General features: G+C 45.2%; 78 protein-coding genes, 2 tRNA genes, 2 pseudogenes and 1 riboswitch (1 of these 83 running past the window's edge). Of the genes and pseudogenes, 43 read left to right on the top strand and 39 right to left on the bottom strand.

Going from position 1 to position 92859, the window contains the following annotated elements:
• Nucleotides 1-467 (bottom strand): hypothetical protein (locus tag GQS64_RS05330; RefSeq protein ID WP_198230845.1); only part of this gene is annotated, 467 nt, incomplete at its 3' end.
• A 378-nt stretch (nucleotides 468-845) separates the two neighbouring features.
• Here GQS64_RS05330 and GQS64_RS05325 point away from each other — a divergent pair.
• The 6 genes from GQS64_RS05325 (at nucleotide 846) to GQS64_RS05300 (ending at nucleotide 7491) form a co-directional block, all read left to right on the top strand.
• The gene (locus GQS64_RS05325) at nucleotides 846-3065 is read left to right on the top strand and encodes a TonB-dependent hemoglobin/transferrin/lactoferrin family receptor (protein WP_198230844.1); all 2220 of its coding nucleotides are present in this window, start codon (nucleotides 846-848) and stop codon (nucleotides 3063-3065) included.
• A 223-nt stretch (nucleotides 3066-3288) separates the two neighbouring features.
• Nucleotides 3289-3456: a hemin uptake protein HemP gene (gene hemP, locus GQS64_RS05320; RefSeq protein ID WP_077991609.1), complete on the top strand. Its 168-nt coding sequence runs from the start codon at nucleotides 3289-3291 to the stop codon at nucleotides 3454-3456.
• A gap of 14 nt (nucleotides 3457-3470) precedes the next feature.
• Nucleotides 3471-4514 (top strand): hemin-degrading factor, encoded by a 1044-nt coding sequence (locus GQS64_RS05315; RefSeq protein WP_198230843.1) that lies wholly within the window; start codon nucleotides 3471-3473, stop codon nucleotides 4512-4514.
• 21 nt (nucleotides 4515-4535) lie between these two features.
• Nucleotides 4536-5471 (top strand): heme/hemin ABC transporter substrate-binding protein, encoded by a 936-nt coding sequence (locus tag GQS64_RS05310; protein WP_198230842.1) that lies wholly within the window; start codon nucleotides 4536-4538, stop codon nucleotides 5469-5471.
• A 158-nt stretch (nucleotides 5472-5629) separates the two neighbouring features.
• The gene (locus tag GQS64_RS05305) at nucleotides 5630-6709 is read left to right on the top strand and encodes a FecCD family ABC transporter permease (RefSeq protein ID WP_198230841.1); all 1080 of its coding nucleotides are present in this window, start codon (nucleotides 5630-5632) and stop codon (nucleotides 6707-6709) included.
• A complete protein-coding gene (locus tag GQS64_RS05300) occupies nucleotides 6706-7491 on the top strand; it encodes a heme ABC transporter ATP-binding protein (protein WP_198230840.1) in 786 nt (261 codons plus the stop codon). Before GQS64_RS05305 ends, GQS64_RS05300 begins: the two co-directional genes overlap by 4 nt.
• A 24-nt stretch (nucleotides 7492-7515) precedes the next feature.
• On the opposite strand, the gene GQS64_RS05295 is transcribed toward GQS64_RS05300, so the two are convergent.
• From GQS64_RS05295 to GQS64_RS05285, 3 genes are all read right to left on the bottom strand, one after another.
• The gene (locus tag GQS64_RS05295; RefSeq protein ID WP_198230839.1) at nucleotides 7516-8124 is read right to left on the bottom strand and encodes an alkylhydroperoxidase domain protein; all 609 of its coding nucleotides are present in this window, start codon (nucleotides 8122-8124) and stop codon (nucleotides 7516-7518) included.
• 69 nt (nucleotides 8125-8193) lie between these two features.
• Nucleotides 8194-8778, bottom strand: coding sequence for a CMD domain protein (locus tag GQS64_RS05290; RefSeq protein WP_198230838.1), 585 nt, complete (start codon nucleotides 8776-8778; stop codon nucleotides 8194-8196).
• Nucleotides 8779-8821: 43 nt separating this feature from the next.
• Nucleotides 8822-9832, bottom strand: coding sequence for a putative FMN-dependent luciferase-like monooxygenase (locus GQS64_RS05285; protein ID WP_198230837.1), 1011 nt, complete (start codon nucleotides 9830-9832; stop codon nucleotides 8822-8824).
• 768 nt (nucleotides 9833-10600) lie between these two features.
• Here GQS64_RS05285 and GQS64_RS05280 point away from each other — a divergent pair.
• Entirely contained in the window at nucleotides 10601-11764 is a 1164-nt protein-coding gene (locus GQS64_RS05280) for an MFS transporter (protein WP_198230836.1), read from the top strand.
• A gap of 814 nt (nucleotides 11765-12578) precedes the next feature.
• Here GQS64_RS05280 and GQS64_RS05275 read toward each other — a convergent pair.
• The 5 genes from GQS64_RS05275 to GQS64_RS05255 form a co-directional block, all read right to left on the bottom strand.
• On the bottom strand, nucleotides 12579-15230 hold the full coding sequence (locus GQS64_RS05275; RefSeq protein WP_198230835.1) for a DUF262 domain-containing protein: 2652 nt from the start codon (nucleotides 15228-15230) through the stop codon (nucleotides 12579-12581).
• A 5-nt stretch (nucleotides 15231-15235) separates the two neighbouring features.
• Entirely contained in the window at nucleotides 15236-17416 is a 2181-nt protein-coding gene (locus tag GQS64_RS05270; protein ID WP_198230834.1) for a DUF262 domain-containing protein, read from the bottom strand.
• Between the two features lie 704 nt (nucleotides 17417-18120).
• On the bottom strand, nucleotides 18121-18363 hold the full coding sequence (locus GQS64_RS05265) for a DDE-type integrase/transposase/recombinase (protein WP_369805225.1): 243 nt from the start codon (nucleotides 18361-18363) through the stop codon (nucleotides 18121-18123).
• 244 nt (nucleotides 18364-18607) lie between these two features.
• Nucleotides 18608-19918, bottom strand: coding sequence for an MFS transporter (locus tag GQS64_RS05260; protein ID WP_198230833.1), 1311 nt, complete (start codon nucleotides 19916-19918; stop codon nucleotides 18608-18610).
• A gap of 71 nt (nucleotides 19919-19989) precedes the next feature.
• Nucleotides 19990-21732, bottom strand: a complete 1743-nt coding sequence (locus GQS64_RS05255) for an IlvD/Edd family dehydratase (RefSeq protein ID WP_198230832.1) — start codon at nucleotides 21730-21732, stop codon at nucleotides 19990-19992.
• A 146-nt stretch (nucleotides 21733-21878) separates the two neighbouring features.
• Here GQS64_RS05255 and GQS64_RS05250 point away from each other — a divergent pair, with 146 nt between their 5' ends.
• Nucleotides 21879-22601 carry a GntR family transcriptional regulator gene (locus tag GQS64_RS05250; RefSeq protein ID WP_198230831.1) on the top strand — a complete coding sequence of 241 codons (723 nt, stop codon included), beginning with the start codon at nucleotides 21879-21881 and terminating at the stop codon, nucleotides 22599-22601.
• A gap of 163 nt (nucleotides 22602-22764) precedes the next feature.
• Entirely contained in the window at nucleotides 22765-23145 is a 381-nt protein-coding gene (locus GQS64_RS05245) for a hypothetical protein (RefSeq protein WP_198230830.1), read from the top strand.
• 869 nt (nucleotides 23146-24014) lie between these two features.
• Here GQS64_RS05245 and GQS64_RS05240 read toward each other — a convergent pair.
• A complete protein-coding gene (locus tag GQS64_RS05240; RefSeq protein ID WP_198230829.1) occupies nucleotides 24015-24794 on the bottom strand; it encodes an outer membrane protein in 780 nt (259 codons plus the stop codon).
• Nucleotides 24795-24858: 64 nt separating this feature from the next.
• Here GQS64_RS05240 and GQS64_RS05235 point away from each other — a divergent pair, with 64 nt between their 5' ends.
• From GQS64_RS05235 to GQS64_RS05225, 3 genes are all read left to right on the top strand, one after another.
• The gene (locus tag GQS64_RS05235) at nucleotides 24859-25038 is read left to right on the top strand and encodes a hypothetical protein (RefSeq protein ID WP_198230828.1); all 180 of its coding nucleotides are present in this window, start codon (nucleotides 24859-24861) and stop codon (nucleotides 25036-25038) included.
• The gene (locus tag GQS64_RS05230; protein WP_198230827.1) at nucleotides 25038-25778 is read left to right on the top strand and encodes a hypothetical protein; all 741 of its coding nucleotides are present in this window, start codon (nucleotides 25038-25040) and stop codon (nucleotides 25776-25778) included. Before GQS64_RS05235 ends, GQS64_RS05230 begins: the two co-directional genes overlap by 1 nt.
• A gap of 387 nt (nucleotides 25779-26165) precedes the next feature.
• Nucleotides 26166-26573, top strand: coding sequence for a hypothetical protein (locus GQS64_RS05225; RefSeq protein ID WP_198230826.1), 408 nt, complete (start codon nucleotides 26166-26168; stop codon nucleotides 26571-26573).
• A 253-nt stretch (nucleotides 26574-26826) separates the two neighbouring features.
• Here GQS64_RS05225 and GQS64_RS05220 read toward each other — a convergent pair.
• Nucleotides 26827-26917: transfer RNA gene (locus GQS64_RS05220), tRNA-Ser, on the bottom strand.
• Nucleotides 26918-27758: 841 nt separating this feature from the next.
• Between GQS64_RS05220 and GQS64_RS05215 the strand changes: the two genes are divergently transcribed.
• From GQS64_RS05215 to GQS64_RS05155, 13 genes are all read left to right on the top strand, one after another.
• Complete coding sequence (locus tag GQS64_RS05215) at nucleotides 27759-29042, top strand: porin (protein WP_198230825.1); 1284 nt, start codon at nucleotides 27759-27761, stop codon at nucleotides 29040-29042.
• A 492-nt stretch (nucleotides 29043-29534) separates the two neighbouring features.
• The gene (locus GQS64_RS05210) at nucleotides 29535-30656 is read left to right on the top strand and encodes a pyridoxal phosphate-dependent aminotransferase (RefSeq protein ID WP_198230824.1); all 1122 of its coding nucleotides are present in this window, start codon (nucleotides 29535-29537) and stop codon (nucleotides 30654-30656) included.
• A 5-nt stretch (nucleotides 30657-30661) separates the two neighbouring features.
• Nucleotides 30662-31024 carry a DUF423 domain-containing protein gene (locus tag GQS64_RS05205; protein WP_077991570.1) on the top strand — a complete coding sequence of 121 codons (363 nt, stop codon included), beginning with the start codon at nucleotides 30662-30664 and terminating at the stop codon, nucleotides 31022-31024.
• Between the two features lie 181 nt (nucleotides 31025-31205).
• Nucleotides 31206-31333, top strand: a riboswitch (TPP riboswitch).
• A complete protein-coding gene (locus GQS64_RS05200; protein WP_198230823.1) occupies nucleotides 31316-31480 on the top strand; it encodes a hypothetical protein in 165 nt (54 codons plus the stop codon). (Overlaps the previous riboswitch by 18 nt.)
• Before the next feature lie 5 nt (nucleotides 31481-31485).
• Nucleotides 31486-32448 carry an FAD-dependent oxidoreductase gene (locus GQS64_RS05195; protein WP_077991568.1) on the top strand — a complete coding sequence of 321 codons (963 nt, stop codon included), beginning with the start codon at nucleotides 31486-31488 and terminating at the stop codon, nucleotides 32446-32448.
• A gap of 5 nt (nucleotides 32449-32453) precedes the next feature.
• Nucleotides 32454-32651 (top strand): sulfur carrier protein ThiS, encoded by a 198-nt coding sequence (gene thiS / locus GQS64_RS05190; RefSeq protein ID WP_198230822.1) that lies wholly within the window; start codon nucleotides 32454-32456, stop codon nucleotides 32649-32651.
• Nucleotides 32652-32656: 5 nt separating this feature from the next.
• The gene (locus GQS64_RS05185) at nucleotides 32657-33427 is read left to right on the top strand and encodes a thiazole synthase (RefSeq protein ID WP_198230907.1); all 771 of its coding nucleotides are present in this window, start codon (nucleotides 32657-32659) and stop codon (nucleotides 33425-33427) included.
• On the top strand, nucleotides 33427-34032 hold the full coding sequence (locus GQS64_RS05180) for a thiamine phosphate synthase (RefSeq protein ID WP_198230905.1): 606 nt from the start codon (nucleotides 33427-33429) through the stop codon (nucleotides 34030-34032). The genes GQS64_RS05185 and GQS64_RS05180 overlap by 1 nt, the downstream gene beginning before the upstream one ends.
• Nucleotides 34023-34778, top strand: a complete 756-nt coding sequence (gene thiD, locus GQS64_RS05175) for a bifunctional hydroxymethylpyrimidine kinase/phosphomethylpyrimidine kinase (protein WP_198230906.1) — start codon at nucleotides 34023-34025, stop codon at nucleotides 34776-34778. Before GQS64_RS05180 ends, thiD begins: the two co-directional genes overlap by 10 nt.
• 110 nt (nucleotides 34779-34888) lie before the next feature.
• Nucleotides 34889-35410 (top strand): O-acetyl-ADP-ribose deacetylase, encoded by a 522-nt coding sequence (locus GQS64_RS05170; protein WP_198230821.1) that lies wholly within the window; start codon nucleotides 34889-34891, stop codon nucleotides 35408-35410.
• 507 nt (nucleotides 35411-35917) lie between these two features.
• Nucleotides 35918-36934, top strand: coding sequence for an endonuclease/exonuclease/phosphatase family protein (locus GQS64_RS05165; protein ID WP_198230820.1), 1017 nt, complete (start codon nucleotides 35918-35920; stop codon nucleotides 36932-36934).
• 176 nt (nucleotides 36935-37110) lie between these two features.
• Nucleotides 37111-38220, top strand: a complete 1110-nt coding sequence (locus GQS64_RS05160) for an acyl-CoA dehydrogenase (RefSeq protein ID WP_198230819.1) — start codon at nucleotides 37111-37113, stop codon at nucleotides 38218-38220.
• A 356-nt stretch (nucleotides 38221-38576) separates the two neighbouring features.
• Nucleotides 38577-39410 carry a uracil-DNA glycosylase gene (locus GQS64_RS05155; RefSeq protein ID WP_198230818.1) on the top strand — a complete coding sequence of 278 codons (834 nt, stop codon included), beginning with the start codon at nucleotides 38577-38579 and terminating at the stop codon, nucleotides 39408-39410.
• A 17-nt stretch (nucleotides 39411-39427) separates the two neighbouring features.
• Here the strand turns inward: GQS64_RS05155 and GQS64_RS05150 are convergent, their stop codons facing one another.
• The gene (locus GQS64_RS05150) at nucleotides 39428-40342 is read right to left on the bottom strand and encodes a DMT family transporter (protein WP_198230904.1); all 915 of its coding nucleotides are present in this window, start codon (nucleotides 40340-40342) and stop codon (nucleotides 39428-39430) included.
• Between the two features lie 303 nt (nucleotides 40343-40645).
• Here GQS64_RS05150 and pepN point away from each other — a divergent pair, with 303 nt between their 5' ends.
• Both pepN and GQS64_RS05140 read left to right on the top strand, forming a co-directional pair.
• Nucleotides 40646-43273, top strand: coding sequence for an aminopeptidase N (gene pepN / locus GQS64_RS05145; protein ID WP_198230817.1), 2628 nt, complete (start codon nucleotides 40646-40648; stop codon nucleotides 43271-43273).
• Nucleotides 43274-43570: 297 nt separating this feature from the next.
• Nucleotides 43571-45895, top strand: coding sequence for a PAS domain-containing sensor histidine kinase (locus GQS64_RS05140; protein ID WP_198230816.1), 2325 nt, complete (start codon nucleotides 43571-43573; stop codon nucleotides 45893-45895).
• Nucleotides 45896-46331: 436 nt separating this feature from the next.
• On the opposite strand, the gene GQS64_RS05135 is transcribed toward GQS64_RS05140, so the two are convergent.
• From GQS64_RS05135 to GQS64_RS05095, 9 genes are all read right to left on the bottom strand, one after another.
• The gene (locus GQS64_RS05135) at nucleotides 46332-49253 is read right to left on the bottom strand and encodes a bifunctional [glutamine synthetase] adenylyltransferase/[glutamine synthetase]-adenylyl-L-tyrosine phosphorylase (protein ID WP_198230815.1); all 2922 of its coding nucleotides are present in this window, start codon (nucleotides 49251-49253) and stop codon (nucleotides 46332-46334) included.
• Between the two features lie 174 nt (nucleotides 49254-49427).
• Entirely contained in the window at nucleotides 49428-50852 is a 1425-nt protein-coding gene (locus GQS64_RS05130) for a sensor histidine kinase (RefSeq protein WP_198230814.1), read from the bottom strand.
• Nucleotides 50849-51535 (bottom strand): response regulator transcription factor, encoded by a 687-nt coding sequence (locus GQS64_RS05125; RefSeq protein ID WP_198230813.1) that lies wholly within the window; start codon nucleotides 51533-51535, stop codon nucleotides 50849-50851. The genes GQS64_RS05130 and GQS64_RS05125 overlap by 4 nt, the downstream gene beginning before the upstream one ends.
• Before the next feature lie 123 nt (nucleotides 51536-51658).
• Nucleotides 51659-53164 (bottom strand): Do family serine endopeptidase, encoded by a 1506-nt coding sequence (locus GQS64_RS05120; RefSeq protein ID WP_077991543.1) that lies wholly within the window; start codon nucleotides 53162-53164, stop codon nucleotides 51659-51661.
• A 166-nt stretch (nucleotides 53165-53330) separates the two neighbouring features.
• The gene (locus tag GQS64_RS05115; protein WP_198230812.1) at nucleotides 53331-53801 is read right to left on the bottom strand and encodes a cytochrome c-type biogenesis protein; all 471 of its coding nucleotides are present in this window, start codon (nucleotides 53799-53801) and stop codon (nucleotides 53331-53333) included.
• Entirely contained in the window at nucleotides 53801-55783 is a 1983-nt protein-coding gene (locus GQS64_RS05110; RefSeq protein ID WP_198230811.1) for a heme lyase CcmF/NrfE family subunit, read from the bottom strand. The genes GQS64_RS05115 and GQS64_RS05110 overlap by 1 nt, the downstream gene beginning before the upstream one ends.
• Nucleotides 55773-56267 carry a cytochrome c maturation protein CcmE gene (gene ccmE, locus GQS64_RS05105; protein WP_075914797.1) on the bottom strand — a complete coding sequence of 165 codons (495 nt, stop codon included), beginning with the start codon at nucleotides 56265-56267 and terminating at the stop codon, nucleotides 55773-55775. The genes GQS64_RS05110 and ccmE overlap by 11 nt, the downstream gene beginning before the upstream one ends.
• Before the next feature lie 33 nt (nucleotides 56268-56300).
• On the bottom strand, nucleotides 56301-57473 hold the full coding sequence (gene ccmI / locus GQS64_RS05100; protein WP_198230810.1) for a c-type cytochrome biogenesis protein CcmI: 1173 nt from the start codon (nucleotides 57471-57473) through the stop codon (nucleotides 56301-56303).
• A 99-nt stretch (nucleotides 57474-57572) separates the two neighbouring features.
• The gene (locus GQS64_RS05095) at nucleotides 57573-57980 is read right to left on the bottom strand and encodes an RT0821/Lpp0805 family surface protein (RefSeq protein ID WP_077991534.1); all 408 of its coding nucleotides are present in this window, start codon (nucleotides 57978-57980) and stop codon (nucleotides 57573-57575) included.
• Nucleotides 57981-58220: 240 nt separating this feature from the next.
• On the opposite strand from GQS64_RS05095, the gene GQS64_RS05090 reads away from it, so the two are divergent.
• On the top strand, nucleotides 58221-59588 hold the full coding sequence (locus GQS64_RS05090) for an NtaA/DmoA family FMN-dependent monooxygenase (RefSeq protein WP_198230809.1): 1368 nt from the start codon (nucleotides 58221-58223) through the stop codon (nucleotides 59586-59588).
• 256 nt (nucleotides 59589-59844) lie between these two features.
• Here GQS64_RS05090 and GQS64_RS05085 read toward each other — a convergent pair whose 3' ends face one another.
• Genes GQS64_RS05085 through GQS64_RS05075 form a run of 3 tightly spaced genes read right to left on the bottom strand, consistent with a single transcriptional unit; the run spans nucleotide 59845 to nucleotide 62232 of the window.
• Complete coding sequence (locus GQS64_RS05085) at nucleotides 59845-61299, bottom strand: ATP-binding protein (protein ID WP_077991532.1); 1455 nt, start codon at nucleotides 61297-61299, stop codon at nucleotides 59845-59847.
• A gap of 14 nt (nucleotides 61300-61313) precedes the next feature.
• Nucleotides 61314-61979, bottom strand: coding sequence for a response regulator transcription factor (locus tag GQS64_RS05080; protein ID WP_198230808.1), 666 nt, complete (start codon nucleotides 61977-61979; stop codon nucleotides 61314-61316).
• A 22-nt stretch (nucleotides 61980-62001) separates the two neighbouring features.
• Nucleotides 62002-62232 (bottom strand): hypothetical protein, encoded by a 231-nt coding sequence (locus GQS64_RS05075; protein WP_077991524.1) that lies wholly within the window; start codon nucleotides 62230-62232, stop codon nucleotides 62002-62004.
• A gap of 332 nt (nucleotides 62233-62564) precedes the next feature.
• On the opposite strand from GQS64_RS05075, the gene GQS64_RS05070 reads away from it, so the two are divergent.
• From GQS64_RS05070 to GQS64_RS05060, 3 genes are read left to right on the top strand one after another with little or no spacing between them, the layout of a single operon-like run.
• Entirely contained in the window at nucleotides 62565-64730 is a 2166-nt protein-coding gene (locus tag GQS64_RS05070; RefSeq protein ID WP_198230807.1) for a transglycosylase domain-containing protein, read from the top strand.
• A gap of 32 nt (nucleotides 64731-64762) precedes the next feature.
• The gene (locus GQS64_RS05065; protein ID WP_077991515.1) at nucleotides 64763-65359 is read left to right on the top strand and encodes a DUF1214 domain-containing protein; all 597 of its coding nucleotides are present in this window, start codon (nucleotides 64763-64765) and stop codon (nucleotides 65357-65359) included.
• On the top strand, nucleotides 65352-65885 hold the full coding sequence (locus tag GQS64_RS05060) for a hypothetical protein (protein WP_077991514.1): 534 nt from the start codon (nucleotides 65352-65354) through the stop codon (nucleotides 65883-65885). The genes GQS64_RS05065 and GQS64_RS05060 overlap by 8 nt, the downstream gene beginning before the upstream one ends.
• Nucleotides 65886-65890: 5 nt before the next feature.
• On the opposite strand, the gene GQS64_RS05055 is transcribed toward GQS64_RS05060, so the two are convergent.
• The 3 genes from GQS64_RS05055 to GQS64_RS05045 form a co-directional block, all read right to left on the bottom strand.
• Nucleotides 65891-66238 carry a DUF1491 family protein gene (locus GQS64_RS05055; RefSeq protein WP_077991512.1) on the bottom strand — a complete coding sequence of 116 codons (348 nt, stop codon included), beginning with the start codon at nucleotides 66236-66238 and terminating at the stop codon, nucleotides 65891-65893.
• A gap of 206 nt (nucleotides 66239-66444) precedes the next feature.
• On the bottom strand, nucleotides 66445-67278 hold the full coding sequence (locus GQS64_RS05050; RefSeq protein ID WP_246798491.1) for a peptidoglycan-binding protein: 834 nt from the start codon (nucleotides 67276-67278) through the stop codon (nucleotides 66445-66447).
• An 88-nt stretch (nucleotides 67279-67366) separates the two neighbouring features.
• On the bottom strand, nucleotides 67367-68581 hold the full coding sequence (locus GQS64_RS05045) for a sensor histidine kinase (RefSeq protein WP_198230806.1): 1215 nt from the start codon (nucleotides 68579-68581) through the stop codon (nucleotides 67367-67369).
• Nucleotides 68582-68935: 354 nt separating this feature from the next.
• Between GQS64_RS05045 and GQS64_RS05040 the strand changes: the two genes are divergently transcribed.
• On the top strand, nucleotides 68936-69319 hold the full coding sequence (locus tag GQS64_RS05040; protein WP_246798490.1) for a DUF5330 domain-containing protein: 384 nt from the start codon (nucleotides 68936-68938) through the stop codon (nucleotides 69317-69319).
• Between the two features lie 127 nt (nucleotides 69320-69446).
• Nucleotides 69447-69872: a SufE family protein gene (locus GQS64_RS05035; RefSeq protein ID WP_077991507.1), complete on the top strand. Its 426-nt coding sequence runs from the start codon at nucleotides 69447-69449 to the stop codon at nucleotides 69870-69872.
• A gap of 161 nt (nucleotides 69873-70033) precedes the next feature.
• Here the strand turns inward: GQS64_RS05035 and GQS64_RS05030 are convergent, their stop codons facing one another.
• Nucleotides 70034-70471 carry a MucR family transcriptional regulator gene (locus GQS64_RS05030; protein WP_077991505.1) on the bottom strand — a complete coding sequence of 146 codons (438 nt, stop codon included), beginning with the start codon at nucleotides 70469-70471 and terminating at the stop codon, nucleotides 70034-70036.
• 406 nt (nucleotides 70472-70877) lie between these two features.
• Here GQS64_RS05030 and msrB point away from each other — a divergent pair, with 406 nt between their 5' ends.
• The 4 genes from msrB to GQS64_RS05010 all read left to right on the top strand — a co-directional run bounded on the left by msrB (nucleotide 70878) and on the right by GQS64_RS05010 (nucleotide 74485).
• Complete coding sequence (msrB, locus tag GQS64_RS05025) at nucleotides 70878-71297, top strand: peptide-methionine (R)-S-oxide reductase MsrB (protein WP_198230805.1); 420 nt, start codon at nucleotides 70878-70880, stop codon at nucleotides 71295-71297.
• Nucleotides 71298-71329: 32 nt separating this feature from the next.
• Nucleotides 71330-73417, top strand: coding sequence for a S9 family peptidase (locus GQS64_RS05020; protein ID WP_198230804.1), 2088 nt, complete (start codon nucleotides 71330-71332; stop codon nucleotides 73415-73417).
• A 386-nt stretch (nucleotides 73418-73803) separates the two neighbouring features.
• Nucleotides 73804-74115 (top strand): hypothetical protein, encoded by a 312-nt coding sequence (locus GQS64_RS05015; RefSeq protein ID WP_198230901.1) that lies wholly within the window; start codon nucleotides 73804-73806, stop codon nucleotides 74113-74115.
• Between the two features lie 31 nt (nucleotides 74116-74146).
• On the top strand, nucleotides 74147-74485 hold the full coding sequence (locus GQS64_RS05010; RefSeq protein ID WP_246798489.1) for a hypothetical protein: 339 nt from the start codon (nucleotides 74147-74149) through the stop codon (nucleotides 74483-74485).
• A gap of 116 nt (nucleotides 74486-74601) precedes the next feature.
• Here the strand turns inward: GQS64_RS05010 and GQS64_RS05005 are convergent, their stop codons facing one another.
• Entirely contained in the window at nucleotides 74602-75198 is a 597-nt protein-coding gene (locus tag GQS64_RS05005; RefSeq protein ID WP_077991495.1) for a superoxide dismutase, read from the bottom strand.
• A gap of 393 nt (nucleotides 75199-75591) precedes the next feature.
• Here GQS64_RS05005 and GQS64_RS05000 point away from each other — a divergent pair, with 393 nt between their 5' ends.
• The gene (locus tag GQS64_RS05000; protein WP_198230803.1) at nucleotides 75592-76302 is read left to right on the top strand and encodes a L,D-transpeptidase; all 711 of its coding nucleotides are present in this window, start codon (nucleotides 75592-75594) and stop codon (nucleotides 76300-76302) included.
• A gap of 321 nt (nucleotides 76303-76623) precedes the next feature.
• On the opposite strand, the gene GQS64_RS04995 is transcribed toward GQS64_RS05000, so the two are convergent.
• A complete protein-coding gene (locus tag GQS64_RS04995) occupies nucleotides 76624-78144 on the bottom strand; it encodes a helicase HerA-like domain-containing protein (protein WP_198230802.1) in 1521 nt (506 codons plus the stop codon).
• A 489-nt stretch (nucleotides 78145-78633) separates the two neighbouring features.
• Between GQS64_RS04995 and GQS64_RS04990 the strand changes: the two genes are divergently transcribed.
• The 3 genes from GQS64_RS04990 (at nucleotide 78634) to GQS64_RS04980 (ending at nucleotide 81309) form a co-directional block, all read left to right on the top strand.
• Entirely contained in the window at nucleotides 78634-79947 is a 1314-nt protein-coding gene (locus GQS64_RS04990; protein WP_077991490.1) for a methylmalonyl-CoA mutase family protein, read from the top strand.
• Nucleotides 79948-79950: 3 nt separating this feature from the next.
• On the top strand, nucleotides 79951-80979 hold the full coding sequence (locus tag GQS64_RS04985; RefSeq protein ID WP_077991488.1) for a magnesium transporter CorA family protein: 1029 nt from the start codon (nucleotides 79951-79953) through the stop codon (nucleotides 80977-80979).
• Between the two features lie 96 nt (nucleotides 80980-81075).
• A complete protein-coding gene (locus tag GQS64_RS04980) occupies nucleotides 81076-81309 on the top strand; it encodes a hypothetical protein (RefSeq protein ID WP_198230801.1) in 234 nt (77 codons plus the stop codon).
• A 314-nt stretch (nucleotides 81310-81623) separates the two neighbouring features.
• Here the strand turns inward: GQS64_RS04980 and GQS64_RS04975 are convergent.
• Together GQS64_RS04975 and GQS64_RS04970 are read right to left on the bottom strand one after the other, a co-directional pair.
• Nucleotides 81624-81698 (bottom strand) — tRNA-Gln (locus tag GQS64_RS04975).
• A gap of 408 nt (nucleotides 81699-82106) precedes the next feature.
• Nucleotides 82107-82613, bottom strand: coding sequence for a DUF2165 family protein (locus tag GQS64_RS04970; protein WP_198230800.1), 507 nt, complete (start codon nucleotides 82611-82613; stop codon nucleotides 82107-82109).
• 437 nt (nucleotides 82614-83050) lie between these two features.
• Between GQS64_RS04970 and GQS64_RS04965 the strand changes: the two genes are divergently transcribed.
• The gene (locus tag GQS64_RS04965) at nucleotides 83051-83956 is read left to right on the top strand and encodes an MBL fold metallo-hydrolase (protein WP_198230799.1); all 906 of its coding nucleotides are present in this window, start codon (nucleotides 83051-83053) and stop codon (nucleotides 83954-83956) included.
• On the opposite strand, the pseudogene GQS64_RS04960 reads toward GQS64_RS04965, so the two are convergent.
• Nucleotides 83941-84063 (bottom strand): annotated as a pseudogene (locus tag GQS64_RS04960) (DUF1499 domain-containing protein); the annotation flags it as partial. The gene GQS64_RS04965 and the pseudogene GQS64_RS04960 sit on opposite strands and share 16 nt — an antisense overlap.
• A gap of 218 nt (nucleotides 84064-84281) precedes the next feature.
• Nucleotides 84282-84368, bottom strand: a pseudogene (locus GQS64_RS04955) (DUF1499 domain-containing protein); the annotation flags it as partial.
• A gap of 8 nt (nucleotides 84369-84376) precedes the next feature.
• Between GQS64_RS04955 and GQS64_RS04950 the strand changes: the two are divergent.
• Nucleotides 84377-84568, top strand: coding sequence for a hypothetical protein (locus tag GQS64_RS04950; RefSeq protein WP_198230900.1), 192 nt, complete (start codon nucleotides 84377-84379; stop codon nucleotides 84566-84568).
• On the opposite strand, the gene GQS64_RS04945 is transcribed toward GQS64_RS04950, so the two are convergent.
• From GQS64_RS04945 to GQS64_RS04925, 5 genes are all read right to left on the bottom strand, one after another.
• A complete protein-coding gene (locus GQS64_RS04945; RefSeq protein WP_198230798.1) occupies nucleotides 84553-85338 on the bottom strand; it encodes a DUF1499 domain-containing protein in 786 nt (261 codons plus the stop codon). The genes GQS64_RS04950 and GQS64_RS04945 overlap by 16 nt on opposite strands.
• On the bottom strand, nucleotides 85335-86204 hold the full coding sequence (locus GQS64_RS04940; RefSeq protein WP_198230797.1) for a polysaccharide deacetylase family protein: 870 nt from the start codon (nucleotides 86202-86204) through the stop codon (nucleotides 85335-85337). Before GQS64_RS04940 ends, GQS64_RS04945 begins: the two co-directional genes overlap by 4 nt.
• A gap of 23 nt (nucleotides 86205-86227) precedes the next feature.
• On the bottom strand, nucleotides 86228-88894 hold the full coding sequence (gene ppdK, locus GQS64_RS04935) for a pyruvate, phosphate dikinase (RefSeq protein WP_198230796.1): 2667 nt from the start codon (nucleotides 88892-88894) through the stop codon (nucleotides 86228-86230).
• A 239-nt stretch (nucleotides 88895-89133) separates the two neighbouring features.
• Nucleotides 89134-92592 (bottom strand): chromosome segregation protein SMC, encoded by a 3459-nt coding sequence (smc, locus tag GQS64_RS04930; RefSeq protein WP_198230795.1) that lies wholly within the window; start codon nucleotides 92590-92592, stop codon nucleotides 89134-89136.
• Nucleotides 92593-92669: 77 nt separating this feature from the next.
• On the bottom strand, nucleotides 92670-92859 hold the final stretch of the coding sequence (locus GQS64_RS04925) for a DsbA family protein (RefSeq protein ID WP_198230794.1). Its footprint extends 545 nt past the window's final position; 190 of the gene's 735 nt are visible here — the last part of the coding sequence; the start codon falls outside the window, past its right edge; the stop codon is at nucleotides 92670-92672.

Here is a 92859-nt window from a genome sequence, read left to right as displayed (position 1 = left end):
AAAGAAAAAGCCTGTTTGAATTTTTCAGGCATAATGGCACCCGTATCCAACTCGTCATAGACCATCAGACCCGGTTTTCGTGCTGATATGAGGTTTATCAGTGTGAACCTTGCCATACCTACCGGAATCGTGCCTCTAACGGTAATACCGTCATCGTCGACAATAAACATGAGATAATTATTTGTCTGATCGGACAGAAGAATGATGTCTGAATCGACGTTCCCTATATTCCTGAATGCTTTTACCTTTGCAAGAATGCTATCGCGTGCATCTTTATCAGGCGCATAACCGTGTAAAGTTACATCAAATCCGTCAACATCGTAAGAAAGCCATTTTGTTTGCGCGCCAAGCTCTTGAAGTTCATTGGAAAGACGTCTTTCCTGCCCACCTATTCCGAACCACAGCCCCATAACGATTATAAAAACAATCACTGTAAGTGAGGGCCAGAAAAATTTACGAATGAACATCAACATTTCCTATGACGTGTGCGACAGCAGTTGTTTTAATCAAACCGGTTTGCGCATACAACGGCTTTTTATCCTTTTCGGCTTTAATCACTCACGACCATAAAACGTCACCCGTTCAGAAAACCTTTTTGTAAGTTGCATCCCGTTTATGGTCGAGGCTGCGTATTCCAGTCCATTTAAAAAAACAGATAAAAAGAACTGTCCCGTGTCAGTCCGTTTTATGCAAGGTTTTTTCTTGAATATTTTTATCATGTTTTGTATAAGCGACCGATCAACGTTCGGGGCGTTGAAAATTATGCTCAGCCAGCCGGTTAAAAATCCAGCAAGCCAGGCGCTTCTTCCAAATGCATATTATTCTTAAAAGCGAGGGACGAGAGAATGCTGCTTAAGATCGGGACGAGACTGAAAACATGTGCTGCATTAGGCGGACTGACAACCGCAATTCCCCTGACAATCGCAATTCCCCTGACAATCGCAAGTCCTATGTCTGTTTTTGCACAGGACGCGGAAAATAACGGCACGCAGCTCAATCCCGTCATTGTTAAATCAAAATCCGAATTAATGAAGCTCAACAATGCGACTATTTTAACCGAGCGTAAGACTGCCAAAGACATAGCCGACAAACAGGTTGACGATGTTCATGATATTGATCGGCTTGATCCTGCTATCAACTATAATTCTGCAAGCGACAGTTTCAACATCAGGGGGCTAGACCAGAACCGTGTATTGACAACGATCGACGGTATTCGTCTTCCTTGGCTTTATGACGGATCACGACAAGTCAAAAATGGCATATCGCTTTTCGATTTTTCATCGCTTTCAACGTTGGATATTATTCATGGAGCCGATTCAAGCCTTTATGGTTCGGGAGCATTGGGCGGTGTCGTTGCACTACGCACACTTGATCCCGAAGACCTTCTGACAACTGACAAGAATTGGGCAAGCCTGACAAAAGGCAGCTATGATTCAACCGATCGCAGTTGGCGCATAAACGAAGCATTTGCAATGCGCGCGCAACAGACCTACGCCTTGTTCCAGGGTGGCTATACACGCGGAAAACAGCGTGAAAACAACGGAAGCGGTGGAGGATATGGTGCAAACCGTGTCGATATGAACCCGACAACATTCGATCAGGATAATTTGCTTTTTAAAATATATCAACATATCGATGGCAGCCAACGGGTCGGCTTCACTGCCGAGCGTTTCAATCTTTCCAAAGAGATTGATACCTACAATTTGTCGACATCCACCTACCGCCCAGGTTCGGGAACAGAAGATGATGAAAAACGCCGTGAGCGTCTCTCACTGTCTTATGACTATAATGGAGGCGGATTTCTTGATGAAGCCCACGGAATTGTTTATTGGCAAAGGCAACGTACCGATGAAAAGTCGGAATCCGACCGCATATCCATTCCAAAAGGTTATTATATGCGGGACAACCTTATCCGCGACACAGACTATGGTATCAATATTGCCGGACTGAAAAAACTTGAAGCAGGGGCAACAACGCACACATTGCGGTTGGCAACCGAAGCATCATCTTCAAAATTCCAACAATATGCTGCCGGAGCGGATAACTGCCCTCCCCCGCCGTTTAAAGGGCCTTTCATGGCGTGCAAATTCATGCACATCAACCAATCGGATTCTCCGAATACTGACAGCACCATTTTCGGTTTGTCTGCCGAAGATGAAATCGGCTTTCTCGCTAACCGTTTAAGATTGACGCCCGGATTACGTTACGATTGGTACGATCATCGTCCGCAAGACACTTATGCTTATGAACATGGAGCAGGCTTCGAGGGCTATCCGCCGAATAACAGCCATTCACACTTGTCGCCAAAACTTAGAGCCGAATGGGATGCACGAAACGATGTCACGCTTTACGCACAATGGGCACAGGCATTTCGTGCTCCCAGCGTTACCGAGCTTTATCTGAACTATACCAATCCGGGTTTTTATTACACACGCGGCAATCCCGACCTAAAACCCGAAACCAGTAACGGTTATGATATAGGGGCAAGGCTCGGCAATGATGATCTTGGAGGATCTGTCAGCCTTTTCTCGAATTATTACCGCAATTTCATTGATGAAATCGATTTGGGTGCGAACCGCGAATTCATGCTTCAACGTTTGAATTATATCAATCGTGCTCACGTTCGCATCTCCGGCATCGAGGCCAAAGGACATATTGTTTTTTCAAACGGTTGGCATACCAATGCGGCTCTCGCCTATGCCGAAGGAAAAGACACCGACAATGATGAACATCTCAATTCCATACCAGCGCTGAAAGGGATCATCGGTGTCGGATATGCCCGTGAACAATGGGGTTCGGATGTTTCGTTGACGGCTGCTGCAAAGCGCAACAAAGTTGAAGAAAACTCCGATTTTGCAAAAACTCCGGGCTATACACTTGTTGATCTTACCGGCTGGTGGGAACCGCTCGGCAAAAAAGGCCCCAGATTACAAGCAGGCATCTATAATCTTTTTGACAAGCGTTATTGGAATGCAGTCGACCTTCCTTCGGCTCCGGCATCGCCGAAAGATTATTACAGTCAGCCCGGACGCACATTCAAAATATCTTTCACACAAAAATTCTGATGCAATCAGCGATCGGGCGCGGGTCGTACCGAATCCGCTCGCGAGGTAACCGGCTTCAACGATTTGTCTTCTGAAAATAGCTGAAAGAGCTGTGACTTGAACACAAAATGAACATTCCAACTTCCGGCCATACGAAACAACTTCCGGCCATACGAAAAAGTGTATTGCCATTTTGTAAAACATGATAAAAATTATCATGTTTATAAAAGTTAGGTACAAACTGATGCAGGAACACCTTGAATTGCAATCGGGAGATCCGATGAACCAACCTTCAACGATGATCGAAAGCAAAGCGTTATTCGGCGCGAACAAAGAAGTGTTGATCCATCACGAAGGAGCCGTTTATCGGCTGAAAATCACCCGTTTTGGAAAACTTATTCTGAATAAATAGAAAGGCGAACCCCCATGACACTGGAGAGCGGAACTATCCTCTCACTGCGTGAGAAAAATAAGAATTTACGGGATAGGGAATTTGTAAAATCTATAGGTATTTCGGAAGCTGAACTGGTTGAAGCTTTCATCTCGACCGGTAAAGCGCAACGGCTCAAAGTCGACGTTCCATTATTGGTAAAAAATGCTCATAAGCTTGGCGAAATAATGGCTCTTACCCGCAATGAATATGCGGTGAGTGAAAAAAAAGGCCATTTCCAGAATGTTTTCCCCGGAAGCGACGTTTCTATGACGCTTGGCCAAATTGACCTTCGCATTTTCCAAAACAATTGGAAATTCGCGTTTGTCCGCACCATGCCTGTCCATGACAGGGTTGTAGATAGCCTCCAGTTTTTCGATGCTTATGGCGAGGCTGTCTTCAAACTCTATCCCGAACCAACAACCAATCTTGACGAATGGACTAAACTTGTTGGCCTTTTAAAGGTTGATGCGCCGAAGGAACAATTGCAGGTTTTACGAGCGACACCCTATGATAACTCGTCTACACACAATGCGGATATTGAAGAATTTCGCAACCGCTGGCGGCAAATGACCGACGTTCACCAGCTTCATGACATATTGAAAGAACTAAAAATTGGCCGACACGACGCAGTCAAACTTGTTGGTAGCGAATTTGCCAATGAAGTGCGTGCCGATTCAGTCGAAATTCTTCTACAAAGTGCTGCCGAACGGGAAGTTCCTATCATGTGTTTTGTGGGTAATAAGGGATGCATCCAGATTTTTACCGGAAAAGTTGAAAAACTCAAAAAAGTTGACGGCTGGTTCAATATTCTGGATGAAAAATTTCACCTTCACCTGCTCACATCGGGAATTTCACGCATCTGGAATGTACGCAAACCGACCAGCGACGGTTATGTCAGTTCTTTGGAGGTTTTCGACCAGAATGGCGAAATGATTATTCAATTTTTCGGAAAACGGAGTGCCGGCGAACAGGAGCGTGAGGATTGGCGCAGTTTGTTAAGCGAGCTTCCTCCTGCGCCGGAAATGGCCGTCGCATAACACTCACGGAAATTGATAACGATGAAATATGTTTTCGCTGATAACGATTATGCGCGTTCTATTTGGCCGGATATTTTTCGGCCTGATCTGCGCGGCATAATTCTTTGGTTTGTATCAACACTTGTCATTGTGCTTTTTCCGGTGATCGCGATAGCCAATCCGGTCGATGAATTTCCTGAAAATGCAAAGATTATATCAATCGGCGGAACATTGACAGAAATTGTTTATGCATTAGGTGCCGGTGACCGGTTGATCGCCCGCGACACGACAAGCACCTATTCGGCGGAAGCGCAAAAACTGCCTGATGTCGGTTACATGCGGAATTTATCGCCTGAAGGCATTTTGTCTCTTCGTCCCGAAGCCATTTTGCTCGATCAGCAGAGTGGCCCCGCTTCGACAATCGAAATTTTGAAAAATTCCGGCGTGCCGATGCTTGAAGTTGCTGAACATTTTACAAGGGAAGGAATTAACGACAAGATTTTGAAAATCGGTCATGCTTTGCATGAAGGACAAAAAGCACAACAGTTGATAGCAACTGTTGATGAAGAATTTGCAAAAAACGATGCGCTATTAAAAGATTTACCTCACACAAAACGCATCCTTTTTGTTTTGACAATACAAAATGGTCGTCTCATGGCGGCAGGAAAGAATACGGCCGCTGATGGTATTATCAAACTGGCGGGCGCAACAAATGCCATTGACGGCTTTAACGGTTATAAGCTTCTTACCGACGAAGCCATTATTGAAGCCCGTCCGGATCTGATTTTATTGATGGCTCATTCCGCTACGAGCACAACAGTCGACGATATATATAAAATACCGGCAATCGAGACGACACCTGCTTTCAAAAACAAAGCAATAAAACAAATGGACGGACTTTATCTATTAGGCTTTGGTCCCAGAACGCCTCTTGCCATACGTGAAGTCATTCAAACTCTCTATAAAAGCGAGTGGTGAAATTATGCCGGATTGTAAAGCCGAAAGGCGATTGGGCCGCTCAAATCGTACCGGAGGGATTGGTTGGCTCAACATCTGTTTCCTTAAAACCTGTTTCGCTATTTTTCGAGGTTTTTCGAGCACTTTTTATCTGAACAGGCACGCATGAGCAAAACAACATGGTAGCGACATTGTTTTCATATCGTCCGGTCAAAGGCGATCGCAGCATTCGGGGAAAAATAGCCGTAATTTTACTCGTCGCATTGTTTTTCACGTCCCTATATTGCGGCCTCGTTCTCGGCGCTTATAAAGTTTCAATTTCCGACTTTTTTAAATCGGTTATACAAAATGGCTTTTTAGAAAGCTCCAGATCGCGTGATTATCTTGTGCTCGTCAACATCCGTCCACCACGCGTTATTCTTGCCGCATTGGTTGGTTCTGCACTCGCTATCTCCGGCGTGCTTATGCAAGGTTTATTCCGTAATCCTCTCGCTGATCCGGGAATTATGGGGGTATCGTCCGGCTCCGCATTGGGAGCCGTTATCATCATTGTTGGTTCAAGCCTGTTGCCCCCGTTTTTCATAAACGTCCTTGGAAGTTTCACGATTGTCACCGGTGCCTTTTTTGGCGGCTTGATGACAACCATTATTTTGTATTTTATCGCAACCAGAAATAACCGGACATCCGTTGCCACGATGTTGCTTGCCGGAATTGCATTGAGTGCCTTATGTGCGGCTCTAACGGGATTTCTCATCTTCATTGCCAATGATAATCAATTGCGGGATATAACCTTCTGGAACCTTGGTTCACTCGCAGGTGCCACATGGTCACGTGTTGTAATCGCCTGCCCCTTCATTCTAACCGGTCTTGCTATTGCACCATTTCTTTCACGCGGAATGAACGCGCTATCGCTTGACGAAGCTGTTGCCGGACATCTGGGGTTCGAGGTTCAACGCTTGAAATATTTAACGATTTTTCTTGTCGCTTTTATGTGTGGTGGTGCTGTGTCTGTAAGCGGCAATATCGGTTTCATCGGAATTATTGTGCCTCATATCTTGCGCCTCACAATCGGCCCCGATCATCGTTTTCTCATACCTTGTTCAGCTCTTCTCGGTGCTTCCATGCTCATTCTAACCGATACTGTTTCGCGCATCATTGTGGCACCGGCCGAACTTCCTATCGGCATCATCACCTCGCTGATCGGCGGCCCGTTTTTCCTGTGGGTTTTGCTTAAACAACGTGGAAACTTCAACCAATGATCGAAACCGAAAATCTCGAACTCACCCTCGGAAAAAGCCATATATTGCACAGCCTGAATTTCAAGGCACAAGCCGGACATCTAACCACGATTATCGGAACCAACGGTTCGGGAAAGACAACACTTGTCAAAGCTTTAAGCGGCGAACTTTCCTATAGCGGAAAAATAACAATTAACGGCGACGACATAGCCCGAAAAAAACCGTCTGAAATGGCATTGGTAAGAGCGGTACTTCAACAATCAACCGATGTGAGTTTTCCTTTCCTCGTCAGGGAAGTCGTAGCACTCGGTCTTTTAAACAGTCTCCACCCCGCATTTATTAAAAAGCAACTGCCTGAAATGGCTTTAGAGAAGGTAGATTTGGCAGGTTATGAGGGACGCTTTTATCATGAATTATCGGGCGGCGAACAGGCCCGCGTACAACTTGCCCGCGTGATGTGCCAGATTTGGGAACCGGTTTTCAATGGCATTCCACGCTGGTTATTTCTGGATGAACCGGTTGCAAGTCTGGATATCTATCATCAACTCGCAGTTATGAATATTGCACGCGATTTTTCAAAAGCCGGTGGCGGCGTTATTGCTATTTTGCATGATCTCAATTTGGCCGCCCATTATAGTGACAAGATCATTGTCATGGACCATGGACATATTGTCAAAGAAGGTTCGCCGGCAGCAGTCTTGACCACGCCAATGCTGCGTGAAATCTATCATTGCAAGCTCACCGTCGGCAAAATACCTGCCGAGGGTGTGCCTTTTGTTCTCCCTCAATCGGCTTGTTTATGATCGAAGCATGAACTTCAGACGTTTTTATTTTTGCTGAAGTTCCGGTTCGCCCAGTGATAGCATCAACCGGTTGGCCCAATTAAAAAAGCTGACAGCGTGGATAACATCGAAAATTTCATCATCATCAAGACCTGCGGCGCGAAGCGCGTCGATTTCTGTTTTTCCAAAGACCGGCGGTGTTTGACTAAGTGTTGACGCAGCAGAAACAATGGCGTTCCAGCGCTCACCCAAATCGGCAGAGATGCCCTTATCAAGGAGTTCATCAACATCAGCCGGTTTTTTTGAATAAACAGCCGCATGTCGGGCATGAACGGAAGCACAATAAATACAGCCATTGAAGCGCGATGTCGCAGCGGCTGCAAGCTCACGCTCGGCACGGGGCAAGCCATCGACAGTATTATAAAAAATATCCTTATCTGTCCGTGTGCGCGCTTCCAGTATATCGGGATCGCGCGCCAGCAAACGGAAATAATCGGATTTTGCGCGAGCCGGTTCCACCAAAGAGTCACGTTGACGTTCGCTCAAACTCTCTTCTGCAACCGGTTCGATCCACGCAATCCAATCAAGGTTGTCGCGCGTAAAGACATTGGGTCTTTTGATTTCTTTGGTCGAATTACTTGGCTTTGTGTTCATTCTTGCTCAATTCCCGATTATAAAAGTGAGATTATTATGCAGCTTTTCAACGAAGCTTGAAATTTGCCGTTAATTTGCTTCTTTTTTCGCTGCCAGTGTTTTTAGCCCCAGAGCAAGTCTTAACTGGAAGCTCAAAAAAGCAACCAGTTGCGAAAGAGTGACGATTTCATCATTGCTCCACCCTGCTTTTTTCAATGCTTCAAGATCGGCTGCTTCGCAATCCCGCGGGTGAAAAATCAGAAGATGACTATGGGTCAATGCGGCTGCCAACTTTTCTCCTAAAGAATTCTTTACCTCTGCCTCGGCACTCCAGGTTTTTCCGGCCGTATTCTCGTTTACGAGCGGGCCATCGGGATAGTTGCCGAATGGCCCTGTGCTTTTTGCAGAATTTGCTGCCTCCAGAATGACTTTTGCCCAATCCGGTTGGAATTTTTTCAATTCGTCTTCATAAAATTTGATGGCACTGTCAAAATTATGCAATCGTGAAACAAAAGTTGCAATTGCAAAGCGATCTTTCAAAGAAAAGTCGCCATCTTTGACGTTTGAAAACAGCGCGTCAAAACTCTTTTGTGCCTGTTCTTTGGTAATTGGCCGACGCTTGCGTAGCTCTAATGGCACGCCAACAAGTTCATCAATTACATCATACCGGGACATTTGCTTTTTCCTTATGGCCAAACTTTTCCAGACATATCCGCTTTCAATGTGTCGCAAGCGTCAACCCCAATGCAGGAGCGACTTCTTTTGCCGTCAGTTCCAACGATTTCAATATGTCTTCGTGCGGCGGATCAACAGAGTGAACCTGAAAGACAACATCTGTTGCACGGTTAAGCGAGGTATCTTTTTTCAGCGAAGCAATAACATCTTCCGGCGTTCCGACATGTTGATCGAACGCGACAATAAGATCTTCAAGCGAGTTCCCTTTAACATTCGATATAGCTTTGCCCAACCGCTCTGCTGCCTTTTTCAATCCTTGTTCCGCCAATTTGAGGGCGTAGTTACGATCACGAGAGACAAATAGACTTCGAGAAGCCATAATACGGGGTTTGACACCTGCGGGCAGTGCTGCAAGATAGGCATCAATAATCGGATTTTGTATTTCATCAAGCGTGGCATCAGGTTTATCCGCCGGACGTGGCTGGGTACGCGATAACATCAGCCCGTCACCTGTTTCGCCTGCAAGCTTACCGCCGAACGGAGAAAACGTTGCCATCCAGAAACGACGTAACAAATGCGGCGCACTTGGATAAAGCCGGTTGCCTTTTAACAGGTCATCACCGGCAAAAGCCTGTCGCAATACTTTGAGATGGTGGCCATAGACTTCACCACGTTTATCCGGATTGACGCCAAACACTTCAAATGACTCGCGTGTTCCGCCGGTACCAAATCCCAATTCCAGACGGCCATTGGATAAGAGATCGATAACCGCTGCATCTTCTGCAACACGTACCGGATTTTCCATAGGTAATGTGATAACACCCGTCCCCAACTTTATGCTTTTGGTTTTTGCTGCGATATTTGAAAGAAAAACCAAAGGTGAAGGAAGCCCACCCTCTTGCGGATGAAAATGATGCTGAGCAACCCATGCGGTTTCAAAACCCAATTTTTCCGCAAAAACTATTTGTTCTTCAGCCAACTTGTAACGCTCTCCCGCTGGTACTGCATCAAGCAGGCGCGAAAAGAAGCCGAGCTTTTTCTGGTTATCTGCCATTATAAAAATCCATTCTTCACAAACATCAAATGAAATGTTTTCCGGCAAAAATCCTAAACGCTCGGTAGGCAAGCGGCAAAGAATGGATTTCTCCTTTTTTGCATTGATAAAAATTTAACTGATATTTTTTGTATATTTGTTAGAAAATGAATCCATCTATTTTCCAAGCCTGCCGGTTCTATGAATTTAAAAACTGCGTATCATTCGACTTTAGAAAATTTAACAATTTACCCTTATAATAATAAATAAAAAATATATTTTATAGATAATTTTTTAACATAAAAAATTATACAGTTAATAAATTTTATATATATCATGTTATCATAATTAAATAATTAAATTGTTTTAATATATTTCAATTTTAATATTTATATCTTTTTTTACAAAATTATTATTATTTCTATTTTTATATTATAAATATTGTTAAATTTTCATAATATTTTTTTCTAACCATATCAACACGTCCGATAAACTTCCCATCTGACAGTATGGGTGATCTAATAGTTTATAATTTTCTGTTTAAAGTTGAGAAAAAACGGAAGGTAAAATATATTTGATTTTACATGTCGATATTCCGGTCTTCATATCATAGCTCCGGGACATATGGGCGAAGTCTTTCATGCAAGAAAGCTCTGATACCGCGATATTTTCCTGAAAAGATTAGATTACCATTCGCTATTTCAAGTCTTAAACGTTCCGCTCTCATTATTTTTATAACGGCCAACGCTAAAAGCTAAAAAATACCGGAATGAGAAAGAGCGTTGCGACATGTCATCTATTAGAATATCACTCGTCTGTTTATCCTTATCGGCTTTGGCCCTGGGGCTTTCATCATATATGACAGCCGGTTTGATCCCTCTGATTAGTCACGATTTTGATGTCTCGATCGGTTTGGCCGCACAGTTGGTAACTGCTTTTACGCTACCCTATGGTCTTTTGTCTCCCGTTCTGGTGGGAATGACAGGACATCGTGATCTTAAAAACAATGTCTGCGTTTATCTTGGGGTGTTTGTTATTGCCAATGCCGCATGTGTGATTGTTCCGGAATTTTATTCTTTAATCATTCTTCGCGCTATAGCGGGAGTTGCTGCAGGTGCGTTTCTTGCTTGCGGAATAACAGCATCAACCCGATTGAGCACTAACGAAAACAAGGGCAAATCCATTTCAACAATAATGGCGGGCATGGCAATTGGTACGGTCATAGGTGTACCCGTTTCACTCGTTATAGCCGATCATTTCGGTTGGCGAAGCGCTATGATAATCGTGAGCATTCTTGGTGGAATCGCTCTCATCGGTTTATCTTTATGTTTACCCGCCTTGCCATCAACAATGATAAAATCCGAAAAATCCCGTTTTGCTCTTTTATCCGAATGGCCTGTCGTGAGAGTTTTACTGATCTCTCTTTTTGCAGCAATATCAAGCTTGGGAATGTATACTTTTCTGTCACCATTTGTGAGCGTCATAAATAAAGAGGCCTATGTCACGGTTTATTTATGGTACTGGGGCTTAGGGGGCGTTTGTGGAAGTATTCTGATCGGATATTTTGTCGATGACTATGATCTGAAAAAAATCCTGTTCATTATTCTCGGATTGCTTTTGCTGTCATTTCTGGGATTGGTTTTACTGTCGCAAATCTATCTGCCGTTGATAGCTTTACCCCTCGTCATATGGGGTGCGGTTGGCTGGGCGTTGCAAGTGCCCCAGAACAATGAACTCATAAAACTTAGGGAAGATAAAGGCGATGGTAATCTGGCTGTCGGTTTAAACCAGTCATCCGTATATCTCGGAGGGTCGATAGGTTCGGTGATTGGCGGCGTTCTTGTTTCATACGGGGCTTATCCCGCAACATTGCCCGCTTATTTTATGCTACCTGTTATTATTGCCCTTATCCTTCTATGGACGGGTAAAACTAAATCTTCTGTGGACGGATAGTACTAAACATTAGAGCGTGCCTGCTCGTTGTTCCCTGTAGTTTTATCGTTTTGAATGACTGGTTTTTTAACTAATACCTTATCCTGAAGGCGCGGTTTCAGGAACTCGCAAAAATAATCATCTTATCTAAGACCATTTTTTCAACCCATAAAATTCACCGCGCACCGCACGAGCGTTTTCTCTTCAGGAAGAGCCAAAGCAACCCAAAATATTCTAGCGACATTCCTTCACTCGTTCTTTAAAATATGAGTGAGCAATTTATGTGTGAGCAATTTTTGTAAAAGGCAGCGATAGTTCTTTATCGATCAAAGGCTGACCCGCTCTGCAGATCTAACCGCGTGGAATGGCACTCATATGCATTTTCCAAGCGTTTGTGATTGATGTTTAAAAAGGCTCACCGGCAAGCCTGCTAATAAAAAAGAATGAGCATTCTTTCCGTCATCCTTTAGCGTAAGCATTGTTGAACGAAAAATTCGTGAGATAAGCTTAAACAGAACAGACTAAATATGAGTGGGATGAATTTTTAACCACCTTAAGCCCTACAAAATAAGCGGAACAGGAAGAATTCCCGTTTACAACTGAAAATCAATTCAAGATCTCGAACCGGTAGTTCCCCGAAACAAAATCACGATATAAAAATCCCGACATATACGTAAATATGCCGATAAATTTTCAGTTTTCAACAATACGGCAAACCGGCTGAAACGCTTGCCTTCCAAAATCAGTCAAATATTCCGATTGGACTACAGGAAACGTGTCCATAATACCTTATGATATTGAAAGCACTTTATGCCATGATAGTTATCACTATCGTTTAATTTACACGATTTTTGAAAAATTTGACGATATAATCAATACGGTCGACTTTGTCATACAACCGACATGTCCCCTCCCCTTCATCACCTTTTTCATGTAAATACCCATCTTCCCCTTTCAATACTATAATACCTTTTTCGGGGTCAGACGACTTAACATCATCATTATTGAATAAAGGACCAAGATCATTTTCGTCTCTAAAGCGCATTTTTAGCTCGTCGCTACACTGATCTCTATTAGTCGGTGAAGATGATAGCTGCCAACCGGTTTCGACCCCATGGAGATAAACTCCTTTTTCTATTTCCAGACCTTCATCCTCAAAATCGCGTTCCGGTCTTTCATCCCGAGGCCCGCACGGTAAAAATTCTATTTCTTTAACCAATTCCTGCTTCATTTTTTCAGCAACACAAAATAGAAACGGATTCCAATACACTCTCACATTCTTTTTAAAATATACATTGCTGGTAAATATATGACCGTATTCTTTACATCTCAATAGCTTATATTTTGACTCCTTCGGTATAAAAAGATCAGAATATTTTACTAAATAATATCTCCAGCAAAGTTCTTCAGACTGCTCGCACTCTATAAGCCATTCTTTATTTTTTTCATAAAGTATATCTTCTATTTCTTTTTCCGTTTCGCTCTGTTCTGCAATATAGCGGCATAATTTTGTGACTGCTCGCCGACAATCCATCCTTTGATTATATATGCTTCTGCTGAATATATCATTCCAATGCCCACCGCTCTCTCTTGCTCCATAGGTAAAGTAGGAACCGGTTTGCCATGCGTAATCGCCTTCGCATAATAAGGAGTTTTTTAGTAACTCACTGTCGGAATTGTCCGCAAAGTGACTGAAAAGTTTATCTCCTGCCTCTATAATTTTACGATCAAAGCAGATAAACTTTTCTGGCTCCGGCTGCTCACGCTCTTCTGTTTCCTGCTGTTCACACAGAGAAAATGCGCCTAAATTACCACGGAAAAATTCGTGATTTTCAAGCCGGTTCAATGCGTTCAGCAATTTTTCATCATCTTTATGTTCCCGGCGCAGTTTCAATTTTACCGCTTCTTCATTTATTTGATAAACATTGAAACTGCTTTCCCTGATCCATTGGTTTTCATTGTCGACCCGATCCCGCGGACCACTGCTCAACAGATCGCGTGAAACAATATCCTCTTTTTCATTTAATGGATCAGTTAAAATAATCTTCACCATTTCGCATAATTGCGCCGGATATTTTTCATATCGAAGATTGTCTGCCGCATTTTCAAGAAGATTGCGAATGGTTCGCAGTGATTCCCGCATCGCTTTTATATCTTCTGCGTCAATTGCCAAGTTGGCATCCTTATCATATGAAATTTTTTGCCATATTAACAATAAAAGCGCAAATAAAAGAAGACGAACAGCAACAGGCTCTTCCTTTTCATTATTGATTAAATGATCGAAAATATTTTCTTCAGCATTATTGAATAAAGCAACTTTTAAGAATGAATTATCATTATTAATTTCGTTGCTACTATCCGAATCCTTTTTATAAAATATTTCTTTGAGTATCCAATCTATTTTATCGTTACCGATGTCATTTATTGCATCGAGTAAACGTTTTAACCCATCAATATTGTTACCGTCTATATTAGATAAAAAAGATGTTTTTCCAACCACATGATAGAATATCTCGAACAACTTCATGGTTCGGACATCGTCTGACATATTTGTTGCTTGATTATCTTCCGAGCGGATTTGCTCGTCGTTCAAGAGATATAAAATAGTGCCAATATAACGCAAAAAACGCGCAAATGCTTTGTCACATAAAACCGCTTTGTCAACGTAATAAAACTTATAGCCTGAACAGATATTATCCCAAAAAATGCTGATCCATGACGTATCAAAACATCTTTCTATCTCGTCCAATGGCGTTTTGATTTTCAGTTCACCTCTCAAGGATTTTTCTCTCAAGTGTTCCACAAATTTCGCTTTGAAATTTTCAAATTCGGTGAGTTGTTTGCCGCGCGCGTTCATTTTTATGTAAAGTTCATCGCTTTTCAATGACAGGTCGTGCAATGGCTTATAAAAAAATGTGATAAGCGGTGGTTCTTCTGTTAATCTTTTCCAAAGATCTGGAATATCTTTAAATTTCGTATGGATCGCATCCAGCATGACCAGCATACCGGATATTGATTGATCAAATTTCCACCTCGCAACATACCAGGGAGCTTTTTTGATAATTGATGAAATGTCCTTGTCGTCGGAAAGACGTTTAAATAAAAAACCGGATTCATTATTAAGTTTTTTAATAAATATCCGCGTGCTTTCACGAATTTCATAACAAAATCGGTTAAAAAATTCTCTTTCCTCGGCTAATTTTTCGGCTTTTCCTGCAGCGTACCAGTGCAATAAAAACAATGTGGTCAACCGTTGTTGCCCATCAAACGGCTTGAATTGTCTCTTATCTTCCTCCCCATAGATAAAATCGAGATGTAACGGCTTTTTATCTTTACACGCATTATAAAGTGCATCCGAAAAGTCATGACGAATAGACTTTACCTTTTCTGTGAGACGTCCTTGCGCATAATCACGTTGTATCATCGGGATAACAACTTCAGTTTCTTTCAAAAGTTGGTAAAAGCTTTTGACCGTGCTACTCCCCATGATGTTCATCCCAATAAATACTCAAGTTTTTCTTTGATGTCGTCTTGATATGCTTTACGATCTTTCGCTGTCCAATACAGATGACCTTGTTCTTCCATGCTAAACAAGCGCAAGAATACAGCTTGGGTGGCGGGCGGAATGAAATTGCCTTGTTTCATTTCTTCAACAATTTTGTTCTGTTTGACACGAAAAATCGAATTGTTCAGGGCACTGTTTGCCGTACGGTCCAGAAGCGCAAGGTTTGACAACTCATGTAACCTGTTATCAATCACTTCGGTCGGGCCTGCTCTATCATCAAAAAATTCCAATATGCGTTTCGACAACCTTAAAAACTCTTCTTTCGTATCAGGAAGTTTGAATGGCTCCGAATATTCAAATAATTCCGAAGATTTGAGCTTGTCCATCAACTCTTCAACGTGTTTAGACAGGGGCTGAAGATCATCTTTTCTCCGCAGGTTATCGCTTCGAAGGTTGTCCTCTTTCCGGGAGCTATCCTTTTGAAGGTCATCCTTTTTCCGGTCTTCACCGCGCGGAGAAATGCTCGCCACTACTTCCAGATGGCCTTCCAACCAAGTCAACCATTGTTCTTTTGTATTGAGCTCCTCAACATTTTGCGCCTTGATGTGTTCTATTGACCATTTCTTTTGGTGATGGGCAGAGAAGTCATATCGGGGCTTTTTACCCGTTGTTTTCATACTTCTCACATATTCGACATTATATAAAAATAAGGCTCTTTGGTATCCTGCTCTATCGGTTTCATACGTATATTCGAGAACCGTTTCCAGATCGGGATAAAAACTTTTGATATTACCTTTAACTTCTTCCTTTAACTTGCCTTTTTCCAGATCTTTAAAGTCCGAAAACAGGTATTGATTCATTTGTTTTTCAGCAAATAAATAACCAATCCAATGATAAAGGTCGTTATCGTCATACCAGGTTTGTAACTTCCATAGATCAAGCTGGATTGCTTCCCATATCTGTTTGACATTTTTTTGGGCAAACTTCTCTGCTTCCGCATTTTTTAATTCTTTTTCGAGTGCCATAAAAGAAGCAAGTTTGTTATCTTCATCGCTTTTTTTGTTAAAATGAAAATCCAGAAGAAAATCTATACGCGTTTGATAACGTTCATCTTCAAAACTTTTGTTTCGTCGATCTTTAACATTCGACGAATAATCATTTTCCGAAAAACCGAGAAATCCCCAAAATTCCGGTTTTCGCAACTCGTATTCGAGATTATCCCACCCAACGCTAATCAAGCCGCGCTCCGTTTCAATATCCGGCAAGTTTTCATTAGCGTCTTTATTATTTTGCGATTTGTAATAAGCAGGATTGAGGAGTGCTGCGCGGCTTAGCTCGGCATTCGTCAAGGGAATTTTTCCGCTATTCAAACGTGTAAATGCCGCTATTTCACCACTGGAATCGCTATCATCAATTACGTACCAAAGTACTTTTACTTGCTTAGCAAATGTTTCATAAAACTTTGACCAGTCGATACCTTCTTCATTCTTCTTATCAATATATTTTTTTATATTTCTGTAAGCATTGTAGATAAAATATAAATCTATACTACCACAGTCTTTTTCTGTAGGTTCTATACCATTTGCTATACGTTTTAAAAGTCTATCACTTTCATCCCGTGTATTAATGGTTAGAGTGTAATTTATAAAATCACTTTTTTCACTATCGCAACGTGAACTATCGTTTTTTTCCTGAATATCGTCGGGGAAAATATAGTAAGTGGCTTTTGCAAAATAATCGAGATAAATGGCATCGCGGTCTACTGGTTTGTTAATTGACTTACCATAACCGATTTTTTCCCCGACATAATTGTTCAACAGAACCGAATTTAATAACAGCACTGTCGTTAAACGTTGTTGCCCATCAACAATATTTATTTCGGGATCTTTTTCTTCGTTACCCGCTCCATCGCTATATTTCTCCACAACCATAATAGGTTGAAGAAAATAGATTTTGTTTTCTTTGCCATTCTTGAATTGTTCATAAAACTCGAAAATATCATTTAAAAAGTCATTAATCTGTTGGTCATTCCATCGGTAACCACGCTGATAACCAGGAATAATAAAATTTCCCTTCAACTCGTTAAGGGCACGTAATTCACCACTGTTTCCAGATAGTCGCTTGGAATGTTCGTCGTCGGTATTTCCTGTATCTTGCTCTTTATCCATATTGATTTTCTGACAATCTTTAAAAAATAAAAATTCTGAACAAGAATTATATTGTTTCGTTTCGGTACGCAATTATTGAAACAGAAGTGCATAAAGATTTTTAAAAATTCAATACCGAAATTATGTCTCAATCACTTATAACGGTTCATCAATTGATGAACTTAATTTATCTATTTTCATTTTCATCTTTGTTGATAGATCGTTCTTTCCGGAAGTCATGAAACCCCGAACAGTCGGCAAAACAATGTGGACAAAGAAGCAAAAAAACGGTTTCCACTTAAACTGTTGTTAGCCAGATTGAACAAGGCGAACTTGAAAAATGTGATAAATTGTATTGACAAATGCGTTCGGAAAAAATGGCTGAAATAGTGTAACTAGTGGTTTCACATATTTCTCTTACATAAAATGACAGAGAATTTTTACGATGGTATGGCGTTATTGTCAGGTTCATTGCAACGTGTCTGAAGGGCGTGAGATGGACCTGCTTTACGCAATGGTTAAATTGCACCACCCATTGAACGCGATCGTTCATTTTCGCTTTTATGTTTGCCTGCAAACAAGATGCCATTCCAGATCGAAATGGTTGCATGCTTATCCTTGACTATCTTGTCCTTGACCATGTGTAAATTTTTGTAAACTTGCCATGCTCCTGAAGCGTTGCCTCGCCCTCTCCCGTTACCAGAACGGAAAATGCGAATGCATACTCACAGCAATTCTTTTAAACGACGCCCCGTTTCCTCTGTTCTCTCAATGCTGATTGCTTTGAACACTGCTCCATAGAAAGCGAGCCTTTCAGTTGTTATGATCTTTGGATAAGCGTGCTTTTTCACGGACTTCAGGATGGACTTTCCGACATCCCTGATATTGCGTTTCTTTGAAACATGGCATCTCTGAACTTCACCCTCATGATCGACAACACGCCAAAAATAATGCTGTACGCTGTTGATCGTTTAACCATTTTGATCCGGATGCCATTGCCGGTTTGGACACTTCCCGTTACGCTTCTTAACGATAAAACGAGAAAATCATCTGCCAAAGCTGTTATTCTGACAATATCTATCGCATGTAAACCATCACTACCAGTTGGATGATTTCGGGTGACGTTTTGAAATATTTGAAGCGATCCGACTTGACTATTTCCCAATGTTAGCACGCCACCCGCAAAGCGCAAAGTTATTCTGTTAATGACTTTTATTTATTAGTGCTCATGCGTTCAATCTTTCCGACAATGACGAGATAACAGAAAACTGCAAGCGCAGCATGGGCAGCAACGAATGCCAGTGCACTGGAAAATGATCCTGTTGTGCTAAGAATAAAACCAATTACGATGGGGGTTGTGATCCCTGCTGTATTGCCGCATGCATTGAACACGCCACCGCATAGGCCTGCAATCTTTTGGGGGGCGATATCCGAAATCACTGCCCAACCAATAGCACCAAATCCTTTTCCAAAATAGGCCATTGCCATGATCATTATGATTAACGTGCTATTTTGTGTATAGTTACAGATAATCATAGTCATCGACATTATCATACCGAGTACTAGCGGTGTCTTTCTGGCGATTGTTAGAGAATAGCCCCGTTTGATCATTAAATCGGATAAGAAGCCACCAAGCACTCCCCCGAAAAATCCACAGATTGCGGGTATAGAAGCGATCATGCCTGCTTGTAGGATTGACATACCTCTTGCTTTGACAAGATAGATCGGAAACCATGTGAGAAAGAAATAAGATAGTACGTTGATGCAGTATTGGCCGATGAAAATGCCAATTGTCATCCGGTTTGTGATGAGTATCTTGAAGTCTGCCCAGGTGGGGCCGCTTGATAGCTTATCGGTCTTTGGAGTATCGAGTTCGATAAGTCCGCCACCACTGCGGATGTATTCAAGCTCTGCTTTGGTGACACTTTTGTGTTGATCCGGGGCGCGAATAACCTTGATCCAAACTATGGTCATAATCACGCCAAGTAAGCTCATGCTGATATAAACTGCGCGCCAGCCATAGTGGAAGGTGACCCATCCCATTAATGGTGCGAACATTACAGTTGCGAAATACTGCGCCGATGTAAAAATTCCGGCTGCTGTCCCTCGTTCGGCAGCTGGAAACCAGGCTGCAGTAATGCGGCTATTGCCCGGAAATGCCGGTGATTCAGCCAAGCCGACAAAAAAACGGAAGAAAAACAGTGCAATGACAGATATAGTAAGGCTGTACCAGCCAACGGTTGCTTGCAGTAATGTGAATATCGACCAAAGGAAGATGCTCCAGGCATAGACATTTTTGGTTCCGAAACGATCAAGTAGCCAGCCGCCGGGAATTTGCCCAATCACATAGGCCCAGGCAAATGCCGAGAATAACAAGCCCATCTGAACGGAGGTAATACCAAGTTCGTCTTGCATGGTCGCGCCAACGATTGATAGGATCGCGCGATCTGCATAATTGATAGTTGTAATTGCAAACAGTAATAAGAGAATAAGATAACGTACATGAGAAACTTTAGTGCTCATGATAACTCCTCCAGGTTGATAATTTTGATTGTGCCGTTGCCTCCCTATCCGCTACGGCATAGAGGTTTTGCTTAGCCCCCAGTATCCGGTATGGAACCCTTCATTTTTGTTTCTTTGAGGAAGGCGAAATCGCAGCCTTCATTGGCCTGCGTCATCTGTTCATAAAAGAGCTTACGGTATCCCCGTTCCGCATTCTCAGGCCGAGGCAGGAGAAGTTGTTCTCGACGTTCCATCAGGATATTTTCGGCAACAAGCAGTTCAATGCGACGCTCTTTTACACTTAGCCTAATCCTGTCCCCGTTCCGGACAAGCGCTAGCGGACCCCCAAGCGCTGCTTCAGGTGTTACATGCAAGACGATGGTACCCGCAGCTGTCCCACTCATGCGCCCGTCGGAAATACGCACCATATCCTTCACTCCTGCCCGCGCAAGCTTCTTAGGTATGGGGAGATATCCCGCTTCAGGCATACCCGGCGCACCGATGGGGCCTATGTTTTTGAGCACTAGAATATCGTCGGCCTTGACATCAAGATCAGGTTGATCAATGCGCAATGCCATGTCTTCGGCATTTTCAAAGACAACTGCGCGTCCTTCATGTTCCATAAGTTTAGGATCTGCCGCCGATTGCTTTATGATCGCGCCTTGTGGTGCAAGGTTGCCCTTCAAAAATGCGATACCACCTGCGGGATAGATAGGATTGGAGAAACTGCGTACGACATTTTGAGTATATTTGGGGAAGTCTGCGAGCTCTTCGCCGAGTGTACGTCCCGTAACTGTAAGGGCATCAAGGTGCAGTTGTGGCTTCAATTCTTGCAGGACTGTACGAAGGCCTCCTGCGCGATGTAGGTCTTCCATATAAAAATCGCCGGATGGCTTGAGATCGACCAGAACGGGTGTTTCACGGCTCATGCGATCGAAAGCTTCGAGATCAATTTTATAGCCCATACGGCCAGCAATTGCTGTTAGATGGATGATGCCGTTTGTCGACCCGCCGATTGCGAGTAAGACACGTAGAGCATTTTCAAAGGCTTTCGGGGTTAAAATCTTATCCGGTGTTAGTCGTGTCTTAGCTATTTTAACGGCATGCCGACCACTGTCTTCAGCAATCCGAATACGGTCGCTCGTGACAGCTGGAGGCGTTGCTCCACCCGGAAGAACAATCCCTAGTGCCTCTCCTATGCAAGCCATGGTGCTGGCGGTGCCCATTACTGAACAGGTACCGACGCTTGCAACCAGCTTACTGTTAACTTCATTAATCTCTTGCTCATTGATTTGGTCGCCGCGAAAATTCGCCCAGAAGCGCCGACAGTCTGTGCAGGCACCAACGCGTTCTCCGCGATAACCGCCCGTCAACATTGAGCCGGTGATCAATTCGATTGTTGGAATGTTTGCCGAGGCAGCAGCCATTAGTTGCGCGGGAACTGTTTTATCGCACCCGCCAATGAGAACGATTGCATCCATTGGTTGGGCACGGATCATTTCCTCCGTGTCCATCGCCATCAGATTGCGTAGATACATACTGGTCGGGGCTGAAAAGCTCTCTGCAATCGAGATCGTGGGAAAATCGATTGCCAGGCCTCCTTCCATCATCACGCCGCGCTTGACCGCTTCTATGAGTTGAGGGGCATTCCCATGGCACGGGTTGTAACCGGAACCGGTGTTCGCGATGCCAATGATTGTACGGTCGAGTGCATCGTCGCTATAGCCGGCACCTTTAATGAAAGCCTTACGTAAGAATAGCGCAAAACCAGCGTCACCGTAGTTAGTGAGACCACCGCGCAGGCCTTTAGGTTTGAATGGTGTGTTATCTACCATAGCCTTCTCCAGTTATTGATAATATTATTAATAATTTTCTTGATAGCAAAGTTGTTCTATTTATGCAATAGAGAAGATATTTCGCGTCTTGGTGTGATTATGACGCTTGACTTGTGATCTGAATCAAAATCTTAGGAATGATTGCTTTGACCGAGAACCAGATTTCCATATTGCCAACGGATGCGGGTGGGCAGTGCACGGGTAGCCTTGAATATGTTGTCCAAACACTCGAGGAAGAAATTGTCCTTGGTGTTCTCAATCCGCGGGAGCGATTGATTGAAGACGAGATTCTTGGTCGGTTCGGTGTAAAACGGCATGTTGCCCGTCAGGTTCTGGTTGAGCTTGAACGTATGGGGCTGGTGGAGCGGAAGCGCAATATTGGCGCTGTGGTTCGCTCCTACACAGCGAAGGAAGTGGAGGATCTCTATGTGGTTCGCGAATTGCTGGAGTGTCAGTGCGCCAGGATGATTCACTTCCCCGTCGCAGAAAGTAAGCTGAAGTCATTAGTTGATACGCAGAATGTGCATGACGCTATGGTCAAGGCTGGTAACCTGCGTGGTGTGTTTCGCGCTAATATGAAGTTTCATTCTCTTTTGTTCGGACTGACAGATAATTTAGTTCTCAGCAGTGCTATTCGCTATTATGCTTTGAGAGCGCATGGCATCCGCTCGTCTTCACTCCTGCGGCCTGAGCTTATTGAACAAGCAAGAAAAGAGCATTGGGAGATGATTCAGGCAATTAGGGACGGTGCAACGGATAGATTGGTTGAGCTATGCCGTAATCATCTTTATCCTTCTCGTGATACTTATGTGAATTCCTATATTCGTCGGTCTGACGTAGTTTATCCGGATCGCAATTCTGTTAAATAAGATATTGTTAATATTGCGGTTACAAGCGGCGGACATTGGCGACGTTGTAGCAGGCTATATTCATTCGCCTGACAACAGGTTCGTAATTGATATTAATAATCAAAGATTTCGCATAGGTGACTAATGCCAAAACCTTTTCTTTTTGACGGGCAACCCGCCCTGAATGATTATTTCAAAAGCCGGTTACGAAGCTGAACCCAATCTTGATGATGATTATAAGACCTTTGACAGTAATTGGTTTGGGGGCAATGGCATCAAATGGGTTTTGCGAAAAGACCAGTATTTTGAAGCGCAGGGTTACGATCCTGCGTGGGCTGCCTCGAAAATGACAATAGAGTTCCCTTATGCGTTAAATTATCAACCCGCATGCATTGCCTTTTATTGTTGTTCGCCGGTCGGTAGAGACTTTGATAGAGCCGTGATTCAACAACATCTAATGGTAGGGAACGACAATAAAAGCGTGACAGTGGAAGCGCCATTCGGCAGTGAATACAGTAAAGATCACGTGCCAAATTATCCTGGGGCGATTGGCAGGGATAATTGACACTGGGAATATGGACGAATGATCTCGCTTTTTGTGGTCGTATTTGAAAGCCGCCCAACCCAGCCGAGAACAGAAAAAACGACTAGAATTGTATCGGGGCGAACCCTTATGATGGGCAGAAAGGTCTCTGGATAACGGAACCCGGTTGCCGTGCGGGCGATTTAAAAGAACCGCATATCATTTCAAGCGACAACGACTATTTAAAACTGCACGCAACCGGCATAGTAAAACCAAAAAAAGATGGCTCATATTGGACGGCAGAATTTTATTTCCCCGCGTTGCAATATTTCCCGATTGTTTTTATTCAGCTGGCCGCAAAAGATGTAGATAAACGAATTATTTTTCCATTTGACGATAATGCAAAACGGAATGGCATCGAAGGGTCGTCAGACATTCCCGGATACGATTATCAGCTCTACAAAGATCATATTAAACTGTACACACGACCGCCTGGCGAAAAAGAAGAGTTCGGCATTCGCTACCTTGTTTTCCGCAACCCGCTTTGCCGGACAATATAATGCCAACACGAATTTTGATTGAAAAAAAAGGATAAGGGTCTCGAAGCCAGGTTGTGATGCCAATTCTAATAACTTGGAAGACCTAGTAATTTCCGAAAACATGGGCATCATGCCTGTTTATTTGACTGGCGAATGTTATCTTACAGGACGAAATGAGCATTTTTGGGTTGATTTTCCAAAACCGATCGTCAATTTGCCATACGTCATCATGACTTCCAACGACGGTGTGGCGGCGGGAAGTCACAGTTATGGCTTTAAAACAAGCAAAGAAAACGGTGCTTATCGCAAAGGCGTTATTCGCAACTTTGACAGCAAAAGCCGGACAATTTCGTATACAATTTTGCGCGGTTATTAATTGAACTTATAGGCGACACCAAACCGAACGTCATGCGATTTTGTCTCTACATTCCGTATGTAGAAGTCATCAATAACGAAGTCCTTGTCGCCAAAATCGGTATAGCGATATTCGGCACGAAGAATGATGTGATCGGTCATTGCATAATCGAGACCTGCGCCCAGAGTATAGCCAGTCCGCGTCTTGCTTGAGGAACCACGGTCGTCAAACCAGATATCCGTGACGTCACCAAATACCCTGTGTTTGTATTCAATATCTGTAAACGCAACGCCACCGGCGATATAAGGCAAGAACCGATCATATGCATAGCCTAGACGAGCGCGGACGGCAGCCATCCAATCTTGTTTTACTTTGTTACGATAGCCATCAACTTCGTCTTCTCCAAACGAAATATTTTTGTTTGATTTCACCGTGTTGTCTAGCCACGCAAAATCCGCGTCAATACCTGCAACAATATTGTTGTGAAATTGCCAATTATAACCGGCATAAATACCGCCAATAAAATTACCTTCATCAATTGACTTCTTTTTAACGTCTACAGGATCGATATAGACTACTACATTTGGCGGCGGCTCTTCATTCGCTGCTTGGACTTCGCGCTCGAATGAGCCATCGCCCCACGACCCCCCGATTTGACCACCAACATAGAAACCAGACCAAGAAAAAGCCGGTGAGGCAACGACCGGAGCCGGTTCCTGACTTGCTACAATATCAGCAGCCTGCGCAGCAGAAGCTGCCAATAAAAATGGTACAACGCAAGTAAAACGGTTAATCATTATTTGCTCCCCAGATACTGAAGAAACAATAACAGCAAAAAATCAGAAATCAATCGAGATAAAAATGGCTAATCAAGAGAATACACAGATACAAGTGCCACCGATCATCATGGCAGCGGAGGCAGCGGCAGAAGCGGAATTGTGGCGAAACCGGAGCCTGACGAACGCCTATCTGCGTTATCGAGCGGAACAAGAGCTGGCAGCGTTGAAAGCTCAAACAATAAATAAAAAGGAAGGTGAATAATGGCATTAGTTCCAAACTTTCCGATTTCAGGCGATGATTATACCGTCGGAAAGATTACGACTGTTGCAGGTTCAAAGGACTTCACCACAAAAGACGCTTATCTACAGTCGTATGGGGCGGTTAAAGCAGGTGACCATATTTACATTGCAGCTGCTGCAAAATTTTTAATCATTGCTTCAATTACGGGCGAAAATACCGGTACTTTAACAGACCCCTGCCCCAAAGATTGCGCCGTTGCTGATGCGGATTTACGCGTCATTTTCAAGACGGCCAGCTCTCGTCTGCAAGGCAGAACGGCAATGTTGATCGAACGGATGTCAAAGGGCTACCTAGCGTCATTGGCTGAATTAGAGCAAAAAGAAGGGCAATTCTTTCGCGCAACGGGTGTTGAAGGTGGACTCGAAAGTGTAAATCTTTCTACTGGCATGATTAATGAAACAGACGACCATAAATTTATGACGGGCGAAGATCGTCAATGCATTGCAAAAATTGATAAATGTGTTGACGGTCTTACGACCGACGACGTAAAAGAAACCGCAGATCGCAAATATTTCCCTCCTAATTTTAACGCCGATAGCTTACCGGAAACAGCCGATCATAAGGTTTTGACGGCAGCCGAACGCGACAAGATTGCAGCAATTGATAAAAATTATCTGCCGATTGGTGAACGCGACAAAATTAACAAGCAGATAGATAACCGTTTTAATGCATGTGTGACGGGCACTCGTTTTTATGGATAGGGTGAGGTCGGTTTTTCACCGATCGACGGTGCAAACGGATCCTTCAATAATCCTTTATCTTCTGGTTATGTATTGACAGGATTATGGAAAGTTAATCCGTGTTGGGAAGTCATCAGCTATCGGCAATCACACGTTTTTATCGCTATCGCGGCTGGTTTCCTTTAAGAAGTTGGTAAGATAAAAAATTTTGAAAAACTCACAATAACTTCGGAAGAAGTTAATCTTGGTAATGACATTAAAGACGACAAAGGCAACATTATACCCCAACCAAAATCGGTAGAAATTACCGTCTCGAAAGATAAAGATGGCATCGAGTGGCACAACCTCTTCAAGCAATATCCGCATAAATTCTATATCGCTATCGACGACACAAAACGCATTATCTCCATGACTGATGACCCCGAAGCGTCACAAATTGCCGGTTTCGATATTATCGGTATTGATCGAGATTTCGGCGAAACATTCGGGAAAGGTGGCAGTGTCTATGGCAAGCTATGGGACGGTGAAAAGATTGTTGCACCTCCCGCATTATTTCCGTCCTTATCAGCGCGGCAATTCTGGCAGGCGGCTTTAGCCATTGGCGTAAAGGAAGAAAACCTGCTTGCAGACTTCGCAAATAAAGACAGTCCTTTTTACATTGCAGATGAAGAGAAAAGGGAACGCGCACTCATTGATATTACCAAAGCGACAAGCTTTACCCGTGATTTTCCGCATTTAAAGAAAATGGCCACAATGTGTAATGGAATGGGTTGGCGGTGCTTTATGCGCTATTTATGGTGCAGAGCTTGCCGCTAACACTCTCTACCATCGTCTTGATAAATTCGATCCGATTGATAGCTCGTACGTCGTTCCAGAAAAAAATACTCGGCTTTGCCGGTTTTTTATGCGGTACTTTGGGTGTCGCGGCTATTGACTGGTGCGTTACGTTCATCCGCCGGCGGCACAATCCAAAATGATTATTGTGTATTTTTATTGGGGGATGAAATGGGGGATAGATAATCTATAAAAAGTTCAACTTATTGATTTTAAATCATTTTTTATTGTAATATGGCGGAGAAGAAGGGATTCGAACCCTCGAGAGCCTTTTGAGCTCTACTCCCTTAGCAGGGGAGCGCCTTCGACCACTCGGCCACCTCTCCAAGAGGAGCCAATAAACATTCTTTAATGGAAGTTCAAGCAATTTTCGCGAATTTCTAAAATTTTATACATATTAATAATTCATTCCCTCGCATCGCACGAATGCTACTTCCTTCCTTCTCCTCACAGCGACGGCTTTTGCTTTTTACTTTTTACCTGTTCCCCCTCTCCTATAAAGTCGACTTAATCATATCCAAAATGCGCCTTTTCCAAAATTCGACTTTTCAACACGCATGTTAGCTGTCAATGTCCTACAACCGACAGATTATATAATCCCGAATGCCCGATAACTTCTTATAAGTTCGAGAATGGGAGAAGCCCTACCCGTTTCCACTCTTTGCAAGCCCATCCTGAAACTGACACTATTTTTATTGGCGAGTTTTTCAAACTTGGTCGCAAAACCTGCGCTTTTACGGAAGCACCAAAATCACTGAAATAAAGAATTGATACACATCAAAAATGACGAAATGTGTTACTTTTGTGAAGTTTGAAAAAATTGTTCCATATCGAGATAAAACGCTATGACGACTCGAAAACAACAGCTAGAAGCAATGAAATTTGATAGTTAACCAAAAATTAACGCGAAAAATATGGTTAATAATCCACAAATAAAACTGCAAACCCCCATTATTTTTGTGTCATTTTTGCAACAAGGTACCACGATACGCGCGCTTCCTCCCCAGTTTTTCTTATTTGGCGGTTGAATCGAAAATCATGTCAGGTATGTTCGTCTCATGAAGAAGGAGCGCTTGTGTGCGACTTTTTCGGTTAAGGGGATCGGGATTCAACTTTTTCTGAACTTCGTGAACCCGACCCAATTTTAACTTTGACTGGAGGTCAGATATGAACATTAAGAGCCTTCTTCTCGGCTCCGCTGCAGCTCTCATTGCAGTTTCTGGCGCTCGTGCAGCTGACGTAGTCGTTGCAGAGCCAGAGCCCGTTGAATATGTACGCGTTTGCGATGCATACGGTGAAGGATATTTCTACATTCCTGGAACCGAAACTTGCATGCGTATTTCCGGCTATGTCCGTGCAGACATCAAGGGCGGTGACAATGTCGGCGCTCGTAAACGTGGCCAAATTGATCGTGATACCTACGCTTGGCGTACACGTGCAACCCTTCGTTTCCACACAGCTTCTGAAACTGAACTCGGAACACTGCGCACATTCATCGAATTGCGTTCACAGTGGGATGAAGGTGCAGAGTGGGACGGAAAAGGTGATAGCGCTTCAGGTCAGCTCCGTTTTGCTTTCATCGAACTCGGTGGTATCCGCGTCGGTCTTGATGAATCCATCTTCAACCATTGGACAGGTTATTTTGGTAACGTCATCAATGACGACATCTTGACCCCGATGGCTTACACACGTACCAATGTTATCAGCTACACATTCAACGCAGGAAACGGTTTCTCCGCTATCTTGGGTGTTGAACAAGGCAATGATGAATTGAGTAACGCCAGTGATTACGGCTACAAATATTACAGTGACATTGATGATGTAGCGTCACGCAAACATAAGCTGAGCGGTAAAATTGACGATTATACACCGAATGTTGTTGGCGGTTTGAAATACGTCCAAGGCTGGGGTGGCGTTTCCGTTGTTGGCGCTTATGATGCTTATTATGAAGAATGGGCTGCCAAGGCTCGTTTGGATTTGAACGTTACCGACCAATGGAGCGTTTGGGTCATGGGCGGTTACAAGTCGGCTGACGACCGTTACTATGGCGATGATACTTATGGTAGCGATGCCAAGGTCCGTAGCGATGGCGTAAAATATGGTTACAAGGTTAGGAATGACCTGACCAAATACGGCATCTATCGTCAAGTCAACTCGATCTATGGTGACTGGGGCGGCGATTGGGCTGTTTGGGGTGGTACAACCTTCAAGTTCAACAAGAAGGCCAGCTTCAACGCACAAGTTGCCTATGACGATACAGATACTTTCGCTGCATCGGTCAACGTAAAGTATGAATTGGTACCAGGCCTCGTCATTACCCCTGAATTGACATATATTTCTTGGGAGAATGATTACAGCAAACGTAATGAAGCCAATACAATTAAGTATGTAGACTCTAAAAAAGGTCAGGATGCTTTCCAGGGTATGCTTCGTATCCAACGTTCGTTCTAATTCTTAAGAGAATTATTAAAAAAAGCCGGTGGTTTTCCACCGGCTTTTTTATTGGTATTTTCAGAATTTTACTTTTTATTTGTCTGCAAGCTCTGTCTCTGAATTATTTATTTTGACGTAATTCTTCGATATAATATTTTTAAGAAATAATTTATATGATTTATGAGCATGTTATCTAAAAATATAAATACGAATTATTTTATCTGTTTTCTTTATAAATTAATTATATTTATTTTTTGAATTTTATTCATTCATTAATATTTTTGTTTCAACAAGAAAAAATAAAAACTATTCACTCCAATCATCGCTAAATAAAATACGTGGCATGCCTATGTATTTGGTGGCAGTGTCATTGCAGAGGATTACATAGAATTGTCGTTTTTACGATTTAACACGTGGCTATAACGATTTATTGATGTCGTGAGCAAAACTGTTTGTGTTAATCATTGTGGAACGTGCTGTTGCCCGTATCCGCTGTAACTGGACTAAATTATGTCAGAAAAATTCGAGTTCCCGGCTGTCACACCTCTCATCGCATCCCTACCCGCAACAGTGCCGTTTACCGGGCCGGAGGCTATCGAACGAAAAACCGGCCGCTTATTTCGTGCGCGATTGGGTGCCAATGAAAATGGTTTCGGTCCTGCTCCATCTGTTTTGGACGCTTTAACAAACTCGCTCGGTGAAATATGGAAATATGGTGACCCTGAGAACTATGATCTCATTCATGCGCTTGCGAAACATTACAATTTGGATCCCGATCAGTTAACCGTCGGCCCCGGAGTGGACGCGCTATTGGGATTGATTGTGCGGCAATATATCGAGCCGGGCGACATTGTTGTAAATTCGCTTGGCGGGTATCCGACGTTCAATTACCATGTTGCCGGTTTTGGCGGAAAACTCGTCAACGTTCCCTATGCAAATGATAAAAGTGATCTTCAGGCACTCGCGAAAGCTGCGCAAGAACATAAGGCGAAAATTGTTTATCTTGCAAATCCTGATAATCCGTTGGGAACGTGGCATAGCAAAAGCGATATTGAAGCTTTCATAAACAGTCTACCTAAATCCACATTACTCATTCTGGACGAGGCTTATGGTGAATTGGCGCCTCAAGGCGACTTGCCTCCGATGTCGGAAATATGGCCGAATGTCTTGCGTATGCGGACTTTTTCCAAAGTTTACGGGCTTGCAGGATTGCGTTGCGGCTATGCCATAGGACTTCCCGAACGGATCGCCATGTTTGATAAAGTCCGCGATCATTTTTCTATCAATAAAATGGCTCAAATTGCCGCATTTCATGCATTGGCCGATCAGAAATATCTTGATGAAGTGATCGGGAAAATAAATAATGCAAAGCAGCAAATCAAAGAAGTTGCCAACAATCACGGATTGAAAACATTGCCGTCGGCGACCAACTTTGTCGCTATTGATTGTGGCCGCGATGGCAAATTTGCTAACGCTGTACTGGATCGACTTATTCAACAGGGTATATTTGTACGTAAACCATCTGTTCCGGTACTTGATCGTCTCATAAGGGTAAGTGTAGGCCCTAAAAAAGAGCTGGATCTATTTGCAGAAGCTTTTGCATCCGCACTTATAGCGGCAGATAAGGGGTGAAACATATGTCTGATTTGAATAAACGTATATTAAGCGGCTTTTCCGGACTTTATGGAGCCGGAGGTATTGCCGCTTACGCAGCAGCATCACACATCGGCGGTTATTACGAAGCTGTAGCACCTGTATTGCTTGGCAATGCCGCGGCACTTTTGGGTCTTTCGGTTGCGACCAAAAATAATATCGTCATGCGGCTTGCCGGTTTTCTTATCATTATCGGTGTTGCACTTTTTGCCGCCGACATCATGTGTCGGGAATTTGCTGAAACACGGCTTTTTCCTTATGCCGCGCCGCTCGGAGGAACGATCAATATTCTCGGCTGGTTGTTGCTCATCATTGCCGCATTTTTGCCTTACGAAAAAGAAAGTTAATTGATTGCGGTGTGGCCGGTCATCGCATTTTAATAATGTCATCGCATTTTAATAATGACCTCAAGAAATATGTCGCAGCTTCTGATTGACAGTGTCGTTTTCGGAAATCAGCCTATATTTCACCCTATTGAAATTCGTTTCTGATTATTATTGACAAAAGAGAGTTTTAAGCCAAACATACGCCCCGACCTTGGGGAGCCGGTAAGGCTGAGAGTCTGTAACGCGTTGGCAGCTTATGTCTACGTTCTACAGTGACCCATTGAACCTGAACCAGTTAGGACTGGCGGAGGGATGGTAGTTATATTTGGCAACTCGTCGAGCAAATGCCAATTATTTTCCAATCGCTCCAACATAATTTCACAGCAATCCGACGCGCATAGCGGGATTGTCTATCTGGTTCTTCTTTTGCTTGGGGGGGGAGCAAATAAAGGCGCAACACGCATTGATTTTGGATGAAGCGAATGCAAAAAGTGAAGAAAAAAATACTCGTTAAAGGATGTGGCGTTGCCGGATTGACGAGTGCCTATATGTTGGCAAAAGCGGGAGCTGAAATAACGATCTCCGCTCCGGCAGATTCTCCCCGTGGTGCTGCAAGCTGGTATGCCGGCGGGATGCTTGCACCTTATTGCGAGAGAGAAAGTGCTGAAGCCCGTGTCGAAACACTCGGGTTACAGACAATGAAATGGTGGTCTGAAACTCTGCCTGATCTTGTTACTCATAAAGGAACTCTTGTTGTTGCTCCGCCGAGGGATAGTGCGGAATTGGAACGTTTTTCCCGGCGCACAGGCGGACATCGTAAAATCGGTGCAGATGAAATTGCAAAGCTTGAACCCGATCTTGCAGGACGTTTTAGTCGCGGTCTTTTTTATGAAACCGAGGCTCATATTGACCCGCGCAAAGCCTTGCTGGCGTTGAAGCAGAAATTGAAAGATATGGGAGCCACCTTTGTTGACATTGACGCCGATGAAGCTGGCTTTGATTTTATTGTTGATGCAACCGGATTTGCCCGTATAGATCAGGATCATGACATGCGTGGGGTTCGCGGCGAGATGTTGCTCGTCCATAATGGGGATATTTCATTTTCAAGACCGATCAGGCTCGTTCATCCACGAATTCCGCTTTATATCGTCCCAAGAGACAACGGAATTTTCATGATTGGTGCGACGATGATTGAAAGTGACGACAATCGCCCTATCACAGCCCATTCAATGATGGATTTTTTGAATGCTGCCTATACGATTCATCCTTCCTTTGGCGAAGCCGAAATTGTTGAAATAGGTGTGGGAGTAAGACCGGCCTATAAAGATAACTTCCCGCGTGTAAAACAGGAAGACAACCACATCTATGTCAACGGAATGCATCGCCATGGTTATCTCATCTCGCCTGAAATGGCACGTCAAGTAACAGAAATTGTGATGGGTTAATGTCCATGAAAATATTCGTGAATGACGAACAAAAACAGGTCGCTGCCGAAACACTTTCAGCCCTTTTGAAAGAGCTTGATTATGAAGGTGATTGGCTTGCAACAGCGGTCAATGGCGAGCTTGTCAGTGCGGATGAACGTGACCTTTTCAAACTTAATAATGGCGACAAAATAGAAATTTTAAGCCCTATGCAGGGAGGTTGAACACGTTGCTTGAACTTTATGACAAAAATTTCAATTCACATCTTCTGTTAGGCACAGCGCAATATCCTTCACCAAAAATTCTTGAAGATGCGATCCGTGCTTCCCATGCGGAAATTGTAACGGTGTCTTTGCGCCGCGAAACAGCCGGTGGAAAACAGGGTGGACAGTTTTTTTCACTGATAAAATCGCTTGGCGTATCAATTTTGCCTAATACGGCCGGTTGCTATACAGTGAAAGAAGCGGTGACGACAGCAAAACTCGCACGCGACCTCTTTAAAACACCGTGGATAAAACTTGAGGTCATCGGCAATGCCGACACACTTCAGCCCGACATATTTGCATTGGTTGAAGCAGCCCGCATTCTCAACGAAGATGGATTTCAGGTTTTTCCCTATACAACAGATGATCTTATCGTAGCGGAAAAACTGGCAAATGTTGGCTGCCGCGTTATTATGCCCTGGTGTGCTCCTATCGGATCGGCAAAAGGCCCACGGGATGTTGATGGATTGCGCACAATTCGCGCCAATTTCCCTGAACTTTCTCTGATTGTTGATGCAGGAATTGGCCGCCCGTCACATGCGGCAAAAGCCATGGAATTGGGTTACGACGGTGTTTTACTCAACACGGCTGTCGCCAAAGCCGGAGATCCCGTATTAATGGCAGAAGCTTTTGCAGATGCTGTAAAAGCCGGACAAAATGCTTTTAAAGCCGGAATGCTGGAACCGCGGGATGTCGCCGTACCTTCAACACCGGTTTTCGGAAAGGCAGTATTTTGATTAAATTGGATCCTTTTTATCTCATTGTTGACAGTGCAGACTGGATAGAAAAGCTGATACCGCTAGGCGTCAAGCTGGTGCAGTTGCGAATGAAAAATACACCCGATGAAGTATTACGCCGACATATACAAAGATCGAAACTCGTATGTAAACAATTCCATTGCCAATTGATTATCAACGATTATTGGAAAATTGCAATTGATGAGAAATGCGATTTTGTCCATCTGGGACAGGAAGATCTTGCCGATGCCAATGTCAACGAGATACGAAAAGCAGGATTGAAACTCGGTATCAGTACACATGACACGAGCGAGCTGAATAAAGCGCTTGCTGCCAAGCCGGATTATGTCGCCTTGGGGCCGATATACCAAACCATATTGAAAAAAATGAAGTGGCAACCACAAGGTTTGGACAAACTCGCCCGTTGGAAAAAGCTGATTGGCGATCTCCCCCTCGTCGCAATAGGAGGGCTCAATCCTGAACGCGCCAAGGCAGTATTGAATGCAGGAGCAGATAGCGCTGCTGTTGTTACAGATATTATTATGAGTGAAAATCCGGAACAGCGGGTAAAACAGTGGCTGGAAGCAACACAAAAATGGCGCTAAGCCCCAAAATATTGATTGTTGCCGGAACCGACCCTACGGGAGGCGCCGGTATTGTCCGTGATATAGAAACGGCGAGCCATTTCTCGGTAAAAGTCGGACTTGCCGTCACATCGGTCAATATCCAGAATGACTTTCACGTCGAAGCGAAATTGCCAATGTATGGCGATTTTATTCGCGGACAAATGCTGGCCGCCCTTGAGGCTGACAGCATTTCGGCGATCAAAGTGGGAATGACCGGAACGCCTGAAATTGTTCATGCAATTTGTGGCGTTCTTGCCGAATTTCCTGATATTCCGGTTATACTTGATCCGGTGATACGGGCTTCATCCGGCGGTGTTCTTGCCGACGATATGACCGTTGCAGCCATCAAACAGGATTTGCTTCAATATTGTTATCTCACCACGCCCAATCTGCAAGAACTTGCCTCTCTGACAGATCACGAACTCGCAAAAGATCATGCCCATGCGATCGCTCAAGCAAAAGCACTGGTAGAAGCCGGATCAAAATTTGTGCTTGCCAAAGGCGGTCATGAAACCGGCAAACTTGCAACAGATAGCCTCGTTTCATCCGACAATATTCGTGATTTTTCAATTCCGCGCCTCAATGCGACAATGCGGGGAACCGGTTGCACATTATCGACTGCAATTGCTTGTGAAATGGCGAAGGGAAAAACAATCGAACAAGCGGTTGGAACAGCAAAAGCCTATGTCTTTGAATTGTTGCGGCTGCAACCTGTAGCAGTTTGAAAGAACGGCTAAAAATCCGGTTGTCATGCCCTTCTCTACCTTTTGGACATCTTCCAATTGTATTACATTTAGAGGGTTTTAGAGGTCTATAACGGGTTGAGGCAAATTTGATGATAGATAAGAACCGCATTTCCATCATGTGTGGTGATATTACGACATTGAATGTCGATGCCATCGTGAATGCCGCAAACTCTACCCTTCTTGGTGGCGGCGGGGTTGATGGTGCTATCCATAAAGCCGCAGGGCCTGAACTTCTGACCGAGTGCAAAACATTGCATGGCTGCAAAACGGGCGAAGCGAAGTTGACAAAAGGCTATCGGTTGCCTGCCCGTTTCATTATCCACACAGTCGGGCCAATTTGGTATGCCGGAATGGACCATGAAGCGGAAAAACTGAAATCGTGTTATGAAAATTCGCTTCTTATTGCCAAAAACAATCAATTCAAAACCATTGCATTTCCCGCGATTTCAGCCGGTGCCTATGGTTATCCTGCCGAAGCAGCAGCAAAAATTGCCATTTCGACCACAATCAAATTTCTTGAAAAAAATGATTTCCCGCAGAAGGTTATATTTTGTTGTTTTTCAAAGGATATGGAAGAAATTTATCGCGGCCTTTACCTGTCTTCCTCATAACAACGATAATGGATAAGACGAACAACCTTTGCGGATAAGAAGGGCTTTAATCCCCGATCGTTTGCAAAACTGTTTGACACGCTTTTAATAACTGAAAAAATATACGCGTTTATCGTGTTTGACGCGTTAAAGCGAAATATAAAATTTCCTATAGTTGAAACCGGTCTGCTCTCCCTGATTACTCTATTTGAAGGTTTTGCCTTCGTATAAAACAATGTTGCCCGAAACCATCAAATATTTAAAAAATTGTTAGAGAAACGAATTTTTACAAAAATAACCGGTTCCAATAAAAATAAATTATGCAATATGGTTAATGAAGGGAGCCAATTATGCTGATTCGTCGCTTTTCTATATTGTTTTTGGCGTTGGTATTTGTGGCAGCGTTGGGAGCTTTTGCGTTGTTTCATGCAAAAACGCCAGCATATGCGAAACCCATCATTGCTCCGTTAGCCAATAATTCCACAAAATAATAGTTTAATTCTGCTGCTTGAATGACAGCAAATTATAATGAACAATTATAATGGCAAATCAGACGGTAAAACCTTTACCTCCATATGGTTGATTTTCGTTGCTCTGTCTACTCTGCCGGTGTTGGCCAGTCTGTTTGTAACAATTCATCCCTTTTTTGATTCACTTGCCGATATTCGCATCCCTCTCGCCCTTTTCACAATCATAACGGCAATTCCTCTCAATTTTACAAAAGCACGTCGATATAGTCTTATGCTGACTATATTTGCTTGTATCATCCTCAGTCTAAGCCTGAATAGCGGCGGCCTGTTGCCAAAACCTGCACTCGCCACACGCCCGACATTCAAACTTTTGCAAGTCAATTTACGTTTCGACAACAATACGCCGGAAAAACTATTGGCTCTCATTCAGGAAGAAAAACCCGACATTATCACACTTCAGGAAGCCTCTGCGAGATGGCGGGATTTTTTCAAACAACATGGTTTGACGGTTATCGGTTGCGTTGCCGATAATGATCGCGCCGGTGCTACAGGATTTATTCTATCCGACAGGTTTTTAAGCCTGTCCGGCTTTTTCGCTTCTCCCGTTCTTACATGTTACAATGCTTCTTCTACGCATGGTTATGTTGCGAAAGTAAAATTACGCCCCGAAAAAACCGGCAGATTTTCACTCGACATCATATCGGCTCATCTTTCCTGGCCCTGGCCTTTCGGGCAAAATTTACAAATGGATGAACTTCAAAACGGCACATTCAAAAATGAATTGGCCAACGACAATTCAGCCCGAATTGTTGCCGGAGATTTTAATAGCGTAACGTGGAGTAACACGGTATCGCAAATGGAAGAGCTTACCGGCACACGTCACCTTTCGGGCATCGGCCCCACATGGTTGTCATACCGATTTCCCAATTCTCTACGCCCATATCTTGGACTACCAATCGACCAGATTCTGCTTTCTTCACAATTTGATCCCGTTAAAGTCAAGCGCCTTCCTTTCTTCGGCTCTGACCATCTACCGGTCATGGTCGAGTTCCAGTTTAATGATGACCTGAATTGATACAAGAAGTTTATCCAATTCCGACATTTTCATGAATTGAATTGTAAAAAGCTTTTTCTTTTTAAAAGAAATACTTCTTTTCAAGTTTTACTTTTGAATTTGAGCAAGCATTGCGCATTTAAGCTTGTGAATATTTTCTCCTAAAGAGATTTTCTCTCAATTCAGGAACACAGCCAATGTTGACAAATGATGATGCCCTATTCGAGCTGATAAGGGAAAGCGCCGATCATGTAGAAGAATACGGGCTGACAGTCGACTTGCAAAGGCTCAACGAAAATGGTGCGCTTCTTGCCTGTCTTCCAAAAAAGTTCGGCGGACAGAACTGGGCATTGAACAAAAACGAAACCGAAACAAAAGCTGCGTTCGATTTTTTGCGTCGGCTCGGTAAAGCCAATCTTTCACTTGCCCGCCTTTTTGAAGGGCATCTTCATGCAGTGCGTCTCATCGAACTTTACGCCGAAAAACGTTTGAGAAAGAACATTTTTTCCAAGGTGAAGGAAGGTGCTCTTCTCGGTGTCTGGGGTGCCAGTCTCAATCAACCTTTGACATTGACGACTTTGCCAAATGGCAAATTACTTTTACATGGTACAAAACGGCTGGTCACCGGATTGGGATTGGTCGAATTTGCAATTGTGCGCTTGCGACAAAACGGAAACGACGCCGATCAGCTTGCAATTGTTGAAGTCAATGATACATCCCGACAAACGATCGAATATTGGGATGCTTCGGGTATGCGCCCGACACTTACCGGTTCATTCGATTTTTCAGGCATTGAAATAAAAGAAAGCGACCTTTTAGGGGAACCGGGCGATTATCATCAGGAACCACACTATATCGGCGGCGTCTGGCGTCATAGTGTCGTCCATCTCGGCGGGGCGGAAGCAATTATAGATACCTGGCGGGAGATGCTTATCCGGAAAAATCGGCTCGATGACCCGTTCCAGCTTACGCGTCTTGCAAAAGCGCGTTCCGAAACACTTGCTGCATCTGCTATGCTGTTTAAAACCGCATGTCTTGTTGAAGAGGCTACACGCTCTCCCACGAAATCGAATATTGACGATGCTGTTTTAGCCTGCCTGCTGGCACACGACCAGATGGAGGATGTCTGCGTTAGAATTTTAAACCTTTGCGAAAAATCATTGGGTATGGAAGCCTTCATTGAACGTTGCCCGATAGAGCGGATGCGCCGTGACCTTTCAATGTTTATTCGCCATATTGCCCCCGATGCCCGCCTTTTACAGGCTGCCGGTTTTCTCATGGAAAGGCATGGCGAACCGCTTTGGTAGCCGGTTTCTCGAATTAGGCTTTATAGCTTTCTTATATAATTGAGAAATGGCGGAAACGGACGCAATCCGTCTTAGAATATCTTTTTAACAGATAATATTTTCTCTCCATTGCCGGATTGGCGACGCTCTATCCGGTTTTTCACGACATATCCGATTTTTTACGACATTCATGAATTGCATCTGTTGTGCTTTTTTTAAAAAATCCCACAATAAAACAACGTATCACACGAAAACTGCATCCTCATTTTTACTATTTCACACTCTGACATAGTTAGCCATCCGGAACGTTTCATATCCGGCCTTGCAGAGTTTCACCGCTTGATCTATTCATGAATTTCAGGAAACATAAGGCTACGATGTCAGACCGGCTCAACAATACGATTTCTTTTGAAGAATTGCTCGGCTTTTATTCGGAAGCCGGAGTTGATACCCCCCTGTCCGACACCCCCGTTGATCGTTTCAAGCAATCTGCCGAAATTGCAAAACGGCTCGTTGCAGCGGCGAACGAAACGACTGAACAAAAGCAAAAAACGGCTGTTCACCGCCCGCCCCGGCCAGTTGCTCAACCTCGTATTTCTGTTGAAGGACAGGTCGCAACAGCAACAGAGCTTGCCCGCAACGCCAAAAATCTTGAGGAACTTTTTGAAGCTGTCAAATCTTTCAATGGCTGCACATTGAAACTCACAGCAAAAAATACCTGTTTTGCCGACGGCACACCGAATTCAAACCTTATGCTTGTCGGCGAAGCACCGGGACGGGAAGAAGATTTACAAGGTGTTCCTTTTGTCGGACGCTCCGGAATGTTGCTCGATCGTATTCTCGGCGCTATCGGCCTTACCCGTAAAGAGGTTTATATTGCCAATACAATACCATGGCGGCCGCCTGGTAATCGTACCCCGACACCGATGGAAACCGAACTCTGTCGCCCGTTTATCGAACGCCAGATCGAATTGGCTGCACCCAAAATTCTGGTTGCTCTCGGCGGGCCGGCAATGCAAGTCCTGACCGGTGTCAAAAACGGCATTATTCGCACAAGAGGAAAATGGCTTTCGCACAAACTCGCAAACGGCCAATCCATTCCGGTTATGCCAACCTTCCACCCTGCTTATCTGTTAAGAACGCCAAGCCAGAAAAAACTTGCATGGGCGGATTTTCTGGAAATCCGCAATGCATTGAACGGGCTTTCGTAAAAAGCAGAACGTTGCAATCAACGATGTTTATGAAACAGCGCACGGTGGCGTGTGTGGTTTTTTCCGATAAGATGGGATTCACGCAATATAATGAAAATACCAGAGCCGATCACCAGACACGCTCCGAACAACATTGCAAGCGTCGGGATTTCATTAAAAATAAAATAACCGCTCAAAAGGCTTAATAACATTGACGTATATTCAAAAGGTGCAACCGTTGAAGGTTCGGCATGCCGATAGGCCTGCGTCATGAAAATCTGCGCAATACCACCGAATAAACCCGCCAGAATGAGCATGGAAGCCTGATAAAAATCGGGAACAACCCAACCGAATGGCAGTGTCACCAAAGAGATAATGCTTGATGTTATCATAAAATAGAGAGTGATTGTTGTTGTCTTTTCGGTGAAGACCAGTTTTCTGACAAGCAACATGGCAATAGCTGCCATAATAGCGGCTCCAAGAGCAGAAAGTGCGCCAACCGATGCACCGAGATCGGCATTTGCCGAACCAAGAATAGTCAGGCGTGGCCACACGATAATCAAAACACCGACAAGGCCGACAATAACCGCGCTCCAACGGTAAAAATATACTTTTTCATGAAGAAAGATGGCGCATAAAACGACAAGAATGAGTGGTTCACCATAACCGATTGCGACAGTTTCAGGCAGCGGTAAAAGTGTAAGTGCATAGAAGCTGAACAGCATTGAAAAAGTACCGAACATTCCCCGAAAGACATGACCGGTAAGATTTTTGGTATAAAGCACCGTTTTAAGCTGTTTGAGCGACATGACCCAAAGAATAATCGGGACAATGCCGAAAAACGACCGGAAGAAGCTCAGTTCACCTGCCGGAACTCCTTTTGCCGATTTCAAAAAGCTGTACATAACAACAAAACAGGCGACTGATAAAATCTTCATCCAGATTCCGAGCATAACATTGCCCGAAGGGGCTTGCGGAATTTCCGGTGACTGTTTTTGCACGTGTTCTCTCCTGTCGGGTGGCATTCATCCGGCGTTCAATAAGACTGTGCCTGAAAAATTTTGAGCCGGTTTTTAATGCGAAGCCTTGGCCATTCATATACGACCTGCCAATCAAAATAAATGTCGGTCGGCTTTGCCAAATGAAATTTTGTAATCACATTGGTGTGCATGAACCGAGATTTCTTTTCAAGTCGGTTGTCGTTTCAATCAAATATGCTTACCTTTCAGGTAAACTCCTAAAAAAAGGCATGATTTATGACCAAAACCGACACTCCCGTATATCGTCTTGAAGATTACAAGCCCACCGATTACGCAATTTCACATACCGAACTTGATTTTTCGCTTCATCCTACCGAAACAATTGTCAAATCGAAACTTTCACTTTCACCACGAAAAAACACCAAACCCGGCACACCGTTAGTCCTTGTCGGGGATGAGTTGAAATTGTTGTCGGTTGCAATCAATGGTCACGAACTTGCTTCCAAAGACTATTCGGCAACACCTGAAAAACTGGAAATTCACACACCTCCTTCAGGCGATTTTATTGTTCAGATCACAACACAGATCAATCCGAAGAAAAATCGCCAATTGATGGGGCTTTATCTTTCCAACGGCGTCTATTGCACCCAGAACGAGCCGCAAGGTTTCCGCCGGATCACTTATTTTTATGATCGTCCCGATATTCTTTCGGTTTTCAAAACCCGCATCGAAGCTGATGAAAAGAATGAACCGGTTCTTCTTTCCAATGGCAATTTGTTGGAAACCGGAAAACTGGAAAACGGGCGGCATTATGCAATCTGGGAAGACCCGCACCCAAAACCTTGTTATCTTTTCGCCCTCGTCGGTGGTGCACTAGACCATTATGATGACAGTTTCACAACTATGTCGGGGCGGAAAGTAAAACTCGGAATTTATGTCGAAAAAGGTAAAAGAGAACGCGCAGCCTATGCAATGGATTCGCTCAAACGCGCAATGCGTTGGGATGAAGAAAAGTTCGGGCGCGAATATGACCTTGATATTTTCAACATTGTTGCGGTTTCCGACTTCAATATGGGGGCAATGGAAAATAAGGGGCTGAATATTTTCAATGATAAATATGTCCTTGCCAACCCCGATACAGCAACCGATTTCGATTATGCGGGCATAGAACGCGTTATTGCGCACGAATATTTTCACAACTGGACCGGTGATCGTATTACCTGTCGCGACTGGTTCCAGCTTTGCTTGAAAGAAGGTTTGACCGTCTATCGCGATCAGGAATTCTCGTCTGACCAGCGCTCGCGTCCGGTTCACAGGATTTCCGACGTTCGTGTATTGAAAATTGCACAGTTTCCTGAAGATGCAGGGCCGCTGGCTCATCCGGTTCGCCCACGGCAATATCGCGAAATCAACAATTTTTATACGACAACCGTCTATGAAAAAGGTGCGGAAGTCGTACGTATGGTTCATACCATGCTGGGCGACGAGCTTTTCCGCAAAGGTATGGATCTCTATTTCCAGCGCCATGATGGTGAAGCTTGCACAATTGAAGATTTCATCGCCTGTTTTGCCGATGTTTCAGGACGTGATTTTTCACAATTCATGCTGTGGTATGAGCAAGCCGGAACACCCACAGTAACAGTTGATAGCCATTATAAAGATGGTGTCCTGACACTTGATTTGACCCAGACCGTTCCCGACACCCCCGGACAATCCGATAAAAAGCCGATGGTTATTCCGCTTTCCTTCGGTCTTTTGGGCAAAAACGGCAAAGATATGCCCTATCAGGCCGATAATCACATAGAAAACAATGTTATTGTTTTGTCCGAAGCAAAACAGACTGTTCATATCCGCGATCTGAAAGAAAAGCCTGTTTTATCACTGTTGCGCGGTTTTTCGGCTCCAATCAATCTGAAGATGGAAGAAAGCGATGATGACCTTGCCTTCCGCGCCCATTTTGATACTGACGAAGTCAATCGCTGGGAGTCGCTCAACAAGTTAATGGGCAAGGCACTGGTCAATGCAATTGCCGACCGTTCAGTTGAAAAACCGGCTATGCCCGAAAAGCTTCAAACACTGATTGAAGCCCTTCTTGACGATGACACATTGGAACCTGCTTTCCGCTCCCTATGCCTGCAATTGCCTTCGGAAATCGAGCTTGCACGGATGATAGGCCACGATGTCGATCCCGACCGCATTTACAATGTCCGCCAATCGTTTATGAAATCATTGGCAGATCATCTGAAACAGAAAATGCTGCATGTCTTCGACAAGATGAAGACGGAAGGTCATTATTCGCCAAAAGCCGAACCGGCAGGTAAACGTGCCTTGAAAAACACGATACTCGGTTATCTTGCGCTTGCCGAAGCAACCCCTCTTCGGGCTTTCGAGGCTTATAAGAAGGCCGACAATATGACAGACCGGATGGGTGGGTTGTCCGTTCTTGTTCATCTCTTCAATGAAACAAATGAAGCCAAAGAAGCATTATCCGATTTTGAAAAACGCTATGGCAACGACCCGCTTGTTATGGATAAGTGGTTCTCTGTTCAGGCGACAGTCCATGGTGAAAAAACTCTGGATCACGTCAAAGAACTTATGAAACATCCGCTCTTTTCGCTTGATAATCCGAACCGGACACGTGCACTGATAGCCTCATTTGCTGCATCGAACCAGACAGGCTTCAATCGGGTTGACGGTGAAGGATATAAATTGCTGGCCGATATTATCCTGACGGTCGACAAGGAAAATCCGCAACTTGCAGCGCGCCTTTCAACATTCACGCGGTCATGGAAACAACTGGAGCCGAAGCGCCAAAGCAAGCTCAAGGAACAATTGGAGCGGATATTGAAAGCACCGAAGCTTTCGGTCGACGTTTCAGACATCGTAAGCCGCACATTGGGGTGAAAATAAAGCTTAAAAAAAATTCGGGCGGGAAGTGCATGCTCCCCGCTTTTTTTCTTTCATATTTTTTAAATTTATTAAAAAAATAGAGATAGTTAGAGTTCCAATCGGGGTCCACTCGAAAACTCGTCATTAAAATTTTTTTAAAGCTTTTGTTCTAAGCTTCATCAATGAAAAACGTTATTGAGCAAAGAAAAAGCTGGACAGGACGAATCAGTTTTGATTCATTGGCCTTGTTCGGGTGTTTTGCGTACCGAATCAGTTCTCCGGTTAATCTGTTAATGATAGAGGGGGCCAGAAATGGCACATTTGGACGCGTTTGACGCGCCCACTGGGACGTTTGTTGATTCAAAACCTTCGCTCAAAAAGCGCAAGGCAGGGTCAGCGCATGTCGATTTGCTCTCTGGACCTGCTTATAAGCGACTGCTCATTATCGAGCCGTGGCTTAGACGTGCTATTCCTCTCATTATTCTGGTTTTTCTTGTTTTGCTTGCTGCAACACGTCTGGTTCAGCTTTATGAATGGCGCCAAACAATTGACACAACAGCAAGATCTGCCATCATGCTCGCAACCGGACATATCGGCAGTTCGATTGATCGTTCCTTTTACACAAAACAGGAAGATAGCCAGAATCCGGCTTCACTTTCAAACAACGATTTACAGAATATTTTAATAGACTTCCGTACACAGGGTTTGATTACCAGCTCGGCGCGCATTGCCATTGTCGACGAGGCCGGTATTGTTGTTGCGGCTTCAGGAATGGAAACACTTATCGGCCATCCTTTATCGGACACAGTTGGCGATGCGCAGGCTCTCTTTGTTCTTGGTCGCAGCGCCGGTGTTATGCAGGTCAAGATAGGCGGAAAAGCATCGCTGGCGTCGTTCGATCAGGCCGGACAAGGGAAATTCGGTGTATTTGTAGGGGAAGAAACCGAACAGATATATCTTGAATGGCGCAAGACCGTTTCAATCAATATCACTATATTCGCCGGAACAGTCGGTGTCATTCTGGCGATCCTTTACGCATATTATGCCCAGGCTGCGCGCGTTCGCGATACCGATCTCATTTCTGAAAAAATCCAGAACCGTATTGATATGGCAATGATGCGCGGGCGTTGCGGTTTATGGGACTGGAACATGGCAAGCGGGCGCGTTTATTGGTCACGCTCCATGTATGAAATGCTCGGCTTCAAACCGAAAGATGCACTTCTGTCAATCTCCGAGATTACATCCATTATCAATCCTGCCGACGCCGATCTTTATGAATTGGCACGTGATTTGATGAGTGGCGAAAAAGATCACATAGACATCAACCTTCCTATGCGCCATGCGGATGGCCATTATGTGTGGATGCGCATTCGTGCCGAAGTTGCGCAAGAAGAAGAAGCCCACCTTGTCGGAATTTCATTTGACATAAGCGAGCAACACCAATTTGCTGAACAAACGGCACAGGCTGACTTGCGCATTCGCGATGCAATAGAAAACATCTCCGAATCCTTTGTTTTGTGGGATTCGGAAGGTCGACTGGTCATGTCGAACAGCAAATTCCGCGAATATGCTTCACTGCCCGACCACATGTTACAACCGGGTGTCCAACGGGCTACGGTTGAAGCCATGGCAAAGCCTGCAATCAACGAAATGTCGGTTGAACATGACAATACAGGTAACTTTACCAGCATTCGCCAGATGGCCGACGGAAGCTGGCTAAAAATCAACGAACGACGCACACAGGACGGTGGTCTGGTTTCGGTTGGTACCGATATTTCCGAACTCAAACAACAGCAAAAGAGTTTGGAAGACAGCGAGAGACGGCTTTATTCCTTCATTCAGGAATTGAAACTTGCCCGCCAAAGTGCCCAACAACGTGCGACCGAAGTTGAAAAACTGAACGAAAGTCTGCAATCCGAAAAAGAACGCGCCGAAAGTGCCAATAAGGCAAAGTCGGAATTTTTGGCAAATATGTCGCATGAATTGAGAACCCCTCTCAATGCCATTATCGGTTTTTCGGAAATGATGATACAGGGCACTTTCGGCCCCTTGGGGTCGGAACGTTATGCCGAATATATGAATGACATCCATAATTCGGGTACGCATTTGCTCACACTTATCAATGATATTCTCGATATGTCCAAAATTGAAGCCGGACGCTTTACCCTATCGAGTGAAAATGCCGATCTTGAGCCGATTATCAGCGAGACATTGCGCACTTTGACACCGCAGGCACAAGAGAAAAATATCACTGTCACAGCCGATATTACACCCAAACTTCATGGTGACATTGATCGCCGTGCTATTCATCAGGTATTCCTGAATATTCTTTCCAATGCAGTCAAATTCACACCGTCAGGCGGACATATCGACGTTAAAGGCTATCAGCGGGACGACAAGCTTATCTTTGTTTTCTCCGATACCGGTGTCGGCATTCCTGAAGCTGCGATTGCGAAACTCTGCCAACCTTTCGAGCAAGTTGAAAACCAGTTTACCAAAACCCATGCCGGTTCCGGTCTCGGACTTGCTATCTCCCGTTCTCTCGTTGAACTGCATGGCGGCAAACTTGATATAGCTTCCAAAGAAGGTAAAGGAACAACCGTTACCATCACCTTGCCTATGACACAGAAGCATTAATGACCTCTATGTTTCCTGACGGCAAAAATAGGAAACGGTGAGCACTTTTCTAATCCCGACATGTTTTGACAAGTGATGATTAAATCGCGGTGACTTCGCCCTTATGTCTTACCCACGCCCGTAACACCTTCCGCCTCTACCCGTTTAACCTCTTGTCACAAAAATCAAACGCGTTCTGCCCATGTTGACCACTACACAGCATCCAACCTTGAACAACACTTTCAATTTGGCCGAATGATAAACCGGCATATTGCCGAGAAAATGCATTTTCTCCGACATAGGCGCACGACACAGGCTGAGCCTTCCGGAAAATTTTCCATGAACAGGCTAAAACGGGCCGAAAGGTATTTTCTGCCCTATTTCAAGCCTTATAGATTTTCATCTCATATTTTTGCGCAACCATAAAATGAATGACAAAACCCTAATCGGGGAAAAATCAGACAACCACCTCATCGAATATTGTGCCGACAATCTCTGCCATTTCGGAAATCAGGCTTTCAACGCGGCTCAAATCCGGCTCGCCAACAGTTCTTTGTAAGAGATCAGCCAAACCGGGTGGCATATCGTCGGGATTGAGCTTTTCATTCAAACAGAGGCGCATAATCTGGCTCAAATTTGTATATATCCGATAAGCATGATGAAGTTCCCCCACTGATGAAATAGACAGGAACGATTGCGGCAGTCGTTCCAGCACTTCGCCTGTCGTGCGTCCTGCCAAAAATTCGGTTTGATGCGTAATGAGGGCAAATTGGGCAATAAATTCAAGATCAACCTGCCCGCCCCGCATTGTTTTGAAGTCCCATATATTTAATGGCGGTTTTTCCTGTTCAATGAGTTCGCGCATTTCGCGCACATCGTGGGCAACTTTTTCTTTATCGCGCTTTAACGCGATGATCGCCGCCACTTCATCTTCAAGTTGCTGCAAAAACATCTGGTCGCCTGCCACACCGCGCGCACGCGTCAAGGCCAGATGCTCCCAAACCCATGCATCATTTCGCTGATATTTCCCGAATGCCTCGAATGGAACCGCAACCGGCCCCTTATTTCCCGACGGACGCAACCTCAGATCGACTTCGTAAAGAACCCCCTCGCCTGTCGGTGCAGATAAAGCCGATACCAGACGTTGCGTCAGACGCATATAATATTGGGAAATATAAAGCGGCTTTGCACCATCCGACATTTCTGTCTCATTGTCGTAATCATAAAGAAGAATAAGATCGAGGTCGGAGCCTGCGGTAAGCTCGTAACTGCCGAGTTTACCCATTCCCAATATACCAACCCGCCCGCCTTTGACAAATCCATGCACCCGGCCGAATTCGGCTTCGACCGCAGCAAGTGTATTGGCAATCATCAAATCGGCAAGATCGGTAAAGGCACGCGCCGCACGTTCACCTTCAATAGCTCCATTCAGAAGTCTGATACCGATGAGAAAACGTTGTTCATTCGCAAAAAGCCGCAACTGGTCGAGAATATCTTCATAATTGGTGACACCACTTAAAAAAAACTCCAGCCGGTTTTGAAGATAGGTTTTCGTCGGCAACTCGGCAAAAATTGCCGGATCGAGCATCCCGTCGAAAATATGTGGTTTTCGGGTGATAATATCGGCAAGGCGCGGTGCCGAACTCATGATAAGAACCAGCATATCCAGCAATGAAGGATTGGATTGTAACAGGCTGAAAAGCTGGATACCGGAGGGTAGCCCTTGCAAAAATGCATCAAATCGCGACAATGCCTCGTCGGCCCTTTTGGTCGCACCGAACGCTTTGAGAAGCGCAGGTGTCAACTCGGTCAATCTTTCTCTGGCTTCAGCCGATTGGGTTGCATGATAACGCCCGAAATGCCACGTCCTGATGATACGACAAATATCGCTTGGACGCGAAAACCCCAGTTTGGATAATGTCGCAAGTGTGCCCGGATCATCGTCTTCACCGGTAAAAACCAGATTTCCGGCATCTGAACCCAGTTCCTTTTCCTGTTCAAACAAGGCCGCATAATGGTGTTCTACAGTGGTGAGAGTTTCCAGAAAATCACGCGTGAAATCATTGGTGTTGTTATAGCCCATCAGATAGGCAACACTGGTAAAACCTTCGTCATCTTCCGGAAGAATGTGGGTTTGTTCGTCTTCCAGCATCTGGATTCGATGTTCGACATTGCGCAAATATGAATATTTTTCAGTCAAAACATCACGTGTTTCGGCATTTATCCAGCCAAGTGAACAGAGTTCGGCAAGCATATCGACAGTGCGTCTTCCCCGAAGTTCGGGAAATCTTCCACCGGCAATCAATTGCTGGGTCTGAACAAAAAATTCGATTTCACGAATCCCGCCACGGCCAAGTTTGACATTATGACCACGAACAGCAATTTCACCATGCCCTTTATAGGCGTGGATCTGCCGTTTGATCGAATGAATATCGGCAATGGCCGCATAATCAAGATATTTGCGCCAAATATAGGGCGACAATTCATGCAAAACCGCTTCACCCGCTTTGACATCACCGGCAACTGGTCGTGCCTTTATCATGGCGGCGCGTTCCCAGTTCTGCCCGCGACTTTCATAGTAATGGAGCGCGGCACTGACTGGAAGAGCAAGCGGCGTTGAACCCGGATCCGGACGCAATCTCAAATCAATGCGAAAGACATAACCGTCGGCAGTGCGTTCTTGCATAATACGGATAAGCCTGCGCATCATTTTCGAGAAAACATCGATGCTCTCGTAAGGATCGCCGATATGCGGCGACATTTCGTCGATAAAAACAATAATATCTATATCCGAAGAGTAATTGAGTTCGCGTGCGCCGAGTTTGCCCATACCAAGAACAATAAGCCCGCAATCTTTTTCCGGATTGTTGTAATCGGCAAGATTGATTTTACCTTGATGATGCGCTTCCCGTAATAAAAACCGCAATGCCGCCCCTAATGTGGCTTCGGCTAGTCTTGTCAACCATTCCGATGTCATTGCCGATGTGAACAATCCTCCAAGATCGGCCAATGCAATCAACACATGCATTTCAAGCTTTTTGCGGCGCAACTGCGCCATCAACAGCGCTTCGGTTATATCCGCGGTTTTATCTATCCCGCCGATTTCTGCAAGCAATTCATCCAGTCGTTCGGATATGTCCTTATCAAGAAGCGGAGCAATAAAGTCTGGATTACGTATCATGGTTTCACGCAAGAAAGGTGAAAGCGTCATGATTGTACCCAGAAATTCCGATTGCCCCTTCCCGCCGGAGATTTCATCTGCAAGCTGTTGAAGATTTTCCTCACGGGCTTTCTCTGCCATATCCGACAACCATTGCGGGCCGGTTTCATTGAGCGGGGTTAAATGTTTTAACGTCATAGTCCAAAAAGCGTTTTGCATCACTATTCATCTTCCCTGCTTCATTCCCGAAGTTTGAAACAATTCTTCAAACTCTTTAGAAATCAATAGAAAACCATTTGTTCAGAAACGGCAATGGTTAAACCTGAACTTCTTAGGATGATTGACTGCTTTTACAGAATTATATTGCTTATGGTTTCAAGAAAATGGAGCTTTTTATGATAGCTTTTGTTGCTCTGCTTTTTCTTTTGGAAGTTCAGGGAAAGACAAAACCGCTTTCAGTCCGGGTTTTGCATCTTCCAGAACGAGTTCTCCGCCATGGAGCTTCATAACAGCTTTTGCCAGACTTAAACCTATACCGAAGCCCGGTTTTGTACGGCTATCTTCAAGCCTGACAAAACGCTTGGTAACCCTTTCCCTGTCTTCCGGCGGAATACCCATGCCGTTATCACTCACGCAAATATTGATATGACCGTCTTTTTGTTCCATAAACAGTGAAACTTGAGGAGCTTTTTCTGTTGTGGTCGCGCCATATTTGACGGCATTGTCGATAAGGTTGATAAGTGCCTGCGCAAGAAGTTCACGATTTAACAATAACTCCACGTCGAAGGTTTTTCCCATCTCGAATTTAACCCCTGCTTCTTCGGCAACCGGTCCATAAAGTTCACCGACATCTTCGACAATCGGACGGGCATCAAGTTTTTCAAGATGTTCAACCGAAGTGCTGGCTTCGATACGAGAAATCATAAGAATTGCGTTGAAAGTGCGGATAAGTTGGTCTGACTCTGATATAATTGCTTCCAGCGTCTGGCGATAATCAACTTTTTTATCACGTCGGGAAAGCGCTTCATCAGCACGATTACGCAGCCTTGTCAAAGGCGTTTTCAAATCATGGGCAATATTATCGGATACCTGACGAAGGCCATTATTAAGTTCCTCTATACGCTCCAACATAACATTGAGATTTGCAGAAAGCCTGTCAAATTCATCACCCGCCCCCGAAACCGGAAGCCTTCCTGTGAGATCGCCTGCCATAAGGCGTTGGGAAGCGGCTGTGACCTGATCTATGCGTTTCAATGCACGTCTGCCAACAAAAAACCAGATAAGCAATGCACCTGCTGCCATTGCAGCCAATGCGAACATCAACGCTTTTCTGATAATCGTAATGAATTTTTCAGGTTCGCCAATGTCGCGCCCGACCAACAATTTCATTCCGTTCGGTAAATCAATAACAGTGGCAATAGCGCGATGCTTCACCTTTTCCCCGCTGTCACCAAAACGCGAATACACAACCGAGTTTCGTAACAGGCCGCTGCCACTCAAAAGCCCCGGTTCGATGCTTTGCACGTTACCGGCCAAAAATCGCCCTTGCGGATCTGCAACAAGATAAAGAAAAGCCCCCGGCTGACGTGACCGGCGGTCGATGGTGCGCACGAGAAGCGGCAATCCCCCGTGTTGATAGGCATGCTCGATATTGCCCACCTCTTCACTCAAAGTCTGTTCGGTTTGGTCGGTCAACATAGAAACGGCAAGCGATGTCATATAGATTGAAAGTCCGACAGCAACCAGCCCGAAAAGAATGACATAAAGAGCCGATAGACGCACAGCCGTTGTACGCAGGAGGCTTTTGATCCTGTTCATGATGGTTTATCAACCGCCTTCAACATATAGCCGGCACCCCGCACGGTATGAAGAAGCGGCGTATCGAAACCTTTTTCAATTTTTGAACGGAGCCTCGAAATATGGACATCAATGACATTGGTTTGCGGGTCAAAATGATAGTCCCAGACGTTTTCGAGTAACATAGTGCGCGTAACAACCTGTCCGGCATGGCGCATCAGATATTCAAGCAAACGGAATTCTCTTGGCTGCAAAATAATATCCTGACCGGCACGCTTGGCTGTGTGCGACAAACGGTCGAGTTCGAGATCACCCACGCGATAAGTGGTTTCGGCTTCTTTCGGGTTTTTGCGTCGCTGCAAAACTTCAATACGGGCAAGAAGTTCGGAAAAAGCATAGGGTTTTGTCAGGTAATCGTCGCCACCGGCTCGCAAACCTGTCACGCGGTCATCAACCTGCCCCAATGCAGAGAGAATGAGAACCGGCGTTTCGATACCTTTGGCGCGCAATGCCATAATAATCGACAACCCATCTTTTTTGGGCAACATACGATCAATAATCAAAACATCGTATTTGCCATTTTCTGCCAAAGCCAGTCCCGTTTCACCATCACCGGCAACATCGGTAGAATGGCCGGCCTCATTTAACGCTTTTTCCAGATAACGCTGTGCTTCACGATCATCTTCGACAACAAGAACTTTCATAAAGAACACCTCACTTTGACCGGTCATTATCAGGCAACAATCCGGCATCAGGCAACAATCAGGAAATAGCAAGCTATCAAGCTATGGCAAAATTATGCCATAGCCATTTTTTCTACTTCAAGTCTATTTATTTGCAATTGGCAAAGCCACGAAGCGGTTTTGTCCATTGCTTTCGACTTGCAACAAGACTGCCGTACGACCCGACTTCTTTGCTTCCTTTATTGCGTCAACAAATTCGGAAGCTTTTTTCACCGGATGATTATTGGCCGTCATGATAACGTCGCCAGGGCGAATGCCCTTATCCGCCGCATCACTATCCGGATCAACATTGGTTACGACAAGTCCCTCCCCTTCCTCGGAGGGTGTAACTGTCAAACCATAATCATCAAGTGTTTCCGATGAACCGTTTTCACCCTGTGGAAGAACCTTGCCATCACTCTTGTTTTCGTCTTTCGGCATAGCGGCAATTTTAACCTTTATGTCGGTTTGTTTGCCATCTCTCCACACACCAAGCGTTGCGGTGTCTCCCGGCGTGATATTCGCAATATGACGGGCAAGATCACGCGCATCGGCAACTTGTTCGCCATTCACCGAAATGATGGCATCTCCGGCTTTGACACCAGCTTTTGCAGCAGGGCCATCAAGCGGATCGGCAACCATTGCGCCTTTGGCTTCTTTCAAACCGATCGAGTCGGCGATTTCTTTGGTAACAGGTTGAATTTGAACACCAATCCATCCACGTTCAACCGAACCTTTTTTGATGAGCTGGTCTACAACCTGTTTTGCTGTTGACGAAGGTATCGCGAAAGCTATACCGACATTACCGCCCGAAGGCGAGAAAATAGCGGTATTGATGCCGACAACCTGACCGTTGAGATTGAAAGTCGGGCCACCGGAATTGCCGCGATTGACCGCTGCATCAATCTGGATGAAATCATCATAAACGCCAGCACCGATGTCGCGACCACGCGCCGAAACAATACCGGCTGTCACTGTTCCGCCCAATCCGAATGGATTACCGACAGCGACCACCCAATCACCGACGCGAACTTTTGAATCATCGGCAAAATCGACATAGACAAATTTACGTTTGTCATTCACTTTCAATACTGCAAGGTCTGTGCGGGGATCTGTTCCTACAAGCTTGGCATCAAGTTCTGTTCCATCATCAAGCACAACCGAATAGGCTGTTCCGTCAGAAACAACGTGGTTATTGGTGACGATATAACCGTCTTCCGAAATGAAGAAACCCGAACCCTGTGCAACCGGCCGTGGTTTTGAACGTTGTGTGGAGCGCCCCTGCGGCGGGCGACGGTGATCGTTGAAATCTTTAAAAAAGCGTTTGAGTGGATGGTCGTCCGGTAACTGGTCTATACCCGGACCACCAAAAAATCCCGTAAATCCCTGATCGTCATTTTTTTTATCACTTTTGACTTGCACGGAAACGACAGCGGGCTTCACCTGTTCAACAACATTTGCAAAGCTTTGTTGTTGGACACCTTCAACATAGACCGGTTTGGCCTCGGCAATATTCAATGAAAAAGCCGGCCCCGCGAAAATCATCGTTCCCGCCAAAGCCGTTGACATCGTGATCGCTGCCAACGTTTTGCGAATTGGGGAAATCTGCATTCTTATAATCTCCTTTTAGACTGCGCTTTAACGCATGTGTTGATGGAAAGATAAGATGTCAAACCTTACCATCGCCTGTCCGTTTTATTAAAATTTTGTAAGATTGGCAGGAAGAGCGTGCGGTTTTTGCCGCATATCCCACATTCCTTCGACTGCGCTATAATAATTAGCGGTTTTTTGACTTCAAAATCCGGTCAAGCTGGCGTTTTTCTGCCTCGCTTAAAGGCATCAACTTATTGTGTTTATGACGCCTTACACGCCAAATAATCGATGAACCGGCAATCACGATAATCAAAAGCGGAGCCAGCCATAAAAGTAACGTTTCACCATTCAACCGCGGTTTTAACAAGACAAATTCGCCATAACGAGCCACCAGATAGTCGACAACCTGACTATCTGTATCACCGTTTTTCAATCGTTCGCGCACCAAAAGACGCAAATCACGTGCAAGTGGCGCATTGGAATCGTCAATCGATTCATTTTGGCAGACAAGACAACGCAAATGCGAAGAAATGTCGCGCGCGCGCTGTTCAAGTGCCTGATCCTGCAACACTTCGTCGGGCAATACTGCCAATGCGGCACTGTTCATAAAACATATGAAAGCAAAAGCAGCCAATAGTCGTGGAAAAAACCGCATCAAGCCCCCTTTTCCGGTCGTTTGCTACGCGTATTGGCGCGTTTGGGGGCGCCCACACGCAACCGCCGGTCGGTCAGCGAAAAGACTCCGCCTATCATCATGAACACTGCGCCAAGCCAGATACAGACAACCTCCGGCTTCCACCAGATATGAACCACCAATCCGTTGTTATTAACGTCTCCCGGCGCGATGTAAAGTTGCGATAATCCGTAATTTTTTATGCCCGACTCGGTTGTCGGCATGTTCTGCGAGGGATAGAAGCGTTTGGCCGCTGTGACGTTCCCCATATCCTTACCCGCCTCTGACACAGAAAAGCGGAATTGGGTTTCCGAATAATTCGAGCCATTCACATTTCGTGCCCCTTCGAGCAAAACATGTTTACCGGCTATATTGGCACTTTGCCCTGCCTCGATCCTCAATATGTTTTCTTGTCCGAATGTGGCCACTGCAACGATGCCGAAGAGCGTAATACCCAAACCGATATGAGCTAGGGCTGTGCCGTAATTCGATCTCGGCAATTTGCCGAGGCGCCTTAGCCTTACGAAAAATCCTGTGCTTTTTGTCCCGCTTTTGAACCAGAGATCATAGAGGCCGCCAAAAAAAACAAAGGCTGCAAGCCCGATTCCCAACGAGGCGAGAATGGATCTTAAAGACGTTTGATAAAAAACGATCAATGTTGCGATAATTGCCAGTACAAAAGCACCGGAAAGCCGTTCGGCAACGGCAAGCATATCGCCTCTTTTCCATGCCATAAGGGGGCCGAACGGAATCATCAACAATAGCGGCACCATGAGGGGCCCGAAGGTCAAGTTGAAAAATGGTGCGCCAACCGAGATTTTTTGCCCTGTCAATGTTTCGAGAAGCAGCGGGTAGAGTGTGCCGATGAGCACCGTTGCTGTCGCCGTTGTCAAAAACAGATTGTTAAAAACCAATAATCCCTCGCGCGAAATCGGGCGAAACAAACCACCTGTTTTGAGCGACGAAGCACGCAAAGCAAAAAGAACCAATGCCGCGCCGATAAAGAAAAACAGAATTGCCAATATGGCGCGTCCACGAGCCGGATCGACGGCAAAACTGTGCACCGACGTAAGAATACCGGAGCGGACAAGAAAAGTGCCCATGAGTGATAACGAGAACGTTAAAATGGCGAGAAACAGCGTCCAGATTTTCAAGGCGCCACGCTTTTCCAGAACGATTGCAGAATGAAGAAGCGCGGTACCGGCAAGCCACGGCATCAACGAAGCGTTTTCCACCGGATCCCAAAACCAATAGCCGCCCCACCCCATTTCGTAATAGGCCCAATAAGAGCCGACCATGATACCACCGGTCAAAAACACCCACGACACCAATGTCCATGGCCTCACCCAACGCGCCCAGGCTGCATCAACACGCCCGTCAATCAAGGCTGCAATTGCAAACGAAAAACACACTGAAAAGCCGACATAGCCGAGATAGAGAAGCGGCGGATGGATAGCAAGACCGATGTCCTGCAAAATGGGGTTAAGATCACGCCCCTGAAGAGCGGGTGGATTGACCCTTATGAACGGATTTGAAGTGAAAAGAATGAAAAGCAAAAATGCCGTGGTGATCGAGGCCTGTGTCGATAAAATCAGTGCTTTCAACCGCTCCGGCAGGTTACCGCCAAAAAGTGCAATAAGAGAAGAAAAGAATGTGATAATGAAAACCCAAAGCAGCATCGAGCCTTCGTGGTTTCCCCACACACCGGTTATTTTATAAAGAAGCGGCTTTTCGGAATGTGAATTTTGCACGACATTCAGAACTGAAAAATCCGAAACAACATATGCGTGGATCAATGTGGCAAATGCGATAAGCACAAGCACAAAGACAAGATGCGCAATGGGGGACGCTGCATCAACCAACCGTCGATCGGAACGATAAACGCCAACAACCGGAATGATGGTTCCAAATATCGCTACTGCAAGTGCCGCACAGAGTGCAAGAGAACCGATCTCAACGCTCATGTTTTTGATAGGCCTCCCACAACCCCTGGGCTTTGAGCCTATCCACAATATCTTTCGGCACATAGGTTTCGTCATGTTTTGCCAAAACACGATCGGCAACGAAAACGCCATCCGGTACAAAATGGCCTTCCGCAATGATGCCCTGACCTTCGCGGAAAAGATCGGGCAGAACACCATCGAACTTCACCGTTTCCTTGTTGGAAAAATCGGTAATTGCAAAAGTTATTCTGGTTCCGTTTTCTTTATTAACCGAACCTTTTTCAACAAAACCACCAAGCCGCAAAGGCCTGCCGGATGAAATATCTTCACCGGTTATTTCAGAAGGCATACGAAAAAAACTTGCAGTGCCACGCATGGCGTAGAGAACAAGCGCCGCTGCAACTGCCAGTACGACGAGGCCGCCCAAAATCATCATCAGGCGTTTTGTCTTACGACGCCGCAATCCTTTCTGGATTGTCAAACGTACGGCTGTTTCATTGCTCATAATCCTGTTTTCCTGACTTTCACATTACGATTTTCACTCGGCGACAAGCCCTTGCGCTTTCGCATAAGTTTCAAGCTCTGCCGCTTTATCTTTCGTAAGTTTCGATATTCCCTCTTTTAACGCATTCACTGCCTTTCCGGTTTCTTTTAAAACGAGCCATGAATGGATCAATTGTTTCCAACCTTCAAGATTGTCGGGGTTCTTTTCAAGTTTTTGTGCCAGTTGTTCCACCATTGCATGAATATTATCACTGCTATCATTATCATTCGCAACCGGCTGGTTTGCAGTACCGGAAGATGTTTCGCTGCTACCGGAAATCGCCCCGTTTTTAGCCCCGTTTGCGCGAGAGGCAGCGTCAATTTTTGCTTTTTCCAGCTCTTTAATCATCATTTCAACGCGCTGGCGCCCGACGCTGTCTTTCACCGGTCTGGAAAGATAATCTTTAAGCCCTGTTATTGCTTCATCAATTTTCCCCGCCTGACGGAGAGATTCAGCAATGAAGAGGCGCGGATAAAAGTCATCGGGAGCAAGCTTTGCCGCCTTTTCAAAACTTTTCTCTGCATCTTCACTGACCGTTCCGCCATTATAGCCGACAAGAGCCATTCCGTACCCGACCAGACGGGGGGCAGCATCTCCGTTCAATCGCAAGGCACTCACATAAGTATTGACAGCATCCTGAAAACGTCCTGCAACCAGATAACCGGTTGCAAGTTCATCTGCCAGTTTTCCATTATCGGGATCGCGCGCAAAAAGCGCTTCTGTACGAACAAGCTTTTCTTCTGCTGTCAGTTTTGAGGGATCTTTCATCATAAGATCGTTGAAGGGATGGCTTTGAAGTCCCGGTGAACCCAAAAAGCCATAAATCCCGATGGTAACAAGCGGCACGCATAAAACAGCAATGGTAATGACAATTTTCAATCCACGACTTCGACGATTGATAAAGCCGGTGTCCTTCTTCTGTTTTCCGGCGGCCAATATGTTGCGCGAAAGTTCAAGCCTCGCCTCGTCCGCGCTTTCCTTGTCAATCAGACCACGCTGCAAATCTGCTGCAATTTCGGATAGCTGGTTTTTATAGATCTCGATGTCGGAAGCGGGCGAATCCACAACCGTTCGCTCCTGCCCTTTTTCCATCGGGCGGCTAACGGCATAGAGCACAACTAACGTGACGATAGCTGTGAAAATCAATACAAAAACCCAGTATGTCATAATGAATTCAATATAGAAACGCTTGGCAAAAAACTAGAACCCACGCCGTTATCTCGCACCAAATTGATTGAATATATCGGACAGGATCGCTGAAATGTGTCAAATGAGCGGCGACCATGTACCGTTTGCGTTACGACATGCACTACCATGAACCGTTTGTGGAACGCCATTAATAACGAAAGAATGGCTATATTGGCGGCAATTTTGTGAACCGACCTGATAAGGTTGCCCCGGTGTCACACTTCCCGATGTTCCATCCTTGGAAGATGTCCAGCCAACCGCTTTGCCTGCATCAGTATATTCGAGTGCTTTATATTCGGCTTCCAGAGCCTGCTTGCGGTCTTCCTTGGAGAGCGACTGTATCGAGGAGCCTAGCAACCCGTTACCCATGGTTTGCAAAATAACTTTCGTATCAGCAAGATTGGTTACACGTCCGGTGGCGCGATCATGGCTACAGGCCGATAAAATTCCAAAAGAAACCAACAGAACGAGACTGCGTATTTTCATGCTGACACCAACAAATTCCGTCACCACTTTCTGTTATTTCTCATATCGGGTTAAAAGCGGGATTACAAAACTTTTTTTCGTCACAAAATGACCTATAATTTGAAAAAACAATTAAAAAACAGGAACATATTTACACTCACAGAATGTTTTATGGAAAATTGGAAACAAAATAACGTATAACGCGTATCAAACGAAACAAATTTTCCATCCCATATGTAATGTTTAAGAGGATTAAGATCAATGCGGCGGATGTATTTGAACGCCATGGTGTTCGGTTTGGGAAGCCATATGGCCTCCTGGCGTTTACCGGACGTTGATCCACTGGCAATTACACGCCTGTCCTATTGGACCGACATAGCCAAACGTGCTGAAAAAGGACAATTCGATTCGCTCTTTCTCGGAGACATTCTGGCGCTTCAACACGAAGTGCAATATAGCGTAAGCGGTGCACTTGATACCGTTGTGGTTTTATCGGCATTAGCTGCTATTACCGACAAAATAGGACTTATCGGTACAGCCTCTACAACTTTTGACCATCCTTATCATATCGCGCGGCGTTTTGCTTCGCTCGATCATATTTCAAATGGCCGTGTCGGTTGGAATGTCGTGACATCGACCACATTATCGGAAGCCAAAAATTTCGGGCGCGATGTTATTGCTCCCTCTCAGGAACGCTATGCCCGTGCCGAAGATGTTTTGAATGCCGTTATGGCACTTTGGGAAAGCTGGCAACCGGGCGCACGCATTGCGAATAAAAAAACCGGGCTTTATCTTAATCCCTCGGCTGTTCGTGGTGCCAATTATACAGGCTCATACACCCGTTCTATCGGCCCTCTTTCGGTTCCGCGCTCGCCGCAGGTAAAGCCGATATTGGCACAAGGTGGTGCATCCGATATAGGCCGTTCATTTGCTGCCCGTTATGCCGATTTGGCTTTTACAGCTCAGCCCAATTTGAACGGTGCACAGCAATTTTATAAAGACATTAAACAACGTGCCAAAGAATTCGGACGGAATAATGAAGATGTACTGGTGTTTCCCGGCATTGTTCCTGTCATTGGCAAAACGCACAAAGAAGCTGAAGCGAAATTCAATTATCTGAATAGTTTTGCAATTCCGCAATCGGGTATTCAGCGTCTTTCCTATATCTTCGATAGGGATTTGTCGGAATATTCGCTTGATAAGCCTTTGCCGGAAACTTTATTGAAAATGGCAGATGACCCGAAGACACCAAGCCGTACGCGTATTATCCTTGGTGACGCGCGCCTGCGCAAGCTGACGCTAAAACAAATGATCGGGCGTTTTATGTGCGCGCGCGGCCATCTTCTTCTTGTTGGCACTGCCGAAGAAGTTGCTGACACTATGCAATATTGGTTTGAAAACGGGGCCGCCGACGGATTTAATGTGCTGTTTCCTTCTCTCCCCAACGATATTGATATTTTTGCTGAAAGTGTCATTCCGCTTCTTGAAAGCAGAGGCTTGCACACAAAACCCGAAGAAGGTGAATTGTTGCGTCAGCGCTATCAATTGCCGTTTCACGAGAACGAAACTTCCCATCCGGTTGCGCCGAGACATTCTATTGCCATGGAAGCTTCAAATACCCATCATTGATCCGGTAAAACTTCCGCTTAGACCGACTCTCCCGTCAAACCGGCAATGAACGTTATGTGCTACCGCATGTAACGTTATGCGTTACCGCATGTGCGTGTAACGTTATGCGCTACCGCTTGTATTTGATGCCGATAATTTGCTTGCACTGTCTCCCACAGTTTTTCAACGGGCGTCTATGAAAGTCACCGATCTTGGAATTTGCGCAAGTTTATTATGAGGAAAAAAGCCGGATATATGTTCGTCTTGATAAGTGGGTTTACGACTTGGCATAAGGTAGTGTCAGGGTTACGCGGAGGCCACCGAGTCCGGAATTGGCCAATTCGACATTTCCGCCATATTCGCCTACGAGTTCGGCAACAATCGAAAGACCAAGACCCGTTCCCGGTTTGCTTTCATCGAGTCTTTTTCCCCGCTTGAAAACATCTTCTCGGTGGTCTTCCGGAAGGCCGGAACCGTCATCTTCTACCGAGATAAAAAACATGGGATGAACACGATCGGCATCGACACGTCTTTCATCCATTGTTTCGCACCGCAACACCACCTGTTTTTTAGCCCATTTACAGGCGTTTTCGAGAAGATTGCCAACCATTTCCTCAATATCTTCTTTTTCTCCTATAAAGATAATATCCGGCTCGTTCATATAAAAAGAGATTTGTTTTGAAAAATTGAGTTTTCCCATCACTCTTACGAGTCGTTCCAATAATGGTCTAAGTGGCGTGCGATAGATGACACTGTCACGTTGGGCAGCGATACGGGCGCGTTGTAAATAACGGTCTATCTGGGCACGCATAATATCCGTCTGTTCTTTCAGAAGTTTGACATTCATTTCATGACGATCAGAACTATTGGTGGAGCTTTGATCGATTTCATTGGCAATGACAGATAAGGGCGTTTTCAACGAATGGGCAAGATTACCGACCTGAACACGAAAGCGTTCAACGATACGCTGGTTATTATCAATCAAAGCGTTCATTTCGCCAACAAGCGGCATCACTTCAAGTGGCAAATCAGTGTCAAGATGATTGGCTTTGCCTGCCCGAATATCTGCCAGTGAATGTCTTATCCGTTTGAGCGGTCGCAAACTGATATAGATGATAACAAGGTTAATCAGTATGCTTGCAACGCCGAATAACGACAGATAGAGAAGCAATGTCTTTTTGAATTTTTCAAGTTCTGCACGCGTTTCATCAATATTGCCCATGATACGAAAACGTGCGACACGATTTTTGTTGTCAAGAATGACATCGCTTTCGACAACACGTAAATGCTGTCCTTCAGGACCAATTATTCGATATGAACGAAAAAATTTCTGGTCGAAAGGGTCTGTCTTCTCGCTTGGCGAGGCGACTTTCTTTGTCCCCAGAGAAGAGGATGTCAACCTGCCTTTGAGATTGCCCGATAGTGCCACCACTTCCCAATACCAGCCGGATGAAGGATCGGAATATCGTATATCCCCCAGTTCCGGATTTCCTTGCAACTTGCCATCGGAGGAAACATTAACCGATGATATGAGACTGTAGAGATGGGCTGTTAAAATGCGTTCCAGATAATCATTGTTCGATTGGCGATAGAACATGAGGCTGACAACCGAAATGAAGGCCAGCGCCGCAATGATCCACAAAGTCAAAAATATATTAACCCGAAGACCCAGTGATTTACTGATCGTCTTGAAAAAATGTTTCCACTTTGTTTCGCCTTTTACCGTTTCCATGGGCAAAACATTTTCTATTCTTCCGGTGCTTTCAGGCGGTAACCCATACCACGTATTGTTTCTATAACATCGACACCCAATTTTTTGCGCAGCCGTCCTATGAACACTTCGATTGTATTGGAATCCCGATCAAAGTCCTGATCGTAGAGATGCTCTGTCAAATTGGTGCGCGATACAATTTCACCCTGATGATGCATAAGGAAAGATAGAAGAGCAAATTCGAGCGAGGTCAACTTGATCTGCACACCATTGACAGTGACGCGCGATGTTTTTGTATCAAGCGTTATCGGCCCGCAAACAAGCTCGCTTGACGCATGTCCGGATGCGCGTCTTATCAGCGCGCGCAACCGTGCGAGGACTTCTTCCATGTGAAAGGGTTTCACGACATAATCGTCAGCGCCGGCATCAATACCGGCAACCTTGTCCGACCAGCGGTCTCTTGCGGTTAAAATCAATACCGGCATTGAACGGGAATTTTCCCTCCAGCGCTCGACAATGCTGATACCGTCCATTTTTGGCAAGCCGAGATCAAGCACAACAGCATCGTAAGATTCGGTGTCGCCGAGAAAATAGCCCTCTTCCCCGTCATATGCGCGATCGACAACATATCGGGCGTTGTTGAGCGCCTCGACCAATTGGCGGTTCAAATCCCGATCGTCCTCTACCACGAGAATTCTCATCGACTATCTTTCTGACGAGATTCTAATTGGCAGGTACGGCAACTTCTACACGTCTCGGCTTTTCGCCATCACGGGCGGGAATGAGAACAATGACAACACAGGTATTGCCATTTTGTGTATCAAGTGTGGCGCGAGCCAATGTTCCCCCCTGCTCGCTTGCTACACGTTTTCCCACTTCGGTGCAATCGGCTGCATGAGCGGCAGTCGTTCCAGCAAGACATGTCAATATTAAAAAAAACAGATATTTTTTCATGGTAACGTACTCATACCCTATTTTGTCTGAATACAAAATGAACAAACGCGTTATTTATTGCCTGATCGTTTGGACTTCCCATAATTTTCGGAAAACCCGATATATGAAATTATTACATGGTTCCTAATATTAGGAAAAACCACGATTTTTCAATGGTAATGCAACCTTTTCCGGCCTGTTTTTCAAGGAAACGGTTTCGGTTCCCCGACCTTTCACCCAATATTAATCCTAAAGAGAGAAAAAACTCTTTTGTTCCTTCGCTTCGATAAGCTAAAATGCAGAAGATTTTTCGTTTTGCCATAAAGCGGTCATCAATTACACGGATTGCTTCCATGTTCGGTTTTAGAAAAAATAACAATAAAAGTGACAGGAAGCGCTTCCGTAGCCCGCGTTTCATCGGAATCGATTCGTGGATTGATTCCGGCCTTTATAGATTAAAGAGCGCAATTGTTGTTTTTTGGGAAAATGCGACGATTATATCGCGCCGTTTCCGTGTGCGCGGCTGGAAAAGGTTCATTGTCGAAATCGTCGATGAAGGACTAACCCTTGGCCTCATCGGTTTTGCTATTTTTACATTCATTGGCGTGTCGGTCTTCTCGCTAACAAAAAAAGACTGGCATTCTCCGGAAGATTTTGCAGTCAATTTCCTTGATCGGCATGGCAATTACATCGGCAGCCGTGGTGCTCTTCATGGTGAGCCCGTGCCGATAGAAGAAATGCCCGATTTTGTTATCAAAGCCGTCCTTGCAACCGAAGATCGCAGGTTTTTTGAACATTGGGGCATAGATTTCTATGGCCTGTCGCGCGCTTTCAGCCAGAATTTGCGCGCTCATGGCGTTGTGCAAGGTGGCTCTACGCTGACCCAACAATTGGCAAAGAATCTGTTTTTGAGCAATGAGCGGACATTGGAACGCAAGATCAAGGAAGCCTATCTTGCAATATGGCTTGAAGCGAACCTCTCGAAAAAAGAGATCCTGCAACTTTATCTCGACCGCGCTTATATGGGCGGTGGCGCATTCGGAATTGCTGCCGCATCACGGTTCTATTTTGGCAAAGATATACGCGATGTTTCACTTGCCGAAGCAGCCATGCTCGCCGGACTTTTCAAAGCCCCCGGAAAATATGCCCCGCATGTCAACCTGCCGGCGGCGCGGGCGCGTGCCAATGTTGTGCTGTCGAACCTTGTTGATGACGGTTTGATGACCGAAGGACAGGTGATCGGTGCACGGCGCCATCCTGCCAGCGTTGTTACAGAGCTTGATAATAACGAGCCGAATTATTTCCTTGATTGGGCTTTCGATGAAGTCAGAAAACTCGGTAACAAATTACCGAACCATAATGTTGTCGTCCGCTCGACCCTCGATCAGGGAATACAGAAAGCTGCCGAAGAATCCATCGAATATTATCTCCAGCAATATGGTGCCCAGTATAAAGCCACTCAAGCGGCTGCTGTGATACTTGATAATGATGGTTCGGTACGCGCAATCGTAGGCGGACGGGACTATCAACAAAGCCAGTTCAACCGCGCGACGCAAGGTGGCAGACAGCCCGGATCATCTTTCAAACCTTATGTCTATGCTGTTGCAATGGAACGCGGTCTTACACCGAAAACAATTATTTCGGATGCGCCGATCAACTGGGGCGGGTGGTCACCGCATAACAATTCAGGTCGCTATAGCGGTAATGTCGACATTGCAACGGCTCTCGCCTTTTCAATCAATACAGTACCGGTTCGCATCACCTATCAATATCTAAACCGTGATACCCAGCCCATTCGTGACCTCATTAAAAATATGGGCATTGATGCCAATATTTTTTCCCATAAAACCATGGTTCTTGGTACGTCGAACATGACTCCGCTCGATCAGGCAACCGGTTTTAATGTTTTCGCCAATGGCGGCATGGCGGGTAACCGCCACGGCTTTACCCAGATTATGACTTCCGATGGTAAAATTATTTGGGACTGGTCACGGGATGGCGAAAAACCGCATCGGGTGATGAGTGCACAATCTGCCGCCTATATGAACCAGATGATGGTGGGGGTAACCACGCGTGGTTCCGGCAAACGCGCCCAATTACCTATGACGCTTGTTGCCGGAAAAACCGGAACGTCGCAAGCCTATCGTGATGCATGGTTTGTCGGTTTTACCGGAAATTATACCGGCGCAGTCTGGATGGGAAATGACGATTTTTCTTCTATGAACCGCGCCTTCGGCGGTGTCGTTCCTGCAATGATGTGGAACCGCATCATGCTTTACGCCCATCAGAATACGACAATCAAACCGCTTTTCGGTGTCGAAAACTCGATTTTATCGAATGTAAAACAATCCAAGGATGACAATTCCAACGACAATATCGCTCCTGACCTGCCGCAGGTTCTTTCGCCCGCCTCCTCCAAGGTTATCCAGTCACTTATTGATGACCTGGAAAAGGCACCTCTGCTCACTCCGGCAAGTTCTGCACATGTCGTTTCTTCTTCGACAAGCCAGATACGCTAGAATAGACAAGTCAGGAACAGAGAAAACGGGTTATGTTTTATCGTATATTTCTCATTATATCGAGCCTTCTTATTGCTATTGGTGGCGGTGCATTGAGTGTCAATTATGTACTTGATACATTCGACGGCTTCGGTCGTTTGAAAATAGGGCAATGGGAAGCTTATCCGCAGGCAGGAACCGAAGAAGCGGATGCTTATGCGCGTGCCCGTGCAGCAAAACGCGGCGATATTTCTTTGGGCAGAACTGAAGGACTGGTTTTCCGGCTCTGGCGGGATAATCATAACCATCCTTTAAAGGGGCATTGCACTTATCGCCTGAAAGGTTATTTGCCGGAAACCCGATTGTTCACTCTTTACGCGGCAGATCACGAACTGCGTGCGCAATGGATCGAGGATCAATTACCTACCGAATTATCAAGTGCCAATGTCGTATGGGATCAGGACGGCAAACTGAATGTTCTGGTTTCGCCGCAAGCTCAGGCGGGTAACTGGCTGGCCACGCGGGGGCGAAACGAATATGGCCTGATCCTGACACTTTATGACACCCCGATTGTCACCTCGACTGCATTGCAGAAATTGAATATGCCGACTGTCGAAGTTGTTCCCGCAGGAGAGCGTGATTGTGACTAAACTTGTTTATGCTCTGATAGCCGGAATCGTTGGTGCTGTGATTGTCCACATCTGCGTTGTACTGCTCGTTCCCCAATTCAATGAACTCAACACATGGAAGCGTTTGATTGCGGACGATAACAAATATAAGTTCGCAGCACTTGCCCCGAATAATCCGATTGTAGAGTCGGGTGATCCTTTGTTCCATTTGAAAGCGTGCCGGTTCGACCTCGATGACGGGCCTGTCCACATCAAAGCCGAAGGCTCGGCTCCATTCTGGTCAATGTCTGTTTATGATCGGAATGGAACAAATTTTTATAGTTTGAACAACCACACTATGCCAAACGGAAAACTCGATCTCGTCATTGGAAATCCGGGACAAATTATGGAACTGAAGCAATCAACCCCCGATAGTGTTGAAAATTCCGTACTGGTAGGCGAAAATTTGTCGGAAGGTTTCGTTATTTTACGCAGTCTAAAATCCAAAATGGCAAGTGACAGTGACAACTTCCTCAATCACACCCATTGCGACTTACTCGATTATTAAAAGTTTCAGGCTTTCACAATATTGAAAGGCAATTGCTGCGGGTTATAATTTTCAAATTCGACCAACCACAAATCGGCATCGAATTGGAGTTCTTTTTCGAGCTTCTCGACTGCAACCGCTTCTTTCACACCGGCCAGAATTTTTATGAAACAACGTTCGTCGCGATCACTCTCGTCCGTGTAAAAGCTCTGTGGTGCCGGTCCATAAAGGTCGACATCTCCGCTCGAAAGGCGATCCAGAATAAAGATTGTACCCGCTTCGTTGGAACCACGGCGAGTGAGATAGGCAAAGCCACCCTCCGCCCGAACCCGGCGCATTAAAGCTGCAGTCCAGAAATCCGATGTCAAACGCATATCACGCTCCAAAAACCGTATAAAACGATAATGCACAATCTATATTTATGATGATTAATAAAAACAGGTATTTTCAAAGATTTTTATGAATTTTCTTTATAAAATAAAATATTCAATCCACTGTCGATTGATATTCAGAATTGATTTGAATTTAAATAGAATAACGGAAGCATTGTTAAGATTTTTATGACCACTTATGTATTCGTCTATCCGATAAGACCAATATCCTTCATTTTATCGATAACTTCCTGATTTATCTTTCCGGTTACTGTCAGGCTAAACATTTTTTGAAAATTCTTCAACGCTTCGGCTGTATTTTCATCTTCTGTGCCCGTCACGACAACATGGTCATCTCCAAATGCACGTAAACCCGCCTGAACGCGCATAATATCGGCCGTATCCGCCTTGAAACCTCCCTGGTTTTCCAATCTTTGCGAAGGTGCAGCTTTCGAGATTTCTTGTGGTGCAGCGCTCATCACTCGCATTTCATTAGCATTGGTTGCGATTTTGTTAGCCGGTTGCTGGTTGGCAGGAGCCGGTTTCTCATTGGTAAGAGATTGCGTCGTCACCTTATCGACATTGCCGGCTGTTGCCAATGAACCGCTGATAAGTGAAGCTATATCGTCCTGCTGCTTTAGAGTTCCGCTCTGACCGCCAGCCTGTGCGGTTTTCTGCTGCCACAGTGTAATAGCGTTTCTTGTTTTTGGCCCGTCAAGGCCGTCGATAGGGCCATCATAAAGCCCCATTGCGGCCAGTTTTTTCTGCGCTTCCAACAAATTGTCAGGTAGCGTTTTATCAACTGCAACACTCGGCTGTGTTGTGGCTTGCGGTTGAGTTGACGCCGATTGCGCTGCCGGAGGGGTATTATTCAAAGGTTGATCGGCTTTTACCGGCGTATTCCGGCTCGCTGTTGCGGCTGTCTGGGCAGCAAGTGGACGTGTCTGGATAAAAACCGCATGATGACTTGTACTTTGATAGAACAATGCATTGAATGTAACGAACCCGAATCCCACCAAAAACAGAAAAAAACCACATGCCATTAGCGGATTCTTTCGGGCATGACGATATGTCCACCCGGCAAACAAACCCAGCAAATGTCCTATTCCGGCAAGAATTGCAAAAAGCAAACTACGCTGTTTTCCGGACTTGGTTCTTGGTGTTTTCCGTTGTCTTACCATTGTTCCTAAGTTTTGTTTCTGGAGTTAAAAAATATCCGTTATCGCCCGCTTCTTCTCTTCTGACCGGATTGATCGGCGAATCGTGCAACGTGCCGACCGGCTTTGTGTGAACGAGAGGCAGAAGCAATGTTACCCGTGTGCCTTTTCCCTTCTCGCTTTCAAACGAAATTTTTCCATTTGCCCGTTTGACGAGGTCGAAGACCATTGCCAGTCCCAAGCCCACCCCCTCGATGTTACAGGCAACCACATCGGATGCGCGCAAAAATGGCAAACCCAAACGTGCAATATGGTGCTCGTCCATGCCTATGCCGTCATCTTCGATTGTGATGGCGCAGAAGTCGTCGTCCTGCACGCCAATACCAATATCGATATGTCCGTTGTCTCTGCTATATTTGATGGCATTGGAAATAAGGTTAAAGCATATCTGACGGAATGATAATGTATCGAGATAGCAGGCAACCGGCGTTTCAAGGCCTTTGAAGGTAATTTTCCTGTGCCCTTGGAGAGGCAATGTCAATTCGAGCGTTTCATTGATAAGATCGGGAACAAGACAAAGATCATCCGGAATAGCCGCATCTGCTTGTTGCTGGTGGACTTGCAACGTTTTGTTGACGATTTGCAAAAGGTGATTGCCTGCCTTTTTTATCATCGCGATATATTCATATCGTTTGTCGTTCTTTATATTCTGGTGATCGACATAATCAAGCAGATCCGCAAACCCCAATATTGCATTCAAAGGTGTGCGCATTTCATGAGCAGCACGAGCAAAAGGCGAAACTGCACTCATATTGATATTGACGTTTTCGTTGCGATTTGTTTCGACGGAAAGCTGAATGGCTTTATCGTCTGCCGAAATACAATAAATGATAACCGGCATGAATTTTCTGCGATCAGGTCCGTTCAAGCGGATGGAAATTGGAGAAGTAATACGGTTTTCGCGCACATCTGCCAGAAATGACAAAAGAATAATGCGATCATTTATATGGACGTGATCGGGTAAAGAATCACGTTCACTTAAATAGCCTAAAAAGCTCTCCGGCATGGCACTTTGAAGCACAATGCCTTGACTGTTCACCGTTAGAGTTGCGTTCAATGTTTCCATTGTTCCGATTAAAACCTTGTCGCTTTCAGCCCCATGCACGCTATTTCCATGCTTCGGGGCCATTCAAAACAACTTTTTTGCTTGTCTTCTGCCAATCTGGCGTCAATTTTTTAATGAAAAGATAATAAACAGCATCTCGAAGATGCATCTCCCATCTCTCTTCGGCTATGGTTAACAAGTTCATCGGGAAATAGCCAAAAACCCTGTGGGATCATGAAAAAAACCGATTTTCGTCAATCTTTCGTCAATCATAAAACGCTACACTTGGCATTATCCTCCTCATTTGTAACTGCGTTGTGTCGGGGCGTTATGATACGGTTTTTTATAAAATCATTCTGCTTTCTAACTCTTTTTCTGGTTATCATTTCTTTTCTCGGTACATCGGGAAAGAACAATGGATCACAGCCGGATCAATATATGAATACAGTCGAAGCGTTGTTGGCAGTCAAAGACACGGTCAACGACCTTGGCAATTTTTGCGAACGCAATTCCGATACTTGCGAGACCGGCAAAACATTTCTAGGCTCGCTCGGAGAACGTGCACGTGATGGAGCGCGCATTGCCTATGAATATCTCGACAGAACATTCGGATCCGACAAAGTCGAGAATAAAGTTGAAAACAAACTGCCACCGGAAAATATCAATACCGGTTCCATCACTCCTGATAACACTCATGAGGAGCACGGCAAATCCGACAAAAAAAACGCGACTTTGAAATCGGATTCGGCGATGAAGCAAGTTCAAAAACCGGTAACTCCATCTAAAGAGACAAAATCACATCCGGTCGAAAAAGGCGAATAAACAAAACGCGTGCCACGACACACGAAAAAGTGCCTTCGGTTAAAAATTTACTTTTTTACAAAGACGGAGTAAATGGTTCGACTATAACCATTGTACAATCGAACCTACGAAAATTTTGCAATAAATCATGACCGATACAATAGACGATATTCTGGAAAGTTTTGCCCTGCTTGATGATTGGGAAGACCGCTATCGTTATGTTATTGAACTCGGACGTGAACTCCCGCCCTATCCTGAAGAAGCCCGTGATGATGTTCACAAGGTGCCAGGCTGTGTCAGCCAGGTCTGGCTGTTAACTAAAAGAGGTGAAGGCGACGACCCGGTCATGACCTTTCAGGGCGATTCAGATGCCCACATTGTACGCGGTCTCGTCTATATCTTGACAACTTACTATTCAGGCAAACGGGCATCGGAAATTCTTGATGCCGATATTGAAAAAGTTTTAAAAACCTTGGGACTTGACGAAAATTTGACCCCGCAACGCTCCAATGGTTTACGTTCTATGGTTGAACGCATTCGCCTTGAGGCCTCGAACACACTCCACAAACAATAGTGGGAATAGTCCACAAACGATCATTAAAACCGTTTGATCGATCATTAAAACCGTTCGATCAAGCCTTGAAAGTTATTTTTTTACCCCCCAAACTTCAATCGATTTAAAAAACGGGCACATATTAAATGCGCCCGTTAATAAAATCCGACCTGAAATTTGAATTATTTTGATTTTCTTTTTCCAGGTTTACGTCCCAATCCCATCTGTTTGGCAAGAGAAGAACGGGCTTCTGCATAATTCGGTGCAACCATTGGATAATTCGGATCCAAGTCCCATTTCTCGCGATATTGTTCAGGGGTCAGTTCATAATGCGTCATCAAATGGCGCTTAAGCGACTTGAACTTCTTGCCGTCTTCCAAGCAGACAATATAGTCAGGGAAAACAGAACGTTTCGGGTTAACTGCGGGCTTCTGTTTTTCAACTTCGGCCTCTGTAGCTGTTTCTCCACCAGCTTTAACAAATGCAGTGTGAACGTCCGCGATCAAACTGGGCAACTCACCTGGTCTGATCGAGTTATTGCCAACATAAGCAGCTACAACATCAGCAACCAGTGTAATAATGAAATCGCTTTCATTCTCGCCGACGGCTTGTTCATCCATCTTCTTATCCTTTTTTTACTTCATTTTTGTTTTGGCTTGCTTGAACCAAGCAAGCAAATGTTGTCTTCATATAGCTATGTAAATAACCTTGTCAATTACAAACATCAAACAACTCTATAAAACAAAGGTTCCAATTTTTTTTCAAGTTATTTTTTAGTTTTTTTATTAAACTTCTGTAAGTTTGTTATGCGAATTATATATAAATTATGGCAAAGTGTCCCATTTTTACATAATGAATGCGAATCCACATCGAAAATTCTAGTATAGATTGATATTCATATACACAGATATCATATAAAAGGGAAAGATTGCTATTTTTTTCAGCTTCTAGCAGCTATTGTTTCCGCTGTCAAAGAGATTGACTGATTAGCCGGCAAATTTAATATATTTGTGCGAGGATAAATTCATGAGTGATAAACATCAATTCAAGATTACAAAAACCGATGAAGAATGGCGCAAGCAACTAACGCCGAAACAATATGATATTACACGTAAGCAAGGCACAGAAAGAGCATTTTCGGGACCTGAATTCGATACATCGAAGCCCGGAACGTTTTATTGCGTTTGCTGCGGTAAACCGCTCTACAGGTCTGAAACCAAATATGAATCCGGTAGTGGCTGGCCAAGTTTTTTCCGTCCGATAGCCCCCGATGCTGTTGTCTTTCAGGAAGATTATTCCCATGGCATGGAGCGCACAGAAGTCTTGTGTGCCGATTGCGGATCGCATCTTGGCCATGTTTTTCCTGATGGTCCCGAACCCACAGGATTGCGTTATTGCATGAATGGCTATGCTCTGACATACCAGCAGGATAAAACAACAAAGTAATTCGACGCCAACACCGCCATTTAGGATGAAGAATGACCGAATCAGTAATTTTGCCACCCGAAACAAAAAAAATTGACCATAGCGAAGAGCATCATGGCATAATCCGCCATGATTATTATCACTGGTTGAGAGCCAAAAACTGGCAAGAGGTCTTCAAACAGCCCGAATTGCTTGATCCGGCGATACGCCAACACCTTGATAAGGAAAATGCTTATCAAAAAGCGCAAATGGCTGATACGACAAAGCTGCAACAACAGCTTTTTTCGGAAATGAAAGGGCGTATCAAAGAAGACGACAGTTCGGTACCGGTGAAAGATGGTTCTTATGCTTACGGTGTCTCGTTTGTGACAGGTGGTGAACAACCCCGTTACTTCCGGACACCTCGCAATGGCGGAGAGGCCACAATATATCTCGATGGCGATGTACTGGCAAAAGGTAAAGACTATTTTCGTCTTGGAACTGTCCAACATTCTCCCGACCACAGTAAATGTGTCTGGTGCTATGATGACAAGGGTTCGGAATTCTATACAATAAAGCTACGTGACATGGCTTTGCTGTCTGACCGCAGTGAAACAATTGAAAATACATCGGGCGATGTTGTTTGGGATGCGAATTCGGAAGGTTTTTTCTATACGAGTGTCGATGAAAATCACCGCCCGTCAAAACTTTATTATCACAAACTCGGAACCGGACAACAAGATGACCTGTTGATCTTTGAAGAAAAAGATCCGGGATTTTTCTTAGGCGTTGGCGGTTCGTCCTTGAATGATGTCATCTATATTGACATCCACGACCATGAAACTTCGGAAGTCTGGCTTATTCCTGCAAACAAGCCGACGATGAAGCCCGAATGCGTCAGAAAACGTCAAAAAGGCGTTGAATATAGCCTGACCGAAGGTGGCGACGTATTTTACATTCTCACCAATATCAACGACGCCAAAGACTTCAAAATAATGTCGGCCCCCTTCGACAAACCGACAGAAGAAAATTGGACAGAGGTTGTTTCCCATCAACCATCGAGACTTATTCTTGCCCATGATGCTTATAAAAATTTTCTTGTCTGGCTTGAACGTCGCGACGGATTACCGAGAATTGAACTCCTTGATCGTCGTAACGGAAAGCAGCATAGCATTGCTTTTGACGAAGAAACCTATTCATTGGGACTTCATGGCGCAGCCGAATATGACAGCGACACAATCCGCTTCACCTATTCGTCGATGACAACGCCGTCCGAACTTTATGATTATGACATGGGCACGAAAAAGCGCGTTATGTTAAAACGGCAGGAAGTGCCGTCAGGACACGACCCCGAAAATTATATTACACGGCGTTTGATGGCCAAGGCTGAAGACGGTGCTGAAATTCCCGTTTCATTGTTTTATCACAAAAATACAAAACTCGACGGTACTGCGCCATGTCTGCTCTATGGTTATGGAGCTTATGGTATTTCTATGCCGGATAGTTTCAATTCCAATGCATTGTCACTTGTCGATCGTGGCTTTGTCTATGCAATTGCACATATCAGGGGTGGAAAAGAAAAAGGCTTTGACTGGTATGAAAAAGGAAAGCACTTGTTCAAGCGCAATACATTTACCGATTTTATCGCTTGCGGGCGTTTTCTGGTTGCCAATCATTTCACCTCGCATGACCGGTTGATTGCTGAAGGCGGTTCAGCCGGTGGCATGTTGATGGGTGCTGTCGCCAATATGGCTCCTCAAGATTACAAGGCTATTGTCGCCATTGTTCCTTTTGTTGACGTATTATCGACCATGCTTGATGCAACGCTTCCCCTTACGCCGCCCGAATGGCCTGAATGGGGAAATCCGATTGCATCGAAGGAAGATTATAAACTCATCGCATCCTATTCACCCTATGATAATGTCAGCGCACAAAATTATCCCGCCATTCTTGCAATGGGTGGTCTTACCGACCCGCGTGTCACCTATTGGGAACCGGCAAAATGGGTAGCAAAATTACGCGAGTTGAACACCGGAAATAATCCCGTTTTACTGAGAATAAATATGGATTCGGGCCATGCAGGTGCTTCAGGACGGTTTTCGCGTCTTGAAGAAAGTGCTTATATCTACGCTTTTATTCTCAAAGTTGCAGGAAAGATTTAAACCTTCTACCATCGTTTTAAAATCATCGGATTAAAAGGCGGCTTAACTGGTCTCTCATATCTCTTGAGATCGGAAGCTGCCTTGCCGCGGGACAATTTTTTCTAAGCTCTTCTTGCCACCAAAACTTCCCCTGAAGTCTCCGTTTGTCTTCACAACTTTTCCTGAAATCTTCGTTGTCTTTTGTAAAAGATGACTGGAGAGGAAAAAATAAGTGCTGGCAACTACCGTCGGAGCATTCATGCTTTAACGGGTTATCCGTTCCGATATATTTTTAAGGCAGAATGAACAATGCACTTGCCTATTGCTCATAAAGCTACCAAATATTTCATATAGCTGTTTTGACAGACAGCTAACCAGTCCGCATTTTATGGAATAGCGACCAAGTGATGAAAACTTCATGCCTATTGCTGTTGTTGTTGATCGGCTTTTTCTTGTCACCGGCATATGCTGCCGGAATTAGGAAAGATGTTGATGAATATGCCGGAAGCCGTTGCAATACGCCGGCAAAGGGAAGCGGCATTGTGGCGGGATATTTCAGCGGCGTTACGGATAATCCGATTATAAGCTCTGACGGTTTCGTTCCTGTCGACCGGTTCAGATGTTTCAAAACGATGGATGAATGCCGTGGCTGGCTTTATACAATGGAGTCACTCTACGGCTCACCACCACCAACGGCCACATTGTGTACACGATATTGATTATCAAAAGGCTGAGGGAGGCCTGTTCTCTATGAAATATGGACTTTTATTTTTTGCTACAATCGGCCTTGGCTTTCTGACAATGTCACAAAGCGTCTATGCACGTGGTCGAGACCCCGCAAAAGTAGCAAATATGACCAGTGAATATGCCGGAAAGCGCTGTTCGACACCTCAGAAGGGAAGTGGAATAGTTGCCGGTTTTTTCCGCGGATGGGAACAAACACCGTTCCAGAACCGCGGTTCCGGTCTTATGCCGGTCGAGCGGTATCATTGTTTCAAAACGATGAACGAATGCAAATCCTGGCTAAAAACGATGAATTATCTTTATAATGACAAATCCATCGATGCGAGCATGTGCACCAAATTTTAAAGAGTGATTGCGGTCTCGCGAAACAACCGGTAAAAAGTCGGAAGTACCGGAAAACCGGCAGATATAAAAAAACCGCCATTGGAAAAATGGCGGCTTTTTCAATTACAAAAACAAAATCAGGCTTTTTCAAAAAGCTCCAGCACGTAATCCCAATTAATCAGATGATCGACAAATGCCTCAAGATATTTCGGACGGGCATTGCGATAATCAATGTAATAGGAGTGTTCCCAAACGTCGACACCAAGAATCGGCGTTGCTCCATGAACCAGCGGGTTTTCACCATTCGGTGTTTTCGAGATTTCCAACTTTCCGTTTTTCACAGCAAGCCAAGCCCATCCCGAACCGAATTGAGCCGCTCCGGCGGCAAGAAAGTCTTCACGGAATTTATCATATCCGCCCAGATCACTATCAATTGCCTTGAGAAGTTTGCCCGGCAATTTTTTACCACCGCCGTCTTTTTTCATCCATTTCCAGAAATGGGTGTGATTGAAGTGTTGTGCGGCGTTGTTGAACAACCCCTGATTTTTGCCAAAGCTTGCTTTGACAATTTCTTCAAGGCTTTTGCCTTCAAGCCCGGAATCCTTCAGCAATTTGTTGCCGTTGGTGACATAGGCCTGATGGTGCTTGTCATGGTGGTATTCAAGTGTCTCGCGTGACATATAAGGCTGAAGTGCATCATAAGCATAGGGTAGTTCAGGCAATTCAAAAGCCATTTTCAATACTCCTTAAAAATATAGTCTCTGCCGGAATAGGTGCGATTATTTATTTGGTGCGCTCCTTGGGTAAAAGCAAGGGAAATTGCCCTTTTCACAAGAGTTTGACCGGTCGGGCTGAAATGTCTCCTCTTTCCATCAGATGGGATACAAGTCTCACAGTAACCTATTGTCGTCTTGAAGGGCAGCCCATAAATAGCGCGCAACAGCCTTTTCGGTTTTTAAGGCTTTTCGGTTTTTTAAGGCTTTTCGGTTTTTTAAGCCTTTTCAGCTTTTTAAGCCTTTCGAGATTGTCGCTCGAACATCTCTGCCGGAATTGAAAACAGCCGGATTTGTTTGTTTTTAACTTTTTTCCGTCAAATATGGAAAAAGAAAAACAAATTGGATTGATGAATGACTTCCCTTGTCTCGCGGCGCTTTTTCTTACAGACACTGACGATGGGTGCAGCAACAACAGGCCTTTCTGCCTGCATGCCTGCGGGATTGAAAGATATTGCATTGGCACCTGTAAAGACGCCACCTGCATCTGTTAATACACCCGTAAATAACGCGTTAGCTCCTTTTGCGTCGATGTATGGAGAAATGAGAGATGGCGATTTTGTTCTCCCAGCAATTCCCTATCAACATATTGATCCGCAATTTTTGCGACAGATCGTTGACGATCCGACCGGCGAACAACCCGGAACAATCGTTGTCGACACCAAAAGGCGTTATCTTTACCTTGTCCGTCTCAACGGCAAAGCAATCCGTTACGGTGTGAGCGTCGGAAAAGAAGGTTTTGCATGGTCGGGGCGTGGCATTATCGAATATAAACGCAAATGGCCAACATGGACACCGCCTGCCGATATGATCGCCCGTCAACCGCAGCTTGCAAAATATAGTGCTGCAAATGGCGGTATGAAACCGGGATTGAAAAATCCGCTTGGCGCACGTGCCCTTTACATTTTTCAGGATGGTAAAGACACCCTCTACCGCCTTCACGGTTCACCCGATTGGTCATCTATCGGCAAGCGCGCTTCATCCGGTTGTGTCAGGCTCATCAATCAGGATATTATAGATCTTTACGAACGCGTTCCGGAAAAAGCTCCGGTTCTTGTCGTGTAATTTATGATGCGAGACTGAAAGACCAGCACTCATATCTTTAGATAAGATTTATTGGATGACGTATTTAAAGTTAAGTCCTTCTGAAGCCCCAAGATCATCCGGAATAGAAAATCATAACGCCATAAAGTTTCACTTTTCCGGGTAAAATTTCTTAAAAGCTTGCCGTAAACTTCCTGTCAGCCAAGGTTCTTTATATAGCCTCTGCCGACAATGCCTATAGAAGACAGGAAAGCTCAATCAGGTCGAACTTGAAGAGCCGGAAACGCTCACATCGAGAAACATAGCGAAGGCCGATTTTCCCCTCTGCCCTTGCATTGCCATTTATTTGCGTCTGCCGCCCAGAAGATTTCCCAAGACACCGCGCAAATAATTTTCACCGGCTTTTGCAAGTGACCGGCCGATAGAGTTGGCGGCGGTACGGGTAATGGATTTCACTGCGGTTTCTGCGACCGATTGCCCGCGACCATTCTTTTTATCCTCGCCGAAAATTGTATCCCAGAAGCTTCCGCCCTGTTCCTGATTATTGTTGGATTGCTTTTCTTCTGTATTTTTTTGCAACATTTCATAGGCGGATTGGCGATCGACTGTCTCGTCATATTTACCGCTCACCGGACTTGTTTTCATCAAACTTTGCCGCTCTTGCACCGTAATCGGTCCGATTTGCGATGACGGCGGGCGAATGGTGGTTCTTTGGACAATAGAAGGAACACCTTTATCTTCCAGAGTTGATACCAGCGCTTCACCTGTTCCAAGATCCGAGATCGCTTTCATCGTGTCAAAATCGGGATTGGCACGGAAAGTCGAAGCTGCGGCTTTTACCGCAGCCGTCTCGCGAGGCGTATACACCCGCAATGCGTGCTGGATACGGTTGCCAAGCTGCGCCAGAATCGATTCGGGCACATCCAGAGGATTTTGTGAAATGAAGTAGATGCCTACTCCCTTCGAGCGGATCAAGCGGACAACCTGTTCAATGCGTTCGATCAAAGCTTTTGGTGCATTATCGAACAGCAAATGGGCTTCGTCAAAGAAGAATACGAGGCGGGGCTTATCGGGATCACCGACTTCAGGCAATTGTTCAAAAAGTTCTGACATAAGCCACAAAAGGAATGTCGAATAAAGGCGCGGATTGGACATAAGCTTGTCAGCGGCAAGAACGCTGACAACCCCTCGCCCGTCATTCGTAACACGCATAATGTCTTCGAGTTTCAGCGAAGGTTCGCCAAAGAAATGTTCGCCCCCCTGCTCCTCGAAAACCAATAATTGACGTTGTATAGATCCCACGGAAGATTTCGAGATATTGCCGTAACGGGTCGAAAGCTCGGCCGCCTTTTCTCCGACGTGATTGAGCATTGCTTGCATATCCTTGAGATCAAGCAGTAACAAGCCTTCATCATCGGCTGCGCGGAATGCAATATTGAGCACACCTTCCTGTGCTTGCGTCAAATCCATCAAACGGGAAAGCAGCAATGGTCCCATTTCCGAAACAGTTGCCCTTATCGGATGCCCGTCAACACCGAAAAGATCCCAGAAAATAACCGGTGCAGCCTTCATCTCGATTGACGAAAGTCCGACACCTTCTGCACGTACGTGCACCTTATCATTCAAAATGCCGGCTTTGGCTATGCCGGAAAGGTCACCTTTGACATCGGCACAAAAAACGGGAACGCCGGCTGCGGAAAAAGATTCGGCAATGACTTGAAGCGTTACTGTTTTTCCGGTTCCCGTAGCCCCTGTTATCAATCCGTGGCGGTTTGCATATTTTAGCCAGATATATTCCGGTTTGAGGCTATTATCCCGTTTTTGGCGACTGGCACCAAGAAAAATTCCGCTCTTGTCGATCATACCCAATTATCCTTCGGCCTGATTTTCCAATCAGCATAAATGTACCAGAATCAGACAAATTCAATAAGCCTTTTATGTGGCTTCAATGAATTTGTTTTTTGACGGCCTTTTTTGTCGGCAGATTTTTCCTGAAACAAATATCTCTATTGGTCTCTATTTTTACATAAAATGACAATTTATAATATTTTATAATATTCATATTTATATATTTGCTATTATTATAATTATTTATACATCCAAATATATATGATAATATCTATCATTATATAAATCTGTAAATTCTGTTTTACACTTGTTATATTTCTGAATGGCAATACAGAATGGTCGCTTCCACCAAAAATCATTTTATGTGTCTGGATGGAATTTTATTAAATGAATTCTAAATGAAATTGCGGTAGGTTGGTCTTGCGCCATTCAGGGCTTTGTGATTTTTTTAGAGTACCTCTTAAAGATGGTGTAAAAACGATTTAGTAGGATTTTGATTTGCTCATGAGCTCGAAACAATCCCTTCCATCCGACAATTTACAATCGCGTCAAGCAGGCTGGTCCGTCATGCAACGTGCTGATGACCCCGATATTGAACGTGCCCGCTTCCAACTCAAGGAAGACATAGCCAATGGTGCTACCGGTATTGCTCTTATTTTTGAAGGTGCCAACAGCGCCTATGGATTCGGGCTACCGGCCAAGGCCGAAACAATACCGACACTTTTTGATGGTGTCAGTCTGGATGGTCTTCATATTCGTCTGGATAACCATCCGCATGGTCGTGTCATTGCTGACAGTTTTATTGATTATCTTCAACACAGACGCATTAACCCGACGCGCACAAAACTGACATTCAGCACCGACCCCACTGCTGTTCTGGCCACAACCGGCAAACTCAAAATGTCAATCGAGGCATTGAAAGCATCACTGCCGCAATCAATGTCGGTATTTTTCTCTTCCGGCATTCCCGGAGTTGTGCTTGAAGCCGACGGCCGCCCCTACCATAATGCGGGTGCAACACCTGCACAGGAAATCGGTGCTATGATGTCGGTTGCGCTCGCCCATTTAAAGATGGTTGAAGAAGCGCGTCACCATATTATTTACGCTCTGCCGCATATCGGTTTTGCTACTGCACTCGATCAGGATCCGGTTATGGGACTTGCAAAAATGCGGGCAATCAGGTTGCTGTGGCGGCGTCTTCAGGGAGAACGTGGCGTTTCATCGCCTTTCCCTGCCATTATCCATGTTGAAACATCCATGCGGATGATGACCAGACAGGATGCGCTAAGTAACATTTCGCGTTCCTCTATTGCCGCCTATGCTGCAATTCTTGGCGGTGCATCGTCTTTATCCGTATTGCCATATAGTTTTGTGTTCGGCTTACCGGACGAAAATGCCCGCCGTATTGCCCGCAACAGCCAACTTGTTTTTGTCGATGAACTGGCGAACCCTCTCGCGAAACATGCCAATCGTCGCGATAATGATGCGGATGCCCTTGCAGAAGCAGCCTGGGTCGAGTTTACCCGGCTTGAAGACGAGGGTGGCGTCATGCAAAGTCTGATAGACGGCAACCTCGCCAAACGCATTGAAGAAGCGCGTGATCTGCGACTTGCAAGCTATCATAAAAACGAACGTGCGATCATTGGTACATCCGAATACCGGAAAAGTGACGAGGCTCCTTTCGGCATTGTCGATACCAAAGCTGTTCATTTTTCAGCAGAAGGCATTTCCCATTGCCATCCCTTGGTATCTGGGCGTTGGGATCAAGACTTTCTGGAAGTTCAAAAAATTGCTCCGGTGGAAATTACGAAGGATTAATATATGATCCGCAGCTTTCGTTCGTCGACTGACCGACTTGTCGAAGTTCCTCTGAAAGAAGATGGAACACCTGAAAACGATGTGTTGTGGATCGATCTTTCCGATCCGACTGCGGGAGAAGAAAAAGAGCTGGAAAAATGGCTTGGGATTCCCATTCCAACCCATGATGATATGACAGAAATCGAAGAATCCAGCCGCTTTTATATGGAAAACGGGGCGCAATATATGACTGCGCCCTTAATCTATACAGTTGACGGGGACAAGCGTGACATTGCGCCGGTGACTTTCATTCTGACCGGATCGCGATTGGTAACTGTTCGCTATAGTCATCCGCAAGCTGTCGAACTTTTCATTTTACGCGTCACCAAAGCCGGTAACGGGGTTATTACGCAACAATGTACCGGTCTAACGATTTTGACTGCTGTTATGGAAGCGGCAACAGACCGGCTTGCCGATCTCCTCGAAGCCGTCTCTGCACGCATAGAAAAGGCTTCGCGCAACATCTTCCATCGTGATGAAGGTGCGATGCCGATGTCGACTGTCGATTTTCGTAAAATTCTTAACCAGATCGGCAATCAGGGAACGTTGCTTTCAATGGTTAGAGAAAGCATCGCCGGTGTCAGCCGTCTTCTCGTTTATGTGGAAGCCTATGGAAAAACTGTTACGCCAAAATATATTGAAGCCGACGGCAAAACTGTCACGCCTAAAAAAGACATGAAGACGACGGTAAAATCACTTGAACAGGACACCCAGTCACTTGAGCATTACGCCGATTTCTTGTCAGCAAAAATGACATTTCTTCTTGATACAGTCGTCGGGATGATTTCGACAGAACAAAATGCCATTATCAAATTTTTCTCGGTTGCAGCCGTGGGCTTCATGCCGCCAACGCTTGTTGCATCAATCTATGGAATGAATTTCCAATTCATGCCGGAACTCAATGAAAAATGGGGCTATCCTTTTGCGCTTTTTCTGATGATTATTTCGGCTGTTATCCCGATACTTTATTTCAGAAAGAAAGGCTGGCTTTAGCCTGCTCAATTACTTTCCCCATCTGGAAATTTGTTGTTCTATCTATTATATTAACTCTATTGAAGGCAATGAACCTCAATCAAAGGAGTGATTTCAATGTCTATTGAGACCGCAATGCGTATTTCGGTAACTGGCATGAACAGACAGGTTGATTCACTTGATAAAACAGCTCTGAATGTTGCCAGAGGTACGACGGTTGAGCGCCAAACTTACGATCCGGGTGATGATATGATTGATCTGGATATGGGCGAGCACAATTTCAAAGCCAATTTTCGTGTTTTTCAGGTTGCTGATGAAACAATGGCTCAAATTATCAAGTTGAAACGCTAAAAAAATCAGGCGCTCTCGTGCTGCTGAAATAAATTATATTTTTCTGGTTTTCGGTGCGTTATTTTAAATAACGGGAAAAGCTTAAAGCCGGAAATAAAAGCGCTTTTCTTATAAAATAAAAAGTCGCGTTCATTCCGGTTCCGCTCCGGTTCATATAATCCGGCGCAGCTTGTTTGACGGATTGTGGCTTGTTAGACGGATTGTGGCTTGTTTGACGAATTATTGTGTGTTTACCGGTGGGGAGCTTCAGTCACTTGACCGCAACAGCTTTTTACTGAAGCGAAATCAATCATAAATATTTATCGAGGGAAAAGTGGCTGGGGTACCTGGATTCGAACCAGGGAATGCCGGTACCAAAAACCGGTGCCTTACCGCTTGGCTATACCCCAAAAACTATGCATGGCATACTTCCTGCGCGCCTTATAACGAGTTCAGTAAAAATGTGCAATATGTTCATGCGCCAGCTACAATTTTTTTTTGAGAATCGGGGTTTTTCGTCCCGACAGTATTAAAACAGCTTCTCTATAACGCCGTTTGAACCTCATCATCGGCTAATCAAGAAAGTTTTTTCAGAAAACAGAACGGCATCGGCAAATCCGGATATTCACCGAATGGCGTGAAACGGATAATGCGGATGTTCCTGCTATTGTGTTTTGTCTCCTATCTGGCAACTATTTGCCAGATAGAATGAAATCTCCCTTACGTCAGCGGTGCGAATACAGAGATTTTAATGCTCCGGTTCAACTTATGTAGTTTTGACGTTGTAATAAAACCGAAGACGACCGGTCAGCCCTGTCTCAATTGTCTGCTGTTATTTTCTCGTCCGGTATGACAACATAGATCAGCACCAATATAATGGTAATGAAAAACCGGAAGGCGTCGGGCACTCCATTCCACTCCTTGGACATCCACATTCCGAACCATTCCCCGCCCACAGACATAAACGCAACATGCCAAACCAGAAACCCCAGTGTCAGACCGGCTATTGCGCAACGTTTTGACAATTGGAACGTGTTTTTGGGGGCTTTTATAGCAAGCAACATGCACACACTACCAATCCAACACAAGATAGCCGTTAACGTCTCGAATGTAACAATGAGCCAATAACCGATATTCTGGATGGTTATATTTTCGATCGAACGCCACTTTGTCGGCGCATCAGCAAAGACACTATCCATTAAAAACACATGATGGACATAGGCAAAATTAATTGACGAATAAAAAATGTTTTCAACGGCTACCAATGTTGCGAACAACGCTATTGCGGCGACAAACGCCGATTTTGACAGACGAACAATAAGCATGATCTCCCACACTCCTTCAAACCTGGAACATCAAAGTCTTTCAAGTCCGGAAATAGCCTCTAACGCAACCAATCTGAAGAAAAAACATGTACAATTGGTAATTTTAAAGATAATTTTTTCGTGATCGAATATATTTCATGCTCAATTATTAGTTAAAAATAACAATTAATAGTTGAAAAACATAATTAAAAATATCAATAAAATATATATTGTAACAAATATTTTATTATACTTTTTAAATGTAATTTACATTGTTCTTAGGAATTATATCCGATTTTTAAATTTTTCAAAATTTCTTCCTGAAAATGATAAATTGGAAAATTTCTGTCACCGGAATCGCACCATACAAGTCATAACAATGTTATTTACTTTTAATCGCCAAATTGAAATGATTGCAGTTAATGGACTATATCTGGCGTAATTGACGAGGAGAGCTGATGTCCGTAGGTTTTAACAACGATTTCGACCCTGAATATGGTCACGTGGTTGTTCTTGATAACCACGTCAGGCGAATTACCGCACATAACCCCTCTCCTTTCACATTCACCGGCACCAACAGTTACATCATCGGTACCGATGACCTCGCTATTATAGATCCCGGCCCTGATGATGATGAACAGCTTGAAATGTTGCTCGGTGTAATCGAAGGGCATAGGCTGGGTTATATTTTCATCACCCATAGCCATAGCGATCATTCGGGGCTCGCAAAACGGTTAAGTCGGCTGACAGGCGCAAAAATCGTTGCCGAGGGGAGCCACAGACCGGCCACGGCTAATATTTCAGATATATCAATGACTCTTGATTCGGGTGGCGATAGTGATTTCGCGCCCGATATTACTCTTGGAGATGGTGAAACCATTGAAGGAGATGGCTGGAAGCTCAGCTCTATCACCACGCCTGGACATATGGCTAATCATACGGCCTATAGCCTCGATAAGACGGGCGTGCTTTTTACCGGCGATCATGTCATGGCCTGGGCAACAACTGTCGTTGCTCCGCCGGATGGTTCTATGCAGGATTATATGAAATCGCTTGATAAACTCCTGAAACGGGATGACAAGATTTATCTTCCCGGCCACGGCGGCCCAGTGCTTAAACCGCAAGCTTATGTCCGTGCCATCATTGCACACAGGAAAATGCGCGAGAGGGCTATTCTTGAACGGTTAAGCGAGGGAGACCGGACAATAAGCGAGATCGTCAAGGCAATTTACCGTTCGCTTGACCAACGTCTTTACAAAGCTGCTTCGCTTTCGGTTCTTGCGCATCTCGAATCACTGGTGGCAAGCGGTGTTGTCAAAGTCGAGGAACCACTCTCTCTTTCGGCTTGTTATTCATTATCCTGATCGGTTGGTGTCGAAAGCATTTCGGTATCGAGAGCATCCATGAAAGTCAGAATAAATGCTGCATCGACTCCGAGATCGCGATGTAAATAACGTGATGGCGAACGCATAAAGGGCTATTCTTGAACGGTTAAGCGAGGGAGACCGGACAATAAGCGAGATCGTCAAGGCAATTTACCGTTCGCTTGACTAACGTCTTTACAAAGCTGCTTCACTTTCGGTTCTTGCGCATCTCGAATCACTGGTGGCAAGCGGTGTTGTCAAAGTCGAGGAACCACTCTCTCTCGGCTTGTTATTCATTATCCTGATCGGTTGGTGTCGAAAGCATTTAGGTATCGAGAGCATCCATGAAAGTCAGAATAAATGCTGCATCGACTCTGAGATCGCGATGTAAATAACGTGATGCCGAACGCATAAAGGGCTATCCTTGAACGGTTAAGCGAGGGAGACCGGACAATAAGCGAGATCGTCAAGGCAATTTACCGTTCGCTTGACCAACGTCTTTACAAAGTTGCTTCACTTTCGGTTCTTGCGCATCTCGAATCACTGGTGGCAAGCGGTGTTGTCAAAGTCGAGGAACCACTTTCTCTCTCGGCTTATTATTCATTATCCTGATCGGTTGGTGTCGAAAGCATTTCGGTATCGAGAGCATCCATGAACGTCAGAATAAATGCTGCATCGACTCCGAGATCGCGATGTAAATAACGTGATGCCGAACGCATATCGACAAATGTTGTATCCCCTTCGTCAGTCAGACGAATGACAATGTCAGATATAAAACCCAGATAAAAAGTTTTAGCTTCTGTTTCGATAAATAGCTGTTCATCTTCACCATCGACACCCCTTTGTGCCTTGATAGGCCAACCTTGGGCATCAAGAACATTGCGCACCGATTTGAGAATACGGTCGGGCGACCCGTCGTAACGGCGTCCTGAAAGCTCCGGCCATTCTTCCAATTGCAGTGCGGCCTGCGCGGTTAATTCGGAAGCAACAGGCAAAGCATCAGCTGGTCTGGTACCTGTAATGAAATGTGGCGGAGTATCGGTATCGGTTGAAATGTCGTTCAGTGGCGGCAACACACACCACATTACAAGGAATGTTGAAATCGGAGTCAAAGTTATCAATGAATAGACGATGCCCTTTAAGGCTTTTAGCCCGCCACGATCACCGTTTTCCCAAAGATCGTAAAGGCCTTTCAGAGCCAGAACAAATGCTATCAGTGCCAACGCACCGGCAACAGCCGAAAACCCGATAAAAACATTTGTCCGAATAAGCGAAAATCGGTGGAGGAGGCACAAAATGACAAGTGCCAATAGGCTGACGCCACCAAAACGCGGCGACCACAAAGCGGCATAGGATGTCAAACGAACATATTTTTTTCTCATTGTCCGTCAATTTTCCCTGATAATGTGCTCGCCCCGTCTAGCCTATTAGTTTTCTGTAATAGATTTTTTTCTTGCAACACAGCTCTTTTATCGACTGCTTTGATCCCTTGCAATGCATTACAATCGCTCACACTTGTCTGTCTTTCCACCGGCTTTACCGCATCCGACAATTTTACAAAACTGAAGCCCTTTTTCTCTAGTTCCAGAATACCGTCTGCAACACCCTGACCGGATGCACGTTTGGGCTGGTTCATATGGGCAATAATTACATCACCATTCTTAGCAGATGAAATTCGCCGGGCAACCGTTTTTGCTGGCAGAGATGCCCCCATATCGGCATTAAGAGAAAAACCGCCTATCTCGTAGCCCATGGCATGAACGAGTTTGATCGCATCATCAGAATAACGTGCTGCCGCATCACGATACCACTTTGATTGGGGAAAACCTGCATTTGCCAGACCTTCCTCTCCACCTCTGACTTCTTCACACACTGCTTCGAGGCTGCCTGCTGTTTTGAGACCATAAATATCCGGCTGGTTATCAATAGCGGGCACATGATTTTTCCCGTGATTTGCAACTTCAAACAGATCAGGATGAGCCTTGATGACATCGACAGCCGGTTTGTTTCTTCGCAACCACCGCGTTGTAACAAACAGAGTTGCTTTAATCTGGCGGGAAACCAGTATGTCGAAGATACGGTGGTCTATATCGCCCATACAAAGGTCAAGCGTCAAAGCCACTTGCGGGCTTGACGCTGCACCTTTTTCTATATGCAATGTCGGTTCGACCGTACCGGCCACACTTATGGCCGGTACATTCAGAGCTATTATACCGGCAAACACCCACCGGCGGATATATCGCAACATTTATTACCTATGCTTGGCACTACCTATTTCTGGTGTCTGATCGCTGCTTGAGCTGCTGCAAGTCTGGCTATCGGCACACGGAACGGCGAACAGGACACATAGTTCAACCCGTTTTCCTCGCATAAATCAATAGACATCGGATCGCCACCATGTTCGCCACAAATACCAAGTTTAATATCGGGACGCTGGCTGCGGCCGCGTGTTGCGCCTATTTTTACAAGCTCGCCAACTCCATCGCGATCAATGGATACAAACGGATCCTGCTCCAGCAAGCCTTTTTTAACATAGGTCGAAAGAAACGGACCGGCGTCATCACGTGAAATACCGAACGTTGTTTGCGTAAGATCATTGGTGCCGAAAGAGAAAAACTCTGCAGATTTTGCAATTTCGGCGGCACAAATTGCAGCTCTCGGCAATTCGATCATCGTTCCGACGAGATAGTCGATTGTAACGCCGTGCTCTTTCATGACAGCCTTTGCTGTTTCATCAATACGCTCTTTGACGTAGTCAAGCTCGGTTTTGAGTGCTACCAGAGGCACCATAATTTCCGGTATCACCGTTTCCTTGGTCTTTTTAGCGGCTTCAATCGCAGCCTCGATAATTGCACGCGTCTGCATTTCAGCGATTTCAGGATAGGTAATTGCCAAGCGACAACCCCTTAATCCCAGCATCGGGTTGAATTCGTGAAGTTCTGCTGCTCTTTCTTTGATAAGTTCGGCCGGAATTGACATTGCTTTGGCAACTTCGGCAACTTCGGCATCCGTTTTCGGCAAAAATTCATGAAGCGGCGGATCCAGCAAACGTATTGTTACCGGTAGACCATGCATGATTTCAAACAATTCGATAAAATCGGAACGCTGCATGGGCAGAAGTTTTGCCAAGGCCTTGCGACGACCCTGTTCATCATTGGCCAAAATCATTTCGCGCATCGAAATGATGCGATCACCGGCAAAAAACATATGCTCGGTTCGGCAAAGACCAATTCCTTCGGCACCGAAAGAGCGCCCCATACGTGCGTCCGCAGGTGTCTCGGCATTCGCACAAACATGCATACGGCGTTTTTCATCGGCCCATGACATGAGTTTTGCAAAATCGCCCGACATTTTCGGTTGCAACATGGCGACTTTGCCTTTGTAAATCTCGCCATTTCCACCATCAATTGTGATGATGTCACCTTTATGGAAAGTCTCGCCACCGGCTTTCAATGTGCCGCTACGATAATCGATATGGATACTGCCGGCACCCGAAACACACGGTTTTCCCATACCACGAGCCACAACAGCGGCGTGGCTCGTCATGCCACCGCGCGTTGTCAACACTCCTTCTGCAACATGCATACCATTAATGTCTTCCGGACTTGTTTCCACACGCACCAGAATAACTTTATGCCCCTCTTTGGTTGCATTTTCCGCTTCTTCCGACGAAAAAACAATTTCGCCGGTTGCAGCCCCCGGAGAAGCAGGAAGCCCTGTGCCCAAAACCACTTTTTTAGCTTTGGGGTCGAGTGTCGGATGGAGAAGCTGATCGAGCGATTTCGGATCAATCCGTGAAATGGCTTCGGTGCGATCAATGAGCCCCTCGTCAACCATATCGACAGCCATTTTGAGTGCCGCCCGCGCCGTACGCTTGCCAATGCGGGTTTGCAGCATCCACAATTTACCTTTTTCAATGGTAAATTCCATATCCTGCATATCGCGATAATGTTTTTCCAACTTGTGGGCAATGTCGTTAAACGCAGCAAAAGCTTGCGGCAAAGTCTTTTCCAGCGAAGGTTTGTCGGAACCGGCAGCAATACGTGCAGCTTCGGTGATGTTTTGCGGCGTTCTGATACCGGCAACAACATCTTCCCCTTGCGCATTGACAAGAAATTCACCGAAAAGCGCGTTTTCGCCTGTTGAAGGGTTACGGGTGAAAGCAACACCGGTTGCCGAATCATCACCCATATTGCCAAACACCATGGCCTGAACATTAACCGCAGTACCCCAGCTTTCCGGTATATCGTGAAGTTCGCGATAGGTTACGGCGCGCGGTGTCATCCAGCTTTGGAAAACTGCCCCGATTGCGCCCCAAAGCTGTTTTTCAGGGTCTTGGGGAAATGGCGTTCCGATTTCTTTTTCGACACATTCTTTATAAGAGGCAATCACATCCTGCCAATCCTTGGCGGTCATTTCGGTATCGACCTCATAACCATGGCGCGCCTTGGCATCGTCTATAATTTCTTCAAACAATGCGCCATCGATTCCCAGCACAACATTTGAATACATCTGGATGAAACGGCGATAGCTGTCATAGGCGAAACGTTCGTCACCGGTTTCTCTTGCTATTGCTTTGACAGTTTCATCATTAAGACCGAGGTTCAAAACCGTGTCCATCATACCGGGCATGGAAGCGCGCGCTCCAGAACGAACCGATACCAGCAAAGGCTTGTCCTTGTCACCGAACCGGCGTCCGGTCAGCTTACCGACTTCTGCAAGACATTTTTGAACAGTTTCATCGAGTTTGTCGGGGTAAGTTTTATTATTGTTATAAAAATAGGTACAGACTTCTGTGGTGATTGTAAAACCCGGAGGAACCGGCAATCCGAGATTGCTCATTTCCGCGAGATTTGCACCTTTACCACCCAAGAGATTGCGTTCAGATGCCGCCCCGTCAGCCTTTCCATTACCAAAGCTGTAAACCCATTTTGTCATTTTAAATAAACATCCTCCGATTGACTGTAATAGCTGCCCGTTAAAAAATAGACTTTACCTATTTTGTGAAAAGACGAATTAAGAGACCAACTACCAGTGTCAGCTTAAATGACATTTGCCCTTACGCCAACATCAATTTTCTTTACAGAACAAACAAATCGATTAAATAGAAAAGTCAAACCGATTGAATAACAAAAGTTTTACACTTGCAAGCAAAGATCGGAACGCATTTCTTTTCATTAGCCAACGTCACGCATTTTTTCTGCGGTCTGGAGATCGACCGATACAAGTTGTGATACGCCCTGTTCACCCATTGTGACACCGAACAAGCGATTCATGCGCGCCATTGTTATCGGGTTGTGCGTTATAACGATAAAGCGCGTTTCGGTCGATTTTGCCATTTCCTCCATGAGATTGCAGTAACGTTCGACATTGTGGTCATCAAGGGGGGCGTCAACCTCGTCCAAAACGCAAATAGGCGAAGGACTCGTTAAAAAAACCGCAAATATCAATGCCATTGCTGTCAATGCTTGCTCGCCGCCTGATAAGAGTGTCATGGTTTGCGGTTTTTTACCCGGTGGCCGTGCCAGAATTTCGACACCCGCATCCAAAGGATCATCCGATTCGATCAGTTGAAGTTCCGCGGTCCCGCCGCCAAAAAGATGATGATAAAGTCTCTGGAAGTGGTCGTTTACCTTGGTGAAGGCAGCAAGCAGCCTTTCCCGCCCTTCGCGGTTCAGATTGACAATTGCAACACGCAACTTTTTGATTGCCTCTACCACGTCGTCGCGCTCACCGGTGATCGAATCAAATCGCGTGCGAAGCTCTTTTTCTTCTTCATCGGCACGTAAATTCACCGCTCCAAGACGTTCGCGCTCGATGCGCAATCGTTCAAGTGTGTGTTCGAGTGTATTGATGTCGGGCATTTCATCGGCAACCGAAAGCCCCGCGAGAGCCAATGTTTCGTGTGCTGCGCAGTTCAGAGTTTCGTTTATCCGTGCTTCTATCTCTTTTCGACGATCGACAGCAGCATTCAGCCTTTCTTCGGCTCTGGCACGTTCTTCGCGACTTGACGAAAGTGCGGCAAAAGCCTGCGACGTCTGTTTATCAAGCGTAGCCTCTATTGCTTCTGCTTGTGACAGGCGATCCATTACCGCATGGCCTTCCGCTTCTTTCTTTGCAATGGCATCAAGCAGATTTTGCCGTCTTTCCTCCAGCCCCTCAGGTGTTTGCGCCAATTGTTCGGCTTCGATCATTGCTTCTTCACGACGTGCTTTTAACGCATCTATCTGGTTTTTCGCGTTTTCTATACGTCTAACCCAATTTTTCCTCTCCGAGCCGATCGCTTCAAGTCTACGCACCCGCGCGCTGGCGTTTTGCTTCCAGCTTTGTAATGCAGCCAATGCTTCCGAGACGGCTCTTCGTTCGGACGATATTTTTGCCGAAAATGAAGCGATTTTCGCCTCCATAACCGTCATATCGGGCAATTTTTTCTGCTCGATCAAAGCCGTTTCGAGTTTTTGTGAAATCTCTACCTTTTCACTTTCCAGATTGCCTATATTCTCTTCAAGAGAAGACAGGCGCAAACGGTGTTCGGACACTTCGCGTTCAACATTGCTATAGAATTGTTGTGCGGCATCGCGATTGTCACGGCTCACGCGCAACTTCGCCCTTACCTCGCGTTCATAAAGGGCTGAATCTTCCACCTGCTTTGTTAGCTGTTGCAATTTCGTTTCGGCAATCTTCAAGGCTTGCTTTGCTTCCTCGACAAGCTCCGACAAAATCTGGAGACGATTTTTTTGTGCCAGACGTTGAGCACTTGCAGATGGTGCATCTGCACGCGTCTTTAACCCATCCCAACGCCAGATTGCGCCGCTCCGGCTCACCAGTTTTTGCCCCACTTGCAACCCGGTTTGCAAGCGCTCGCCTTCCTCCTCCTCGACAACTCCGATTTGCGCAAGTGCCGGTTTCAATTGTTCGGGCGCTTTCACAAAATCTGCCAACGGTTTCACCCCGTCAGGAAGCGCGGGACTTATCGCTATTCCGGTGCGGCCACTCCAAAAAATTGGTGCACCTTCTTTCAACGACCCTTCAAGATCATCCCCCAAAGCTGCACCGAGAGCAACTTCAAAGCCTTCTTTAACAGTGATTTCATCGACAACCGGCGGAAATTCTCCGCTGTTCGAGGAATTTAAAAGCTGTTCGAGGGTGCGCGATTCAGTTGTAAGACCATTTAACCTGTCACGACAATCAGCCACCAGAGGACGCTCTCTATTTTCTGCCTCACGTGCGTTTTCAGTGGCCAATTCGCATTCTTGCAACAATGCTTCATTCTGGGCGAGTTGTGCCTCGGCTTCCGCGAGTTTTTCTTCAGCTTCGGCAATTCTGTCGGAAGAGTTCAGCTCCTCTTCCAAAGCCTTTATCTGGTTTTTTATATCAATAACCGTCTCATCAAGACGTTTGCCCCGATTTATAAAATCAGCAATCTGATCGGCTATTCGTAATTCTTCGGCCTTGGCCTCGGCTTGTAATTTTGTAAGTTCGCCCGCTTGCGCTTCGCTTTCGCTTAAATTGCTTTGCAGCTCTTCATAATGAAGGGTAAGCTCCATTTCGGTTTCTTGCTGGTTTTCCGCTTCAAGCCGTAATGTCTCTTCCTCTTCGTTCAACCGTTCAAAACTTTGCTGGTTGTCATTGGCAAGTTGTTCTTCACGAACGATGTCGGCGTCAAGTTGTTCAAGCCTGCGCAACAATTCCGATTGCCGCTGACGATTTCTGTCTTTCTCCTCGTCAAGCTGTTTCAACTCGATGCTCAATCTCTGGTAAGCGGCAGAGGCTTTTGCTGCTTCCTCCCTCAGCGGAGGGAGTTTGTTTCTACTTTCTTCCTGTGCTTTTTCGGCACGCATATGCGCCTGCGCTTTTTCCGCAACAAGTTTTGTTGCACCATTCAGAGCGCTTATCGCTTCGGCTTCCTGGGATTTGTTTTCTGACCAGCGCAAATAGAACAGACCGGCTTCCGCCTGTCTTATGTCGGCGGATAGAGTTTTGAAGCGGTTTGCTTGTCGTGATTGGCGTTTCAAACTTTCAATCCGCGATGAAAGATCGCCTACTACGTCTTCAAGCCTGTCGAGATTGCCTTCTGCCGCACGAAGCCGCAATTCCGCTTCATGGCGGCGGCTATGAAGGCCTGAAATACCGGCTGCTTCTTCCAGCAATGCACGGCGTGCTTGGGGCTTTGCCTGTATCAGCTCGCCAATGCGCCCCTGCCCGACCATGGAAGGCGAACGTGCCCCTGTCGACTGATCGGCAAATAATAATTGAACATCTTTTGCCCGTACTTCTTTGCCATTAATACGATAGGCCGAACCGGCATCCCGTTCAATACGGCGGGAAACCTGCAACTCATCGGTATCATTAAAAGCCGTTGGCGCGCTGCGGTCGGAATTATCAAGAAACAGTGTAACTTCGGCAAAATTTCGCGCCGGCCGCGTCGCCGAGCCGGAAAAAATAACATCATCCATGCCGGAAGCGCGCATATTTTTATAGGAGTTTTCCCCCATAACCCAGCGCAGAGATTCAACAAGATTCGATTTCCCGCATCCATTAGGGCCGACAACACCCGTAAGCCCGCGTTCTATTACGAACTCCTGAGCTTCGACAAAAGATTTAAAACCTACCAGCCGCAGCTTGGTAAACTGCATGAACCTACCTTCGGGGTTACAAAAAAGGATGCAGTCAAAAGTAACTGCATCCTGTCACTTATTCCATAATCATCATATTAAAGGAAACTATCAATCACAGAAGACATGTCATCCACAGACAACGCGCCTTCATATTTCTTGCCATTGATAAAAAATGTCGGTGTCGACGTGACGCCGAACTCTTTACCACGTTCAAACGAACTCTTGACTTCGTCAAGCACCGATTGATTCTTCAAGCAGGCTTCAAAAGCATTGTCATCAAGACCG

The organism is Bartonella sp. P0282, from assembly GCF_048452985.1.
Classification (GTDB): domain Bacteria; phylum Pseudomonadota; class Alphaproteobacteria; order Rhizobiales; family Rhizobiaceae; genus Bartonella; species Bartonella choladocola.
The sequence above is the reverse complement of the archived record's forward strand: the minus strand, read 5'-3'. Positions and strand labels throughout refer to the sequence as shown.

Coding starts and splice junctions, on each gene's coding strand:
- GQS64_RS05325 (WP_198230844.1), top strand. CDS start 846: ATGCTGCTTAAGATCGGGACGAGACTGAAAACATGTGCTGCATTAGGC.
- hemP (WP_077991609.1), top strand. CDS start 3,289: ATGCAGGAACACCTTGAATTGCAATCGGGAGATCCGATGAACCAACCT.
- GQS64_RS05315 (WP_198230843.1), top strand. CDS start 3,471: ATGACACTGGAGAGCGGAACTATCCTCTCACTGCGTGAGAAAAATAAG.
- GQS64_RS05310 (WP_198230842.1), top strand. CDS start 4,536: ATGAAATATGTTTTCGCTGATAACGATTATGCGCGTTCTATTTGGCCG.
- GQS64_RS05305 (WP_198230841.1), top strand. CDS start 5,630: ATGGTAGCGACATTGTTTTCATATCGTCCGGTCAAAGGCGATCGCAGC.
- GQS64_RS05300 (WP_198230840.1), top strand. CDS start 6,706: ATGATCGAAACCGAAAATCTCGAACTCACCCTCGGAAAAAGCCATATA.
- GQS64_RS05295 (WP_198230839.1), bottom strand. CDS start 8,124: ATGAACACAAAGCCAAGTAATTCGACCAAAGAAATCAAAAGACCCAAT.
- GQS64_RS05290 (WP_198230838.1), bottom strand. CDS start 8,778: ATGTCCCGGTATGATGTAATTGATGAACTTGTTGGCGTGCCATTAGAG.
- GQS64_RS05285 (WP_198230837.1), bottom strand. CDS start 9,832: ATGGCAGATAACCAGAAAAAGCTCGGCTTCTTTTCGCGCCTGCTTGAT.
- GQS64_RS05280 (WP_198230836.1), top strand. CDS start 10,601: ATGTCATCTATTAGAATATCACTCGTCTGTTTATCCTTATCGGCTTTG.
- GQS64_RS05275 (WP_198230835.1), bottom strand. CDS start 15,230: ATGGGGAGTAGCACGGTCAAAAGCTTTTACCAACTTTTGAAAGAAACT.
- GQS64_RS05270 (WP_198230834.1), bottom strand. CDS start 17,416: ATGGATAAAGAGCAAGATACAGGAAATACCGACGACGAACATTCCAAG.
- GQS64_RS05260 (WP_198230833.1), bottom strand. CDS start 19,918: ATGAGCACTAAAGTTTCTCATGTACGTTATCTTATTCTCTTATTACTG.
- GQS64_RS05255 (WP_198230832.1), bottom strand. CDS start 21,732: ATGGTAGATAACACACCATTCAAACCTAAAGGCCTGCGCGGTGGTCTC.
- GQS64_RS05245 (WP_198230830.1), top strand. CDS start 22,765: ATGATTATTTCAAAAGCCGGTTACGAAGCTGAACCCAATCTTGATGAT.
- GQS64_RS05240 (WP_198230829.1), bottom strand. CDS start 24,794: ATGATTAACCGTTTTACTTGCGTTGTACCATTTTTATTGGCAGCTTCT.
- GQS64_RS05235 (WP_198230828.1), top strand. CDS start 24,859: ATGGCTAATCAAGAGAATACACAGATACAAGTGCCACCGATCATCATG.
- GQS64_RS05230 (WP_198230827.1), top strand. CDS start 25,038: ATGGCATTAGTTCCAAACTTTCCGATTTCAGGCGATGATTATACCGTC.
- GQS64_RS05225 (WP_198230826.1), top strand. CDS start 26,166: ATGACTGATGACCCCGAAGCGTCACAAATTGCCGGTTTCGATATTATC.
- GQS64_RS05215 (WP_198230825.1), top strand. CDS start 27,759: ATGAACATTAAGAGCCTTCTTCTCGGCTCCGCTGCAGCTCTCATTGCA.
- GQS64_RS05210 (WP_198230824.1), top strand. CDS start 29,535: ATGTCAGAAAAATTCGAGTTCCCGGCTGTCACACCTCTCATCGCATCC.
- GQS64_RS05205 (WP_077991570.1), top strand. CDS start 30,662: ATGTCTGATTTGAATAAACGTATATTAAGCGGCTTTTCCGGACTTTAT.
- GQS64_RS05200 (WP_198230823.1), top strand. CDS start 31,316: ATGGTAGTTATATTTGGCAACTCGTCGAGCAAATGCCAATTATTTTCC.
- GQS64_RS05195 (WP_077991568.1), top strand. CDS start 31,486: ATGCAAAAAGTGAAGAAAAAAATACTCGTTAAAGGATGTGGCGTTGCC.
- thiS (WP_198230822.1), top strand. CDS start 32,454: ATGAAAATATTCGTGAATGACGAACAAAAACAGGTCGCTGCCGAAACA.
- thiD (WP_198230906.1), top strand. CDS start 34,023: ATGGCGCTAAGCCCCAAAATATTGATTGTTGCCGGAACCGACCCTACG.
- GQS64_RS05170 (WP_198230821.1), top strand. CDS start 34,889: ATGATAGATAAGAACCGCATTTCCATCATGTGTGGTGATATTACGACA.
- GQS64_RS05165 (WP_198230820.1), top strand. CDS start 35,918: ATGAACAATTATAATGGCAAATCAGACGGTAAAACCTTTACCTCCATA.
- GQS64_RS05160 (WP_198230819.1), top strand. CDS start 37,111: ATGTTGACAAATGATGATGCCCTATTCGAGCTGATAAGGGAAAGCGCC.
- GQS64_RS05155 (WP_198230818.1), top strand. CDS start 38,577: ATGTCAGACCGGCTCAACAATACGATTTCTTTTGAAGAATTGCTCGGC.
- GQS64_RS05150 (WP_198230904.1), bottom strand. CDS start 40,342: ATGCTCGGAATCTGGATGAAGATTTTATCAGTCGCCTGTTTTGTTGTT.
- pepN (WP_198230817.1), top strand. CDS start 40,646: ATGACCAAAACCGACACTCCCGTATATCGTCTTGAAGATTACAAGCCC.
- GQS64_RS05140 (WP_198230816.1), top strand. CDS start 43,571: ATGGCACATTTGGACGCGTTTGACGCGCCCACTGGGACGTTTGTTGAT.
- GQS64_RS05135 (WP_198230815.1), bottom strand. CDS start 49,253: ATGCAAAACGCTTTTTGGACTATGACGTTAAAACATTTAACCCCGCTC.
- GQS64_RS05130 (WP_198230814.1), bottom strand. CDS start 50,852: ATGAACAGGATCAAAAGCCTCCTGCGTACAACGGCTGTGCGTCTATCG.
- GQS64_RS05125 (WP_198230813.1), bottom strand. CDS start 51,535: ATGAAAGTTCTTGTTGTCGAAGATGATCGTGAAGCACAGCGTTATCTG.
- GQS64_RS05120 (WP_077991543.1), bottom strand. CDS start 53,164: ATGCAGATTTCCCCAATTCGCAAAACGTTGGCAGCGATCACGATGTCA.
- GQS64_RS05115 (WP_198230812.1), bottom strand. CDS start 53,801: ATGCGGTTTTTTCCACGACTATTGGCTGCTTTTGCTTTCATATGTTTT.
- GQS64_RS05110 (WP_198230811.1), bottom strand. CDS start 55,783: ATGAGCGTTGAGATCGGTTCTCTTGCACTCTGTGCGGCACTTGCAGTA.
- ccmE (WP_075914797.1), bottom strand. CDS start 56,267: ATGAGCAATGAAACAGCCGTACGTTTGACAATCCAGAAAGGATTGCGG.
- ccmI (WP_198230810.1), bottom strand. CDS start 57,473: ATGACATACTGGGTTTTTGTATTGATTTTCACAGCTATCGTCACGTTA.
- GQS64_RS05095 (WP_077991534.1), bottom strand. CDS start 57,980: ATGAAAATACGCAGTCTCGTTCTGTTGGTTTCTTTTGGAATTTTATCG.
- GQS64_RS05090 (WP_198230809.1), top strand. CDS start 58,221: ATGCGGCGGATGTATTTGAACGCCATGGTGTTCGGTTTGGGAAGCCAT.
- GQS64_RS05085 (WP_077991532.1), bottom strand. CDS start 61,299: ATGGAAACGGTAAAAGGCGAAACAAAGTGGAAACATTTTTTCAAGACG.
- GQS64_RS05080 (WP_198230808.1), bottom strand. CDS start 61,979: ATGAGAATTCTCGTGGTAGAGGACGATCGGGATTTGAACCGCCAATTG.
- GQS64_RS05075 (WP_077991524.1), bottom strand. CDS start 62,232: ATGAAAAAATATCTGTTTTTTTTAATATTGACATGTCTTGCTGGAACG.
- GQS64_RS05070 (WP_198230807.1), top strand. CDS start 62,565: ATGTTCGGTTTTAGAAAAAATAACAATAAAAGTGACAGGAAGCGCTTC.
- GQS64_RS05065 (WP_077991515.1), top strand. CDS start 64,763: ATGTTTTATCGTATATTTCTCATTATATCGAGCCTTCTTATTGCTATT.
- GQS64_RS05055 (WP_077991512.1), bottom strand. CDS start 66,238: ATGCGTTTGACATCGGATTTCTGGACTGCAGCTTTAATGCGCCGGGTT.
- GQS64_RS05050 (WP_246798491.1), bottom strand. CDS start 67,278: ATGGCATGTGGTTTTTTTCTGTTTTTGGTGGGATTCGGGTTCGTTACA.
- GQS64_RS05045 (WP_198230806.1), bottom strand. CDS start 68,581: ATGGCCCCGAAGCATGGAAATAGCGTGCATGGGGCTGAAAGCGACAAG.
- GQS64_RS05040 (WP_246798490.1), top strand. CDS start 68,936: ATGAATACAGTCGAAGCGTTGTTGGCAGTCAAAGACACGGTCAACGAC.
- GQS64_RS05035 (WP_077991507.1), top strand. CDS start 69,447: ATGACCGATACAATAGACGATATTCTGGAAAGTTTTGCCCTGCTTGAT.
- GQS64_RS05030 (WP_077991505.1), bottom strand. CDS start 70,471: ATGGATGAACAAGCCGTCGGCGAGAATGAAAGCGATTTCATTATTACA.
- msrB (WP_198230805.1), top strand. CDS start 70,878: ATGAGTGATAAACATCAATTCAAGATTACAAAAACCGATGAAGAATGG.
- GQS64_RS05020 (WP_198230804.1), top strand. CDS start 71,330: ATGACCGAATCAGTAATTTTGCCACCCGAAACAAAAAAAATTGACCAT.
- GQS64_RS05015 (WP_198230901.1), top strand. CDS start 73,804: ATGAAAACTTCATGCCTATTGCTGTTGTTGTTGATCGGCTTTTTCTTG.
- GQS64_RS05010 (WP_246798489.1), top strand. CDS start 74,147: ATGAAATATGGACTTTTATTTTTTGCTACAATCGGCCTTGGCTTTCTG.
- GQS64_RS05005 (WP_077991495.1), bottom strand. CDS start 75,198: ATGGCTTTTGAATTGCCTGAACTACCCTATGCTTATGATGCACTTCAG.
- GQS64_RS05000 (WP_198230803.1), top strand. CDS start 75,592: ATGACTTCCCTTGTCTCGCGGCGCTTTTTCTTACAGACACTGACGATG.
- GQS64_RS04995 (WP_198230802.1), bottom strand. CDS start 78,144: ATGATCGACAAGAGCGGAATTTTTCTTGGTGCCAGTCGCCAAAAACGG.
- GQS64_RS04990 (WP_077991490.1), top strand. CDS start 78,634: ATGAGCTCGAAACAATCCCTTCCATCCGACAATTTACAATCGCGTCAA.
- GQS64_RS04985 (WP_077991488.1), top strand. CDS start 79,951: ATGATCCGCAGCTTTCGTTCGTCGACTGACCGACTTGTCGAAGTTCCT.
- GQS64_RS04980 (WP_198230801.1), top strand. CDS start 81,076: ATGTCTATTGAGACCGCAATGCGTATTTCGGTAACTGGCATGAACAGA.
- GQS64_RS04970 (WP_198230800.1), bottom strand. CDS start 82,613: ATGCTTATTGTTCGTCTGTCAAAATCGGCGTTTGTCGCCGCAATAGCG.
- GQS64_RS04965 (WP_198230799.1), top strand. CDS start 83,051: ATGTCCGTAGGTTTTAACAACGATTTCGACCCTGAATATGGTCACGTG.
- GQS64_RS04945 (WP_198230798.1), bottom strand. CDS start 85,338: ATGAGAAAAAAATATGTTCGTTTGACATCCTATGCCGCTTTGTGGTCG.
- GQS64_RS04940 (WP_198230797.1), bottom strand. CDS start 86,204: ATGTTGCGATATATCCGCCGGTGGGTGTTTGCCGGTATAATAGCTCTG.
- ppdK (WP_198230796.1), bottom strand. CDS start 88,894: ATGACAAAATGGGTTTACAGCTTTGGTAATGGAAAGGCTGACGGGGCG.
- smc (WP_198230795.1), bottom strand. CDS start 92,592: ATGCAGTTTACCAAGCTGCGGCTGGTAGGTTTTAAATCTTTTGTCGAA.